Origin of the sequence: Halomonas cerina, from assembly GCF_014192215.1 — a bacterium.
GTDB lineage: Bacteria > Pseudomonadota > Gammaproteobacteria > Pseudomonadales > Halomonadaceae > Halomonas > Halomonas cerina.
The window spans coordinates 113167-223976 of the sequence record NZ_JACHXP010000004.1; the positions used below are offsets into that span (position 1 = coordinate 113167).

General features: G+C 66.5%; 111 protein-coding genes, 3 pseudogenes and 1 riboswitch (2 of these 115 only partly in view). Of the genes and pseudogenes, 53 read left to right on the top strand and 61 right to left on the bottom strand.

From position 1 onward, the window contains the following. The 7 genes from FHR94_RS05225 to FHR94_RS05255 all read right to left on the bottom strand — a co-directional run. Window positions 1-117, bottom strand: partial view of a SanA/YdcF family protein gene (locus FHR94_RS05225; protein ID WP_246389835.1) — the start only. The gene continues 651 nt to the left of window position 1, outside the view; the window shows 117 of its 768 coding nt (coding positions 1-117); its start codon is at window positions 115-117; the stop codon falls past the left edge of the window. 34 nt (window positions 118-151) lie between these two features. Next, a complete protein-coding gene (gene sufT, locus FHR94_RS05230; RefSeq protein WP_183324575.1) occupies window positions 152-724 on the bottom strand; it encodes a putative Fe-S cluster assembly protein SufT in 573 nt (190 codons plus the stop codon). A gap of 17 nt (window positions 725-741) precedes the next feature. Beyond that, window positions 742-1983, bottom strand: coding sequence for an aminotransferase class V-fold PLP-dependent enzyme (locus FHR94_RS05235; protein WP_183324576.1), 1242 nt, complete (start codon window positions 1981-1983; stop codon window positions 742-744). Between the two features lie 3 nt (window positions 1984-1986). Beyond that, window positions 1987-3333 carry a Fe-S cluster assembly protein SufD gene (sufD, locus tag FHR94_RS05240; protein ID WP_183324577.1) on the bottom strand — a complete coding sequence of 449 codons (1347 nt, stop codon included), beginning with the start codon at window positions 3331-3333 and terminating at the stop codon, window positions 1987-1989. Next, window positions 3330-4082 (bottom strand): Fe-S cluster assembly ATPase SufC, encoded by a 753-nt coding sequence (gene sufC / locus FHR94_RS05245; protein ID WP_183324578.1) that lies wholly within the window; start codon window positions 4080-4082, stop codon window positions 3330-3332. The genes sufD and sufC overlap by 4 nt, the downstream gene beginning before the upstream one ends. A gap of 73 nt (window positions 4083-4155) precedes the next feature. Further along, on the bottom strand, window positions 4156-5598 hold the full coding sequence (gene sufB / locus FHR94_RS05250) for a Fe-S cluster assembly protein SufB (protein WP_183324579.1): 1443 nt from the start codon (window positions 5596-5598) through the stop codon (window positions 4156-4158). Window positions 5599-5668: 70 nt separating this feature from the next. Next, the gene (locus FHR94_RS05255) at window positions 5669-6130 is read right to left on the bottom strand and encodes an SUF system Fe-S cluster assembly regulator (RefSeq protein ID WP_183324580.1); all 462 of its coding nucleotides are present in this window, start codon (window positions 6128-6130) and stop codon (window positions 5669-5671) included. A gap of 404 nt (window positions 6131-6534) precedes the next feature. On the opposite strand from FHR94_RS05255, the gene FHR94_RS05260 reads away from it, so the two are divergent. The 5 genes from FHR94_RS05260 to FHR94_RS05280 all read left to right on the top strand — a co-directional run bounded on the left by FHR94_RS05260 (window position 6535) and on the right by FHR94_RS05280 (window position 11071). Continuing rightward, window positions 6535-7200 carry an ABC transporter permease gene (locus tag FHR94_RS05260; RefSeq protein WP_183324581.1) on the top strand — a complete coding sequence of 222 codons (666 nt, stop codon included), beginning with the start codon at window positions 6535-6537 and terminating at the stop codon, window positions 7198-7200. A gap of 36 nt (window positions 7201-7236) precedes the next feature. Next, complete coding sequence (locus tag FHR94_RS05265) at window positions 7237-8400, top strand: ABC transporter ATP-binding protein (RefSeq protein WP_183324582.1); 1164 nt, start codon at window positions 7237-7239, stop codon at window positions 8398-8400. A gap of 4 nt (window positions 8401-8404) precedes the next feature. Further along, a complete protein-coding gene (locus FHR94_RS05270; RefSeq protein ID WP_183324583.1) occupies window positions 8405-9136 on the top strand; it encodes an ABC transporter permease in 732 nt (243 codons plus the stop codon). 73 nt (window positions 9137-9209) lie between these two features. Continuing rightward, window positions 9210-10091, top strand: coding sequence for a glycine betaine ABC transporter substrate-binding protein (locus FHR94_RS05275; protein ID WP_183324584.1), 882 nt, complete (start codon window positions 9210-9212; stop codon window positions 10089-10091). A 137-nt stretch (window positions 10092-10228) separates the two neighbouring features. Then, window positions 10229-11071, top strand: coding sequence for a nitrilase-related carbon-nitrogen hydrolase (locus FHR94_RS05280; protein ID WP_183324585.1), 843 nt, complete (start codon window positions 10229-10231; stop codon window positions 11069-11071). Between the two features lie 88 nt (window positions 11072-11159). Here the strand turns inward: FHR94_RS05280 and FHR94_RS05285 are convergent. The 6 genes and pseudogenes from FHR94_RS05285 to FHR94_RS05310 form a co-directional block, all read right to left on the bottom strand. After that, window positions 11160-11860, bottom strand: a pseudogene (locus tag FHR94_RS05285) (ISL3 family transposase); the annotation flags it as partial. 31 nt (window positions 11861-11891) lie between these two features. Next, on the bottom strand, window positions 11892-13145 hold the full coding sequence (locus FHR94_RS05290; RefSeq protein WP_183324586.1) for an IS256 family transposase: 1254 nt from the start codon (window positions 13143-13145) through the stop codon (window positions 11892-11894). A 77-nt stretch (window positions 13146-13222) separates the two neighbouring features. After that, window positions 13223-13618 (bottom strand): annotated as a pseudogene (locus FHR94_RS05295) (transposase family protein); the annotation flags it as partial. Between the two features lie 70 nt (window positions 13619-13688). Beyond that, entirely contained in the window at window positions 13689-14888 is a 1200-nt protein-coding gene (chrA, locus tag FHR94_RS05300) for a chromate efflux transporter (protein WP_183324587.1), read from the bottom strand. A 15-nt stretch (window positions 14889-14903) separates the two neighbouring features. Further along, window positions 14904-15230: a PadR family transcriptional regulator gene (locus FHR94_RS05305; RefSeq protein WP_183324588.1), complete on the bottom strand. Its 327-nt coding sequence runs from the start codon at window positions 15228-15230 to the stop codon at window positions 14904-14906. A 484-nt stretch (window positions 15231-15714) separates the two neighbouring features. Beyond that, a complete protein-coding gene (locus FHR94_RS05310; protein ID WP_183324589.1) occupies window positions 15715-16131 on the bottom strand; it encodes an aminotransferase class V-fold PLP-dependent enzyme in 417 nt (138 codons plus the stop codon). Between the two features lie 104 nt (window positions 16132-16235). Here FHR94_RS05310 and FHR94_RS05315 point away from each other — a divergent pair, with 104 nt between their 5' ends. The 11 genes from FHR94_RS05315 to FHR94_RS05365 all read left to right on the top strand — a co-directional run bounded on the left by FHR94_RS05315 (window position 16236) and on the right by FHR94_RS05365 (window position 22694). Beyond that, window positions 16236-16892: an ArsR/SmtB family transcription factor gene (locus FHR94_RS05315; protein WP_183324590.1), complete on the top strand. Its 657-nt coding sequence runs from the start codon at window positions 16236-16238 to the stop codon at window positions 16890-16892. A gap of 14 nt (window positions 16893-16906) precedes the next feature. Next, window positions 16907-17728, top strand: a complete 822-nt coding sequence (locus tag FHR94_RS05320) for a sterol desaturase family protein (RefSeq protein WP_183324591.1) — start codon at window positions 16907-16909, stop codon at window positions 17726-17728. 434 nt (window positions 17729-18162) lie between these two features. Further along, window positions 18163-18465: a hypothetical protein gene (locus FHR94_RS05325; protein ID WP_183324592.1), complete on the top strand. Its 303-nt coding sequence runs from the start codon at window positions 18163-18165 to the stop codon at window positions 18463-18465. A 4-nt stretch (window positions 18466-18469) separates the two neighbouring features. Further along, a complete protein-coding gene (locus tag FHR94_RS05330) occupies window positions 18470-18823 on the top strand; it encodes an ArsR/SmtB family transcription factor (RefSeq protein ID WP_183324593.1) in 354 nt (117 codons plus the stop codon). A 54-nt stretch (window positions 18824-18877) separates the two neighbouring features. After that, a complete protein-coding gene (locus FHR94_RS05335) occupies window positions 18878-19327 on the top strand; it encodes a CNNM metal transporter family protein (protein WP_183324594.1) in 450 nt (149 codons plus the stop codon). A 63-nt stretch (window positions 19328-19390) separates the two neighbouring features. Continuing rightward, window positions 19391-19801 (top strand): thioredoxin domain-containing protein, encoded by a 411-nt coding sequence (locus FHR94_RS05340; RefSeq protein WP_221188370.1) that lies wholly within the window; start codon window positions 19391-19393, stop codon window positions 19799-19801. Continuing rightward, entirely contained in the window at window positions 19791-20498 is a 708-nt protein-coding gene (locus FHR94_RS05345) for a cytochrome c biogenesis CcdA family protein (protein WP_183324595.1), read from the top strand. The genes FHR94_RS05340 and FHR94_RS05345 overlap by 11 nt, the downstream gene beginning before the upstream one ends. 113 nt (window positions 20499-20611) lie before the next feature. Beyond that, on the top strand, window positions 20612-20851 hold the full coding sequence (locus tag FHR94_RS05350; protein WP_183324596.1) for a rhodanese-like domain-containing protein: 240 nt from the start codon (window positions 20612-20614) through the stop codon (window positions 20849-20851). After that, window positions 20797-20934 (top strand): rhodanese-like domain-containing protein, encoded by a 138-nt coding sequence (locus FHR94_RS20050; RefSeq protein WP_183324597.1) that lies wholly within the window; start codon window positions 20797-20799, stop codon window positions 20932-20934. Before FHR94_RS05350 ends, FHR94_RS20050 begins: the two co-directional genes overlap by 55 nt. Before the next feature lie 15 nt (window positions 20935-20949). Continuing rightward, window positions 20950-21915: an arsenic resistance protein gene (locus FHR94_RS05360; protein WP_183324598.1), complete on the top strand. Its 966-nt coding sequence runs from the start codon at window positions 20950-20952 to the stop codon at window positions 21913-21915. Window positions 21916-22181: 266 nt separating this feature from the next. Next, window positions 22182-22694, top strand: a complete 513-nt coding sequence (locus FHR94_RS05365) for a gluconokinase (protein WP_183324599.1) — start codon at window positions 22182-22184, stop codon at window positions 22692-22694. Window positions 22695-22793: 99 nt separating this feature from the next. Here the strand turns inward: FHR94_RS05365 and FHR94_RS05370 are convergent, their stop codons facing one another. From FHR94_RS05370 to FHR94_RS05405, 8 genes are all read right to left on the bottom strand, one after another. Further along, window positions 22794-23705, bottom strand: coding sequence for a 2-dehydro-3-deoxygalactonokinase (locus FHR94_RS05370; RefSeq protein WP_183324600.1), 912 nt, complete (start codon window positions 23703-23705; stop codon window positions 22794-22796). Continuing rightward, window positions 23702-24358 (bottom strand): 2-dehydro-3-deoxy-6-phosphogalactonate aldolase, encoded by a 657-nt coding sequence (locus FHR94_RS05375; protein ID WP_183324601.1) that lies wholly within the window; start codon window positions 24356-24358, stop codon window positions 23702-23704. Before FHR94_RS05375 ends, FHR94_RS05370 begins: the two co-directional genes overlap by 4 nt. Before the next feature lie 4 nt (window positions 24359-24362). Further along, window positions 24363-25511 (bottom strand): galactonate dehydratase, encoded by a 1149-nt coding sequence (gene dgoD, locus FHR94_RS05380; protein WP_183324602.1) that lies wholly within the window; start codon window positions 25509-25511, stop codon window positions 24363-24365. Between the two features lie 52 nt (window positions 25512-25563). Next, the gene (locus tag FHR94_RS05385; RefSeq protein ID WP_183324603.1) at window positions 25564-26865 is read right to left on the bottom strand and encodes a TRAP transporter large permease; all 1302 of its coding nucleotides are present in this window, start codon (window positions 26863-26865) and stop codon (window positions 25564-25566) included. Continuing rightward, the gene (locus FHR94_RS05390; protein WP_183324604.1) at window positions 26862-27482 is read right to left on the bottom strand and encodes a TRAP transporter small permease subunit; all 621 of its coding nucleotides are present in this window, start codon (window positions 27480-27482) and stop codon (window positions 26862-26864) included. Before FHR94_RS05390 ends, FHR94_RS05385 begins: the two co-directional genes overlap by 4 nt. 92 nt (window positions 27483-27574) lie before the next feature. Beyond that, entirely contained in the window at window positions 27575-28645 is a 1071-nt protein-coding gene (locus tag FHR94_RS05395; RefSeq protein ID WP_183324605.1) for a TRAP transporter substrate-binding protein, read from the bottom strand. 10 nt (window positions 28646-28655) lie between these two features. Then, window positions 28656-29429: a FadR/GntR family transcriptional regulator gene (locus tag FHR94_RS05400; protein ID WP_183324606.1), complete on the bottom strand. Its 774-nt coding sequence runs from the start codon at window positions 29427-29429 to the stop codon at window positions 28656-28658. Window positions 29430-29624: 195 nt separating this feature from the next. Then, entirely contained in the window at window positions 29625-30233 is a 609-nt protein-coding gene (locus FHR94_RS05405; protein ID WP_183324607.1) for a ubiquinone biosynthesis protein COQ9, read from the bottom strand. 156 nt (window positions 30234-30389) lie between these two features. On the opposite strand from FHR94_RS05405, the gene FHR94_RS05410 reads away from it, so the two are divergent. Together FHR94_RS05410 and FHR94_RS05415 are read left to right on the top strand one after the other, a co-directional pair. Continuing rightward, window positions 30390-31298, top strand: coding sequence for a complex I NDUFA9 subunit family protein (locus tag FHR94_RS05410; RefSeq protein ID WP_183324608.1), 909 nt, complete (start codon window positions 30390-30392; stop codon window positions 31296-31298). Between the two features lie 56 nt (window positions 31299-31354). Further along, window positions 31355-32332: a ribose-phosphate diphosphokinase gene (locus FHR94_RS05415; RefSeq protein ID WP_183324609.1), complete on the top strand. Its 978-nt coding sequence runs from the start codon at window positions 31355-31357 to the stop codon at window positions 32330-32332. 63 nt (window positions 32333-32395) lie between these two features. On the opposite strand, the gene FHR94_RS05420 is transcribed toward FHR94_RS05415, so the two are convergent. The 4 genes from FHR94_RS05420 to FHR94_RS05435 all read right to left on the bottom strand — a co-directional run bounded on the left by FHR94_RS05420 (window position 32396) and on the right by FHR94_RS05435 (window position 35932). Beyond that, the gene (locus FHR94_RS05420; protein WP_221188371.1) at window positions 32396-33322 is read right to left on the bottom strand and encodes a hypothetical protein; all 927 of its coding nucleotides are present in this window, start codon (window positions 33320-33322) and stop codon (window positions 32396-32398) included. 334 nt (window positions 33323-33656) lie between these two features. After that, window positions 33657-34772 (bottom strand): CapA family protein, encoded by a 1116-nt coding sequence (locus FHR94_RS05425; protein WP_183324610.1) that lies wholly within the window; start codon window positions 34770-34772, stop codon window positions 33657-33659. 72 nt (window positions 34773-34844) lie between these two features. After that, window positions 34845-35351 carry an Hsp20/alpha crystallin family protein gene (locus FHR94_RS05430; protein WP_183324611.1) on the bottom strand — a complete coding sequence of 169 codons (507 nt, stop codon included), beginning with the start codon at window positions 35349-35351 and terminating at the stop codon, window positions 34845-34847. A 140-nt stretch (window positions 35352-35491) separates the two neighbouring features. Beyond that, on the bottom strand, window positions 35492-35932 hold the full coding sequence (locus FHR94_RS05435; protein WP_183324612.1) for a nucleoside deaminase: 441 nt from the start codon (window positions 35930-35932) through the stop codon (window positions 35492-35494). Window positions 35933-36097: 165 nt separating this feature from the next. On the opposite strand from FHR94_RS05435, the gene FHR94_RS05440 reads away from it, so the two are divergent. Continuing rightward, complete coding sequence (locus FHR94_RS05440; protein WP_183324613.1) at window positions 36098-36688, top strand: NADPH-dependent FMN reductase; 591 nt, start codon at window positions 36098-36100, stop codon at window positions 36686-36688. Between the two features lie 72 nt (window positions 36689-36760). Continuing rightward, on the top strand, window positions 36761-38503 hold the full coding sequence (locus FHR94_RS05445; protein ID WP_183324614.1) for a M14 family metallopeptidase: 1743 nt from the start codon (window positions 36761-36763) through the stop codon (window positions 38501-38503). On the opposite strand, the gene rloA3 is transcribed toward FHR94_RS05445, so the two are convergent. Both rloA3 and FHR94_RS05455 read right to left on the bottom strand, forming a co-directional pair. After that, entirely contained in the window at window positions 38500-39063 is a 564-nt protein-coding gene (gene rloA3 / locus FHR94_RS05450) for a retropepsin-like aspartic peptidase RloA3 (protein ID WP_183324615.1), read from the bottom strand. The two genes, FHR94_RS05445 and rloA3, sit on opposite strands and share 4 nt — an antisense overlap. A 110-nt stretch (window positions 39064-39173) precedes the next feature. Beyond that, window positions 39174-41186, bottom strand: a complete 2013-nt coding sequence (locus tag FHR94_RS05455; protein WP_183324616.1) for a CocE/NonD family hydrolase — start codon at window positions 41184-41186, stop codon at window positions 39174-39176. A 116-nt stretch (window positions 41187-41302) separates the two neighbouring features. Between FHR94_RS05455 and FHR94_RS05460 the strand changes: the two genes are divergently transcribed. After that, on the top strand, window positions 41303-43336 hold the full coding sequence (locus FHR94_RS05460) for a CocE/NonD family hydrolase (protein WP_183324617.1): 2034 nt from the start codon (window positions 41303-41305) through the stop codon (window positions 43334-43336). Window positions 43337-43338: 2 nt separating this feature from the next. Here FHR94_RS05460 and FHR94_RS05465 read toward each other — a convergent pair whose 3' ends face one another. Continuing rightward, entirely contained in the window at window positions 43339-44364 is a 1026-nt protein-coding gene (locus FHR94_RS05465) for a D-alanine--D-alanine ligase family protein (RefSeq protein WP_183324618.1), read from the bottom strand. Between the two features lie 277 nt (window positions 44365-44641). Between FHR94_RS05465 and FHR94_RS05470 the strand changes: the two genes are divergently transcribed. From FHR94_RS05470 to FHR94_RS05480, 3 genes are all read left to right on the top strand, one after another. Beyond that, complete coding sequence (locus FHR94_RS05470; protein ID WP_183324619.1) at window positions 44642-45505, top strand: SHOCT domain-containing protein; 864 nt, start codon at window positions 44642-44644, stop codon at window positions 45503-45505. 162 nt (window positions 45506-45667) lie between these two features. Continuing rightward, window positions 45668-46630 carry a zinc metalloprotease HtpX gene (locus FHR94_RS05475; protein ID WP_183324620.1) on the top strand — a complete coding sequence of 321 codons (963 nt, stop codon included), beginning with the start codon at window positions 45668-45670 and terminating at the stop codon, window positions 46628-46630. A gap of 50 nt (window positions 46631-46680) precedes the next feature. Further along, the gene (locus FHR94_RS05480) at window positions 46681-47940 is read left to right on the top strand and encodes a M20/M25/M40 family metallo-hydrolase (RefSeq protein ID WP_183324621.1); all 1260 of its coding nucleotides are present in this window, start codon (window positions 46681-46683) and stop codon (window positions 47938-47940) included. 69 nt (window positions 47941-48009) lie between these two features. Here FHR94_RS05480 and FHR94_RS05485 read toward each other — a convergent pair whose 3' ends face one another. The 3 genes from FHR94_RS05485 to FHR94_RS05495 are packed head-to-tail and all read right to left on the bottom strand — an operon-like array spanning window position 48010 to window position 50880. Further along, window positions 48010-48381 (bottom strand): thiol-disulfide oxidoreductase DCC family protein, encoded by a 372-nt coding sequence (locus FHR94_RS05485; RefSeq protein ID WP_183324622.1) that lies wholly within the window; start codon window positions 48379-48381, stop codon window positions 48010-48012. Between the two features lie 3 nt (window positions 48382-48384). Beyond that, entirely contained in the window at window positions 48385-49284 is a 900-nt protein-coding gene (locus FHR94_RS05490) for a ribose-phosphate diphosphokinase (protein WP_183324623.1), read from the bottom strand. A 12-nt stretch (window positions 49285-49296) separates the two neighbouring features. Further along, window positions 49297-50880, bottom strand: a complete 1584-nt coding sequence (locus FHR94_RS05495) for a thymidine phosphorylase family protein (protein WP_183324624.1) — start codon at window positions 50878-50880, stop codon at window positions 49297-49299. A gap of 181 nt (window positions 50881-51061) precedes the next feature. Here FHR94_RS05495 and FHR94_RS05500 point away from each other — a divergent pair, with 181 nt between their 5' ends. Next, window positions 51062-51523 (top strand): ion channel, encoded by a 462-nt coding sequence (locus tag FHR94_RS05500; RefSeq protein ID WP_183324625.1) that lies wholly within the window; start codon window positions 51062-51064, stop codon window positions 51521-51523. 145 nt (window positions 51524-51668) lie between these two features. On the opposite strand, the gene FHR94_RS05505 is transcribed toward FHR94_RS05500, so the two are convergent. Then, entirely contained in the window at window positions 51669-52661 is a 993-nt protein-coding gene (locus FHR94_RS05505; RefSeq protein ID WP_183324626.1) for a Kelch repeat-containing protein, read from the bottom strand. Window positions 52662-53018: 357 nt separating this feature from the next. On the opposite strand from FHR94_RS05505, the gene FHR94_RS05510 reads away from it, so the two are divergent. Then, a complete protein-coding gene (locus FHR94_RS05510) occupies window positions 53019-53420 on the top strand; it encodes a phasin family protein (protein WP_183324627.1) in 402 nt (133 codons plus the stop codon). 182 nt (window positions 53421-53602) lie between these two features. Here the strand turns inward: FHR94_RS05510 and FHR94_RS05515 are convergent, their stop codons facing one another. Beyond that, complete coding sequence (locus FHR94_RS05515; protein ID WP_183324628.1) at window positions 53603-54886, bottom strand: M24 family metallopeptidase; 1284 nt, start codon at window positions 54884-54886, stop codon at window positions 53603-53605. Between the two features lie 86 nt (window positions 54887-54972). Further along, window positions 54973-55854 (bottom strand): HalD/BesD family halogenase, encoded by an 882-nt coding sequence (locus FHR94_RS05520; RefSeq protein ID WP_183324629.1) that lies wholly within the window; start codon window positions 55852-55854, stop codon window positions 54973-54975. A 110-nt stretch (window positions 55855-55964) separates the two neighbouring features. On the opposite strand from FHR94_RS05520, the gene FHR94_RS05525 reads away from it, so the two are divergent. Beyond that, the gene (locus FHR94_RS05525; RefSeq protein WP_183324630.1) at window positions 55965-56849 is read left to right on the top strand and encodes a LysR substrate-binding domain-containing protein; all 885 of its coding nucleotides are present in this window, start codon (window positions 55965-55967) and stop codon (window positions 56847-56849) included. 84 nt (window positions 56850-56933) lie between these two features. Here FHR94_RS05525 and FHR94_RS05530 read toward each other — a convergent pair whose 3' ends face one another. Then, complete coding sequence (locus FHR94_RS05530; protein WP_183324631.1) at window positions 56934-57410, bottom strand: YbhB/YbcL family Raf kinase inhibitor-like protein; 477 nt, start codon at window positions 57408-57410, stop codon at window positions 56934-56936. 149 nt (window positions 57411-57559) lie between these two features. Between FHR94_RS05530 and FHR94_RS05535 the strand changes: the two genes are divergently transcribed. Beyond that, complete coding sequence (locus FHR94_RS05535; RefSeq protein WP_183324632.1) at window positions 57560-58021, top strand: flavodoxin family protein; 462 nt, start codon at window positions 57560-57562, stop codon at window positions 58019-58021. Between the two features lie 264 nt (window positions 58022-58285). Beyond that, a complete protein-coding gene (locus FHR94_RS05540) occupies window positions 58286-59344 on the top strand; it encodes a TAXI family TRAP transporter solute-binding subunit (protein WP_183324633.1) in 1059 nt (352 codons plus the stop codon). Window positions 59345-59400: 56 nt separating this feature from the next. Here the strand turns inward: FHR94_RS05540 and fadA are convergent, their stop codons facing one another. Next, the gene (gene fadA / locus FHR94_RS05545; RefSeq protein ID WP_183324634.1) at window positions 59401-60579 is read right to left on the bottom strand and encodes an acetyl-CoA C-acyltransferase FadA; all 1179 of its coding nucleotides are present in this window, start codon (window positions 60577-60579) and stop codon (window positions 59401-59403) included. Window positions 60580-60605: 26 nt separating this feature from the next. After that, a complete protein-coding gene (gene fadB / locus FHR94_RS05550; RefSeq protein WP_183324635.1) occupies window positions 60606-62783 on the bottom strand; it encodes a fatty acid oxidation complex subunit alpha FadB in 2178 nt (725 codons plus the stop codon). 175 nt (window positions 62784-62958) lie between these two features. Here fadB and FHR94_RS05555 point away from each other — a divergent pair, with 175 nt between their 5' ends. Both FHR94_RS05555 and slyA read left to right on the top strand, forming a co-directional pair. Beyond that, the gene (locus tag FHR94_RS05555) at window positions 62959-64170 is read left to right on the top strand and encodes a DUF5924 family protein (RefSeq protein WP_183324636.1); all 1212 of its coding nucleotides are present in this window, start codon (window positions 62959-62961) and stop codon (window positions 64168-64170) included. An 81-nt stretch (window positions 64171-64251) separates the two neighbouring features. Further along, window positions 64252-64695: a transcriptional regulator SlyA gene (gene slyA, locus FHR94_RS05560; protein WP_183324637.1), complete on the top strand. Its 444-nt coding sequence runs from the start codon at window positions 64252-64254 to the stop codon at window positions 64693-64695. A 6-nt stretch (window positions 64696-64701) separates the two neighbouring features. On the opposite strand, the gene FHR94_RS05565 is transcribed toward slyA, so the two are convergent. Continuing rightward, window positions 64702-65235, bottom strand: a complete 534-nt coding sequence (locus tag FHR94_RS05565; RefSeq protein ID WP_183324638.1) for a preprotein translocase subunit YajC — start codon at window positions 65233-65235, stop codon at window positions 64702-64704. A 107-nt stretch (window positions 65236-65342) separates the two neighbouring features. On the opposite strand from FHR94_RS05565, the gene FHR94_RS05570 reads away from it, so the two are divergent. Beyond that, window positions 65343-65798: a universal stress protein gene (locus tag FHR94_RS05570; protein WP_183324639.1), complete on the top strand. Its 456-nt coding sequence runs from the start codon at window positions 65343-65345 to the stop codon at window positions 65796-65798. Between the two features lie 77 nt (window positions 65799-65875). Here FHR94_RS05570 and FHR94_RS05575 read toward each other — a convergent pair whose 3' ends face one another. Next, a complete protein-coding gene (locus tag FHR94_RS05575; protein WP_183324640.1) occupies window positions 65876-67804 on the bottom strand; it encodes an ATP-binding cassette domain-containing protein in 1929 nt (642 codons plus the stop codon). Window positions 67805-67915: 111 nt separating this feature from the next. On the opposite strand from FHR94_RS05575, the gene FHR94_RS05580 reads away from it, so the two are divergent. Both FHR94_RS05580 and FHR94_RS05585 read left to right on the top strand, forming a co-directional pair. After that, entirely contained in the window at window positions 67916-68812 is an 897-nt protein-coding gene (locus FHR94_RS05580) for a TatD family hydrolase (protein WP_183324641.1), read from the top strand. Beyond that, window positions 68805-69284, top strand: coding sequence for a hypothetical protein (locus FHR94_RS05585; protein WP_183324642.1), 480 nt, complete (start codon window positions 68805-68807; stop codon window positions 69282-69284). The genes FHR94_RS05580 and FHR94_RS05585 overlap by 8 nt, the downstream gene beginning before the upstream one ends. Here the strand turns inward: FHR94_RS05585 and FHR94_RS05590 are convergent. Continuing rightward, complete coding sequence (locus tag FHR94_RS05590) at window positions 69268-71499, bottom strand: thiamine pyrophosphate-dependent enzyme (RefSeq protein WP_183324643.1); 2232 nt, start codon at window positions 71497-71499, stop codon at window positions 69268-69270. The two genes, FHR94_RS05585 and FHR94_RS05590, sit on opposite strands and share 17 nt — an antisense overlap. 73 nt (window positions 71500-71572) lie before the next feature. Beyond that, a complete protein-coding gene (locus FHR94_RS05595; RefSeq protein WP_343064635.1) occupies window positions 71573-72127 on the bottom strand; it encodes an elongation factor P hydroxylase in 555 nt (184 codons plus the stop codon). Window positions 72128-72258: 131 nt separating this feature from the next. Between FHR94_RS05595 and FHR94_RS05600 the strand changes: the two are divergent. The 5 genes and pseudogenes from FHR94_RS05600 to FHR94_RS05620 form a co-directional block, all read left to right on the top strand. Further along, window positions 72259-72426, top strand: a pseudogene (locus FHR94_RS05600) (zinc ribbon domain-containing protein); the annotation flags it as partial. Between the two features lie 361 nt (window positions 72427-72787). Further along, window positions 72788-73402 carry a DUF1326 domain-containing protein gene (locus FHR94_RS05605; protein ID WP_183324645.1) on the top strand — a complete coding sequence of 205 codons (615 nt, stop codon included), beginning with the start codon at window positions 72788-72790 and terminating at the stop codon, window positions 73400-73402. Between the two features lie 29 nt (window positions 73403-73431). Further along, window positions 73432-74223 (top strand): DUF2182 domain-containing protein, encoded by a 792-nt coding sequence (locus FHR94_RS05610; protein ID WP_221188372.1) that lies wholly within the window; start codon window positions 73432-73434, stop codon window positions 74221-74223. A 138-nt stretch (window positions 74224-74361) separates the two neighbouring features. After that, the gene (locus tag FHR94_RS05615; protein ID WP_246389836.1) at window positions 74362-75510 is read left to right on the top strand and encodes a DUF3080 family protein; all 1149 of its coding nucleotides are present in this window, start codon (window positions 74362-74364) and stop codon (window positions 75508-75510) included. A gap of 115 nt (window positions 75511-75625) precedes the next feature. Continuing rightward, window positions 75626-76342 carry a hypothetical protein gene (locus FHR94_RS05620; protein ID WP_183324646.1) on the top strand — a complete coding sequence of 239 codons (717 nt, stop codon included), beginning with the start codon at window positions 75626-75628 and terminating at the stop codon, window positions 76340-76342. 17 nt (window positions 76343-76359) lie between these two features. On the opposite strand, the gene tusA is transcribed toward FHR94_RS05620, so the two are convergent. Further along, a complete protein-coding gene (tusA, locus tag FHR94_RS05625; RefSeq protein ID WP_183324647.1) occupies window positions 76360-76611 on the bottom strand; it encodes a sulfurtransferase TusA in 252 nt (83 codons plus the stop codon). Between the two features lie 47 nt (window positions 76612-76658). Here tusA and FHR94_RS05630 point away from each other — a divergent pair, with 47 nt between their 5' ends. Next, window positions 76659-76946, top strand: a complete 288-nt coding sequence (locus FHR94_RS05630) for an antibiotic biosynthesis monooxygenase family protein (protein ID WP_183324648.1) — start codon at window positions 76659-76661, stop codon at window positions 76944-76946. 38 nt (window positions 76947-76984) lie between these two features. On the opposite strand, the gene rlmM is transcribed toward FHR94_RS05630, so the two are convergent. Together rlmM and FHR94_RS05640 are read right to left on the bottom strand one after the other, a co-directional pair. Continuing rightward, window positions 76985-78052: a 23S rRNA (cytidine(2498)-2'-O)-methyltransferase RlmM gene (gene rlmM, locus FHR94_RS05635; protein WP_183324649.1), complete on the bottom strand. Its 1068-nt coding sequence runs from the start codon at window positions 78050-78052 to the stop codon at window positions 76985-76987. Then, a complete protein-coding gene (locus FHR94_RS05640) occupies window positions 78036-78479 on the bottom strand; it encodes a DUF2721 domain-containing protein (RefSeq protein WP_183324650.1) in 444 nt (147 codons plus the stop codon). The genes rlmM and FHR94_RS05640 overlap by 17 nt, the downstream gene beginning before the upstream one ends. 252 nt (window positions 78480-78731) lie before the next feature. Between FHR94_RS05640 and FHR94_RS05645 the strand changes: the two genes are divergently transcribed. Continuing rightward, entirely contained in the window at window positions 78732-79547 is an 816-nt protein-coding gene (locus FHR94_RS05645; protein WP_183324651.1) for a M15 family metallopeptidase, read from the top strand. A 94-nt stretch (window positions 79548-79641) separates the two neighbouring features. Here the strand turns inward: FHR94_RS05645 and FHR94_RS05650 are convergent, their stop codons facing one another. The 11 genes from FHR94_RS05650 to FHR94_RS05700 form a co-directional block, all read right to left on the bottom strand. Beyond that, complete coding sequence (locus FHR94_RS05650; RefSeq protein ID WP_183324652.1) at window positions 79642-80616, bottom strand: alpha/beta hydrolase; 975 nt, start codon at window positions 80614-80616, stop codon at window positions 79642-79644. Between the two features lie 133 nt (window positions 80617-80749). Further along, a complete protein-coding gene (locus FHR94_RS05655; protein ID WP_183324653.1) occupies window positions 80750-81523 on the bottom strand; it encodes an ADP-ribosylglycohydrolase family protein in 774 nt (257 codons plus the stop codon). A gap of 100 nt (window positions 81524-81623) precedes the next feature. Further along, window positions 81624-82469 (bottom strand): MOSC N-terminal beta barrel domain-containing protein, encoded by an 846-nt coding sequence (locus tag FHR94_RS05660; protein ID WP_183324654.1) that lies wholly within the window; start codon window positions 82467-82469, stop codon window positions 81624-81626. A 23-nt stretch (window positions 82470-82492) separates the two neighbouring features. Beyond that, the gene (locus tag FHR94_RS05665) at window positions 82493-82819 is read right to left on the bottom strand and encodes a hypothetical protein (RefSeq protein ID WP_183324655.1); all 327 of its coding nucleotides are present in this window, start codon (window positions 82817-82819) and stop codon (window positions 82493-82495) included. Window positions 82820-82983: 164 nt separating this feature from the next. Then, window positions 82984-83445 (bottom strand): NUDIX hydrolase, encoded by a 462-nt coding sequence (locus FHR94_RS05670; protein WP_183324656.1) that lies wholly within the window; start codon window positions 83443-83445, stop codon window positions 82984-82986. A 33-nt stretch (window positions 83446-83478) separates the two neighbouring features. Then, complete coding sequence (locus tag FHR94_RS05675; protein WP_183324657.1) at window positions 83479-83988, bottom strand: SLATT domain-containing protein; 510 nt, start codon at window positions 83986-83988, stop codon at window positions 83479-83481. Window positions 83989-84056: 68 nt separating this feature from the next. Further along, the gene (locus FHR94_RS05680) at window positions 84057-84449 is read right to left on the bottom strand and encodes a hypothetical protein (protein WP_183324658.1); all 393 of its coding nucleotides are present in this window, start codon (window positions 84447-84449) and stop codon (window positions 84057-84059) included. A gap of 43 nt (window positions 84450-84492) precedes the next feature. Beyond that, window positions 84493-86046 (bottom strand): c-type cytochrome, encoded by a 1554-nt coding sequence (locus FHR94_RS05685; protein ID WP_183324659.1) that lies wholly within the window; start codon window positions 86044-86046, stop codon window positions 84493-84495. 7 nt (window positions 86047-86053) lie between these two features. After that, entirely contained in the window at window positions 86054-87409 is a 1356-nt protein-coding gene (locus FHR94_RS05690) for an NADH:flavin oxidoreductase (RefSeq protein ID WP_183324660.1), read from the bottom strand. Next, a complete protein-coding gene (locus FHR94_RS05695; protein WP_183324661.1) occupies window positions 87406-88314 on the bottom strand; it encodes a hypothetical protein in 909 nt (302 codons plus the stop codon). The genes FHR94_RS05690 and FHR94_RS05695 overlap by 4 nt, the downstream gene beginning before the upstream one ends. A 22-nt stretch (window positions 88315-88336) precedes the next feature. Continuing rightward, window positions 88337-90145, bottom strand: coding sequence for a peroxidase family protein (locus tag FHR94_RS05700; RefSeq protein ID WP_183324662.1), 1809 nt, complete (start codon window positions 90143-90145; stop codon window positions 88337-88339). A gap of 203 nt (window positions 90146-90348) precedes the next feature. On the opposite strand from FHR94_RS05700, the gene FHR94_RS05705 reads away from it, so the two are divergent. From FHR94_RS05705 to thpD, 6 genes are all read left to right on the top strand, one after another. Further along, the gene (locus FHR94_RS05705; protein WP_183324663.1) at window positions 90349-90720 is read left to right on the top strand and encodes a hypothetical protein; all 372 of its coding nucleotides are present in this window, start codon (window positions 90349-90351) and stop codon (window positions 90718-90720) included. Between the two features lie 34 nt (window positions 90721-90754). Continuing rightward, the gene (locus tag FHR94_RS05710) at window positions 90755-92224 is read left to right on the top strand and encodes a c-type cytochrome (protein WP_183324664.1); all 1470 of its coding nucleotides are present in this window, start codon (window positions 90755-90757) and stop codon (window positions 92222-92224) included. A 212-nt stretch (window positions 92225-92436) separates the two neighbouring features. Then, complete coding sequence (locus FHR94_RS05715; protein WP_183324665.1) at window positions 92437-93387, top strand: DnaJ C-terminal domain-containing protein; 951 nt, start codon at window positions 92437-92439, stop codon at window positions 93385-93387. Between the two features lie 3 nt (window positions 93388-93390). Further along, window positions 93391-93741, top strand: coding sequence for a chaperone modulator CbpM (locus tag FHR94_RS05720; RefSeq protein ID WP_183324666.1), 351 nt, complete (start codon window positions 93391-93393; stop codon window positions 93739-93741). A 67-nt stretch (window positions 93742-93808) separates the two neighbouring features. Then, a complete protein-coding gene (locus tag FHR94_RS05725; protein WP_183324667.1) occupies window positions 93809-94558 on the top strand; it encodes a Mut7-C RNAse domain-containing protein in 750 nt (249 codons plus the stop codon). A gap of 192 nt (window positions 94559-94750) precedes the next feature. Next, a complete protein-coding gene (gene thpD, locus FHR94_RS05730; protein WP_183324668.1) occupies window positions 94751-95701 on the top strand; it encodes an ectoine hydroxylase in 951 nt (316 codons plus the stop codon). Between the two features lie 85 nt (window positions 95702-95786). Here thpD and FHR94_RS05735 read toward each other — a convergent pair whose 3' ends face one another. The 6 genes from FHR94_RS05735 to FHR94_RS05760 all read right to left on the bottom strand — a co-directional run bounded on the left by FHR94_RS05735 (window position 95787) and on the right by FHR94_RS05760 (window position 103603). After that, window positions 95787-96560 carry an enoyl-CoA hydratase-related protein gene (locus FHR94_RS05735; RefSeq protein ID WP_183324669.1) on the bottom strand — a complete coding sequence of 258 codons (774 nt, stop codon included), beginning with the start codon at window positions 96558-96560 and terminating at the stop codon, window positions 95787-95789. Window positions 96561-96646: 86 nt separating this feature from the next. Continuing rightward, the gene (locus FHR94_RS05740) at window positions 96647-97495 is read right to left on the bottom strand and encodes a 3-hydroxyacyl-CoA dehydrogenase NAD-binding domain-containing protein (RefSeq protein WP_183324670.1); all 849 of its coding nucleotides are present in this window, start codon (window positions 97493-97495) and stop codon (window positions 96647-96649) included. A 267-nt stretch (window positions 97496-97762) separates the two neighbouring features. Continuing rightward, window positions 97763-99394, bottom strand: a complete 1632-nt coding sequence (locus FHR94_RS05745) for an acyl-CoA synthetase (protein ID WP_183324671.1) — start codon at window positions 99392-99394, stop codon at window positions 97763-97765. A gap of 71 nt (window positions 99395-99465) precedes the next feature. Then, entirely contained in the window at window positions 99466-101298 is a 1833-nt protein-coding gene (locus tag FHR94_RS05750) for an acyl-CoA dehydrogenase (RefSeq protein ID WP_183324672.1), read from the bottom strand. Window positions 101299-101393: 95 nt separating this feature from the next. Next, on the bottom strand, window positions 101394-102797 hold the full coding sequence (locus FHR94_RS05755; RefSeq protein WP_183324673.1) for an MFS transporter: 1404 nt from the start codon (window positions 102795-102797) through the stop codon (window positions 101394-101396). 167 nt (window positions 102798-102964) lie between these two features. Beyond that, entirely contained in the window at window positions 102965-103603 is a 639-nt protein-coding gene (locus tag FHR94_RS05760) for a class I SAM-dependent methyltransferase (RefSeq protein ID WP_183324674.1), read from the bottom strand. Between the two features lie 40 nt (window positions 103604-103643). On the opposite strand from FHR94_RS05760, the gene FHR94_RS05765 reads away from it, so the two are divergent. From FHR94_RS05765 to thiC, 6 genes are all read left to right on the top strand, one after another. After that, on the top strand, window positions 103644-104036 hold the full coding sequence (locus FHR94_RS05765) for a VOC family protein (protein WP_183324675.1): 393 nt from the start codon (window positions 103644-103646) through the stop codon (window positions 104034-104036). A 285-nt stretch (window positions 104037-104321) separates the two neighbouring features. Then, the gene (locus tag FHR94_RS05770) at window positions 104322-104699 is read left to right on the top strand and encodes a DUF4870 family protein (protein ID WP_183324676.1); all 378 of its coding nucleotides are present in this window, start codon (window positions 104322-104324) and stop codon (window positions 104697-104699) included. A 1-nt stretch (window position 104700) separates the two neighbouring features. Continuing rightward, window positions 104701-105630, top strand: a complete 930-nt coding sequence (locus tag FHR94_RS05775) for a lysophospholipid acyltransferase family protein (protein WP_183324677.1) — start codon at window positions 104701-104703, stop codon at window positions 105628-105630. Window positions 105631-105690: 60 nt separating this feature from the next. Then, entirely contained in the window at window positions 105691-109065 is a 3375-nt protein-coding gene (locus tag FHR94_RS05780) for a hypothetical protein (RefSeq protein WP_183324678.1), read from the top strand. Between the two features lie 284 nt (window positions 109066-109349). After that, window positions 109350-110018 (top strand): thiaminase II, encoded by a 669-nt coding sequence (gene tenA / locus FHR94_RS05785; protein ID WP_183324679.1) that lies wholly within the window; start codon window positions 109350-109352, stop codon window positions 110016-110018. 91 nt (window positions 110019-110109) lie between these two features. Continuing rightward, window positions 110110-110232: riboswitch (TPP riboswitch) on the top strand. 65 nt (window positions 110233-110297) lie between these two features. Next, window positions 110298-110810: the 5' portion of a phosphomethylpyrimidine synthase ThiC gene (gene thiC / locus FHR94_RS05790; protein WP_183324680.1), read on the top strand. The gene runs 1377 nt beyond the window's last position; only the first 513 of its 1890 coding nucleotides appear in the window; it begins with the start codon at window positions 110298-110300; the stop codon falls past the right edge of the window.

A 110810-nucleotide genomic window follows, 5' to 3' on the forward strand; every position in this document is an offset into this window, starting at 1 on the left:
GCGCGTCGCCCCGATGACCCACAGGTTGGCCCCCGCGAACAGTAATGTCGCCAAGAGCGCGAGCGCCCCCAGCGACATCAGGATTCCCTTGAAGACCTTCCAGAATGGCAGGCGCATGGCGCTCCCCGACCCAACCGCCAGCGATAGCCAGTCAGAACATGCCCAGCTCGAGCTTGGCCTCGTCGCTCATCATCTCACGACTCCAGGGCGGATCGAAGACGATCTCGGTGTGCACCTGACGGATCTGCGGCGCGCCGAGGATCTTGTTGCGGGCATCGGCGGCGATGACGTCGCCCATCCCGCAACCGGGGGCCGTGAGGGTCATGCGGATGGTGACGATGCGTTCGCCGCTGATCAGTCGCTCGATGCGACAGCCGTAAACCAGTCCCAGATCGACGATATTGACCGGGATCTCGGGGTCGTAGCAGGTGCGCAGCTGGTCCCAGACGAACTGCTCGATCGCTTCCTCCGAGGCATCCTCCGGCAGGGTCGGGCGCGGTAGTGCCTCGAGGCCCAAGGCATCCAGATTGCGGCCCTCGATCAGGTAGAGTCGGCCCTCGAAACCGACGCTGACCGAACTCCCCTTGGCCTGCATGACGCTGACGATGCTGTCCTCGGCCAGCGTCACCGTCTTGCCGAAGGGGATGGAGATAGCGTCCACGTCACGCTGCAGCGGCAACGTCTGGCCCTTTTCCAGATGGGCGATCTGCTCGATGTCGCTCATGTCACTCCCGGGTCCATTCAACGCAGCATCGCCACCACCCGCTCGAGGCCGTCGACGAAGACATCGACCTCCTCCGGGGTGTTGTAGGCGGCGAAAGAAGCGCGGCAGGTGGCGTCCACGCCGAATGACGAGAGCAGCGGCTGGGCACAATGGTGGCCGGTGCGGATCGCCACGCCCAGCTGGTCGATCAACAGGCCGATATCCTGGGCATGGGCCCCGTCGACCACGAAGGAGAGCACGCCGACCTTGTCCGGGGCCGTGCCCAGGATCCGCAGCCCCTCAATGCGTTGCACCCCCTCGGTGGCATGCTCGAGCAGGCGGCCTTCCCAGGCGCCGATCAGCTCGAGGCCGATCTCGCTCACCCACTCAAGCGCACGGCCCAGGGCAATCACCTCGGCGATGGCCGGGGTACCAGCCTCGAACTTGTGGGGAATGTCGGCAAAGGTAGTCGGTGCTTCGAAGGAGACCGTCTTGATCATCTCGCCGCCGCCCTGCCAGGGGGGCATGGCCTCGAGCAGCTCGGCCTTACCGTAGAGGACGCCCGCTCCGGTGGGCCCATAGGCCTTGTGACCGGAAAAGGTATAGAAGTCGGCATCGATGGCGCGCACGTCGAGGGTCTGGTGCGGCGCGGCCTGGGCCCCGTCGACCAGAATCCGCGCCCCGTGCTCGTGGGCGACGCGTGCCATCTCGGCCACCGGATTGCGGGTGCCGAAGGCGTTGGACACATGATTCACCGCCACCAGCCGGGTGCGCTCGGTGAAGAGATCACGGTAGGCCGCCTGGTCCAGCACACCACGCTCGTCCACCGGGATCACCTTGATCGTGAAACCGAGCTCGCGGGCCAGCAGCTGCCAGGGCACGATATTGGAGTGATGCTCGAGACGCGAGACCAACACCTCGTCACCGGGTCCCAGGTTCGCGCGTCCCCAGGCATTGACCACCAGGTTGATGGCCTCGGTGGTGCCCCGGGTGAAGACGATCTCGCGGGTCTCGGCGGCATTCAGGAAAGCCCGCACCGTCTCGCGGGTCCCCTCGAAGGCCGCGGTGGCTTCGTCGGCCAGGGTATGCAGGCCACGATGGATGTTGGCGTTGTAGCGGCCATAGTAGTCGTCGAACACCTCGATCACCTGCCGCGGGGTCTGGCTGGTGGCGGCGTTGTCGAGATACACCAGTGGCTTGCCGTGGACCTCCCGATCGAGGATCGGGAAGTCGCGACGGACTCGGCACACATCGAGCAGCAGATCGCTGAAGTTGGCCATGATTCAGTCCTCGCTGAGGGCAACGGCGGCTTCCACCAGCCCCGCCAGATTGAAACGCTCCGGCAGCTTGCCGGCCACCGCCAGCTCGACCCGTTCGGCGACGACATCGAGCCCCACCTGCTCGAGTACCTCGCCGGCGAAGGCCAGGGTCAGCAGCCCCCGCGCGGTCTGTTCGTCGATGCCGCGGGTACGCAGGGCGTACACCGCCTCCTCGTCGAGCTGACCGGTGGTGGTGCCATGGGAGCATTTGACATCGTCGGCATAGATCTCGAGTTCGGGCTTGGCATCGATGTGCGCCCGGTCCGAGAGCAGCAGGTTGGCGTTGCTCTGGAAGCCCTCGATCTGCTGGCTGTCCCGCTTGACCACCACCTTGCCGTTGAACACGCCATGGGCGCGATCGTCGAGGATGCCCTTGTAGTTCTCGTTCGAGAAGGTGCGCGGTGCGTTGTGGTTGGCCAGTGTATGGTTGTCCACATGCTGGCGGCCCTGGCCATAGAACAGGCCATTGAAGTGGGCCTCGGCGCCTTGGCCATCGAGTTCGGTCACCAGATCGTTACGTACCAGGCCGCCGCCCAGGTTCAGGTTGAAGGAGGTGTAGCGACTGTCGCGGGCCTGTTCCACATGAATGCTGGCCACGTGCAGGTCCTGGTGGGGGGCCTCCTGCAGCTTGTAGTGGGTGAGGATCGCGCCACGCTCCAGGAAGACCTCCTCCACCAGGTTGGTGAAGTTGGCGGCCTCGGCCTCACCCACGTGATGCTCAATCACGGTGGCTTCGCTGCGACTGCCGGCCTCGATGAGGATGCGCGGGTGGCTCATCACCGCCTGCTCACCGGCCCGGGACAGGAACTGCAGGATGATGGGTTTCTTTACCACGGTACGCGGCGCCAGGCGGACCACGGCGCCCTCTTCCATGAAGGCGGTATTGAGGGCGGCGAAGGGCGAGAACTCGACCCCGGTCAGCCGCCCCAGCGGTCCGCCCACGGCCTCGTGATTCTCCGCCAGCGCCGCGGAGAGCGGCATCAGCGCAACGCCCTCGGGCAGGTCATCCAAGTCCGACAGGGCCGGGGCGAACACGCCATCCACGAAGGTCAGGCGGTATGCCTCGAGGGGCAGCGTCAGCGTCGCCGCCGTGGCCGGGGAGAACTCGGCGTCCCTGGCCAGGGTGAAGTCACCCGTGGCGATGGCGCGTACATCGGTGTACTTCCAAGCCTCGACACGGCGATTGGGGAAGCCCAGCGCCTCGAAGCGCGCGGCCCCGGCCTGGCGCCGCGCGGCGATCCAGGTCGGCTCGAGCCCACGCTGGGCATTGCGCTCGGCGAGACGATCGAGAAAGCGTTGCACATCGCTCATGCTGCGGTTTCCTCCAGCACCCAGTCGTAGCCGCGAGCCTCGAGCTCGCGGGCCAGCTCGGCATCGCCGCTCTTGACGATGCGGCCATCCACCAGCACATGCACCCGGTCGGGCACGATATAGTCGAGCAGGCGCTGGTAGTGGGTCACCAGCAGGATGGCCCGATCCTCGGCGCGCAGTGAGTTGACGCCATCGGCGACCACCTTCATAGCGTCGATGTCGAGGCCGGAGTCGATCTCGTCGAGCATCGCCAGGCGTGGCTGGAGGACCAGCATCTGCAGGATCTCGTTACGCTTCTTCTCGCCGCCGGAGAAGCCCTCGTTGACGGCGCGCTGCAGGAAGCTGGTGTCCATCTTCATGAACGCCACCTTCTCCTTGATCAGCTTCATGAACTCCGGCGCCGGGATCTCGCCCAGGCCCTCGGCCTCGCGCTTGGCGTTGAGCGCCGCCTTGAGCAGGTAGATGTTCTTCACCCCGGGAATCTCCACCGGGTACTGGAAGCCCAGCAGCAGGCCCTTGCGTGCCCGCTCCTCGATCTCCATCTCGAGCACGTCCTGGCCCTCGAAGGTGACCGTGCCCTGGGTGACCTCGTAGCCGTCCTTGCCGGCGATGACCGCCGAGAGGGTCGACTTGCCGGCCCCGTTGGGGCCCATGATGGCGTGGACCTCCCCGGCGTTGATGGTCAGGGTGAGGCCCTTGAGGATCTCGGAACCCTCGACCGTGACGTGCAGATCCTTGACTTCGAGCATGTGTGACACCTTGATTCGTTTCGCGCCGCCCCGCGGCATCGGTAAATTCGGTTATCGATCCCAGCTGAGACCTTTAGCCCACCGCACCCTCGAGGGTGACGTTTAGGAGGGCCTCGGCCTCCACGGCGAACTCCATCGGCAGCTCCTGGAAGACGTCCTTGCAGAAGCCGTTGACGATCATGTTCACCGCGTCCTCCTCGGAGATCCCCCGGCTCTGGCAGTAGAACAGCTGATCCTCGCCGATCTTGGAGGTGGTCGCTTCGTGCTCCACGGTGGCGGTGCTGTTGCCGATCTCCTGATAGGGGAAGGTATGGGCACCGCACTGATCGCCGATCAGCAACGAGTCGCACTGGGTGAAGTTGCGCGCGCCCTTGGCCCGCGGGCCGATCTTGACCAGACCGCGGTAGGACTGGTCGGCGCGACCGGCGGAGATGCCCTTGGAGACGATGGTGGAACGGGTCCCCTCGCCGATATGGATCATCTTGGTCCCGGTGTCGGCCTGCTGGCGGCCGTTGGTCACCGCCACGGAATAGAACTCGCCGATGCTGTCACGGCCGCGCAGCACGCAGGACGGGTACTTCCAGGTGATGGCGGAACCGGTCTCGACCTGGGTCCAGCTGATGTGGGAACGATCACCGCGGCAGTCGCCGCGCTTGGTGACGAAGTTGTAGATGCCGCCCTTGCCGTCCTCGTCACCGGGATACCAGTTCTGCACCGTGGAGTACTTGATGGAGGCGTCTTCCAGCGCCACCAGCTCGACCACCGCCGCGTGCAGCTGGTTCTCGTCGCGCTGGGGGGCGGTGCAGCCCTCCAGGTAGGAGACTTGGGCACGGCTCTCGCAGATGATCAGGGTACGCTCGAACTGGCCGGTATTGGCGGCGTTGATGCGGAAGTAGGTGGACAGCTCCATGGGGCAGGTCACGCCTTCCGGCACGAACACGAAGGAGCCGTCGGTGAAGACCGCCGAGTTGAGCGCCGCGAAGTAGTTGTCGCCCTGGGGCACCACGCTGCCCAGGTACTGTTTGACCAGTTCCGGGTAGTCGCGAATCGCCTCGGAGATGGAACAGAAGATCACTCCCGCCTCGTGGAGCTTCTCCTTGAAGGTGGTGGTCACCGAGACGGAGTCGAAGACCGCGTCCACCGCCACGCCGGCCAGGGCCGCCCGCTCGTGCAGCGGAATGCCCAGCTTCTCGTAGGTCTCGAGCAGCTTGGGGTCGACCTCATCGAGGCTCTGGGGACGATCCTCGTCACGCTTGGGCGCGCTATAGTAGGAGATGGCCTGGTAGTCGATCGGCGGGTAGTCGAGGTGCGCCCAGGAGGGCGGCGTCATCTTCAGCCACTGGTGATAGGCCTTGAGGCGCCATTCCAGCATCCATTCGGGTTCGCCCTTCTTGTGGGAGATGAAGGCGATGGTGCTCTCGTCCAGACCCGGCGGTACCGTATCGCTCTCGATGTCGGTCACGAAACCTTCCTTGTATTCGCGACGGACAAGCTGTTCCATTTCCTGACTTGCCATGATGTTGTCCCCTCCCGGGCTGGTTGGGTCAGCGAGCGGGGCTCGCCTCGGGTAGTGATTCCGAAGGTGATCAGGCCTCGGCGGCCAGGCTCACGCTCTGTATGGGCAGCTGCACCGGCAGCTTGATGGGGGTGGTGTCGGCCAGGTGAGCCAGGGTCACGCTGTCGAGCAGGGTGCGCACCGCCAGCGAAACCCGCTGCCAGTTGTCGGAGACCCCGCAGGTCGCGACCAGATCACAGTCTCCCTCGGCCTGGCTGCACTCGGTCATCGCCACGGGCCCCTCGATGGCCGCAATGATGTCGCTGGCGGTGATCCTGGATGCCGGCCGAGCCAGGGAGTAGCCGCCCTGGGCACCGCGGCGCGACTCCAGAAGGCCGGCGCGCACCAGCATCTTCAGGGTCTTGCTGACCGTCGGGTACGGCAGCTGTACCGCCTCGGCAAGGTCCGCCGCGGCATGCGGTTGCTCGGGGTGACGGGCGATCTGCGCCATCACCACCGCCGCATAGTCGGTCAGACGAGAAAGCTTCAACAAGGCCGACTCCCGGGGACCATGCCCCTTCCGTTCGATTGGGGACCATTTTAGTCCTGTATCACTTTGATGTGAAGCCCTACCACCCACAAGATGCGAGAACCCCCCACGATCACCGCACGTTCGCCACCGTTAGCATCAATAAAAGCAATCATTCTCATTTTCATAGGCTATCATGTACAAATCGCCGAGATGCGTGGCCGGCATGCATGAGCTCCCCAAATTCTTGGCATTTCGCATCGTCATGCCCGTAAAAACAATTGCATAACCAGCTCTGCTATGCTGCTTCGCTTCTCACGGGGCATACGACGTTCCTGTTCCTTCCGGCGAACCGCCCATCCTCGGCCGTCACGGCACCGGCGCCCGGCTATGCTTGCCAAGGGACCAGGCTCGAAAGGAGACATGATTTGGAACTGATTCAGTACGCGCTGGATAACCTTGACCTGCTGACGTCGCGAACCATCGAACATATCGCCCTGGTCGGGGTCGCCGTGGGCATCGCCACCCTCACCGGCGTGCCCATCGGCATCGCCATCACCAAGAACGAACGCCTGGCCAAGGCCGTGCTCTACGTGGCCTCGATCATCGTCACGATCCCGTCCATCGCCCTGTTCGGCATTATGATCCCGGTGCTCTCGCTAATCGGCCAGGGCATCGGCTACCTGCCGGCGGTAATCGCCGTGCTGCTCTACTCGCAGCTGCCGATCATCCGCAACACCTACACCGCCATCCACAACGTCGACCCGGCCCTGCGCGAGGCGGCCCGCGGCATCGGCATGAGCCAGAACCAGCGCCTGCGCATGGTCGAGATCCCGCTGGCAGTCCCCGTGATCATGGCCGGGGTACGCACGGCGGTGGTGCTCAATATCGGCGTGATGGCCATCGCCGCCTATATCGGGGCCGGGGGCCTGGGCACCTTCATCAGCCGTGGCATCTCGCAGTCCGACCCCCGCCAGCTGATCGTCGGCGCCGTCGCGGTCAGCCTGCTGGCGATCCTCGTCGACTACGCGCTGCTGGCCATCCAGAAACGCCTGACCCCCAAGGGCATGGAGCGCGCCGCCGAGACGGCATGAGCGCCTCGCCCCGTCTCATCGACAAGGACCCCCTGCATGATTCGACTGGATAACTTGACCAAGGTCTTCGACACCCCCAAGGGCGCGGTCACCGCCGCCGATCACATCAGCATGGAGGTCCCGAGCGGCGAGATCTGCATCCTGCTCGGCCCCTCCGGCTGCGGCAAGACCACCACCCTGAAGATGGTCAACCGGATCATCCGCCCCACCTCCGGCAAGGTGTTCCTCAACGGCGAGGACACCACCGACCTGGACACCCAGGACCTGCGTCGCAGCATCGGCTACGTGATCCAGCAGATCGGCCTGTTCCCCAACATGACCATCGAGGAGAACATCACGGTGGTGCCCAGACTGCTGGGCTGGGACAAGGCCAAGTACAAGGAGCGCGCCCGGGAGCTGATGCGCATGATCGCGCTGGAGCCGGACGCCTTCCTCAAGCGCTACCCCAGCGAGCTCTCCGGCGGCCAGCAGCAGCGCATCGGCGTGGCCCGGGCGCTCGCCGCCGACCCGCCCGTGATGCTGATGGACGAGCCGTTCGGGGCCATCGACCCGATCAACCGGGCGGTGATCCAGGACGAGTTCCTCAAGATGCAGCAGGCGCTCAAGAAGACCATCATGTTCGTCAGCCACGACATCGACGAGGCGATCAAGATGGGCGACCGGGTGGCGGTGTTCCGCGAGGGGCGCCTGGTCCAGTACTCCACGCCCGACGACCTGCTCGCCGCCCCCAAAAACGCCTTCGTCGAGTCCTTCCTCGGCGAGGACCGGGCGCTCAAGCGCCTCAACCTGGTCAAGGTCCGCGAGGTGGTGAGCGACGAGATCGGCACGGTGCGGCCCGGCGACACCCTGGAACAGGCGCTGGCCAGGATCGACGACTTCGGCTACCAGAATTCCATCCTGATGGTCAACGACAAACGCCAGCCGGTGGGCCTGATCACCCGGGCCCTGGCGCGGACCACCAAGGGCTACTGCCGCGATCACTTCCAGAACGTGCCGGCCACGGTGGCCCTGAATGACGACCTGCGCAAGGTGGCCTCGCTGATGTTCGCCCAGGACACCACCTGGCTGCCCTGCGTCGACGATGAGGGCCGCGTCTGCGGGCAGATCACCCAGCGCGCCATGACCCACCACCTGGGCTCGCGCTTCCGGCCCACCCAGGAAGACGACACCCCAACCCCCGACGCGGCAATCAAGGAGTGAGCCGATGCCCATTCAGCGTCTGAAAGGGGCCCTGCGCATCCTGCTGTTTATCGCCATCTTCTTCGGCGGGGTGTGGAGCCAGTCCAGCGGGGTCATCGACGATTTCCTCTTCTACCTGCCCGACGTGCAGTACCTGGCCGTACAGCACCTGTGGTTGACCGCCATCTCCGGCGGCCTGGCCATCCTGGTGGCCATCCCGCTGGGTGTCGCGCTGTCCCGGCCCAGCATGGCGCATCTCGCCGAGTCGGCCATGCAGATCCTCAACGTCGGCACTACCATCCCCACGCTCGCGGTGCTGGCGCTGTCCATGAGCTTTTTGGGCATCGGCACGGTACCGGCGGTATTCGGCCTGTTCGTGGCCACCCTGCTGCCGATCACCCGCAACACCTATGCCGGCCTCAAGGGCGTGTCGCCAGCCCTGATGGAGGCCGCCGCGGGCATCGGCATGTCGCCGGCCCAGCGCCTGTTAAAGGTGGAACTGCCCAACGCCCTCTACGTGATCTTCGCCGGCATCCGCACCGCGCTGACCATCAACGTGGGCACCGTGCCGCTGGCCTTTCTGATCGGCGCCGGCGGGCTCGGCGAGCTGATCTTCACCGGCATCGACCTCTACGACCCGGTGATGATGCTGGCCGGGGCCATCCCCACGGCGCTGCTGGCGATCGTGGTGGATGCCCTGGTCTCTACCACCGCCTTCGTGGTGGTGCCTCGTGGGGTGAATCCGTCCCGCGCCTGAATCACCCGACACCGGTTCCCAAGTCTGCCCCCCGGCAGCACCGGTAGCGGCAACAAGAAGAGGAGAAGCATCCATGAAACGCTTGATGACAACCCTGTCCGGCCTGGTCCTGGCCGGTTCCCTGGCCACCGCCCAGGCCGAGGAGATCGTGGTTGGCGGCAAGAACTTCACCGAGCAGCAGATACTCGCCAGCATGACCACCCACTACCTCGAGGGCCTGGGCCACGATGTCGAGACACGCGCCGGCATGGGCTCCGCCGTGCTGCGTCAGGCTCAGGAGAACGGCCAGATCGACCTCTACTGGGAATACACCGGGACCTCGCTGATCAATTACAACGACGTCACCGAGTCGCTCTCCCCGGAGGCGACCTACCAGCGGGTCAAGGAACTCGATGCCGAGAAGGGCCTGGTGTGGCTGGAGCCATCCGACGCCAACAACACCTATGCCCTGGCCATGCGTGAGGAGACCGTCGAGGAGACCGGCATCGAAACCCTCTCCGACCTGGCCACTGCGATCAACGAGGGGGAGGAGCTGACCTTCGCCCTGAACGCCGAGTTCTATGCCCGCGAGGACGGCTGGCGACCGCTGCAGCAGGCCTATGACTTCCGCGTCAACCGCGCCGACGTCAAGCGCATGGACTCCGGCCTGGTCTACCAGGCGCTGCGCGACGGCCAGGTCGATGTGGGCCTGGTCTTCGCCACCGACGGGCGTATCCCGGCCTTCGACTTCCAGGTACTGGAAGACGACCAGAACTATTTCCCGGCCTACGCCCTGACCCCGGTGGTGCGCGAGGAAACCCTGGAGGCCAACCCGGAACTGGCCGAGCAGATGAATGCCCTCTCCAGTCTGCTCGACGACCAGACCATGGCCGACCTCAACGCCCGGGTCGACGTGGAGCGAGAGACCATCGAGGACGTGGCTCAGCAGTTTCTCGAGGACAACGACCTGCTGTAACGACCGGGCATCGCCGACACCCCGCACGCAGGCCGCCTACGGGCGGCCTTCGCCCCCCCCCCCTCCCCCCTGGCACGGGGCTGATGGAACCACGGCCGCCGCCACCGACCAATGCTACCGTCAGGAGAGCCTCGATCATGCACTATCAGGATTCGCTTCATGTCGCCGCCGCCCAGGTCAACGCCGGCCTCAGCGAGGTCGACGCCAACCTCGACCGCCACCTCGCAGTCATCAATGAGGCCGTCGGCCGCGGCGTCGAGCTGCTGGTCTTCCCAGAGCTCTCCCTGACCGGCTATGGCCTGGGCAGCGCCGTCATGCAGGTCGCCATGCCCGTGGCGGATCCGCGCCTGCGCCAGCTGGCCGAGGCCTGTGGCGAGATGCAGACGGTGGTGGGGCTTGTCGAGGAGGCCAGCCCCGGCGAATACTACAACGCCCTGGCCATCCTCCAGGACGGCGAGATCGTCGCCGTGCACCGCAAGCTCAACCTGCCGACCTATGGCGGGCTCGAGGAAGGCAAGTGGTTCACCCATGGCAGCGAGCTCACCCACATCCCGGTGCGTCCCGGCTGGTCGGCTACCCAGTTGATCTGTGCCGACCTGTGGAACCCAGGCCTCGTCCACGCCGCCCTGCTGCCCCGCCCCACCGTGCTCTGCGCGCCGATCAACTCGGCCTCGGGCATCGTCAGCGACGACTTCTCCAACGAGCAGAATTGGGCGCTGAACGTGCGCTTCTACGCCATGACCTACGGCACCCCGGTGATCATGGCCAACCGCTATGGCCCCGAAGGCCAGAGCCATTTCTGGGGCGGCTCACGCATCCTCGGCCCGCGTGGCGAAGTACTCGCCGCGGCCGAGGACCGCGAGATGCTGATCACCGCCACCCTGTCGCGTACCCAGATCGCCCGGGCCCGCTTCGAGCTGCCCACCCTGCGCGACGCCGATACGCCTCTGGTTCGCGAGCTGATGGCCGGCTACCGCTGATCCACCGGAATCCAAGCACCGGGGGCCTCTTCTTTTTTTGGGTATCCGGATTAAGTGGTTGATGCCCCCTTCTGAGCCACCAAAAATCTTAATCTTCCCAGAAGGTTGATAGATCGATGCCGTAGTTCGTCTCGGGCTCGGGGAGGCCCATGCTATAGGTCATTGTGGCCTTGCCCAGGAAGGGGGATTCCTTGGTCTGTGGCGCCTTCTTCTTGTGCTTGGTGGTGTAGAGCATCCGGGCCCGCATCACCTCGAATGAGTAGCCCCGGCCATCGCGGTTCTTGTCCTTGGCCAGCCGGTTGATCGACTCCGTGAAGGCGTTGGTGACCGGGATGTCGGTCTCGAAGTAGGTCAGCATCTCCTCACGCCATCCGCTGACGGCGCTGACAAGTTCCTTCCAGACCTCCTTCTGCCCTTGCGGGATGTCGTCAATCCAGGCAGCCAGCGCCTTCTCAGCATCTCGCCGGGTGGCACAGTCCCAGATGTGGTAGAACTGCTCCTTGTGCTCGTAGGCTGCCAGGAGCTGGGGGAAGGCCCTCGTCCAGGTTTCCATGATGAGACGTTCGCGGTCGGAGACGTCGTGAGCCGCTTCGTCACCGCATCCTGCTGACGACCGGGCAACAGGTCCAACAGGGTGCGCTCTTCCAGGTTGGTCAGGATGCAGCGGTAACGCCGGTTCAGGTACAGCTCGTCGATACCCAGGCAGCGGGGTGTCTCGAAGCGGTGCCAAATCGCCAGGAACTCAGCCTTCTTCTTGAAGATGTCGCGTATGGTCTTCTCATCGAGGCCCGGAGTTATCGTCAAATCTGGTGGATGGCGGTCAGGCCGCATTCCTGTCTGATTGATCGGCTACCTGCTCCCCGTCCTGAAACTTGACGCCGCTGACGACCAGCTCCAACTTCTGGAAGTGCTTGATCCGCCTCCAGCGTTTTTGGGCGGTCTGGAGCAGTTTGAAGACCATCGCCAGGGTCGTGTCCCGGGAGCCGCAGTTCCGGCTGCGCTTGGTCCTCAGGCGGACCGTGGCGAAGGTCGACTCGATCGGGTTGGTGGTGCGGAGGTGCACCCAGTGCTCTGCCGGGAAGTCGTAGAACGCCAGCAGTTCGTCCCGATCCTTGGCCAGGCATTCCATCGCCTGGGGGTACTTGGCGCCGAAGCGCTTCAGCGTGCGGTCGAAGGCCTGATGGGCTGCCTCGCGCGTCTCAGCCAGCCAGATCTCGTGCAGATCGGCCTTGACCTTGAGCTGCACCGACTTGGGCAGCTTGTTCAGCACATTGGCGGTCTTGTGAACCCAGCAACGCTGGTGTGCCGTGGCCGGATAGATCTTGCTCAGGGCCTTCCAGAAACCAAGCGCGCCATCGCCAATCGCCAGCTTGGGGGATTCCGTCAGGCCACGCTCTCGCAGCCCCGTGAGCAGCTCTTTCCAGCTGGCCTCCGACTCGCGATGGCCATCCTCGACGGCGACCAGTTCCTTGCGGCCATGTGCCGTGACGCCAACGATCACCAGCAGACACAGGCGATCATCCAGACGCACATTGCTGTAAACGCCATCGACCCACCAGTAGACGTAGCGGCGGTCCGCCAAGTCCCGCTGACACCAGGCCTTGTGCTCGTCGAGCCACTGGGCCTTCAATCGCGAGACCGTGTTGGCCGACAGGCCCTTCGCCTGGTCACCCAGCAGGGCCGCCAGGGCCTCCTGGTAGTCGCCGGTGGAGATGCCCTTGAGATAGAGCCAGGGAATCAGTTCCTCGACACTGCGGGCCCGTTTCAGGTAGGGCGGCAACAGGGTGCTGTTGAAGCAGGCCTTGCCGCCACTCCGATCCCGCACCTTGGGCACCTTGACGGTGACGTCACCGATGCCGGTCTGCACGGTGCGCTCCGGCAAATACCCGTTGCGCACCACCGCCTGTCGACCGTCCTCCATATTCGTGTCGGCATACTGTGCCAGGAACGTTGCCAACTCGGCCTCCACGGCCTTGGCGATCAGGTCTCGTGCCCCTTGGCGCAACAATTCATGCAACGGGTCGGAGACCTCGGGTTCTGGCTGTGACAGGGCTCGGAGGGTAGAATCGGTCATGGCGTATCCGCTCTTGTTGATTGAGATCTTGGTCGTGATCAATCAACAGGATACGCCACCCTTCCTACCTCCTCTCGTACACCAGAAATCACCATAGCTCCGAGGCCCGTGGTATCGGCTACATAGGCGTAGGGGTGGTTGAAGGCTTCCTTTTCAACGTGGCTGTATAACCTCCTCGTCATACGGCGATCATCCACCATTTCGGGGAGTGCTGGGCGGAATGTCTTTCCGCAGGCCCGGCAGGTGTAGCGACGACGGACCACCCAGAGGGTGACCCGCTTTCCGTGGATGGGGAGATCACGATAGGCCACATCGCGCTTGCCGAACCTGACAAGCTCACCCTCAACGCCACATTCCTCGCAAGCTAGAGGCTCAGGAGCTTCGACCTGGTAGTGGAGATCATGCTCTTCCACCTTAGTGCCCAGGACGTGGTATTCCGGTAGATGGAGAATGTTGTCAGCAAACTGCGTCATGGCATGGGCGTTTTCGTGGCAAGTGTCAGTGACCGGGATAGTGTCTGTTTGGCATGATGGGTAATGCCGGCTACAGGGTGATGAGTATGCCGCCACTGGCAAGAACGACGACTACCGCCCAGGCGGGCAGTTTCCAGACGCTGAGCAAGAGGAAGCCGGTCAGCGCCAGGGCGAACTCACGGGGGCCGAGAATGGCACTGGTCCAGACCGGCTGGTAGAGGGCGGCGCCCAGGATGCCCACGACTGCCGCATTGGCCCCGCGCATCAGTGCCTGCGCGCTATCCCAACGGCGGAATCGGCTCCAGTGGGGCAGTACTGCCACCAGCAACAGCATTCCGGGCAGGAAGATCATCACCATCGCCAGGGCGGCACCGAACAGTCTGCCGCCGAGCGGCCCCATCACCGCGCCCAAATAGGAGGCAAAGGTGAATAGCGGCCCCGGCACGGCCTGGGCGGCGCCGTAGCCTGTCAGGAACTCGTCCGCACCGACCCAGCCGGATTGCACCACCTCGGCTTCCAGCAACGGCAGCACGACATGCCCACCGCCGAAGACCAGGGCACCGGCGCGATAGAAGGCGTCCATGACCGCCAGGGCTGCGGAGGGGCTGGCCCAAGCCAGCAGCGGCAAGCCGACCAGCAGAGCAACGAAGGCCAGCCCCGCCAGATGGCCGGCACGCATCGAGACAGGCAGCGGCAGATCGTGCATATCAGATTCGGCGTGGGCCCGACACAGTGCCATGCCAGCCAGGGCACCGATCACGATGGCGGCCACCTGTCCCAGCGGACCGCTAACCAACACCACGGTGAACACGGCGGCCAATGCAATACCGGCGCGCCGGGGATCGGGACAGAGGCTGCGGGCCATGCCCCACACAGCGTGGGCGACAATGGCCACCGCTGTCACCTTCAGGCCGTGAATGATGCCCTGGCTGATGGGGCCATCAAGCACGGCAGAGCCCAAGGCGAACAACACCAGCACAATGGCCGAGGGCAGGGTAAAGGCCGACCAGGCTGCCGCTGCCCCCCAGGGGCCGGCGCGCATCAGCCCTATGGCGAAGCCCACCTGACTACTGGCGGGTCCGGGCAGGAATTGGCACAGCGCCACCAGGTCGGCATAAGCCTGTTCGGAGAACCAGCGACGCCGCTCCACAAACTCGGTGCGGAAGTAGCCGAGGTGGGCGATGGGGCCACCGAAGGAGGTCAGGCCCAGCAGTAGAAAGGCACTGAAGACTTCTCTGGTGCGCCCGACAGGACGTGGCGTATGGCTCATCGATCGGACTCCTTGTCACCTTTGTTTTGACGTGCAGGTCCCGTCATTCATGGCCTCACCGGTAAGCTCTCGCAGCTGTCGCTTGGCCACCGCCAGCCCTTCCCGACCGAAGTCGGTTGCGCGGTAGAGCCTGCGGCGAGTGCTTCCCTGGTACTCTTCCCGGGAGGTCAGGTACCCCTTGCGCTCCATCGAATGCAGCATGGGGTAGAGGGTACCGGGGCTCAGTCGATAGCCGTGGTGAGCCAGCTCGTCGATCATCCACTGGCCGTATATCTCATGCTCGGCCGCGTGGTGCAGGACGTGTAGCCTTACCAAGCCGGCGAGCAGGTCATGATGCTCCATGGCGTTGCTACCTGCATTATCAAAAACGAAAATCGATATCGGTTTTCGTTTTACCCAACCAGCCTCCACATTACAAGGTGGCGTACTCCCTCATGAGTGAGGGGGGGATTCCAATGGAGGCAGGCAGCCATGGGCGCCGGGAACCTTCGTATCGCTGATTGGCCTGCCGCTCTGACCTTGGGCTTCGCTGTGGCTGGGTTGAGAATGCCCTCGGCAACGCCGAACTCGGATTCAGCCAGTGCCAGCACCACGGTGAGCATCATGCCGATAGTCAGGCCGACCAGATAATTCTGGCCATAGGTGTCTCGCGCTTATGCGGTTTCAAAGGTGAAAAGGGAGGTATCGAGTTGGACGCCAGCGCTTATGACGCCTGGTACAAAACACCACGAGGGCGATGGATCGGCAGCCGTGAGCTTGATCTGATTCGGGGCTCGCTGGCGGCGCACCCCGGTGAGTCGTTGCTGGACGTCGGCTGTGGTACCGGCTATTTCACCCGTGGCCTGGCTAAGCAATGGGAGGGGCCGGTGTCCGGCATCGACAGCACGTAGAGAGCGCCGATCCCTTTGCTCGCCTGGAACTGGTGACCGGCGATAGTCAGCAGATCAATGCCCAATGCCTCGACATCAATGGCGATCTTGCCTACCGCCTGGGCGGAATCGGTATGCAGCAAGACGCCACGGCCGGCGAGCTGCCTGGCGATGTCAGCAACAGGCTGAAGAGTGCCGACCTCGTTGTTGGCCAACATGATCGAGACCAGGGCCGTGTCAGGATGCACGGCGTCGACCACGGCTTGGGCAGAGACCTGCCCCGTTGCATCGACAGGCACGATGGTCAGTCGCAGGCCGTTGTAGAGGCGTTCGGTGCCATAGGGGGGATCGTTGATGATGATGAGCGTCTGCATGGTGACTCCTTGCCATCATTCAATAAAACGATAGAATGATGGATAGAGATATTGTCGCCTGTCAAGTGGCACGCTGTTCTGCTGACGCCCCTCGGAGAGACCCCATGATTTCGCAACAGGACCTTCTCGATACGCTAGCCCAGGTCGCCCGCGCCCTGGGTAACGGGCATCGCCTGGCGTTGCTGGAGCGCCTGGCCCAGGGTGACGCCTCGGTCGAAACCTTGGCCAACACCACGGACCTGACCGTCGGCAATGCCTCCCAGCACCTGCAACACCTGCGCCGGGCGGGGCTCGTCACTGCCCAGCGTTCCGGCAAGCAGATGATCTACCGCCTGACCGATGAGCGGATCGTCAACCTGCTGGGCCTGCTCAGGCAGGTGGCCGAGACCAACCTGGCCGAGATGGAGCGGCTGGTCAGCCGGCTGTTCGCGGAGGATGACGCCGATGGCGTTCTGGAGGCGATCAGCCGGGACGAATTGCTGGCCGGGCTTGCCAGCGGCGAGGTGGCACTGCTGGATGTGCGTCCCGAGGAGGAGTACGAGGCCGGCCACCTGCCCGAGGCCATCAACATCCCACTGGAGCAGTTGGAAGACATGCTGGGCAAGCTGCCCCGGGACAGGGAGATCGTGGCCTACTGCCGAGGCCCCTATTGCGTCCTGTCTCACGAGGCCGTACAGCGCCTGCGTCAACTCGGCTATCGAGTCCGACGCTTCGAGGAAGGGTATCCAGAGTGGAAAGCGGCGGGGCTGCCCATCGCATGACCGGAGGTACCGCCATGTCCGATACCCTCCTGGCCCATGAGCCGCTTATACGCGGGGGTGCCTTCGCCTTCGTTCTGCTGGCGATGGCACTGTGGGAGGTCGTTGCCAGGCGACGGCCCCAGAGGATTCATCGTCGTCAGCGCTGGCCAAGCAACCTGGCCATCGTGGTCCTCGATACCTTGGCGGTGCGCCTGTTCTTTCCGCTCGCCGCCCTGGGGGCTGCCCTGGTTGCCGCCGAGCAGGGCTGGGGCCTCTTCAACCTGGTGTCGGTCCCGATATGGCTGGCCGTGGTCGTCTCCGTCGTCATGCTGGACGTGGCCATCTACTTCCAGCACCGCCTCTTCCATGCCGTGCCCTGGCTATGGCGGTTGCATCGGATGCACCATGCGGACCTGGAGTTCGATGTCACCACGGGGCTGCGCTTCCATCCCCTGGAAATCCTGATCTCGATGGGTATCAAGCTCGCCGTGGTGACCCTGCTTGGGGCGCCGGCGCTGGCAGTGCTGATCTTTGAGGTGCTGCTCAACGCCACCTCGATGTTCAACCACGGCAATGTCCGCCTACCCCTCAGGCTTGACCGCTGGCTTCGCCTGGTCGTGGTGACACCCGACATGCACCGTGTCCACCACTCCATTGTCCGCCAGGAAACCGACAGCAACTTCGGTTTCAACCTGCCTTGGTGGGATCGACTGTTCGGTACATACCGAGATCAGCCTGCCGCCGGCCACCTCGGCATGACGATCGGTATAGAGGACTACAGAGATGCGCATGACCTGCGGCTGGACCGCATGTTGCTTCAGCCCTTCGTGAATCCTCCTCGTGACGAGAAGCGATAGCGGCTTTGAGGCAGCTCCGTCGTTCCTGCCAACCAGAAAATACGGAGAGAACGAAGCGTGTGCCGGTGTTAGAAAACACCGGATGCACCACTTAATCCATCCCCATCGTTTTTACGAACTGCCGATAGGTTACCCCCTTGGATGGATCTCCTGCCTCCCTGAGTCCTTCATGGCTACGAGCACGCATGGACGGTAGGCCATCGGAGGCACACTGCTTCCCTTCCTCACCATGGTGGAGGGCCTCAAGCTCTGTGCTCAGGCCTGCGCCAAGGCTGTGAGCCGATTATCGTGTTGTGCAGGACATGTGTTTCATTGCTGCATGAAATCATCGATTCATGCACTATTGAAAAGCATGTCTGGGACAACGACGATCTCGTCGCCAGAAAGCTCACTGCGCTCATCCACTTGGCGCCCGAACCCGAGAGGAACCCATCATGAGCAAGACATCCTCCAGACCCTCCGGCAAGGTCGTCGCGACGGGCGGCGTGCTGCTCACGGCCTGCGCGGTCTGCTGCGCCCCGCTGGTCGTCCCTTTCCTGGCCGCGTTCTTCGCCGCCGGTGGAGTCGGCCTGACGCTGGCGGGACAGATCGGACTTGGCATCGCTGCGCTTGGCGCGGTCGGCGGTTATCTCTACCTGCGCCGTCGCGCCGCATCGAAAAGGGCCGGAAGCTGCGGTTGCGGACCGACCGGCGGATGCGCCGATGCGGGTCAAGCGCAGCGCGACCCGAGGGCCTGAGTCCATGGCACACGGTTGCGGAAGCCAGAACAGCGACGACATCGTCGCCAGAAAACTGACCGCCCTCGCCCATCCCGTTCGCCTGGCGACGATTCGCCAGTTGGCGGCGGCGGGCCCCACCGGCCTGGCGGCAGGCAGGCTCGCCGAGCGCCTCGACGTGGCGCCGAATGCGCTGACCTTCCACCTGCAGAAGCTGGCCGCCGCCGGCCTGGTCGAATCGCACCGCGAGGGCCAGTTCGTCTATTACCGCGCGGAGTTCGATGCCCTGCTGGCATTGACGGACCACCTGGTCGGTGCCTGCTGCAGCGAGGCCGAGGAAAGCTGTGGACCCCGCTGCCCCACGTCTCGCGACCGGTGACCCTCCGCCTCGCCTGAGGGTCCATCCACACCGCTCATCAAAAGGGAGCGCAAGATGATCCAGACAGCCCCCACCCAACCTTCCTGGCCCAGGGCGATCGGCATCGGGATCGCGGTGTCGGTGCTCACCGCCATCGTGATGATCGCCTTGTTGAAGGTCGGCGTATCACCCTTCCCGAAGCCCCCTTCCCTGGCTTTCGCCGAGACCCTGCTGGGACGGCCCCTGCCGATGCCGGTCGGCCTGCTCTTCCATACGGTCTACGTGACCTTCTGGTCGGTGGTGTTCGTGCGCTATTTCCCGCGCAAGACCCTGCCGACCGCGCTGGGCCTGGCCGCTGTGCTGTGGGTCGTGATCCTGGTGGTGTTCTTCCCCGTGGTGGGCTGGGGACTCGCCGGCCTGGCGATCGGTCCTCAACTGATTCCGGCGTCCGCCCTGCCGCACCTGCTGTTCGGCCTGCTGCTGTGGGGGCTGGACCGCTATGTCGGCGGGCATGGCGGGACATAACACCTCATCCAACGAAGCCCGGCGGTCGATACCGCCTAAGTGATAGCAAGAGAAGAAATACTCGTGATTCAAAAGACACTCTCGGCCCTGACGAAATATGTCGTGTTGCTGTTTTCCCTGGTCCTGGCACCGGCGGCGATGGCGCTGGACGCCGAGCCGTTCAGCATGGAGCGATTCGAGGCGCTGCAGGAGCAAGGGGAAAGTGTGCTGGTGCACATCAGCGCGCCATGGTGTCCGAACTGCCAGAAGCAAAAGCAGATTCTCACCGAGTACCAGCAGCAGTACCCGGACGCCGGGCTGCATATCCTGAACGTGGACTACGACACCCAGAAGCAGTGGGTGACCCATTTCAAGGCCCCGTATCAGTCGACGCTGGTGCTGTTCTCGGGCACCGAGCAGGTCTGGTTCTCCGTCGGGGAAACCCGCAAGCAGCGGATTTTCGGCCAACTCAATGCCGTGACTGATGAGTCTTGAACTGGCGGCGCTTCCCCTCGCCTTCCTGGCGGGGGTAGTGGGCATCCTGTCGCCCTGCGTCTGGCCCCTGGTACCGGTGGTCATCGCCTCGTCCGCCACCACCGGCCGCTTCGGCCCCCTGGCCCTGGCCGGAGGGCTGAGCCTGTCCTTCGCCCTGGCCGGCAGTGTGCTGATGTTCGTCCTGGTCAACCTGGGGCTGGACCCGGAATCTTTCCGTTACCTCGCCGCCGTCATTCTGCTGGCTGCGGGGGCCGTGCTGGTGATCAAGCCCCTGGCCAATCGCCTGACATCGGGACTGTCGTTGGTAACGTCCCGATGGAATCTCGACGCCAGCGCCGAGCGCTGGTATGGCCAATTCGGCGTGGGCCTGCTACTGGGCCTCGTCTGGCTGCCCTGTGTGGGTCCCACCTTGGGCGCAGCGATCGGGCTGGCGTCCATGGGCCAGCAGATGGGCCTCGCCTTTCTGGTGATGCTGATGTTCGGCGCGGGCACGGCGGCGGTCCTGCTGGCGGCCGGCCTGTTGTCGAGGCGGGCGATCGCCCGCTGGAATGCCACGGCCATGAGGAGCGCGAACCTCGGTAAACGCCTGCTGGGCTGGACACTACTGCTGTTGGGAGGACTCGTGCTTACCGGCATCGACAAGGTCCTGCAGACCTGGGCGGTGCAGATGCTGCCCGCTTGGGTGACGGGCCTGTAGGGGATTCCTGCGGAACAGTCCTTGCGCCGGCGTTCAACCGGGAAACCAGGAAGAGAGGCCGGAAAGCCTCGGCGAGGATGGAAGAGGAACATCACGCCAAGCCAGGAGGTACCATGACAACGATCGATACCGCCACCCTACATGACTGGCAGCGGCGACACCGGGATTTCACCCTGGTGGATACCCTGCCGGCCGAGGCCTTCGCCAAGGGACACCTGCCGGGGGCCATCAACATCGTCTCCGACGACATCATGGACGCGGCGCCCGCCGGCTTCCCGAGAGGCAGGCGACCATCGTCGTGTATTGTGCCAGCGAGGACTGCAAGCGGGCCGGCCGTGCCGCCGAACGCCTGACCCGCCTCGGCTACACCGAGGTCTACCACTATGGGGGCGGCAAAAGGGCCTGGTTGGCCGAGGGATTATCACTGGAACACTGAGAAGGATCCATTCCCATGCGTGATTGGCTGGAACGCCAGCAATCCTGGATCTATCTGATCTTCATCCTGGCGGGTCTGGCCATCGGGCTGGGCCTGCCGGACATGACATCCCGGCTGGAAGCCGTCCTCTGGCCGCTGCTCGGCGGGCTGCTCTATGCCACCTTCACCCAAGTGCCGCTGACGCGAATCGGCCAGGGCCTCAAGGACTGGCGCTTCCTGGTGGCCCTGCTGCTCGGCAACTTCGTGGTGATCCCCGGCGTGCTGGGCGGACTGATGACCCTCCTGCCACTGTCACCCGCCGTGCAAGCCGGCGTGCTGCTGGTGCTGCTCGTTCCTTGTACCGACTGGTTCATCAGCTTCACCCACCTCGGCAAAGGCGATGCCGGCAGGGCCATTGCCGCCACACCAGTCCTCCTGCTCGTGCAATTGATGACCTTGCCCGTCTATCTCTGGCTCTTTCTGGGCGCGGAATGGTTTCAGGCCGCGATCAGCACCCACCTCCTCAGCGCGTTTGCGGGGCTGATTCTCACCCCCTTGGCCCTGGCCTGGGTGACCGAGCGGCTGGCCGAGCGCAGCCTCAATGCCAGACGGTGGGCTCATGGCTTGGGCATGCTGCCCGTGCCACTGCTTGCGCTGGTGGTCTTCGTCATCGCGGCATCCCAAGTGACGACCGTTACCGTCCTCAGCGGGGTGTTGCTGCAGGTGCTGTTGATCTTCGTCGCCTACTTGATCTTCGCCGCTTTCCTGGGCAAGACCCTTGGTAGACTGTTCCAACTCCCCACGCGTTCAGCCAGAACCCTGACCTTCAGCTTCGGCACCCGCAACTCCTTCGTGGTGCTGCCCATCGCCTTGGCGCTGCCCGAGGCCTGGCAAGCTGCCGTGGTGGTCATCGTCTTCCAGTCGCTGGTCGAACTGTTCGGCATGGTGGCCTACCTGAGCTGGGTGCCGGGCAAGTTGATCCCCGGGTCCTCTCCCTCCTAGCCGCACGGCTCCGTGACGACACCTCTCGGCGGCGCCTGGCGATCTGCACCATGGCGCCGACCAGAGGGTAGTTCACCGGACGAAACCCTTGAGTAAACCAAGCACTCATCAACCGAGAAATCCGGTGAGTTAGAGAGTAGAGACCTTTGTGCGATAACCAGAAATCAACCAGATATTCCGGATATCCCTTTTTTTATCCACCTTTGCATCAAAAAATGCTAGAATCTCCGGCATCTATTGGACGCTAGAATAAAGAAGATTCCCGCATGAAGGATACCGCCAGCAGCATTCTCGTCATGGGCGTTTCCGGGTCAGGAAAGTCTCATATTGGACGCCGTCTCGCCGAGACCCTCGACGCAACCTTCATCGATGCCGATGACCATCACAGCCCGGCGAACATCGCCAAGATGGCCCGTGGCGAACCCCTGAACGACGAGGACCGCGCCACCTGGCTGGCGACCCTGTCCGGTTTCTATCGGGACTATCGCGCCCAGGGCCAGCCCTTGGTCATCGGTTGCTCGGCATTGAAACGCCGCTACCGGGACATCCTGCGCCAGGGTGCGCCGGACCTGGCGATCCTCTATCTAGACGGCAGTCGCGGCGTCCTGCTGGAACGACTGGATACGCGGGGAGATCACTTCTTCGCCGGTGCCGATATGCTCGACAACCAGCTCGCCACCCTGGAGCCCCCCGGTGATGACGAGGCCATCCGCCTCGATATCCGGAAATCGCCACAGGACATCGTCGACGAATTCCTGGCCATCACCACCGGAAATTGAGTCAGGATTTTCCGACGGACACTTACGCAAAATACGGCGCCATAGCACCGCTTGCTCCGTTATCCTTTGTAGCCCTCTCCCTAGAAGAAAGGGATATTTCTACTTTCCTTCCACCGATTCATGATGATCGGCGAGTGCCAGGATACCGGCGAGGGTCGCGCGATCGCTTTCTACCTCGACCACCGGCACGCCATGTGTCTCGAGGGCGATGCGATACAGGGCATTCAGCGACGGGCTCCCCACCAGGATGACCTCCTGCTCGCCCTGAGCATGCTGAGCAAGCACTTCCGTGCCGATCAGCACGCCCGAGAGGAAGCCGGCCACCGACTCGGCGCCGAGCCCGGCATGCAGATGCCGGCTGCGGGTCTCGAACAGGGCATGCAGCACTCCCGCGGGGTGCCGGGCGGCAGCCAGGCCTTGGCGGAAGCCTGCCTCGTCGAGTCCCTCCCGGCCTCGCGAGGGTTCGCCGACCAGAGTGTGATAGCGCACCGCATGGTAGAGCTCGCCGGTCATCATGGTGGTGAAGTCGATCAGTCGTCCCTCCACCAACCGCGCCCACTTGCTGTGGGTTCCGGGCAGGCAGCAGACGCCCTGTTCAAGCTGCTTCAGCGCCAAAGCGCCGAAGGCCTGGACTTCCTCGCCGCGCATCACGTCCACGTGAGCATCGCGCACCGCCTTGAGGCCGGGGACGATCCAGGCCGCCTCGAGACCGGGGGCCGGCATCAGCCCTGCGGCAAGCTCCGCGGGACCGGCTGGCACCTCGAGTTGGGGCGCCTGACACCAGCCGCGGGCGGATCCGACCATGCCGGCGAGATATACCGGCACCCGGTCCCCATCCCGCCAGTCGCTCAGCTGAGCCGCGCAGTAGTGCGGAAACTCGTCGGCCGACAGTGCCCGCAGCCCGGCCTCCGAGCGGCGGCTGTCCAGGCACTCGCCGGTCTCGCGATCCACCAGAAAGGCCCGGAAGTTGCTGGTGCCCCAGTCCACGGCGATCAGGCGACGCCCCGTCATGCCACACCCTCCCCCTGCAACCGGTGCCACTCGGCGACGAGTTCCCCCGCGATGCGTCCGACATCCTCGGCAGACCGGTCGGGCCGGTAGAGGTTGCCCCCGAAGCCGAAGCCGTCGATGCCCGCGGCGAGCCACTCGGCCATGTTGGCCCGCTCGATGCCCCCTACCGCCAGCACCGGCACTCGGGGCGGCAGGATGGCGCGGATGTCACGGTAGTAGCCAGGCCCGAGCCGGGCGGCTGGGAACAGCTTGAGCCCCCGCGCCCCGGCACGGACCGCGGCCAACGCCTCGGTGGGCGTCATGCAGCCGATCAGGGGCATCAGGTCATGGGCGAGGCCGACGGCGATGACCTCGGGGTCCGTGTTGGGGGTGACCAGCAGGGGGGTGCGCCGCTCGGCCAGCCGCTCGGCGTCCCTCGGGTCGAGCACCGTGCCGGCCCCCACCAGGACGCCCGTCGGGCAGCGGGCCACGGCGCGCTCGATGCTGGTCCAGGGATCGGGCGAGTTGAGCGGAATCTCGATCAGCCGGAACCCCGCCGTCACCAGGGCATCGACGACGGGCTCGACCTCGTCGGGGGTGATGCCGCGCAGGATGGCCACCAGCGGCCGCGTCGCCAGAATCTCGTCGAGGAGCCTGTCTTGGGGTTGGGTCATGGGGTCACCACTCTGCCACCGCACCGTCCTCATGGGTCCACACCGGGTTGCGCCAGCGATGCCCCACCCGGGCGCGTTCCTCGACGAAGGCCTCGTCGATCTCGACCCCCAGTCCCGGTCCCTCGGGGATGGCGCAGAAGCCGTCCTCGATGACCAATGCCGACTTGTCCACCAAGTAGTCGAGGACATCGTTGTCGCGGTTGTAGTGGATACCCATGCTCTGTTCCTGAATGAAGGCGTTGTGGCTCACCGCATCGACCTGCAGGGACGCCGCCAGGGTCAGCGGCCCCAGCGGGCAGTGCGGCGCCAGGGCCACGTCATAGGCCGAGGCCAGCGCAGCGATCTTCAGGCCCTCGCTGATGCCGCCGCAGTGGGAGAGATCGGGCTGGACGATGTCGATCATGCCGTCGGCGAGCAGATCGCGGAACGCGAACCGGGTGTGCAGCCGCTCGCCGGTGGCCAGCGGATAGCCCAGGCCGCCGGCGATCTGCTTGAGGCAGGGCAGGTGCTCGGGGGTCACCGGCTCCTCGACGAACATCGGGTGGAAGGGCTCCAGCTCGCGCAGCAGCGCCTTGGCCATGGGCCGATGCACCCGGCCGTGGAAGTCGATGCCGATGCCCACGTCGGGCCCTACGGCATCGCGGGCTTCGGCCACCCTGGCCACGGCGTCATCGACCTTGCGGTGGGAGTCGACGATCGCCAACTCCGGGGTGCCGTTCATCTTGAAGGCGGTGAATCCCTGTTCCACCAAGGCCTTGGCCCCGGCCGCCACATCGCTCGGGCGGTCGCCGCCGGTCCAGGCGTACATGCGCATCCGGTCGCGGATCCGACCACCCAGCAGTTGGTGCACGGGCACCCCCAGGTCGCGCCCCTTGAGGTCCCACAGCGCCTGGTCGATGCCGGCGATCGCTGACATCAGGATGGGACCGCCGCGGTAGAAGCCGCCGCGGTAGAGCGTGTTCCACAGGTGCTCGATACGGTGCGGGTCCTGACCGACCAGGTAGTCGGCGAGCTCATGGACCGCCGCCTCGACGGTGGCCGCCCGCCCCTCGATGACCGGTTCGCCCCAGCCATAGACGCCGGCATCGGTCTCGATCTTGAGGAACAACCAGCGTGGCGGCACCTGCCAGGTCTTCAGTCGCGTAATCTTCACGGTTTACCTCTCGGAAATCGGGGAAGCGCCGCCGGCCGTAGCCGGCGCGAGATCACACCAGCCACATGGCCAGGTTGGGCCAGAACAGCAGCGCGAACAGCACGCACAGCTGCAGGGCGATAAACGGCAGCAGCGAGACGAAGATATCCTTGAGGCTGATCCCCGGTGGCGCCACGCCCTTGAGGTAGAAGGCCGCGGGACCGAACGGCGGCGACAGGAAGGAGACCTGCATGTTCACCGCGAACAGGATGCCGAACCAGATCGGGCTGTAGCCCAGCTGTTCGACGATCGGCACGAAGATCGGCAGCGTCAGCATCGCCACCCCGATCCAGTCGAGGAACATGCCCAGGACGATCAGGATCCCCATCATCACCAGGATGACCACGATCGGCGCCACGTCGAGCCCCAGGATCATGCCCGAGATGAAGCGGTTGCCGCCCATCAGGTTGTAGACCCCCACCAGCGCCGCGGCACCGATGCCGATCCAGATGATCATGCCGCAGGTGACCAGCGTCTGGCCCAGGCTGCCGTGCAGGGTCTTCAGCGAGAACTCGCCACGCGCGACCACTGCCAGCAGCACGCCGAACACGCCCATGGCCGCGGCCTCGGTGACCGAGGCCACCCCGCCGTAGATGGTGCCCAGCACCAGCATCGCGATCAGCCCCGGCACGATGATCGCCTTGAGCGCCTGGCCACGGGTGGCGAAGCCCTCGTTGCGGTCGGCCTCGGTCATCGGCGGGCCCATCGCGGGGTTTTTCATGCAGCGCACCAGCACGTAACCGATGTAGGAGAGCATCAGGATCACCGCCGGGGTGATCGCTGCGGTGAACAGGTCGGCGATCGACTCCGAGGCGATCAGCCCGTAGATGATCAGCACGATGGACGGCGGCATCATGGTGCCGAGCGCCCCGCCGGCACACACCACGCCGATCGACAAGTGCTTGTCGTAGCCCAGGCGCAGCATCTGCGGCAGGGCCAGGATCCCCAGCAGCACGATCTCGCCGCCGATGATCCCCGACAGCGCAGCCAGGAAGAAGGCCACCACGATGGTCTGCACCGCCACCCCGCCGGGGAGCCGGCCGGCGAACACGCGCATGGCGTTGAACAGGTCCTTGGCGATCCCCGAGCGGTCGAGCAGCGAGGCCATCAGCACGAACATCGGCACCGCCACCAGCGAGTACTCGGTGACGAAGCCATAGACCCGACTGGTGACCAGCGGCAGGGCATTGGGACCGAACCAGCCGAAGGTGAAGGCCAGCGCCACCAGGCCGGTGATGAAGGCCAGCGGCAGGCCGGTGACCAGCAGGGCGAAGATCGCCCCGACCAGCAGAATCGTTCCATCGGCGATCGTCATGACGCGTTTCCTTCGTCGTCGGTGGTGGGCCTGGCGCGCAGCGACTGGATCATATGGATGAAGGCCTGTACGCACATGATGATCAGCGCGACCATGATCACGCCCTTCACCAGGGCCGGGAACGGCGGGTTCCAGGCGGTGCCGGAACGCTCCAACTGCCACTCGCCGAGCGGGTTGTGGGAGGCCTCCCAGAACATGGTGTAGGCGGCGTAGCTCATCGCCAGGCAGAAGGCGAAGGTGACCAGGTCGTTGAAGCGGTCGAGCCACAGCCGGAAACGCGGGCCAACGCTGTCGTAGAGCACGCGCACGCGGATATGGCGGTTGCTGGCCAGGGCCGCCGGGCCGCCCAGGGCGAAGCTGACCGCGACCAGCATCACCACGCTCTCATGGACCCAGGAGGTCGGAGAGCCGAAACCGTAGCGCATGATGACCTCATAGACGCTGATCACCATGGCGATGAACACCAGCCAGGCGGCGCCGCGGGCGCACCACACCACGCCGCGGTCGAAGGCGCTGCGCACGGGGTCCGGCTCGGGTTCGGGCTCGCCGGCAGTCGCCGGGACGAGCTCATCCTCGCCCGGCGCGACATGGTCGTCGTTACGGGATTGGGGAGACATGGGATTTCCTCTATACGATGAAGACGTCAAGGCTCGCCAGGACGAACGGCGAGGCCTTATCCGGCCTCGCCAGTCGCTGCGAAATCAGCAACTCAGGACTGTTCGGCAGACGCCTCATCACCGGCGGAGGACGCCTCCTCGGCCTGCAGCAGGTTGTGGTTTTCCAGGTACTGGACCACCGACTCGTAGAATTCCTGGGTGATCTCGTTCTTCTCGGCCCAGGCCGCCCACTCTTCCTTGGCGATACTGCGGAACTTGGCACGCTCCTCGGCAGGCAGGTCGATGATCTCGATATCCGGGTTCTGCCGGGCTTCCCGCACCGCTTCCATGTCGCGGGTCTTGAGTTCGGCCACCATCTCGTAGGCCAGGGCATCGACGGAGGTTTCCAGGATCGCCTTGAGGTCATCGGGCAGGCTGTCCCAGATTTCCTTGTTGAGCGATACGGCCACCATCGGCAGCGAGTGGAAGCCCGGGTACAGCGGATAAGGGGCAAACTCGTGCAGCCCCTGGGCCTGATTGGTGGCGAACACGGTATAGTCCGCGGCATCGATCACCCCCTTCTCGAGGCCGGTATAGACCTCGGAGCCCGGCAGGTTGACCGGGGTGGCACCGGCCTTTTCGAAGACGTTGTAGACCATGCCTTCCGGGGCACGCAGCTTGAGTCCCTGCATGTCCTCGACGCTGCGGATCGGCTTGGTGGACGGCAGCGATTCCAGGCCGGTCGCCGCGGCACCGACCAGGTGCAGCCCATAGGGTTCGACGAGCGTGTTGTAGAGCTCCTCACCGCCGGCATTGTTCATGTAGTCGAGGAAGTCATAGGGGTCGCTCCAGGCACCGACCAGATTGCCGATCATGCCGAACGCCGGGTTCTGGCCGGTGAAATAGCTGGGATCGGTCAGGTGGCCCTGCAGGATGCCGGACCGGACGGCCTGCAGCGTCTGGTTGGCCTGGACCACCGCCCCCACGGGCAGGATCTCGATGGCGATGCGTCCACCGGACATCGTCTCGACATTGTCGGCCCAGGCCTTCTTCATCTCGAATTGCGGCTCACCGGACGTTTCCGAGGTCTGGAAGGTCCATTCGTATTCGGCCGCCTGGGCGTTGAAGGCCAGGGCGCCGAGGACGGCAACGGTGAGGGTCTTGAGCGGAGTAGGTGCAGACATGTGAAATCCTTTAATCGCTTGTTGTAGGAGATTCGATGATGGGGAGTCGGCGGGTCAGGCCCTCGAGGCCGAGATCCCGCCCGGTGCGGTCAAGCACCGCCAGGGCCGCCTGGGCGGCCTGTTCGGGCTGGCGCAGGCGGATCGCCTCCATCACGCGGCGATGCCGCTCCATGCTGTCATGAAGTTCATCGGCACTGTGGTTGGAACGTTCGACCAGCAAGGCGATCGCCGGCTTGAGCACATGGCTGATCTGCGCCCAGACCAAGTTGTGCGACGCGGCGAAGATAGCCTCGTGGAAAGCCACGTCGTACTCGTCGTGAGACCGCCCGCACCAACATAGGTCGTCATGCTCGATGGCGCGAATCATGCCCTCGTAGGCGGTCTCGATCGCCAGCAGGTCGGCGGCGGTGGCATGCTCGGCGGCCAGCCGGGCGACGAAGGGTTCCACGGCGACCCGGAAGGTGAAGATCTCACGCTGGATGACCGGATTGGGATGGGCAAAGCGCGCCATCCAGGCACTCACCCGCGGATCGAGTAGGTGCCATTCCTGCAGGGGGCGGACTCGGGAGCCCTGGCCGGAGATGCGGGTCAACAGCCCCGCCGCCACCAGGACCTGCAACGCACTGCGCACCGTGCTGCGGCTGACGCCGAAGCGCTCGCAGAGATCCAGTTCTTTGGGCACGAAATCCCCCGGCGAATACTCCCCGCTGAAGATGGCCTCGGCGAGGACGTCGGCGATATCGGGACGCGCCGTGCGGCGGTCGGTGTCGGTGGATCGGGACATGGTCGTCTTTCCGAAGCGTGGCGGCCCTTGTCGGACCCTATGTCATCTATGTCGGACATAGGGTCTAGCAAAATCGGACTTACTGCCTTTAGACTTTGGTCTCGAGCCTGCTTCCGTATAGAACTCGCCATGGCGTCTGAGGCACCGCATCATTTCCCCCGGCGAAGCTCTTCTACTCCTTCAGGACGGCGACGCTCACTCATCCCAATCCAGCCATCGGGCAAGCCGCTTCAGGCGCCGATGCAGGAAACACCGCGTGTCCTGCTGCCCCGACGTGGTATCGCCTGACCAGCATCGCAGGGTGGCGAGGAAGAGGGCGCTGAGTGCGAGTTCTTCCCGCTGGGCGCGACGACTGCCATAGGGGGCCTCGAGGCAGGCCGCCTGGCGCCACCACTGAATAAGCCGCGACAGCTCGAAGATCATCGGGACCCAGGTATGCGGGTGCGGTGGATGCGCCTTGGTCCTCAGCATCTGCGCGGTGATCTCGCGGTGCGGCGCCAGGGCATCGAACCAGGCCAGCAGGCAGTGCTCGAGGCGGTCGCGCGCCGGCCAGTCGGCGAAGCCGCCGGGCGGGTCGGCGAGCATGGCCGCCAGCCCCCGACGGAACCAGGCATCGGCCACGGCATCGAGGTCGCGATAGTGAGCGAGGATGCGCGAGGCGGGCACGTCGAGCCGAGCCGCTACTTCCGTCAGCCTCACTGCCTCCCAGCCCTGCGTCTCGGCGATGACCAGGGCGGTCTCGAGGATGGCGTCGGCGAGGTCCGAGGTCGCCTGGGGCGTAGGGTGCACAGGAATCATGGCCATGATCATCGCTCCGAGGCTCGCGCCTGGCGCCACCGCGGGATCCAGGCTCCTCTTCTCAGGGTAGACACGAAACGGCGTCGGATGACGACGTTTGCGGCCTGAAGCCAGTCAGGCACAATCGTCGTTACCCTTATGCAACTCGACAGGATCAGCGTCATGCCCGATCGACCGGTCACCGTCTTCGGCGGCACGGGGTTCCTCGGCGCCACCCTGGTGCGCGAGCTGGTGGAAGCCGGCCGCCCGGTGCGGCTGGTCGCCCGACGCCCGGCGCGGCCGGCCTGGGCCGAGGCCGCGGATCCGCTGGAGCTGGTGGCCGCCGATATCCGCCGCGACGACGCGGTGGCCGCGGCGCTCGACGGCGCCGCGGCGGTGGTCAATGCGGTGAGCCTCTACGTCCAGACCCGCCGACTGAGTTTCGAGACCATCCACGTAGAAGGCGCCGGTCGTCTGGCACGGCTGGCCCGGGAGGCCGGCATCGAACGGCTGATCCATGTCTCGGGCATCGGCGCCGATCACACCTCCCCCTCGGCCTATGTGCGCGCCCGCGCCCATGGCGAGGCGGCGGTCCTCGAGACCATGCCCCGCGCCATCATCGTCCGTCCCAGCGTGCTGTTCGGTCCGCAGGATGCCTTCCTCGGGAGCCTGGCGGGCCTGACACGGCTGCCGGTGATCCCGCTGTTCGGCCGGGGCGAGACACGCCTGCAGCCGGTGCATGTGGTGGACCTGGCGCGCGCCCTCGCTCGCCTGACCGGCGAGCCGGGGACCCCGCGACGGCTGTTTGAGTTCGGCGGCAGCGAGGCGATGACCTATCGCCAGATCCTCGAGCTGGTGCTTGCCCACCTGGGACGCGAGCGACCGCTGCTGCCAGTGCCCTTCCCCGCCTGGCGGGTGCTGGCCGCCTTCACCGGGCGGCTGCCTAACCCGCCGCTCACCCGCGATCAGGTCATTCTGATGAGCCGCGACAACGTGGTCGGTGACGGGGTCGGTACCTTCGATGACCTGGGGATCGCTCCCCGTTCGCTGCGGGAGAGCCTGCCTAACTGTCTGACGCCGACCGGTCGCTGATCAACGGCCGTGATGGTGCTCGGCAGACACCCGCCAGACCGTCTATGGTGAAAGTTATGAAGCTTTTCACTCTTAATGCCAGCCGATCCTTCGGCGAGAGCGTGGCCAAGGCGCTGGGTATCTCGCTGGCCAACCACGAGGAGCGCGAGTTCGAGGACGGTGAGCACAAGGCACGTCCGCTGGAGAGCGTGCGCGGTGAGGACGTCTACGTGCTGCAGTGCCTCGACGGCGTTGGCAACCAGAGCGTCAACGAACGGCTGTGTCGGCTGCTGTTCTTCCTGGGGGCCGTCCGCGAGGCCGGCGCGGCACGCGTGACCGCCGTGATCCCCTACTTCGCCTACGCCCGCAAGGATCGTCGCACCAAGTCACGCGACCCGGTCACCTCGCGCTACATGGCCATGCTGCTCGAGGCGATGGGGATCGATGCGGTGATCACTCTGGACGTCCACAACCCGGTGGCCTTCCAGAACGCCTTTCGCTGCCGCAATGTCACCCTCGATACCCGCCGCCTGTTCACCGACCACATGCGTGAGCGCTGCGCCGACGGGCCCGTGGTGGTGGCCTCTCCCGACCCGGGCGGCGTGAAGCGCGCTCAGGGCTTCCAGGAGATGCTCGGGGCCGTGCTCGACCGCGAGGTCGGATCGGCCTACATGGAAAAGCGCCGCAGCGAGGGCAAGGTCAGTGGCACTCTGCTGGCCGGCGAGGTCGATGGTGCCACCGTGCTGGTGGTCGACGACCTGATCAGCTCCGGCGGCACCCTGCTGCGCGCCGCCGAGGCATGCCTGGACCGGGGGGCGCAACGGGTTTTCGGCCTGGCCGCCCACGGCCTGTTCGTCGGCGATGCCGACCGCGTGATCAGCGATCCACGGCTGGAAAAGATCGTGGTCACCGATACCGTGCCGCCGACACGACTCGACGCGCGCATCGCCCGCGAGCATCTGGAGGTAGTCAGCGCCGCCCCGCTGTTCGCCGAAGCCATCCGCCGCCTCCATGAAAACGGCTCGCTGACCGAGCTCCTCGAAGGCCCGGCATGACGGCCCGAGGCACCATCGACGCGCGTCCTGATTGTTGTTCGCCAGCCCCCCGTCTCGTTCGACTCACCGAGCCGGAGCGGCGTCCAACTCACGGCAGGCCTGCTGCGCAAGGGCCAGATACTGCCTGGCTCGTGGCTCCCACTTGTCCGGGTTACGTGGGTTCGGCTCAAGCAGGTGGGCGAGCGTCAACCGCGCCCGCAGGCAGGCGCGGTACGCCGTATAGAAGGCCAGCAATCGCCTGCCGGGTCGATCCCCCAGGGCGCGGGCACACTGCCTGATGAGTTGCTCGCCGATCCAGGCGGCCCCGAGTCGGTCGCACTCGAGCCCAAGAAAGCTCAGTTCATCGAACGGATCTACCAGGCGCAGGGGCCGGCTGAATTCGAGGCAGTCGATGACCACGGGGGGGTCGGTCAGGCAGATATGCTCCGGCCGCAGGTCGCCATGGCCCTCGACGATCCGCCCCCGATGCACGCGATCACCGAGCAGGTTGGGTTCCTCCGCCAGCAGTCGATCGAGCCGGCCCAGGACGGCCTGCACTCTCTCCGCCGACAGCGAGAATCGTGAATCGTCGAGAACCTCCCGATTCCTATCGTGTTCGCGAGCGAAGTGTGCCAGGTATGTTTCCACCGGCATCGCCACCGGCTCGCGGTCGCGGTAGAAGGCGGCGAGCCGGTCGCCGACCCGAGCGATGCGCTCGCGGGTGACGGTGCCCTCGGCCAGGGCCACATCCAGCAGTTGGTGCTCGGGAAGTCGCTTCATCACCACCAGCCAGTCGACCACCGACTTGCCCCCCAGCGCCAGGCGGCCCTCCGCGTCGAGGCCCAGTGTCTCGACCCCGAGATAGACGTCCTCGGCCAGGCGGCGGTTGAGCCGCACTTCCTCGCGGCAGAGGAACTCCCGGTCCTCGAGGAAGTGACAGTCGCGGTAGCTGTACTCGACGGGCTTCTTGAGCTTGTAGACCCGTTCTCCCGCCAGAAAGACCCAGGCCATGTGAGTCTCCCTGACATCCACCTTCCCGTCGAATCCGGGGTAGGCCGCTGCCGACGCGAGAAACGCGACCTTGTCCCGAAGTGGGACATCGTCAACGTCAGCCGCCGGGTCGCTGGATGGAGGCTTGGCCATGGGTGGTCCCTCCCAGTGCACTACTTGAGTTTCATACTTTCTTGTCGAATGCCGACTTCCGCTGCATCGATCCACTGCCGCCTCGGTTGGCTCGCCGCCAGCCTCGACCTTCGTGGCCGCACGCCGGGTAGACGTACTGCAGGCCATCGTCATCGGTGAAGTCGGAGGCGCACTCGGGGCAGGGGGGCAGGTCGTTCAAGCGTCAGTGCCACTCGAGACATAGGTGGCCTCGGGCATCACGCCGCACCCCGGTGCCGAGTGGCCCACCCTCCCGGTCGAGGAGGCGACACAGCCAGGCGACATCCTCACCCGAGGCCCGGTTCAGACGAAAGTGTCGGCGTTGCAGGGGCACCAGCGTCAACCGCACCAGGATCCCGTCGACGGTTCTCAGGGTGGGAAAGTAGAGCAACGCTAGGTCGTCGCGGAATTGCTCGTGGCCGGTGATGCCCTCGTAGTCGTTGATGAGATCGCCACAGCCATAGAGGATCAGCTTGCCATGGTGAACCTCGATACCCCGCACATGGTGGGAGGAATGGCCCCATACCAGATCGACCCCGGCCTCGTCGATGAGCCGGTGGGCGAAGGCACGGTGCGCCTCGGGAATCTCATAGCCCCAGTTGCTCCCCCAGTGCAGCGAGACCACCGCCACTTCTCTCGGTTGGCGCCCGTTGGCGACCTCATCCCCGATGGCCCGCAGCGCCTCGGATGATAGTTCGGGCAGCACGTTGATTCCTGGCTGCGTCTCGCTGGCCGCCCAGTCGAGCGGCACGCCACTGCAGGGCAGCCCGTAGGCGAGCAGACGCACGCTGCCGCCCGGTACCGCGAAGCGCTGCGGGACGGCCGCCTCGGCCCGGTCGCGGCCGGCACCGACCTGGGGTATCCCGGCCGCCTCCAGCACCGTCAGGGTCTCGAGCAGTCCCTCGCGGCCCCAGTCCAGCACGTGATTGTTGGCCAGCACGGCGCCATCCACCCGGGCCTCGGCAAGCACGGGCAGATTGGCAGGATGCATGCGGTAATTAATGCCCTTGAGCTGGGCATCGTTGCTGGTGGTAACGGCTGTCTCTAGGTTGATCAGCCGCAGATCGGGAGCCTGACGGTCGAGCCATGCCAGGGCGTCGCCCCACACGTAGGGAAAGTCCACAGGATAGGGAATGGGGCCGGTCACCCGCTCGGCCAGCGCGACATAGCCGGTGGCCGAGCGCATGTAGCCCTCGTGGAGATGCGGGGCACCGGGATGCGGCAGGATCTGGTCGATCCCGCGGCCCGTCATCACATCGCCTGTCAGCCACAGTGTGATCTCGCTCCGGTCAGCGCTCATCCACCACCTCGTCATCACCCCGATCCCGGCAAGGGTGAACCGTCCTGCCAGAACCGGGGTGGTTGGGTCGGGTCACTTCACCTCGACCTTGCGCCGAGTGGCCTGCTGGAGCTTGGGCAGGACCAGCTCGAGCAGACCGTTCTTGAAGGAGGCGGTGGCCTTGTCGGCATCGACCTCGCCGGGCAGGGGCACCGTGCGGGTGAAGGCGCCGCGTGAGATCTCGGAATAGTAGTACTCCCCTTCCTCCTCCTGGGTTTCCTGGCGTTGCTCGCCCTTGAGGGTCACCGCCGTATCGGTCACCGAGACGTCGAGGTCCTCGCGCTCAAAGCCGGGAATCTCGGCACGCAGCACCACCTCATTATCCCGGTCGATGACATCGATCTTGGGCACCTGCCCCTCGAGGGCCGCGAAACGCTCTCGCAACGGCTGCTCCCAGTGCATGGGGTGCCGCCAGCCACGCTCGAAGAGACCGTCGAGCAGGCGTTCGAACTCCCGAAACGGGCTGACCGACCGTGAGGCCGGCTCCCGTGGAGCGTCACGGGTGGCAGGGGGGGTCTCCTTGGAAGATTTCTTGGCCATGAGGATCACTCCTGACGTGGACGGATGGGTTATCGGCACGCCGGGCAGCCGTGCACTCTCACGCTACCGCGCGCCGTGCACCTATCATCAAGCGTAGTACAGGCCCCGCGCCTGGAGGACGCGCCCGCCTTCCTGTTCTGTTACACTTGGCCGATGTCCTCGTGCCACAGCTCCGGCGAGGCCGCGATGAACGCCTCCATCAGCGCGATGCACTGCGGGTCCTGCAGGATCTCCAGTTCGACGCCGCGCTGACGCAGCAGCGCCTCGTCCCCCTGGAAGGTCCGGTTCTCGCCGATCACGACCTTGGGAATGCCATAGAGCAGGATGGCCCCGCTGCACATCGGGCAGGGCGAGAGGGTGGTATAGAGCACGGACTCGCGGTAGACCGACGCCTCATGCCGGCCGGCATTCTCGAGGGCATCCATCTCGCCGTGCAGCACGGCGCTGCCCAGTTGCACGCGGCGGTTGTGCCCCCGGCCGAGGATCACCCCCCGGTGAACCAGCGCCGAGCCGATGGGGATGCCCCCCTCCTCCAGTCCCCGGCGGGCCTCCTCGTAGGCGGCCTTCATGAAGTGGTCCATTCGTTCCCTCCCGGCATCATGCGTGTAGGCTCAGCCTACGCTGTCCCATCCGGCCCCTGCCAGCCCGACCAGCTCCTCCACGGCAGGTGCCGGTCAGTGCGGGGATTGTGTGATGGACGCCCCACCCTCATCCTGACAGGTTGGTACTGGTAGCAGGAGTCGAACATGACCGACCGTCTTCCCCACCCCCGTATCCTGGTCTTCGCGGGCAGTATCCGGGCCGGCTCGTACAACAAGCGGCTGGCGCGCCTGGCCGCCGAGCGCATCGCAAGGTCAGGCGGCCATCCTACCTTCATCGACCTGCGCGACTATCCCATGCCGCTCTACGATGGCGACCTGGAGGCCGACCAGGGGCTGCCCGAGAATGCCTTGGTGTTGCGCTGCGGCCTGGCCGATCACGACGGCCTGTTGATCGCCTCGCCGGAATACAACAGCTTCATCACCCCGCTGCTGAAGAACACCATCGACTGGCTGACCCGTCCCCACGAAGGCAAGAGCGGCCTCGAGCTGTTCAAGGGGAAATATGCCGCGGTGGTCTCCGCTTCCCCCGGTGGGCTCGGCGGCCTGCGCAGCCAGGTCCTGGCCCGTCAACTGCTCACCCACATCGGCGTGACGGTGCTGCCCGACCAGCTTGCCGTGGCTCGGGCCGGCGAGGCCTTCGATGACCAGGGCCGGCTCAAAGACGAGGCCCAGGGAGAGCAGCTGGACGCCATCTGCCGGCGGTTAGTGGAGACGCTACGCAGCCTTAAGACCTGAAGCGCTTCTTGCGGCACCCGGCGTGGGTTGCACCATACTGGGAACAGAGCATGGCAACCCCGAGGCAGCGGCATGGCCCTGGACGCACTCGATGGCCCCTTCCGCCACCACTACCTGACGCACGAGGCCCTGACCCGCCAGCTCGAGGCCTGGGCCGAGGCCTTCCCCGAGCTGGCCCACCTGCAGAGCATCGGCATGACGCCCGAGGGACGCGAGCTCTGGGTGCTGACCATCGGGCCGGAACCGGAGCGTCGACGGCCCGGCGTCTGGGTGGACGGCAACATGCACGGCACCGAGCTGGCCGGCTCGAGCGTCGCCCTGGCGGTGGCGGAGGCCGCCCTGGCCCTGCATCTCGCCCCCGAGCTGCTGCCCGCCGGCTGGCCCGAGCACCAGTGCCGTTTCCTGCGCGAGGTGCTGTTCTACATCTGTCCCCGCCTGTCACCGGACGGCGCCGAACGGGTGCTCAGGCAGGGTGGCTTCGTGCGTTCCGCCCCCCGCCGCACGCCCGGCACGCCGGCGCGACCCCACTGGCGCGCCGCGGACCTGGACGGCGATGGCCGCTGCCGCTACCTGCGCCAGCATGACGCGGCAGGCGACTTCGTCGAGTCCCCCGACCACCCCGGCCTGATGCTACCCCGCCGGGTGACGGACCCGCCTCCCTACTGGCGGCTCTACCCCGAAGGCGTGATCGAGCACTGGGACGGCATGACGGTTCCCGAGCCCGACTGGCTGGCCGACACCCCGGACTTCAACCGCAACTTCCCCTGGGGCTGGCAACCGGAGCCTGAGCAGGTCGGGGCCGGCCAGGTCCCCGGTGATGCCCCCGAGACCCGTGCCGTCATCGACTTCGCCCTCACCCATCCCAACCTCTATGCCTGGCTCAACCTGCACACCTTCGGCGGCGTGTTCATCCGTCCGCTGGTCGATGCCCCCGACAGCCGCATGGACCGCCAGGATCTTGCCCTCTACCGGCAGCTCGCCGACTGGGGCCAGGCACTGACCGGCTATCCCACCGTGAGCAGCTACGAGGAGTTCTGCTACGAGCCCGAGACCGCGCTGCACGGCGACCTGACCGAGTTCGCCTACCACCAGCGGGGCTGCGTGGCCCAGGTGTGCGAGCTCTGGGACCTCTTCCATCGTCTCGGCCAGCCACGTCCCGCGCGTTTCATCGACCACTACAGCAGCCTCGACCGCGAGGGGATGGCGCGACTGGCACAGTGGGATCGCGTCCACAACCGGCAGCGGCTGTTTGGCGACTGGCAGCCCGTGACGCATCCCCAGCTAGGGGAGGTGGAGGTCGGCGGCCTGGATCCGTGCATCGGCCTGTGGAATCCGCCGCCGGAGATCCTGCCGGCGATCTGCGACAGCCTGTCGGCCTACTGGCTGCAGGTCGCCTGCCTGATGCCGCGACTGGTGATCGAGGCCGTGCACCTCTCACCACTGGGCGCCGGCTACCATGAGCTGGAAGTCACGGTGGCCAACCACGGCTATCTGCCGAGCCACGGGGTGCAGGCCGCCCGTGAGCGGCCCTGGAACACTGGGGTGGAGGCCCAGGCCAGTGCCGTGGGCTGCCGGCTCAAGGCCCCCGCTCAGGCCCGACAGCGCCTGGGGCACCTGGATGGCTGGGGGCGTGGCCTGGGCGACACCGCCCATATGCCCTGGTTCCAGCGCTCCCGAGGCAACAGCCATCAGGCCCAGGCGCGCTGGTTGATCGAGGGAGAGGGCGAAGTGACGGTGCGGGTCGAAAGCCCGCGGCTGGGAAGCCTCAGCCGCACGATTCCGATCGGTGGCTCCCGGGACACGACAGCCTCCTAGATGCCGATGTCCTCGTCGTACTCCTTGTCGTCGTGGGTCTTGAGCGGCGAGTCCTCGTCGCACTCGGGCGAGTGGGTGAAGGTCTGGGTGACGTCGAGCAGGCCCAGCTCCTGGATGGCACGCCGCCCCAGCAGCACCGGATAGTTCATGTCGTCGCGGTCCTCGAGGCTGAACTGCTCCTGGTAGCGAGTACCGCCCATGCAGATCGTCATCAGCACCGCCGGGCGACGGTCCTGGCCGCCGGCCCCGGTCAGGATCAGCCGGCGGAAGACCTTGCGCTCGTATTCCCTGGCGACGACGTCGCCGGTGGCCTCGTCCTCGACCTCGACTTCGAAGCGCACCCACTCCTCGCCGTCGCGCGTGAACTCCTCGATATGCTCGGCGTGCATGGACGAGGTCAGTGCCCCGCTATCGAGTTTGGCCTTGAGTTCCACCCCCCAAGGCTCAAGGGTGGTCTTCTCGACCCAGCCATACACCTCGGGCTCATCGGCAACGACGGCACCGCTCAACAGACAGGCCCCCAGCAGGGGGAACAAGGCGTGACGCAGGGCGGTTTTCATGCCGGCTCCTCGGGTAACGTAGATGAATGACACTGACAGATTAAACAGGCTTCCGATTGGACGCATCGCAGGCATGGATAGTCGACGGACCGGCATGGCCCTTGGACGCCTCAGATATTGTCACGTGGGATGGATTCGTTCCATGTGCGAGAGAACACCCGCTCTCCCCCTTCATAGGCATCCAGGGTGGCATTGAGGTGGAAGTGCGTGGCCGTGGTGGACAGCACCGTACGGGTGGCCGTGTCCACGCGCCAGTCGCCTCGCTCGACGCGGCGGCTGTTGACCACCTCGCCGCAGACCGTGGCGTAGTCGTCGTTGGCGTAACGATAGCTCTCGGTGACATCATAGCCAAGCGTCAGGTCCGGGTCGTCGAGGCGCCAGCAGCCATCGTTGTCGATCACCCTCAGGGTGGCTTCGTTGGTGGCCAGGTTGAATAGCACCGTCCACTCGCGATGGGCGGGCACCAGCAGCGTGGTGGCCGGCCCCGGTGCCATGCGCGGCTCGCCGAGGTCGGGCAAGTCGGCATCCTCCTCCCGCATCGGACGCGACGGCAGCCGCATCCGGCACCCCCCGGGGTAGAGCGTCAGGGCCACCGGAAGCGGCGAGGGCCAGGCCAATGGCCAGTACGAGGACGACACCGCCACCCGGATCCGGTTGCCCACCGGGAAGGCCTGGGCGACATGGTTGAGACGCACCGAGACTTTGTAACGCGCGCCGGGCGTCAGCGGCTCGGGGTGGGCATGGCCGGCACGGTGGCTCAGGTTCAGCAAGCCGTAGGTCACCAGCGTGACCGAGCCATCGGAGGCGATATCGGACAGCCGCACGGCGACCATCGCCTGGGGCCGGTCGGCCGAGAGCTCGAGCTCGACGACGGGCTGGCCGAGGATTTCCACGGCCTCGGCCAGCGGGGCGCTGTCGAAACACAGCGTGCCGCCATCCTCCAGGCGCTGGTCGGTGGGCAGGTCGGTGCTCTCCGAGTAGCTGCACCACTTGCCGGCGAACAGCCCCACGCTCAACGGGCTGCGGATCGACAGCGGCGCCGTGTCGGGCCGCCCCGCGTCGTCGCTCACCAGGCCCGCCGACGACAGGCCATACGTCAGGGTGTGCAGGCGCTCACTCGGCCACTGCGTCTCGGCGACCCAGCGACCGGGACGGTCGTCGCTGATCGGCGAGACGCTGTCCTGCATCCAGGCCCGAAGTAGCGGCTCCTGATCCACGCCATTGTCGATCCCCTTCAGCCAGCGATCCCACCAGCGCAGGCATTCGCCGAGGAAGTCGATGGACGGGCCCGGCCCGCCCAGATGAGGATACTTGTGCCCCCAAGGCCCCACCAGGCCCTTGCGCGGGACCGCCAGGTGCTGCATCAGCCGGAACACGGTATTGCAGTAGCCATCGGCCCAGCCGCTGACCGCGAACACCGGGCAGCGGATCGCCGCGAAGTCCTCGCAGACCGAGGCATGACGCCAGAAGGCATCGCGACGCTGGTGCGCCAGCCAGTTCTTGAGCCAGAGCCCGCTGCCTTCGAGACGCTGGAACCACAGCTCGCGCCAGCGATCGCCGACGATGGCCGGATCCGGCGGGCAGGCATTGTAGGAGAACATCACCGAGGCCCAGGACAGGTTGTCGGTGAGCAGGCAGCCGCCCATGTAGTGCACGTCGTCGGTATAGCGATCATCGGAGGAGCAGACCGAGATCACGGCCTGCAGTTCGGAGGGCTGCAGGGCCGCCACCTGAAGGGCGTTGAAGCCGCCCCAGGAGATGCCCATCATGCCCACCCGGCCGTTGCACCAGGGCTGGGTGGCGATCCAGCGGATCACCTCGAGCCCATCGTCGAGTTCCTGGGGCAGGTATTCGTCATACAGCACACCATCGGAGTCGCCGCTGCCACGCAGGTCCACCCGCACACAGGCGTACCCGTGCCGAGCGAAGAAGCCATGGACCTGACTGTCCCGGCCGGAGCGGAAGTCGCGCTTGCGATAGGGAATGTATTCAAGAATCGCAGGTACCGGCGCCTCTTCCGCCCCCTCGGGCAACCACAGCTTGGCGGCCAGGTAACAGCCGTCCGGCATGGGAATCCAGACATTCTCGATGACCGTCACTGCCTTCTCGTGTCTCTCCGCCATCTCGCCCCCTCCCGACCCGGGATGCATTGCCAGGCCCGGCCCAATGGCGGTCCTGTCATCGTATATGCTTCAGGATACACCGCCGACAGCGGTGCTTGCCCCTGGAAGGAAGCGCCATGAAGATCGTCCAGCATTTCCCCCGCGAAGTCAGAGTCCTCGAAAATGTCTGGATTCCCATGTCCGATGGAACCCGACTGGCGGCTCGCCTCTGGCTGCCCACCGACGCGGAGCAGGACCCCGTGCCGGCCATTCTGGAGTACATGCCTTACCGCAAGCGCGATTTCACTCGCCTGCGCGACGAACCGCTGCACCGCTACTTCGCGGGCCATGGCTACGCCTGCATCCGCCTCGACCTGCGCGGCAGCGGCGACTCCGATGGCGTGCTCCACGATGAGTACCTGCCCCAGGAGCTCGATGATGCCGTCGAGGCCATCGACTGGCTGGCCACCCAGCCCTGGTGCAACGGCCGGGTGGGCATGATGGGCATCTCCTGGGGCGGCTTCAACGCCCTCCAGGTGGCGGCCCTGCGCCCCGCGCCGCTCAAGGCGATCATCACCATGTGTTCCACCGACGATCGGTATCAGGACGATGTGCACTACCAGGGCGGCTGTTTGCTCAACGAGAACCTCGGCTGGGGATCCGTGCTGCTATCCTGCGCCACGACGCCCCCGGACCCGGACATCGCGGGCGCCGACTGGCGGACGAAGTGGCGGCATCGCATCGAGCAGGTCCCCTTCTACCCGCTGGTGTGGATGCGTCATCCCCATCGCGACGCCTACTGGCAGCATGGCTCGGTGTGCGAGGATTTCGACGCGGTGGCCTGCCCGGTGTTCGCGGTGGGCGGCTGGGCCGATGGCTACGTGAACGCCATCCCGCGCTTGCTGGCCGGGCTGACGGTGCCGCGCAAGGGCCTGATCGGGCCTTGGTCCCACGCCTTTCCTCATGCCGCCCTGCCCGGTCCGGCCATCGGCTTCTTCCAGGAGGCCCTGCACTGGTGGGATTACTGGCTGAAGGGGGTAGAGACCGGCGTCATGGATGAGCCCATGCTGCGGGTGTGGATGGAGGAATACGTGCCCCCCGCGCCGATGCATGCCGAGCGCCCCGGGCGCTGGGTGGCGGAGGAAGCCTGGCCCTCGCCGCGACTCGAGGAAAAGACGCTCTACCTGAACGTGCTGTCGCTGGGCGCACACCCCGACGGCGAGGATCGCATGCGCCTGGCCTCGCCGCAGACCACCGGGCTGACCGCCGGCGACTGGTACGGCTTCGGCTCCGAGGGCGAGGCACCGATCGACCAGCGGGAGGACGACGGCAAGTCCCTGGTGTTCGACGCCGACCCCCTCGAGGAGCGCCTGGAGATCCTCGGTGCCCCCCGCGTCTCGCTGGCCCTGTCGGTCGACCGTCCCGTCGCCTTCGTCATCGTGCGCCTCAACGATGTGGCCCCCGATGGCGCCTCTGCCCGGGTCAGCTACGGCATCCTCAATTTGGCCCAGCGCGACAGCCGTGAAGCCCCCGAGCCCATGACGCCGGGCCGACGCTATCAGATCACGCTCCAGCTCAACGACATCGCCTATGCCTTCGCCCCCGGCCACACCCTGCGGCTGGCGATCTCGACCAGCTACTGGCCGGTGATCTGGCCGGCCCCGGAGCCCGTCAACCTGACCCTCTACACCGGCGCCAGCCAGCTCATGCTGCCGGTGCGGCCACCGCGCCACGAGGATAGCCAGCTGCGGCCCTTCGAGCCGCCGGAACGCGGCCCCATGCCCGAGATGACCACCCTGACGGTGGCCCCCTTCCGCCGGCAGGTGGAGCGTGACCTGACGACCGGCATGTCGACCTACCGGATCTCGACCACCGGCGGGGACTTCGGCGACGCCGCCGTGGCCCGCCTCGAGGATATCGACCTGACGGTCGGCTATACCATCACCAAGACCTACCGGATTCATGACTACGACCCGGGATCGGCCGAGGCGACGGTCGAGCAGATCACCACCCATCGCCGCGGCCCCTGGTCCACCCGTCTGGAATGTCGCACCCAGCTGACCGCGACGCCCCACAGCTTTCGCATACGGGGGCTCCTCAAGGCCTACGAGGGGGGCGACCTGCTCGCCCGCCGGGACTGGGACGAAGAAGTCAGCCGCGACCTGCTGTGAGCTCAGGTGCCGACATCGAGGCCTTGGCGCGAAACCGCGGCCTCGAGGATCAGCCGCAGCAGCTCGTGATAGGGATAGCCCGCCCACTCGGCCATCAGGGCCAGCTTGCCGTCCCAGTACCAGGTGGGATTGGTGTTGACGTCGAGCAGACGCGGCTGGCCATCCTCGCCCTCGCGGAAGTCGAAGCGTGCATAGTCGCGCAGACCCAGGCGCCGGAACAATGTCACGGAATGGTCGATCAACTGGCTCCACTTGACGTCATCGATCTCGGCGCGGCGGAACCGGAGCCTTGCCCAGTAGGGAGAGTCCGGGTCCGCCTTGGAGCCATAGGTGAGGATCGGCGGCAGCGCCGGGTCCAATGCCGTGTAGTCGATCTCCAGAGGCGGCAGGACCGTGAACCCCGTCGCGGGATTGCCCACCAGCCCGACCGTGTACTCGGCGCCGGTGAGGAAGTCCTGGATCAGGGCATCGACGACACCGGGCTGCGCGGCCAGCCAACGCAGGTAGGTCTCGGCCTCCCCCGCCTCCTGCACCACGCAATCCCGGGTGATGCCGAAGCTGCCGCCGCTGCTGTTGGGCTTGATCAGGCAAGGATAGATAGTGGGCAGCACCAGCGGGTCGGCGGCCAGGTCCACGTAGGTCTCGTTGGGCACGGGGATCCCCTGCCCCGCCGCCAGCGCCCGAACCAGGGCCTTGTCGGTGGTCAGGCTGATGCTCATGGGGTCGGCGCCGGTATAGGGAATGCCCAGGATCTCGAGCAGCGCCGGGATATCACGTTCCAGCTCCCAGTGATTGCGGAAGCCGGTATCACATAAGTTCAGCGCCAGGTCGAAGGGCACGGCACGCAGGTCGTCGATCAGCCTGGCATGGTGATCGAGGAAAGTGAAGCGATACCCCTCGAGCTGCGAGAGGGCCGTGTGCAGGTGCTCGACTGCCTCGCGTTCCTCGTCGCCGAAGCGCCCGCCGACGGCATAAGCATACGGCAGCCGAGGGTCGCCCAGCACCACCGCCACTGTCAGGTCTCCCATGGTTTCTCCCCTCACTTCCCCTGGCCTGACACGCCCACTCGGCCCGGGTCCCCATGACCACGCCGATGGCCAAACGTCTTGCGCATCATGCGGAACTAGGCAAAGTATAGCCGTTCTTCTTCGCCATCATGCGGCATGCGACAAAGGCCGTCGGTGATGATATGACACGGGGATCATGACAGCATGAGTACCGTGAAACGGCTTCGCGGCTATCCGGTCAACATCATAGGCTTACGCCCAGCTACACTGATTCACCAGCCACCCGGAGGCCAGGACCATGCACCCCCTCACTCCTGAAGGGCAAGGTATCATCGACGATCTCGCCCAACGTCACGGTTTCAGCCGCGACGCGATCTTGCACATGCTGTGTGCGCTACGCCAGGGCAACGGCAGCATGGCGATGTTCTCGCATCCCGAGTTCGGCGGCCCGGGGCAGTGGATGTACGGCGGCACGCCGATGCTGAGCGATGCTCTCAACCATTCCCTGAGACGCCGCGTGGACGCCCTCTGTCATGAGCTTTCGGAGAGGCTCGCCAACCAGCCAACGCTGCTCGATGGTGGCCACGCACCGCCCCGCGACCCTGGCCACGCTGGGGATCAGGCCACGGCGAGTGGTGACGCCACGTCATGGGCCGGCCCGTTCGCGTCGGCTTCTGATACCCCCTGGTGGCCAGCCGAGCTGGGCACGCCGACGGCCACCGGCAGCCAGGATGGCCTGCGCTATGCCTACTTCGCCGAGGCGCGACGGCTGGCCATTCAGCGCGGCGACAGGGTCCGGGTCCATGACACCGGGGAGCATCGCATCACGGGCATCGCCACGCAGCAGCAGGGGGCAAACAGCTCGGTCACCTTCACTAGCCAGTCCGGTCAGGTCGACCTCGCGAGCCTGCCAGTCATCTCGAGCCATCAGCCCTCGGACACGCGGCCGTCCGCACCGGCGGATGCGCATGCACCGGACTCCGCCGTCTCGGTATCGGACGCCGACCCGGCCTTCCGGCCCGACACGGGATACGCGAGCGCTCCCAGCCAGGAGGCCGAGCTGCTGAATGCCATCGAGCGTCTCGGCGAGCTCAGGGACAAGGGGATCCTCACCGAGGAGGAGTTCACGACAAAGAAGGCCGAACTGCTGAGCCGCCTGTAGGCCAAACTGCCGGTCGATGACGGCATTCGAAGGGGATAGCGCAGGCGGCAGCGTAGTAGACTCCAAGGGCAGGATCCTGTGTTATGACAACCGCGCTTCACCGACGTGTGCTAACCGTGTCATCGCCACCGCCACCTCGTGACGAACGCCATATAGGAGCCTATGTCGATCGACCCCCATCGCCTCTGGCGTAGTCGCCTCAAGAACGGCCTGCAGACCCTGCTGATCCTGGCCAGCCTGGCCTTGGTGGTGGCCCTGCCCGGCTACCTGCTCGCCGGTGGGCTCGGGGTGGTGGCGAGCCTGGTCGTCGTGATGACAGGGGTCTACGCCAGCAGCTGGGTGCCGGCCCGGGTCATCCTGGCCAACGCCGGAGCCGGGCTGCTCGAGCGTCACCAGGCGCCCACGCTCTACCGGGTCCTCGACCTGCTCTATCGACGCGCCGGCCTGTCGGACTCGCCGCAGCTCTTTTACCTGCCCTCTCCCGACCTGAACGCCTTCGCCGTAGGCAGCGGCGATAACGGCGGCATCACCGTCTCCGACGGCCTGCTCCGGACCCTGACCCTGCGCGAGCTGGCCGGTGTGCTGGCCCACGAGGTGAGTCACCTGCGCCACGGCGACACCCGAGTGATGTCCATGGCCGCAGCCATGACCCGGCTTACCCTGTGGCTGACGACGCTTTTGCAGGTAAGCCTGCTGCTGATGCTGCCCTTGATACTGACAGGGGAGATGACGCTGCCTTGGGGGGTATTGCTGGTGGTGGCCTTCGCGCCGACGCTCAGCACCCTGTTGCAGCTCGCCCTCTCGCGGAACCGCGAATACACCGCGGACCTGGACGCCGTGACCCTCACCGGCGACCCTGAAGGGCTGGCGTCGGCGCTGGCGGTACTGGAGCGCCACCATGGCCGCTGGCTTGCCACCCTCTTCGGCCGGCAGCCCCCGACCGATGTGGAGTGGCTACGCACGCATCCCCCGACCGAAGAGCGCATCCGCCGGCTGATGGCGGCCGGCCACCAGCACCCTCCTCTGCACTCGCATCTCGACGAGGAGCACGTCCAGGCGCCCCCGGAGATCCTTGGGTATCCCAACCCGATGGACAGGCGCTACTGGCGCCATCGACGACGCTGAGCCGGCGTCCCCGATCATTCCTTTTCCCCAGACAACAGGAGAGAGATTCCATGAGCGACACGACGAGCCCCTGGACACTTTCCATGCCCGAACCGCAGTTCGACCTGATGCGACGCATCCTGGCCGCGCCCAGTCCGGTGGGCCTGGAGGCTGCGATGACCTACGGGGTGCTCAAGCCCCGCTTCGACAGCTTTGCCCCCTCGGACTGGCGGCTGCACCAGTTCAAGGGCCATGCGGGCGTGGTGCTGGATACCCACCCGGGCCGCGACGACCTGTTCAAGGTGATGCTTATCGGCCACGCCGACAAGATCCGCATGCAGGTCCGCTCCATCGGCGAGGATGGCAAGATCTGGATCAACACCGACTCCTTCCTGCCCACCACCCTGCTCGGCCACGAGGTCAAGCTGTTCAGTGAGGATCCACAGGCGCCGGGGAAGTATCGTGTGATCGAGGGCGGGACCGTGGAGGCCCTGGGCGCCATCCACTTCGCCGACCCCGAGGTCCGCGAGGGCCGCAAAGGGGTGAAGAAGGAGCAGATGTACCTGGACCTGCAGATCCACGGCGAGAACAAGAAGCAGCAGGTGGAGAACCTGGGCGTGCGCCCCGGGGATACCCTCATCCTCGACCGTCCCATCCGTCACGGTTTCAGCCCCGACACCTTCTACGGCGCCTACCTGGACAACGGCTTGGGCTGTTTCGTCACCGCCGAAGTGGCACGCCTGATCGCCCAGGCGGGCGGTACCGACAAGGTGCGGATGATGTTCGCCATCGCCAGCTACGAGGAGATCGGGCGCTTCGGCAGCCGGGTGCTGGCCGGCGAGCTCAAGCCCGATGCGATCATCGCCGTGGACGTGAACCATGACTACGTGGCCGCCCCCGGCATCGGCGACCGACGCATGCAGCCGCTGGAAATGGGCAAGGGCTTCACCATGTCGGTGGGCGCCATCGCCAGCGAGCAGCTCAACCGCATCATCGAGACCACCGCCCGGGAGCACGGCATCCCGATGCAGCGCGACATCGTGGGGCCGGACACCGGCACCGATGGCATGGCCGGGGTGCTGGCCGCCGTGGACTGCGTCGCCACCTCCATCGGCTTCCCGATCCGCAACATGCACACCATCTCCGAGACGGGTAATACCCGGGACGTGCTGGCGGCCATCCACGCCATCACCCGCAGCGTCCAGGCCCTGGATGCCCTGCCGGACCCGCACCGGGAGTTCCTGGACCACCACCCGCGCCTGGACCGGGCCGGGGCGCTTAGCCACCAGGGTGGTGACCAACCCAACGAGGAGAAAGAGGAGAAGAAATAGGCCACCGGCCGCGCCGTCACCGACACAACAGCCGGGAGCCGCGGCCTGGTCACCCGCGTCACGGGCGGCTCATGGCAGCCGTCCCTGTCGCGCCAGTCGCCGCCTGACCCAGCGCCGATAGGCCCATGCCAGCAGCGGCTTCACGCCCGGTAGCCCGATCAGCCAAGCCAGCGGCCGGAGCCGCGGCACGCGGCGCATCAGCAGGATATAGGCATCGAGGCCGTCAGCGATCCGGCCTTGGGCATCTTCCACGTGCAGCGACAACAGCGCCGCCCGAGGGTCCACACCGCGCTCGCGCAGCCGCTCGACGTGGTGGTTGACGTCGATCCACTCCACCGAGGCGGCCGCCTCCCCGGCCCAGCGCTCGTAGCGCGCCCTGTCACGCCGGCAAATGGGGCAGTCGGCGTCATAGTAGACCTTGAGGGTATCGAGACCTGGCATGGTTTAGCTCCTGGTGGTCCTGTTCAGGGCCACCGCCAGCAGAGGCGCCATGGCGATGGCATTGCTCTGATGGGCGATGCAATCGGTGCTCCAGATCTCGCCCACCCCCGCGGCCTTGATCACGTCAAGGGCATCGCTGACGAAGAGGGCATGGGTGACGGCCACATCGACGGAGGCGGCGCCGACGGCGAGCAACGCCTCGGCGGCACGGGCCAGGGTATGGCCGGAGCTGGCCACGTCATCCATCAGCACCACCTGACGGCCATGGGCGTCGATCTCGGGCAGTGCGATCACCACGTCCCGATCGCCGTTGCGAGACTTGCGGCAAGTCCCGAAGTCGAAGCCGGTGAGCTCGGCGGCCTGGCGCACCCACTGCAGCGCCTCCTCGTCGGGGCCAAGCAACAGCGGATGGCGGCGCTTCTCGGCGATCAGTTCCGCCAGGCGAGGGGCGCCGGAGAGCGCGATGGCGTGCTCGAGGGGGATCGCCTGGTCGAGGCGCGAGATGCGGTGCAGGTGCGGGTCCACGGTGATCACGGCATCGAACAACTCGGCGAGAAACCCGCCAACGAGGGTCTGGCTGACGATCTCACCGGGATGAAAGGCGATGTCCTGGCGCATGTAGGCAAGATACGGCGCCACCAGCACCAGACGCCTCACACCCTGGCCTCGCGCATGGCGCGCCAGCAGCAGCAGCTCGACCAGCTTGTCGTTGGGCCGGTCGAGGCTGCGATAGATCACCAGGGTCTCGGGGAAGGCGCCCGTCTCGGCGAAGGGAAGCCGGAGCTTGAGCTCCTCGTCGGGAAAGCGATGGCGGTCGATGAGGTGGGCGGGTAGCCCCGCCGCCTCGGCGAGGCGCCGTGCGGGGGCCGCCTCGCCTTGGAAATGCAGCAGCGCGATGGTCATCAAGCCTCCTGTTCAGAACTCGACGTTGAGCCGGGTGATCTCGTCTTTGCGGCCCAGGCCGAAGCCGCTGTCGCGCTCGCTGGCCTGGTGGGCGAAGGCCAACTCGTTGCGGTAGGCGGCATAGACCCGGTAGAGCGGCTGGCCGGCGGCCATCTCATCGCCGATGCGCGCAAATAGCTCGACTCCCGCGCCGGCAGCCTTGGGGGCACCGGCCAGGCGGGCGATGCGCGCCAGCCTGAGGTTGTCGATCGCGGTGACCACCCCCTTTACCGGCGCCACCACCTCGAAGCGGTGGGGCGCCAGGGGCGGCGCCTCGGGATCGAAGGGCTTGCCGCCCTGGGCCTTGATGATCGCCTGCATCTTCTCGAAGGCACGGCCGGCATCGAGGATATCCCGGGCGATGCCGAAGCCATCGCCGCCACGCACGTCCGGGTCGAACTCCAGCATTCGCCCAGCTAGGCGCAGGGCCTTCTGGCGCAGGTCCATGGGCGCCTCAGGATGGTTGGTGAGCACCCGTATCACATCGCGGGCCTCCAGCACCGGACCGATGCCCCATCCCACCGGTTGGCTGCCGTCGGTGATCACCACATCGAGGGTCAGGCCCATGCGCCCCGCCACGAACTCGAAGAGCTTGCGCAGCCGGCGCGCCTCGGGCATGGAGCGCACCTTGGCATGGGGCCCCACGGGAATGTCCAGCAGCAGGTGGGTGGAGCCGGCGGCCACCTTCTTGGAGAGGATCGAGGCGACCATCTGCCCCGGGGAGTCGATAGAGAGCGGACGCTCCACCGAGATCAGCACGTCGTCGGCAGGCGAGAGCTGGCTGGTGCCCCCCCAGGCCAGGCAGCCACGATGGGTGCGCACGATGTCCCCCAGGTCACCGAAGGGCAGATCGACCCTGGCCAGCACCTCCATGGTGTCGGCGGTTCCCGAGGGCGAGGTGATGGCTCGCGATGAGGTCTTGGGACACAGCAGCCCGTGGGCGGCGACGATGGGCACCACCAGCATGGAGGTGCGGTTGCCGGGAATGCCGCCGATGCAGTGCTTGTCCACTACCGGGTGCTCGTGCCAGTCGAGGCGGCGCCCGACGCGGCTCATCGCATCGCTGAGGTAGAAGACCTCCTCGCGGTCGAGCTCGCCGCGATCACAGGCGACCACGAAGGCGGTTAGCTCGATCTTGGAGTAACGCAGCTCGGCGATGTCGCGAATGATGTGCCGGAAATCGTCCCGGGAGAGCCGCTCGCCGGCGATCTTGCGATGCAGGGCGGGAATCGAGGCCGGGGGCTCCGCCTGGGAGACGCGGACCGGGTGCCCCTCCGCCACATTCAGCGAGGCGAAGGCATCCTCGGAGAGCCCCAGCTGCCCGCAATCGACGATGTGGCTATCATCCACCACGTTGAGGCTGGCCAGGATGCGCTGGCCATTGGCACGGATCTCCACCTTGGAGAGGGCCTGGAAGCCCTCGGCACGGTAGAGGGCACAGTCGCGGTGCAGATAGGCCACATTCTCACGGTAGGTATCGATGCCTACCCGCTTGAGCGAGAGTGGCGAGAGGGTATCGTCCAGGGCCTCGGCCCGAGGGGCGGGGGTCGTCTTCATGATGGCCTTCCCTGCACCAGGGACCGGCTTGCCGGTCCCCGTATCACGCGGTGACGGATGGCTTTATCCTAACAGTACCTCGGAGAAGCGTCATGGAATCGACGCCATGGTGGCCCGTGACGGCGAGTCCGAGGGCGCGCTAGGCTTGCCGCACCCCTGACACCGGACCGGAACCTCGTCTGTGACCGATGCTACCCTGGATGCTGGCCACCTCTGGGCCGTGGCCATCACCCTGATCGCCGTCGTGGCCTGCGTCTTGCTGCACTACGAAGTCTCGCTGCGGCTTTGGCGGCGCCTGGAAAAGTCTCGCAGTACCCTGCGTCGGCGCTTCCTCAAGCTGACCTTCGGCCTGTTCGCCGCCCATATTACCGAGATCTGGCTGTTCGCCCTGGCCATGGCCCTGCTCGGTGAGCACCCCCTGGCCGGGGGCCTGTCGGGCATCGGGGCGGTCAACTTCCTCGATTACGTCTACTTCTCGGCGATCACCTACACCACCCTGGGCTATGGCGACCTCTTCCCCACCGGCCCGATCCGCTTCCTGACGGGCACCGAGGCGCTGATCGGCTTCATGCTGATCACCTGGTCGGCTTCGTTGACCTTCCTCGAGATGCAGCGCCACTGGTCCACGCGTCGCGAGCATTGAGCCATCCCTCGGCCAGGGCGACACGCCCCGTGCCGTCCCTGCCCGTTCGGGCACAGGCCCTGGCCACACGCCATCCACGGGGGCGCAGCCCGACTCGGCGCTGGCCATGATTGTCCCATGCCTGAGATTAACGGAGAGGCGAACCTCAGTCGTCGGGTATCAGCCGCTCGTTGACGTCGGAAAAGGCGAAGCCGGCTTCCGGGCCGCCGGCGATGACATAGATGGCCCCCTCCACCGCCGCCGCATCCAGGCCGTGGCGGGCCGTGGGCATGGGCGGCAGGCGCTCCCAGCGATCCTCCTCCGGGTGGTAGCGCTCCGCTTCGTCGAAGGTGCGTTCCTCGGGCGTGAAGGTCTCGCCGCCGAACAGGTAGACCCAGCCGTCGAGCGCCGCCACGGCGACCCCGCTGCGCCCGGTGGGCACCGGGGCGCCCTCCTTCCAGCGATCGTCCTGCGGGTGATAGATCTCGTTGGTCGTCAGCCGAAAGGTAGTGTCGTCGCGACCGGCGAGCACCACGATGCGACCGTCGATCGCGGCGGCACGGTGATGGTTGCGTGGGGTGGGCATGGCCGCGAGTTGGCTCCACAAGTCGCGTTGCGGGTCGTAGACCTCGTGGACGCTGACATCCTCCCGGCCGTGCGTGGTGCCGCCAATGGCGTGAATGCGCCCGTCCAGCACGGCCGTGGCCAAGGCGCCCCGCGGGGTGGGGACCACCGGGCCCTGGCGCCATTTATCCGCGTCGATGTCGTAGATGTGGAAAGCGTCGGTGGGGGTGAAGCTGGCTTCATCGAAACCGGCAATCACATAGAGCCGGCCATCGTGATACTCGAAGCCGGCGTGATTGACGCCATGCGGCAGTTCCGTGAGGGCTTCCCAGCGGTCGTCGCCGGGGGCATAGGCGAAGAGCGTGCGCGGCGCCGTGGCGTCGCGCTCACCGGCCTGCTGGAAGCCGCCGGCGAGGAAGATGCGCTCGCCGTCGGTGGCCACGCTGACCTCGGTGCGCGCCTCGGGTAGCGGTGCCATCCGGTGCCATTCACCGGTAGCTTCCCGAACCTCGGCGACGGCCAGGGGGGCCGCCAGGAAGAGCCCCAGGGCGGCACCCAGCCAGCCGCCATGGGAATAGCGTGCTCTGGAGGGCATGGTAAACCTCCTCTCGATGCTGTCACTCGCGCCTTTCCCCATGGCTCTGGTGCCCTACTGGTGGCGGCGTGTGAACCTCCCTTCAGCTTAGCAGGCGAAAATGCGACGCTGGCAGCTGGATCCTGTCCAGGAACGGTGGGCACCCCGTCAATGTCCTCGACCTGACGGCCACCCTCCCCTGCCGTTATAAACGGCCCGTCCGGAAAAGAATAAGGAGGACAAGCAGGATTAGCCTGACAAGGCCGCCGCCCCTGCCTGCGGGCTTTGTTGCACTGCACAAAAATCCCTGCTAGTATGCCCTGCATCAGGACGGGGATCGCCCGTTCCATGGCACTTAGAACCCCGGAGGTTCCCATCATGACCAACGCATTCGCATTCAACACCAAGCAGTTTGACACCGCCCAGCTCGATTCCCTGTTCTTCGCCCCGGCGCGCGCCTTCGCCGCCCTGTCCGTCGACTACACCGAGAAGCTGGTCAATGCCCAGCTCGAGGCCACCAAGACCTATGCCGACACTGGCCTGGCGCAGCTGCGCAGCCTGGTAGAGGTCAAGGATGCCGAAGGCCTGAAGAGCTACCTGGAAGGCCAGCAGGAGGTCGCCAAGGACCTGACCGAGCGGCTGAAGGGCGACTCCGAGAAGGTGGTGGCCCTGCAGCAGGAATTCGTTCAGGAAAGCCAGAAGCTGACCGAGAGCAGCGTCAAGCGGGCTCAGGAAAGCGCCAAAGAGGCTTCCGAGACCGCCACCAAGGCTGCCAAGTAAGCCTTGCGCCCGGTCCTCGGGCCGGGATGACGTAGACATTCAGCAGGCCGCCGATCGATGATCGGCGGCCTGTTTGTGTGGTGCGCCAGGCATGGCGCACCACGACATCGCCCATCCACGAGGGATGGGCGGGCCAGCGCTGGGTCCAGTGGGTCAGGGTCTGCATGTCGCGTCCTTGTGCTTCAAACTTCACGGCCGAGCAGGGCCTCGTCGAAGGGGTAGCGGGAGAACTTCTCGATGCCCGTTTCGGTGATCAGCACCTCCTCCTCGAGCTTGACGCCGTCGGCGGCGCCGACCTCGCCGATGTAGCTCTCCACCGAGACCACCATGCCGGGCTCCAGAATGCCGTCCTTGGAGAAACGATCGAAGTCCATGTGGTGGGCCACCAGCGGTGTCTCGCCGTGCATACCCACCCCGTGGATGATCGACGGGTAACGCCGGTCGAGGAAGCGCTCGGGAATCTTCCAGGCCTTTTCGGCGATCTCGCGGTAGCTCATGCCGGGCCCCAGAATCGACATGTTGTGGTGCACCTGGTCATAGGCCATGCGGTAGAGCTCACGCTGGTAGGCGCTGGGCCGCCCCGGGCCCACGTGGAAGGTGCGCGAGAAGTCGGAGTAGTAGCCATGGCAGCCGATGGTGTCGGTGTCGAGTGCCACCAATTCGCCGGGACGGATCTTGCGGTCGCTGGCCTCGTGGAACCAGGGGTTGGTGCGTGGCCCGGAGTTGAGCAGGCGGGTCTCGATGAACTCGCCGCCGCCGCGGATCACCTCGCCGTACATGATGGCGAACAGCTCGTTCTCGGTGACGCCGGGCTTGATGGCGGCCTCCACCTCGGCCACCGAGGCCTCGCTTGCCGCCATGGACTGGGCCAGGCAGGCGATTTCCTCCGGGGTCTTGAGGCGCCGGCAGTGCAGGGTGTCCTGCATGCAGTCATAGACATCGAGCCCCTGGGCCTCGAGTGAGCGCGCCAGGTTCAGTGCGCAGCGGTCCAGGCCGACCTTGCGGTTGCCGCGGCCGTGTTCCTGGACCAGCTCGGCGATCTCCAGACCGAAGGGGTCCGAGGAGAGGTTGTCGCGCTGGTTCACGGCGGACCACACCACCTTGGAGGTACGCGAGGCGTCGATGGTCTCCAGCCAGGTGGAGACGTGGGCGCTGCCCGGGTACTCGAAGAGGATGATCGGCCCTTCCAGCGGCACGTAAAGGTAGCGCGTGGAGTTGCGCAGGAAGTAGCCGAACATGTTGCGCGACCCGCTGGCGTAGCGCTGGTTGTTGGGGTCGAACAGCACCAGGGCGGCGTAGCCCTGCTCGGCCATCATGGCGCGCAGGCGCGCCAGGCGTCCGGCGCGCAGCTGCACGGGGTCGAAGGCGGTGGGGATGCTGTCGCCGTTGGCCATCGGCGCAGACGGCACGACCGGAATCCGGTCCGGTTCGCTGTCGGTCAGCTTGTCGGATTCGACGATGCTCATGGGGACTCTCGCTGTGTCGTCAGGGCGATAACCGCCTGCGGGCGCGGCCATCGGCCAGGGCAGGTACGGAGACGCGGAATCGGGCCTCAATCGGTCAGGCTGTCGCTGCGCTGCATGCCCTCCTCGAGCAGGCGCTCGTGGACCGGCGCCAGGCGGCCGAAGATGCGCTGGGCGCGCTCGGGGCGGCCGATGACCCCCGGTTCCTTGGCATAGGCGAAGATCACGGTATGCCGCTCCCGGTCGCCCTTCACCGGGGTCACCCGGTGCAGCGAATAGCGACCGAAGAAGATCTGCAGGTCGCCGGGCGACAGGTCCAGGGACTTGAGCCGCGAGCGGTCACCGTCGATCACCTTCTCGACCTCCTCGAAATTCTCGCCCTCGGGGCTGCGGATGCCCGGGGCATACTCGAAGCGGCCGCCGCCGCGGGACTGGCGAGTCATCAGGGTGACGATGAACTCGTTGGTGTCGTAGTGCCACGGATGCTGGCAGCCCTCGCGCAGCACGTTGACCACCAGGTCGGCCAGCGGGTCGGCGTACTGGTGGATCTCCTCCATGCCCACCACGGCGCCGATGAAGCGCTGGAAATCGGGATGCTCGTAGACCTGGCGGATGAGGGTATCGCGCCCGATACGATCGCCGGCGACGAAGCCGTTGGTGCGATCATCGAAGCGGTTCACCGGATGGTGGGCCGGCTTCTCGACATCACCGGCGCTGTTGTAGGGGTTGGTCTCGGTCTGGTTGTAGTGGGCCTCCGGTGAGAGCCGCTCGGTCTCGCGCTCGAGCCGCGCCAGAGCGTCCTCGGGGACGAAGTTCTTGAGCACCACGCAGCCGTCCTCATCGAGTTGTCGACGGCACTGTTCGGTCAAGGCGCGGCCGGCCTCGCCGTCCAGGTCGTCGATGGGGTAGCGGGCCAGGTCGATCAGGCCAGCGAGGGTGTTGGTCGTCTGGACGTCGGTGGCTGCCTGCATGGGTCTCGTGCTCCTGGCGTTTCCGGATATTCGCTAGACAGCCTAGTAACGCCACTCCCATGATAGAAATGAATGATTGAGATACGACCAATTGCAGGGACTCATCGATCATGGATACCGTGCTGCTGCGCACCTTCGTCACCGTGGCCGAGTGCCAGGGCTTCAGCGCCGCCGGCAAGGTGCTGCACCGCACCCAGTCGGCGGTGAGCCTGCAGATCAAGCGTCTCGAGGACCAGATGGGCCAGGCGCTGCTGGAGCGCACCAGCCGCAGCGTATTGCTGACCGCCCCGGGGGAGCGGCTGCTGCCCTATGCCCGCCACATGCTCAAGCTCGAGGACGAGGCTCGCGAGGCCTTGGGCGAGAAGCCACGCGGCGAGCTGATCCGCTTCGCCACCTCCGAGGAGCAGGCCGGAGCCTACCTGCCTGCCCTGCTGCCCCGCTACGCCGAGCGCTTCCCCGACACGCGCCTGGAGATCCACTGCGATATCAGCGCCGCACTGGTGCAGCGCTTCCGGGAGGGGTTGCTGGACGTGGTGCTATCGATCCGCCATCTGCCGACCCAGTCGGGCCAGTTGCTCGGCTGGGAGCCGATGATCTGGGTGGTGGCCGAGGACATCTCACCGGCCGACTGGGCGACTCTGCCTCTGGCACTCAATCCGGAGGGGTGTATCTTCCGCGCCCATGCCCTCTCGGCGCTGGGCCGCGAGGAACGGCGCTGGGAAGTACACTATGCCAGCCAATCGCCCACCGGCATCAACCTGCCGGTCCAGGCGGGGCTGGCGATGACGGTGAAGACGCCGCGCAGTGTGCCCGAAGGGTGTCGCATCGTCGGCGAGGCGGAAGGCCTGCCGCCCCTGGGACAGGTGGAGATCGAACTGCACCGCCGCCCGGGTCACCCCAGCGAGGCGCTGGCGGCGTTCTGCGAGGAGCTGGAGCACTTGGTGGTCGACCACGACGGCGTGGCCGCCCCGGGGCCGAGCGAGGCCGACACCTGAGCCGGGGACAAACGCCGCGGGCCCGCGTCGATGGACGACGCGGGCCCGCCTGGTCTGCCGGGGCGCGACGAGGCGCCGCCCGCATCAATCGCGCTGGTAGGTGCCCACCAGGCGGTTCATGCCGATCAGGTGCGGCTCGACCTGCTTGAGCAACTCGGGCAGTGAGAGCCCCTCCGGCAGATCGGTGGCCTTGTCCAGCGCCAGCACCCAGAAGTAGTAGTGGTGCGTGCCGTGTCCCTCCGGTGGCATCGGGCCTCCGTAGCCGTTCTTGCCGAAGTCGTTGAGCCCCGGGGTGCCCTCGCCGCTGTTCTCCGCCAGCGAGGTGGTGGACGCCGGCAGGTTGTAGAGCAGCCAGTGAACGAAGCCGTAGCTGCCGTTCTGCACCAGCGGGGCATCCGGGTCATGGCAGATCACCGCGAAGCCCTTGGTCCCTTCCGGCGCCCCCTGCCAGGTCAGCGCCGGCGAGCGGTCATCACCCTCGCCGGTGTACTTCGTCGGGATGGCGTCCCCGGGGGTGAAGGCGGAACTTTCCAGTTGCATGGTCGAGAGTGCAAAGGCCATGGCGGATCAACCTCCCTGAACTGTCGAATGAATAGGGATAATGTCGCCTCAGCGTCGGAGAAAGCCCGACGCCTGTCAACGAGGTCCGTGCATGGCATGATGGCGCTGGTCCCCTCTTTCAATCCCTCGTCTTGCTCCGGGAGTCCGCCATGCCTCGCCTGCTGATCGTGGCTCATGCGCCTTCGCCCAATACCGAGCGTCTCCGGGCAGCCGCCGAACGCGGCGCTCGCCATCCCGACGTCGAGAGCGTCGAGGTGATGGTCAAGCCGCCCCTAGAGGCCGGCCCCGAGGACGTGCTGGCCTGCGATGCCATCCTGCTCGGTACCACCGAGAACCTGGGCTATATGAGTGGCGCCCTCAAGGACTTCTTCGACCGCAGCTACTACGCGGTGCTGGAGGAGAAGCAGGGCCTGCCCTGCGCGCTCTACATCCGTGCCGGCCACGACGGCACCGGCACCCGCCGGGCGGTGGAGAGCATCGTCACGGGGCTGCGCTGGAAATGGGTGCAGGCCCCGCTGCTTCTGCGCGGCGCGTGGCAGGACGCCTTTGCCGACCAGGCCGAGGAGCTCGGCCTGTATCTGGCCGCCGGGCTGGACAGTGGCATCTTCTGACGTTTAGGTCCCTCTCGCTCGCCTTTCTGCAACGCTGTGCTATACCAGAAGAGGCATGGGGATCGGTTCCTGGCTATATGAAGGATCGCTATATTTTCTAGTCATGTTGAAGGACATGGCTGATTTTCACGGATCCGTCACCATGTCGCCCGGGAGGTGACATGATCCCTGCATGGCAGCCTTCTCCTCCAGCCTCCGCTTCATCACCGGATCTGACCTGGGGGATACCCACGCCGGTACACACAGCGCCCACGGAGACAATCCATGACACCACATCGCCACGGATGTGCGCCTCGGGCGCCAACCCTCTCTCATCCTCTGCTCCTGGCCTGCCTCGGTTTGTGCCTGTTGCTGGGGCTTCCCACGGTCGGCATTGCCCAGGAGCGCCTGTTCATCGGCACCGCCAGTCCTGCCGGGGTCTACCATATAGCGGGACGCACCCTCTGCCGGATGGTGGACATTCCGTGCCGGGCCAGGCCCACGGCAGGTTCCGCCGCCAACCTGGAGGCGCTGCGCAGCGGTGAGCTGCAGATCGCCCTGGCACAGTCGGACCTCCAGTATCAGGCGATTCACGGTGAGGGGGGCTTCCAGGCGGCCGGGCCGGATCCCTCGCTGCGCGCCATTTTCTCGCTGCACAGCGAACCCTTCACCCTGGTGGTACGACGCGACGCCGGCATCGACGACCTGGCAGGCATCACCCGACATGCCATCAATATCGGCAACCCGGGATCGGGTCAGCGGGGCACCATGCTGCGGCTGATGCAGGCTAGTGGCTGGAGCCATAGCGATTTCGTGCTGGTCAACGAGTTGCCCGCCGACCAGCAGTCCCTGGAGCTGTGCCACGGCAACGTCGATGCCATGGTTTACACCGTCGGGCATCCCAACCCTTCCGTGGCCCAGGCAATACGCCTGTGCAACGCGGCCCTCATTAACGTGGAGGGTGAGGCCGTCGACCGGCTGATCGCGGAGAATCCCTACTACAGTCGTGCCTGGATTCCCGGCGGGATCTACGGACCGGACCAGCCGCCGGTACGCACCTTCGGTGTCCGCGCGACCCTGCTCGCGTCCGAGCGTACCGATCCCGATCTGGTCTACCGGCTGGTGTCCGCCGTGTTCGACAACCTGCTGCGCTTCAAGGCCTACCACCCCGCCTTCTCGGTGCTGACCCGGGAAGGCATGATCCATGATGGCCTCACCGCCCCCCTGCATGAGGGTGCCCTGCGCTACTACCGGGAACAGGGTTGGCTCGACGAGGCAGGCACGACGAACGCGCGTCATGAACCGCGGCACGAGACCCACCCCCTACTCGCTAGCCACGACTGAGCCATGTTTGTGACGCCCCCGGCACCTCACTCGGTGTCGGGGGCGTTTCAGGGGGATCAACCCCAGCGCTCGAACACCGTGGCCACGCCCTGCCCCATACCGATGCACATGGTGGCCAGACCCAGGGTGGTATGGCGGCTACGCATCACGTTCAGCAGGGTGGTACAGATGCGCGCGCCCGAGCAGCCCAGTGGATGGCCCAGGGCGATGGCGCCACCATGCAGGTTGACCTTGTCGTCCATGGCATCGCGCAGGCCAAGGTCCTGGAGCACCGGCAGCGCCTGGGCGGCGAAGGCCTCGTTGAGCTCCACGGTGTCGATGTCATCGATGGTCAGCCCCGCCTTCTTGAGCGCCTGCTTCGACGCCGGCACCGGACCGTAGCCCATGATGGAAGGATCGCAGCCAGCCACGCCCGTGGCGAGCACCCGAGCAATGGGCGCAAGCCCCAGTGCCTGGGCCCGCTCATGGCTCATCACCGCCAGGCCGGCCGCGCCCACGGAGAGCGCCGAGGACGTCCCGGCGGTGATGGTGCCCCCACGGGGATCGAACGCCGGCTTGAGTTCGGCCATCTTTTCCAGGCTGGCGTCACTACGGATCACCTCGTCGCGGTCGACCCGCACCCGGAAGTCGCGCTCATCATGGCCCTCGACGCCGATGATCTCGTTGTCGAAGCCACCGTTCTCCGTGGCGGCCTGGGCGCGCTGATGGGAACGCACGCCGAAGGCATCCTGGTCCTCCCGGGAGACGCCGTGCATCTTGCCCAGCAGCTCCGCGGTCAGGCCCATCATCATGGCCGCCTTGGCCACGTGCTTGCTGGCCGCCGGGTTGACGTCGACGCCATGGGTCATGCCGATATGCTCCATGTGCTCCACGCCACCGATGATATAGAACTCGCCTAGGCCCGCCTTGATGTTCGCCGCCGCGATATGCAGCGCACTCATGGAGGAGCCGCACAGGCGGTTCACCGTCTGGGCCGGTACCGTGGCAGGGATGTCGGTAAGAATCGCCGCGTTGCGCGCGATGTTCATGCCCTGTTCGAGGGTCTGGTTGACGCACCCCCAGATCACGTCGTCGACCTCGGTAGGGTCGAGCGCCGGGTTGCGCGCAAACAGCGCCTGCATCGTCGCAGCGGACAGGGTCTCGGCCCGTACGTGACGGAAGGCACCGTGCTTCGCCCGCGCCATGGGGGTCCGCACGCAATCGACCACCACGATGTCTCTTGGATGCCAGCTCATCGATATCTTCTCCTGTTCGCGGTGGCTCAGGCCCCGGGGGCCGGATAGAAGCGCTCGCCATGGCGGGCCATGGCACGCAATCGCTCGGTAGGGGCGTAGAGAGGACCAAGTTCCTCGGCCAGGTCATCGGCCAGGGACACAAACGCCTCGAGCCCCGTGGCCTCGAGATAGCGCAGTGCGCCACCTCGGAAGGGCGGGAAGCCGATACCGTAGATCAGTGCCATGTCGGCCTCGGCTGGCGTCCCGACGATGCCATCCTCCAGGCAGCGCACCGTCTCCAGGCATAGCGGCACCATCAGGCGCGAGATGATCTCTTCGTCGGAGAACTCCCGCTGCTCCTTCGCCAGGCCCTCGACCAGTTCGATGGCCGCCTCGTCGTTGACCTTCTGCGGCTTGCCCTTGCGATCCTCCTCGTAGGCGTAGAACCCCTTGCCACTCTTCTGGCCCAGGCGCTCGTGGTCGACCATCGCCCGGATCACGCGCCGGTCGTCCTCGTCCCCCATGCGCTCCGGGAACCCCTCGGCCATCACCTCGCCGGCATGCATCGCGATGTCCATGCCCACCACATCGAGCAGGTAGGCCGGGCCCATGGGCCAGCCAAACCGCTCCATCACCGTGTCGACACGCTGGAAGTCGGCTCCCTGGGCCATCAGCTGGCCGAAGCCGCCGAAATAGGGGAAAAGCACCCGGTTGACCAGAAAACCCGGGCAGTCGTTGACCACGATCGGCGTCTTGCCAATGGCCCGAGCATAGGCCACGGTGGCGGCTACCGCGGCATCACCGGTCTTCTCGCCCCGAATCACCTCCACCAGGGGCATGCGATGTACCGGATTGAAGAAGTGCATGCCGCAGAAGTGCTCGGGGCGCGTCAGGTTCTCGGCCAGGCGGGTGATGGAGATGGTCGAGGTATTGGAGGCAAGGATAGCCTCCTCGCCCACCCGGTCCTCCACCTCGGTAAGCACGGCATGCTTGACCTCGAGGTTCTCGGCCACCGCCTCGACCACCAGGTCGACCTGGCCGAAGTCGCCGTAGGAGAGGGTCGGGCGGAGATGAGTGAGCCGCTCGGCCAGCTGCGCTGTCGTCAGCTTGCCACGCTCCAGCTGCTTGGCGAACAGCTTCCGGGCCTCCTTGAGGCCCGCCTCGATGGCTTCGGCCTTGATGTCCTTCATCAACACGGGGACGTCCTTGGAGGCGCTTTGGTAGGCGATGCCGCCACCCATGGTGCCGGCGCCCAGCACGGCGGCCTGCCTGACTGGCCGGGCTTGCCTGGCGTACTGGCCGGCCGTCTTCTTGACCGCCTGGTCGTTCAGGAACAGGCCCACCAGGTTGAAGGCCACGTCGCCGAGCGCCTGTCGGATGAAGGCACTGGTCTCGATGGCCTGGGCCCGGTCACGCCCCTCGCCGGCGCCCTTCTGCACCACCTTGACCGCCGCCACCGGGGCCGGATAGTGCGGTCCCGCCTTGCCGGCGACATATCCTTTCGCGCTCTCGAAGGCCAGCATCTGCTCGATGGGCCCCAGCTTCAGCGGCTCCTGCTTTTCCTCGCGGCGCGCACGATAATCCAGTTCACCGGCCTCGGCCCGGGCCAGGATGTCCAGGGCCGCCGCCTCGAGCGCCTCGGCCGTGACCACGGCGTCCACAGCCCCCATCGTCAGCGCCGTCTCGGCCCGGTTCTCGCGGCCACCGGCAATCCACTCCACGGCGTTGTCGGCGCCGATCAGCCGCGGCAGGCGCACGCAGCCGCCCCAGCCCGGCAGCAGGCCGAGCCGGGTCTCGGGCAGCCCGAGCTTCGCGGACTCGGCCATGACCCGGAAGTCGGTGGCCAGGCTGAGCTCGCAGCCACCACCCAGCGCCAGGCCGTTGAGGGCGGTGACGGTGGGAAAGGGGAGATCCTCGATGGCATTGAAGATGGTATGCACCCGCCTCAGCATGTCGCGAATCGCCTCCTCTCCCTGCGCGAACAGGCCGTGGAACTCGGTGATGTCGGCCCCGACAATGAACGCCTCCTTGGCGCTGCCGATCATCAGCCCCTTCAGCCCCTCCTCGGCCCCCAGCGCACTGACCGCCTCCTCCAACTCGGCGATCACGGTGCTGGAGAGCGTGTTGACAGACGCCTCCTTCCGGTCGAAGGTGAGCGTGGCGATCGCATCGCTCGCGTCTCCGGTCCCCCGCACCACCGTGATGGCATTGCCTTGATAGATCATCCAGGAATCTCCCCACCAGCATTCATACGCCCGTTTCATTCCAGTCAGCTTGGTTCAGGCTCCCGATGCCGTCAAGCCGCTGCGACGCCTCGTGTGTTCACGATTCGTGTCCTCGATCGGCCATGGCCGCCGGACACGGGGTGTCGTGTATGGAGTGTAGTGTGAGGAAGCCCGGATGAACGACGAGACCTACCCGTCGAGTGCCCCCGACCAGGCGCTGCCGCCCCCCCGCGCCACCCCTCGACTCAGCGCCTGGCAAGGCCGCATCGAGCGCCTCATCGAAGCACTGCGCCCCTGGCACTGGCTGTGGCCGCCCATCGCGCTGGCCGCAGGGCTGGCGAGCTTCTTTTTGGTGGAGCGCCAGCAGTGGCTGGGCGCGGCCCTGTCCCTGGGCATGCTGCTGGCCTGGGGACTGTTGCTGTCGGAGAGCCTGATTGGGCGCGTCCTGGCGCGGCGTGGCTACCCCACTCTGCCGCGTGGCGTGACCACCTTCATTACCCAGATGATCCACCAGGAGACGCTGTTCTTCTGCCTGCCCTTCCTGCTGGCGACCACGGTATGGAGCAGCGGACAGGCGGTGTTCACCCTGACCATGCTGGGGCTCGCCCTGCTGTCGATCATCGATCCGCTCTACTACCGCCTGGCGGGCAGGCTGCGCTGGCTCTACTTTGCCTTCCACGCCCAGTGCGTCTTCCTGGTGGTACTGGTCACCCTGCCGACCCTGCTGCACCTGACCACCGGCCAGAGCCTGCTGCTGGCCCTCGGTGCCATGCTGCTCTTCAGCCTGCCGAGCCTGATGCATCTATTGCGACCGATGACCCTCCGTCGCTGGCTGGCGATGCTGGCCTTGCTGCCGCTGCTGGCGGGAGCCGGCTGGGCCGGACGGCTGTGGGTGCCTCCGGCGAGCCTGTGGATATCGGGCAGCGCCCTCTCTCCCGGATTCGACACCCAGGCACGCCAGCCACAGGAAAGCCTGCGCCTCACCCCCGAGGCCCTGCGACGCCACGGCCTTTATGCCTACACGGCCATCCACGCCCCTCGCGGCCTGCGCGAGGAGATCGTCCATGTCTGGCGCCAGGAAGGGAAGGTGGTGGACCGTATCCCGCTGGAGATCCAGGGCGGACGCGAGCGGGGCTACCGGGCCTGGACGCACAAGCGTAACTTTCCCGAGGATATCGAGGGTCGGTGGCGAATCGACGTGATGACCGCCGTTGGCCAGCGCATCGGCGTGTTGCACTTCACGGTGGACGACACCCCCGAGGCCGCCACTCTGGCCGATGGCCGTATCACCTCCCCTCCCGGGATACCGGGCCTGGCGGTCCGACAGTGGCTGCCCCGTCCCGCCGAGCGGGCCGAGGACACCACTACCGATGCCGATCCGCGCTGAGCGTATGCCTGCTATCGACTTGCATTACACGCCGGTGCTCCGGACAATCCGGCCAGACCTCACTCCCGGATGTCACATCCCATGCACCAGAACATCGGTTTCCAGCTCTCCCGCCTGCCGCGCCTCTGGCGCGCCGTGATCGACCGGCGCCTGGCCCCCTTGGGTCTGACCCAGACACGCTGGATCACCCTCTACCACCTGTGGCAGCTGGGCGACGGCCAAGCCCAGTGCGACCTGGCACGGGCCATCGGTGTCGAGGCCCCCTCGCTGGTCCGCACCCTCGACCAGCTCTCCGAGCAGGGGCTGATCGAGCGTCGCCCCTGCGACCAGGACCGGCGGACCAAGCGTGTCTTCCTGACACCCGAGGCCACTCCGCTGCTGAACGAAATCGACAGCGTGGTCAGCCAGGCCCGCCGGGAAATGCTGGACGGCCTGGACGCGGCGGAGGTGGATCAGTTGGCCGCCTTGCTGTCACGCATCGAGGAGAACGGCCTGGCGATTCAGGCCCGCGAAGCGCAGGAGTGATCGGCCTCAGGGGGGAGGCGCGGGCTGGATCCGCCGCCGGGAAGCCGGCCGGTCTGGCCGCCCCGCCAGGACATCGCGCAGGGCCGCGAGGCGCGGCAGGAGCGCTTCCAGGGCGTCGACTTCCAGCGACTCATCCCACCACAGGGTCAGCGTCCCGGCCCCCGACTCCAGCACCATGGCGTCTTCGGGAAGCGCGGCCAGGACCTCCTCGAGCCGTGCCACCACCGGCGCCGGCAGCGGCCGCAATGGCTCGATACGCCAGCGCCAGCCGGAGACGCAGGGCTTGAGCGAGGCGCTGGACACATCATTATGCACCAGCACGAAGTCCGGCCCAGGCCGCTGCTGGGGATAGGCCCAGCGGTAGGCGGCCATCGCCCCCCCCGCCTCGTGGAGTGGCGGCGTCTCCAGCCTCACCGTCACCCCCGCCTTCCGGGCGGTCTCGCGCAGCCGTATCTGGCGCTGCTGGCGGCGCGACGGCCGCAACCACATCGCCGGGGCGAACACCAGCCCGACGACCACGATGATCAGTAACCAGACCATGGCGTCTCCTTCGTGAATCTTGATGCAAGTCGTTGTCTTGTCACGGCGAGCATCCTAGAGTGGAGGCACTACCACAACCCGCTGGACACAACCCGGAGACATTCGCCATGAGCAACGAGTACCGCCATGTCCTGGTGGCCGTCGACCTGACCAAGGACTCCCATCGTGTCCTGGAGCGCGCCATGCAAATCGCCGACCGCAACCAGGCCAAGCTGTCGATCATGCACACCCTGGAGCCGCTGGGCTTCGCCTATGGGGGCGATATCCCCATGGACCTGACCAGCATCCAGGACCAGCTCGACGAGCATGCCAAGCAGCGCCTGGCCGAGATCGCCGACAGCCATGTCCCCAAGGAGAACCAGCATGTGGTGGTGGGCATGCCGGACACCGAGATCCATCGCTTCGCCGAGGAGCAGGACGTGGACCTGATCGTGGTCGGCTCCCATGGTCGCCACGGCTTCGCCCTGCTGCTGGGCTCCACCTCCACCGGCGTGCTGCACGGCGCCCAGTGCGATGTGCTGGCCGTGCGGGTGGGCCGGAAGGGCGAGGAAACCGAGGAGTAATCTCCCTCCTCGCCCCTGCTACCCCGAAAGGCGCCCTATGGGCGCCTTTCCTGTCCTTGCCTCCGGCCCGACAACCCTCACCCTTCTTCCTCGGCCATCGCCTCGAGCGCCATCCAGCGCTCCAGGGCCGTTTCCAGCTCGGCCTGCCGGTCGCTGAGCGCCTGCAGGGTGTCGGTGACGGTGGCGCTGTCCTGCCGGTAGAAACCCGGGTCACCGGCCTGTTTCTCCAGAGCGGCCACCTCCTGCTCCAGACGCTCGATCTCGGCCGGCAGGGCATCGAGCTCGCGCTGCAGCTTGTAGGAGAGCTTGGCCTTGCGCGTCGCCGGCTTCTTCTCCGCCGCCGGGGCCGACGCGAGCGCCGGGCTCGCCTCGGCAGTGGGCTCGGCCCCTTGGCGAGCTGCGCCGTCCCAGGGCGCCGGCGGCAGCTTGCCGCCCTGGCGCACCCAGTCGCTGTAGCCGCCCACGTATTCGCGCACCCGCCCCTCACCCTCGAAGGCCAGCACGCTGGTCACCACGTTATCCATGAAGGCCCGGTCGTGGGAGACCAGCAGCAGGGTGCCGTCGAAGTCGAGCAGCAGCTCCTCGAGCAGCTCCAGGGTCTCCACGTCCAGGTCATTGGTGGGCTCGTCCAGCACCAGCACGTTGGCCGGCTGGGTGAATAGCTTGGCCAGCAGCAGGCGATTGGACTCGCCGCCGGAGAGCGCCTTGACCGGCTGGCGGACCCGCGCCGGGGTGAACAGGAAGTCCTGCAAGTAGCTCATCACGTGGCGGTCGCGACCGCCCACGGTGACCCGGTCGCTACCCTGGGCGACGTTGTCGTAGACGGTCTTCTCGGGCTCCAGGCCGGCACGCAGCTGGTCGAAGTAGGCCACCTGCAGCTTGGTGCCCATGCGTACCCGGCCCTCGGTGGGCTCAAGCTCGCCGAGCAGGATCTTGAGCAGCGTGGTCTTGCCGGCGCCGTTGCGGCCGATCAGGCCGATGCGGTCGCCGCGCTGGACCTCCAGGGAGAGATCATCGATCACCACCTCGTCGCCGAAGCGCTGGGTCACGTGCTCGAGTTCCACGACCCGCTTGCCGCTGCGCCCGCCGCTGTCCACCGCGAAGTTGGCGCGGCCCTGGCGTTCGCGACGTTCGCCGCGCTCGCGACGCATCTGCTCGAGTGCCCGGACGCGGCCTTCGTTACGGGTCCGCCGGGCCTTGATGCCCTGGCGGATCCAGGCCTCCTCCTGGGCCAGTTTCTTGTCGAACTCGGCATGCTCCCGGGCCTCGACCTCCAGCTCGTGGGCCTTCTGCTCCTGGTACCTGGCATAGTCACCGGGATAACGGCCCAGACGGCCTCGGTCGAGCTCGAGAATCGCCGTGGCCAGCTTCGACAGGAAAGCCCGGTCGTGGGTGATGAACAGCACCGCCCCGTTGAAATCCGCGAGCTGCTCCTCGAGCCAGGCGATGGTGTCCAGATCGAGATGGTTGGTGGGCTCATCCAGCAGCAGCAGGTCGGGCTCGGCCACCAGGGCGCGGGCCAGGGCCACCCGACGTCGCCAGCCCCCGGAGAGGTCGGCCATCGCGGCGTCCTCGGGCAGGCCCAGGCGGGTCAGCACCACGTCGATGCGCTGGTGGAAGGACCAGCCGTCGATCGCCTCGAGGCGGGTCTGCAGCGTCGCCATGCGCGCCATGTCGGGCGTCTCGTCGTGGATCAGGTGGTGGTACTCGGACAGCAAGGCGCCGGCCTCCGGCAACCCTTGGGCCACCACGTCGAAGATGGTCTCGCCGGAGGCCTCGGGCAGGTCCTGCTCCAGGACGCCGATCTTGAGCCCGGGCGCGCGCCAGATGCTGCCCCCATCGGGGGTGATCTCACCGGCGACCAGCTTGAGCAGGGTCGACTTGCCGGTGCCGTTGCGGCCCACCAGGGCCAGGCGCTCGCCTTTCTCCAGCACCAAGTCGGCACCGTCGAGCAGCACCTGGGTGCCGTAGGCCAGTTGCAGCTGTTCCAGACGTAGCAGGGTCACGCGCTCACCTCTTCATTCGACAAGACCACCAGTGTAACGCATCGCGCCCCGGCGTGGCCCCACCCTGCCTGTCCCGGGTACAATGTGCGCCCGCTTCACAGGAGTTCCGCCTTGGCCGACACGACCGATACCTTCGACGAGTTTCTGCCCGAGGCGCTGAGGTTTTGTTCGCCGGCCCCACTGGTGGACATCGGCGCCAATCTGACCCACGCAAGCTTCGCCCGCGACCTCGAGGCGACACTGCGACGCGCCTGGGCGGCCAACGTGACCACCCTGATCCTGACCGGCACCGACCGCGAGCATGCCGAACAGGCGGTCGCGTTGGCCCGCCGCCACCCGGGACTGCATGCCACTGCCGGGGTGCACCCCCACGACGCCAGCCGCTGGGATACCGCCCAGGAGGCGGCCATGCGCGCGCTGCACCGCCAGCCGGAGGTGGTCGCGGTGGGCGAATGCGGGCTGGACTTCAATCGCAACTTCTCCACCCCCACCGAGCAGGAGCGCGCCTTCGAGGCCCAGCTCGGCCTGGCGGCGGAGAGCGGCAAGCCGCTGTTCCTCCATGAACGGGATGCCGGGCGCCGCCTGCGCGAGATGCTGCACGCCTGGCGCGACGATATCGCCGATGCGGTGGTGCACTGTTTCACCGCCGACCGAGAAACCCTTTACGGCTACCTGGACCTCGACCTGCACATCGGCCTAACCGGCTGGCTGTGCGACGAGCGCCGCGGCCACCACCTACGCGCGCTGGTCGGCGAGATTCCCCTGGATCGGTTGATGGTGGAAACCGATTGTCCCTACCTGCTGCCGCGCAATTTACCTGCCAAACTCAAGGGCAGGCGCCACGAGCCGGCCCTGCTGCCGTGGATCGTGCGCGAGATCGCCCACTGGCGAGGCATGCCCGAGACCGAACTGGCCCAGGCCACTACCGCTACTGCCCGGGCCTTCTTCAGGCTCGATGAGACGATCGACGACCACCACGCCCTCGAGGAGGGGCATCGAGATGGATGAGCTGCCTGCCTTCATTGCGGTCGAGACCGGCGACGACGGCGACCTGCCGCTCTCTATCGCCTGGACGCTGGACGATGGCCGCGTCAAGCACACCCTGATCCAGCCCGACGACGACTGGCTGGACACCGAGATGGTCTCGCTGGGTGCCTATAGCCTGGAGGAGCTCAATAGCATGGGCGTGAGCCCGCTGGACGTGATCCGCGAACTGGAGGCCGACCACTTCAATGCCACCCTCTATACCGCCGGGGTCGGCGACGACGAGATGGCCCTGGCGCGGCTGTTCGATACCTACGGCCTTGACCCCTTCGTCGAGCTGGCCCCCGCCGAGAGCCTCTACGGCGATCTCGAGCCGGGCGCCTGGGCCCGTGCCCGCGGCGAGCTGTTCGGTGAGCTGGGGCTGGAGCCCTTGCGTCCCGAGGAGGAGATCCAGGTGATGCTGATGCTGCATCAGCGGCTCAGCGGCGGCGAATAGCGCCGCTCAAGGAGGTCGTACCATCGCCCAGCAGTTGCCGGGCCCGCTCGGCAATGGCCGCCGTCGAAGGCAGCGTCGCGGTCGCCGCGGGGCCCAGGGCGATGAAGCTGTCCTCGGCGGTCAGGCGATGCAAGCGGTCGGTGGCCAGACCACGCTCCACCAGGGCGGTGATGACCTCCTCGCTGAGTGAGCCGGTGCGCCGGCACTCGTCGACACACAGCACTTGGGTGCAGTCCGCCACCTGGCGATGGAGGGCGTCGTGGTCGAGCCCGGTCAGCCAGCGCAGGTCGATGATGCGCACGCCCTCACCCGCCTCCCCCAGTCGAGCCCGCGCCTGATGCGAGAGGTAGACGCCGTTACCGTAGGTGATGATCGCCAGGGCCCGTCCCTCGCCGTCGCGGCCGGGCCGGCCGACGGGCAGCCGATGCTCGGGGCCGGGATCGATGCAGCACCAGCGCTGATCGCCCTCTTCCAGGAGGTCCCGGGTGTGGTAGCGGGCGATCGGCTCCAGTACCACCACCACGCGCTGCTCTTCGTCGGCCAGGCGCACGGCCTCCTGCAGCAGCCCCACCGCGTCGGCCCCGTTGGACGGACAGGCCACCAACAGGCCGGGGATATCGCGCAGCACCGCGATGGCGTTGTCGTTGTGGAAGTGGCCGCCGAAGCCCTTCTGGTAGCCGAGCCCGGCGACGCGCACTACCAGGGGGTTGGTGTACTGCCCCCGGGAGAAGAAGCTCAGGGTCGCCGCCTCGCCGCGCAGCTGGTCCTCGGCGTTGTGCAGGTAGGCGAGGTACTGGATCTCCACCATCGGCAGCAGGTCATTGTGGGCCAGGCCGATGCCGAGCCCCAGGATGCTCTGCTCGTCGAGCAGGGTGTCGATGACGCGACTGGCCCCGAACCGTGCCTGCAGGCGTTGCGTGACGCCATACACGCCGCCCTTGCGGCCGATGTCCTGCCCCGCCATCACCAGATGCGGATACTCCCCCATCAGGCGGGTCATGGCCTGATTGATCAGCCGGGCCATGGGCGCCGGGGCGTCGTCCGCCACGGCCGGCGCGACGCTCGCCCGGCGTCGCGAGGGGCGTGTCGGCGGCACGATGCTGGCCATGACCTCGGCGGCAGAGGCCAGCCGCGGGCACCCCACGAGCGTCTCGGCCACCCGCGCCACCCGCTCGCCGACGGCGCGGTACAACGCCTCCAACTCGGCGACGGAGAGCAGGCCATGCCGGCGCAGCAGCCCCGCGCCGATCAGCAGCGGGTCGAGAGCCTCGTCGGCCTGGATCCGTGCCGGCGAGAGATAGGACTGCTGGGCATCGGAGCCGGCATGGCCCATCAGGCGCACGCAATGCATGTGCAGGAACACCGGCTGCCGCCGCCGCCGGGCCAGGCGTTCCGCCTCCCGGGCGGTGCGATAGGTGTCGAGGGGGTCCAGGCCATCGCAGCTTAGATAGTGGATTCCCGGTCGGGCGCGCATGCTGGCCGCCACCCAGCCCTTGGGCGTCGGTGTCGAGATGCCAATGGCGTTGTCCTCGCAGACCAGCACCAGCGGCATGGGCACGGCCTGGTAGGCGGCCCAGCCGGCGGCGTTGAGGGCTCCCTGGGCGGTCGAGTGGTTGAAGGAGGCATCACCGAAGCTGCACAGCACCACGCCGTCGGTCGGCCAGCGGCCGCCTCTGCCCAGGCGACGCCACAGGCCCAGGCTGTGGGCGGCCCCCACCGCCTTGGGCAGGTGCGAGGCGATGGTGCTGGTCTGGGGCGGCACCGTGAGGCTCACCGAACCCAGCACCTTGTGACGCCCGCCGGATATCGGATCGTCCACCGCGGCACAGAAGCTCAGCAGCAGGTCGTGCAGCGGCGTCTGGCTAGGCAGCGCCTTGCTGCGCTGGATCAGGAAGGCGGCATCGCGGTAGTGCAGGAAGGCCGGATCGGTAGGACGGAAGGCCGCGGCGATGGCGGCGTTGCCCTCGTGGCCGGCGCTGCCGATGGTGTAGAACGCCTCGCCCCGGGCCTGCAGGCGGCGCGCCTGGTAGTCCAAGTGGCGGCTAAGCAGCTGCGACTCGAACAGCTCGACCAGTCGGGGGCCATCCAGCCCGGCCGCCTCCAGCTGCCAGGAGTGCCTCGGCAACGGCCAGTCGTCACGGCGCAGTGCCGAGAAGAAGGCATCCTCTAGGGGGAAGGGGTCGACCACGGCCAGGCTCCTCGAGATCACACTCATCCTGGCCTCAGCCTAGGCCATGGCGGTCACCCTGCCATCTCGCCGGTGCGGCGGCGCGGCACAGCGACGACGATCAGGCCGGTAGTGGCGCCAGGGCTTCGCGCCCGAGCGCCACGGCCGCCTCGAGGGAGAGGCCTTCCTGGTAGTAGCCCTCGAGGGCACGCCGGAAGGCCGCCGCCCGGCGCGGCAGGCCCTCGGCCGCGTAGCGTGCCGCCCGGGCCGCGACCCGGGCCTGGAAGGCCTCCCGGTCGACCGCCACCTCGCCCAGGTTGTCGACGCTGACATTGAAGCGTCGCCCACAGGCCGCGGCGAACAGGCTCTCCAGCGCCTGGGGAACCACCTCCACCGCCTCGAAGGCGCGCTGCTGCACGGCATCGCGGCCGTCGGGCAGGTACCAGTAGCCGTAGTCCTCGAGCTCACGGCGCCGGGCCCCGGCGATGCACCAGTGGCTAATCTCATGCAGGGCGCTGGCGTAGAAGCCCCGGGCGAAGACCACCCGGTGACAGGGCGAGTCGGCGTCGGCGGGCCGGTAGAGCGGCTCGTCGCCGCCCCGCACCAGGCGGGTGCGGTAGGTGGGCAGGAAGAGGCCGTCGAACAGGGCGATGACATCCTCGAGACGATGACTCACACGGGCACCCGGGCGTGGAGAATGGGCGCCACAGTATAGCGAGCCGGGCATGGCGGTGAAAACCGCCGCCACACTGACAGGATCAGGCCGTCGACACGATGTTCTGGTTGAGATGGAAGACGTTGTCAGGATCTCAGTGCTGCTTCCACTGCGGCCATATCGCCGACACGATGCCGCTCGATGTGCGGACCTGGGACTGCCCGGCCTGCGGCACTCAGGGCATCGACCGCGACATCAAGGCGGCGCGAAACATCTTGCAGGCCGGCAAGGCGACAACACGGGAATCCTCCGCCAATTGAGCCCGTTCGCCCATGTGGAGCGCGAGACTCGAGATATCGCTTGAGCTCGTGTGCGGCGAAGGCCTTGTCGTTTGATGAGCAGTTCGATCATGCCTATGTTGACAGTATCCTTTTAATTAAGAGTTCATTTCCAACCCCCCACCAATGGTGGGCTCCGGGGGCAAGGCGAAGCGAGGGTCCTTTGCCATCCATGGCAAAGGTAGCGCCCAAGGAGGGGTTCACAGCGCCCTCGCGAAGGCTTGCCGACGGAAAACCCCACCCTGTCCAAGGGGTTGTGAAAGAAGTTCTAAAGAGATGCTGACCGATAGCATGCAACACTGGGCCAGCAGACCACACACGCCGTTGATGGGAGGGGCGGAACATGGCGGACTGGCATATCGAAGGGCAGTACATGGAGACCTGTAACTGTGATTTCATCTGCCCCTGCATCGGGTCGAACCTGACCGCACGGCCCACCGAAGGCGATTGCAAGGCGGCGATCGCGATGCGTATCGACGATGGCAACAAGGACGGCACGTCCCTGAACGGCCTGGCGTTCATCGTCTTGCTGCACTCGCCCGGGCCCATGGCCGAAGGCAATATCAAGGTCGGCCTCATTATCGACGACCAGGCAGACGAGGCCCAGACGCAGGCCATCAGCGAGATCGCGTCGGGCGCCGTGGGCGGCCCCATGGCTGGGCTAGCGCCGCTGGTCGGTGAAATGGCCGGGGTCGAGAAACGGCCGATCACTTTCACAGAAGACGGGTTGAAGCGCACCGTCGAGGCGGGTGACTTGGTCGACCAGGCCTTGGAGGGGGTGCCAAGCGTATCGAAGGAAGGCGAGCCGATCTATCTGGAAAATACGGCTCATCCGGTATCGACGAAACTGGCCTTGGCCAACGCGAGCCATAGCCGTTTCCACGCCTTCGGTATCGACTGGGAAGACGCCAGCGGGCTGCGCAATGGCCACTTTGCCCCCTTCTCCTGGATAGGGTAAGCGCCCCTAGCGCTCGGGAGGCATCACCGATGGCCTTGGCAAATGTCCGTAGCGGCTGGCGGTACGAGCGGTATGTCGCGCTCGCCGGCCTATTTGCCATGGCGGCGCTTGCGTGGCTTTATCTGGGGGTCGAGGCCCATCGCATGGAGGCGATGCTGGGCGAGATGGCGGGGTCGGGTCCCATGGAGGCGCCAGACAGCGCGTGGAATGCCGGTCCGCTCTTGCTCACCTTGGTCATGTGGACGGTGATGATGGTCGCCATGATGCTTCCCAGTGCGACACCCGCCATCCTGCTCTACGGTGCGATGGCGAGAAAAAGCCGAGACCGCGCCTCCGGTTTGCCATCCGTGGGGGTCTTCACGATGGGGTATCTGGCCGTCTGGACCGCCTTCAGCTTGGCGGCGACCGTCCTGCATGCCGCTTTCGACACCTGGCGTTTGCTGACCCCCGCCATGACGTCGGCGAGTACGCTGTTGAGCGGAAGCCTGCTCATCGCCGCCGGCATCTATCAGTGGCTTCCGATTAAGAACGCCTGCCTGGAAAAATGTCGCGCACCGCTTCAGTTTTTTCTGTTCCGTTGGCGGCCGGGGGCGCGAGGCGCCCTCCAGATGGGGGCCGAGCATGGACTGTTCTGTGTCGGCTGTTGCTGGGCCTTGATGTTGCTGCTGTTCACCGCGGGCGTCATGAACCTGCTCTGGGTCGCGCTGATTGCCGCCTTCGTTCTTATCGAGAAGCTGGCGCCTGGCGGGGCACTCATTGCTCGGATCGCCGGCGTGGTGCTGGGGGTCGTCGGCGCCGCCTTAATCTTGGGTAGCGCGTAGTCGAGGGAGGGGGCATCCCACGCTGATTCGCCTCTACCTCTACCAGGACCGCATCGGAGGGGCCCCCTGCTAGACTAGCTCATTTGCCCCGCCGGCATGAGGCTTGGGGCCGTGTCGACCCGGCATGGAGCATTGCCCTTGGCTCCGCTCACCACCACCCTGCTCGACGTCACGCACCAAGAGACGCATCCGCTCATCCGCCTGGCACTGTCGATCTGGGCGGCGGTTTCCGTCGGCATTCGCCTGTGGATGCCGCTGATGCTGTTCATCGCCAGCTTGAACTGCCGGTGGAGTAAGCCGGTGCGTCGGGACTTGGGCGTCGTACTCGGCCTGGCGATGCTGTCCGGCTGCGGCCAGGACGTTGCCGATGCCCGTCTGACCGAGTATCAGGAGCAGTTGGCCGCCGCCCTGGACCAGTCGGTACCGACACCCCGGGCCCCCGACAATATCGGGGCCTTCCCTGAGCCCGACAGGCGACTGTTCGCGATTCCCGAGACCCGCGAGGGCATGCTGGACATGTTCGCCCTGCGCGGCTGCCATATCGCCAACCTGGTGGCCGGTCGCAATAACCAGTTGGGTCGCGTCGCGCCTCCCAGCCAGCGTTGGCTCTATGAGCTCGCGCTGTGGCGACGGCTGAGTGGCTGCTGGAACACCGAGGTCCCGGAACAGCTCTCCGCGGACGACCGGGAGCGGCTCACCCGCCTGACCCGGACCAAGACCCAGCAGCTGCCTCGGGTGAGCTGGAATGCCCTGTTCGACTCCAGCGAATGGGTGGGCAGCTTCTCGCGGGCCAGCTCGCCGCTGCCACCGCAAGAACTGGCTGCCGTGGAGGCACAGCTGGGTGCCCTAGCCTACCTGCGCGACGCCACTCTGCACCAGTTCGACCGCAGCTGGACGCCGGACTCGGCGACCCTCGAGGGCCATCTCAAGACCCTGCAGGAGCGCCCGTTCTCCGCAGAACTGCTGCGCACCCTGATGCTGGCCGAGCGACGGCTCGTCGAGGCCTCGCGGCTGCTGGAATCGGCGCTTGCCGAGCGGATCTGCCCGGCCGATGCCACGCTCGTTCCCCCGCCCGACTGGCTGGAGCGGCTGGAAACGGCCTCACGGCGCTGGCTCACGGCCATCGATCGCCTGTTCGCGGTGCATGTCGACCCACCACCGGCGATCACGGACTACCGTCGTCGCTGGCTCTCGCAGGAGGCGGCAGGCGCCCCCTTCCCCGCCTTCCAGGCGGCTCGCGAGCATCACACGGCACTGCGAACCACACTCGATCACCGTTGCAGTTGACCCCAGGGGCTTAACCCGGGTCGCGACTCTGTGCTATTGATGATCTAACGATGACGTTGTGCGCTGCCAAGTGGCCCAACCAACGATGCCATGATCACGCAGCAGGAGGGACATCATGGGAATCCCGCTGTCACCCCGCCCCGCCCGGGTCATCGACCTGGAGACCATGCGCCGACGCCAGCGGGCCCGGCGACGACTGGTTCGCCTGTCCCCCGAGCAGGACGGCCTCGAGATGGTCTATCGCGTCTCCGAAGACACCGAAACGCTCTACGGCATGCCGCTGCTCGCCTGGGGCCTCCAGGAGGATGGCGAGGTCGTCGGCCTGGTGCCCTGGATGGAGGCGCTCACCCCCTGCCGGCGGCTCGACGCCGCCGACCATGGACAGTTCATCGGTTACCGAGACCCGGAAACCGAAGAACTCTTCGAACAGGCTCCGGAGCACAAGGTGCTCGAGCTCGAGCATGCGGCGGCCTATTTCGACTATGAGGAAACGGTGGAACCGACCCTGATCCAGCAGTTGCCGGAGACTCAGGGTACCCATGCCCTGTGCATGGACGAGAGCGACGCCCCTTGGCAGCTCAAGCAGGTCTTTGGCTGGCGGCTCTACAGCGACGGCGCGGTGGAGGCATTGCTCGCCGACGAATGCCTGATCGACTCGACGCCGATCCTACCCGGCGATTCCTGCCTCTACCCCGGCCACAGCCGCCATCGGGTGGTGTACTTCTTCCAGCGTCAGATCGCCAACCGCATACGCCGCGAGGACCCTGCCACCCTGGAGGCCCTGGCCTTGATGGTCATGCCCGACGGCGATGGCGAGACGCCGTTGAAGTGAGACCCTCTGGCCCCGCTTCAACCGAGACGTATAAAGTAGAGGTATCTGCCGTCCTCCTCCTGCTGCGTGAGCAGCTCATGCCCCAGGAAGCTGCAGAACTTGGGCACATCCCGCGTGGTGGCAGGATCACTGGCCACGACCTTGAGGACCTCCCCGGGCCGCATGTCGCGCACCTTGTTGTGCATCAGCATGATCGGCTCGGGGCAGTAAAGCCCGGTGGTGTCCAGTTCGGCATGGCAGGCGGGCAGGGACTTCTCGGAATCAACCATCGATGACCTCGCGTCAGAAAGGACAAGAAGAGTCGGGAGCTACTTGGATGATCAAGATCATTATCGAACGTCGCATCATGCCCGGGCTGGAAGAGGAATACGAGGAGGCGGCCCGCGAGGCCATGCGCCAGTCGCTTGGTGCACGTGGCTTCGTCGGCGGCGAGAGCCTCGTTGAGTTGGGGCACAGCGATCGTCGCCTGATGATCACCAAATGGCGAGACATCAGCACCTGGAAGGAGTGGTACCAAAGCGAGCAGCGTGCCCGGGTCATGCAGCAACTGCTGCCATTGCTGAGCGAGGATGAACGCATTCGGATCTACGAACCGAGCTCATGAACCCTTCGCGAGCAATGGCATGCCCTGCGCCATGGCGCTCACCCCAGCAGGCGGACGTGCACGGTTACCTCTTCCCGGTCATGGTAAAGCTGGCGGCAGGCCATTTCCACGTGCACCCCGGCCGAATCGAGGGCATGCTCGAGCCTCAACAGGCAGCCCGAGACGGTCTCCCAGCGCCGCTTCATCGGCAGCTTGAGGTTGAACACCGCCTCGTGGCACCAGCGCCGGACGAGCCAGCGCTCGACCATTGACACTACCCGCGCCGGCTTGTCGACGATGTCGCAGACCAACCAGTCCAGCCGCATCGGCGGTTCCCACGTAAACCCATCCTCGCTTAGGTGTTCCACCAGGCCGGTGGCCATCAGGGCCTTGTCCATGGGGCCGTTGTCGATGGCATAGACATGCATGCCACGCTGCACCAACTGCCAGGTCCACCCCCCCGGCGCCGCTCCCAGGTCGGCCGCCTGCATGCCATCGGCGAGCCGCTCGTTCCAGGCATCCCGTGGGACGAACTCGTGCCAGGCCTCCTCGAGCTTGAGGGTCGAGCGGCTGGGGGCCGCATGGGGGAAACGCAGACGACGAATTCCCCCGGATAGCTCGCTGCGATTGCCCGGGAAGCTCATTCCCAGTTGGACCCGGTCGCCGTCGCTCCACAGCAGGTGGAGGCGACGCCCACTCGCCTTGCGACGCAAGGCCCCCCGTTTCCTGAGTGTCGACTCCAGAGGGCGCCTGAGGGCCTTGATCAGTCCGGAAAGAGCCTTGGCCTCGTTGGTGTCCGGCGTCTCCTGCCAGACCGATTCGAAGCTCCAGCCACTGGCCACCACCTGGTCGATGATGGTCGTCAGCCGATCCTCACGAAAAAGCGAGAGAGGCGCCAGGGCCACCAGGCTCTGGCGGGCAAACACCAGCGAGGTCAGCGGCAAAGCCCGATGTAACCCATTGACCGGCTCGTCCCCATCGATCACGAAGCGAACGAAGCCCGTGTCGCACCGGTACTCGGCCCTTCCGGGCCAGCCCAGGGCGATGGCCTTGTCGGTGATCTCGGCGGCCAGATCCGGTTCGAAGCCCGGACGACAATAGAACAGCAGTTCATTCGGCGTGGTCATGGTGTCCCCTTCTCTCCTGTGAAGACCAGGCACCGGAGGCGAGCAGTTCCTCGATGTCCTGGAGTTGGACGTTGAGGGCATTGGTGGAGATCTGGATCTCCCAGAGGGAGTAGATCAAGGAGATCGACAGCGAGATCAAGCTGATCCCGAACAGCACCAGCCCGAGCAGGTCGAGGGACAGGAAGAGGGCGAACATGGAGAGGGTACAGAGCAGGAAGCTGAGCACACCGGCCAGTTGCATCCGCTTGGTCAGCGAGATCCGCTTGCGCAGCAGCAGGATCTGCCTGGCATTCACTTCCTGGTGCTGGCTGCGCTCCTCGTCGGCCAGCTTGCGAATCAACTGGGCCAGGGTAAGGAAACGGTTGGTATACGCCAGCAATAGCAGGGAGATGGCGGGAAACAGCAGTGCCGGGGTCGTTAGGCTCACGTCGATCCGTCTCCATCGGCAAGAAAAGCCCTCTATGATAGCAGGCTACTCACCGCCGGGCGACGGGATTCACAGCCGAATAATGGCCGAAGGCTCGCTCCCCACCGAACGCCATGCGCATCGGCCAGAAGGAGGTCGTATCAGGCCCGTTCCCAACTTGCCTGGCGGAGTCACCCGCAGGCTCTAGACTGCAAGGAGAGAGCCGTCGCCACGGTGACCCAAGCGCCGACACCCGCACAGGAGGAGGTCACAATGAACAAGACAGACGTCCGGACCCTCCAGCAGTACCTTCGCGAGAATGGCACCTACAGCGGCAAACTCGACGGTATCCGCGGCCCCAGGACCCGCGCTGCCGTGGGCGCCACCCTAGAAGCCCATGCCGACACCTTGCCGGAGGACGCCGGCACCTGGAGCGACCGACGACGCACGGTGGTCTGCCTGCAGCTGGCCTGTCGGGAACGCAAGATCGAGGTCGGCCCCCTGGACGGCCTGTGGGGGCCGCAGACGGAATACGCCGCGGATGTCCTGGCCACGATCCACCGGACCGGCAAGCCGCCCGTGCCCTGGCGTGACCAGACACCGCTAGATGTCAATCCCAACGGCTGGCCCAGGGAAGCCGAGCTACGGCAGGTGCTGGGTTCGCCGACCCGCAAGCCCCCGATGGTGGTGGTGCCCTGTCCCTGGAAGCTGGCCCTGGCCTGGGACCTCAACACCTGCCCTACCGGCATCGGCTGCCACGAGCGGGTCGCCGACAGCCTGGCGCGGGTCCTCGACAGGGTGTACGACCACTACGGCCCCGAACGGCTCATGGAACTGGGCCTGCATCGCTACGGTGGCTGCTATAACAAGCGTCGCAAGCGAGGCGGCACCGCCTGGTCCACCCACGCCTGGGGAATCGCCATCGACTGGGATCCGGCCCACAACAAGCTCAAGTGGGGGCGTGACCGTGCCCACCTGGCCGGGGCGGAGTACGACACCTGGTGGCAAATCTGGGAGGAAGAGGGCTGGGTCAGCCTCGGCCGCACGCGCAACTTCGACTGGATGCACGTGCAGGCCGCCAAGCCCTGAGCGATGCAGACCGGGGGATCTCTTCCTTTTCCCAACCCGGCTGACGGGATCGGCGACCGGCGGCAGGCCTCGCCGGGCGTCTGGAACGGGGGTCTCAGGCCTTCAGGATGGTCATGCGCCGCGTCTCGTCGTCGGGGAAGACGCGCCCCGTGCGCAGGGCGGCGAACAGGTGCAAAAAGACCACCCCGGGCTCACCGATGCGCTCCCCGGAGCGGAAGTAGGTGTGTCCTTTCGGGTAGTCATAGAGGGTGTTCACATCGTCGCAGTCGACGGCATAGACGTTGCGCGGGGTCAACAGCATGTCTTCCGGCCCGGTATGCCCCAGGCGCCGCGAAGCGATGCGATGCTTCAGGTTCGAGGCCTTGCTGGCCCGCAGCGCCAGGTCGTCCGAGGCGAAGTAGACGGTGACATTGCGCGAGGCATGACAGATCAGCTCGCCCGGTCCCCCCACCTGCAGCGACTCATTGACGATATCGGCGGCGACCAGGAAGGTATTGCGGAAGAGCAGCGGCACGCCGCCGGGCAGGTGGTACTTGTCCCAGGCGCGCAGGGTCTCGCGCAGTACCCGGTTGCCCATGGAGTGCGCCAGCACGTTGATGCGCTTGAGGCAGGGCACCTCCTGCTCATCGAACTGGAGGGTCTCCCGCCAGTGCAGGAACTTCTGCAGTACCCGGGCGAAGGAAAAGCCGCTGAGGTCGGCGGATTCCTGGTCATCCCAGTAGTCCTTGACGATGCCCAGGTCGTTGTCGCAGGGCCAGATGACCGGAACCACGAGGACCTCCTTCGGCTCGGCGGCCTCGCACAGCGTCTGGAGTTCATGGGTGGCGGCGAAGACATCCTCGGGCAGGTTGGAGAAGCCGTGGATGAAGAACAGCAACTGGCGGTGCTTGCTGTCCTTGAGCCGTTGCAGGAAGGCCTGGTGGCCGAGCTCCTCGTAGACCTCGAGGCCCAGTCGCTCGCAGAAGAATACCGAGTTGCTGGCGGCGTTATTGGCCAGGTCGAAGTCGAAGTTGCGGTTAAGCCGGGTACGAATGCTCTGGCGGGGCAGGCGATTGGTGATGAACAGCATGACACACCTCCTGGCGAGGCAGAGGCCAAGGGCAGGGCAAGGGGCCCGCGCTTGACGCCCGTGCTCTTGCGTCCAGAGATCTTGAGATCAGGGCACCTGCGACCCGTACTCTGAAGCTAGCACAGCCCTTCCCTCACGGCAGCGCGAAGCGCGCCCTGAAAGCCTCGACGACACGCCGTAGATCGGGCTCGAGGCGCGATAGGGCCTCCTCGGCGATCGGGGTCGGCACGCCGCCATGAAAGGCCTCGGCCATGCCGCCCGCCATACAGGCCAGGGTATCGGCGTCGCCACCCAGGGAAACGGCATTGCGGATGGCCGCCTCGACGCCGTCGGCCTCCAGGAAGGCGATGATAGCCTGGGGCACCGAGCCACGGCAGGTGACATCGAAGCGGTAGCCGGGCCGAATGTCGTCAAGGCTGGCCGAGAGGTCATAGCCGAAGCGCCCCTCTACCTCGGTGAGAATCTCGGGCTTGGTGGCCCCCGCCCGGGCCAGATAGATGACGGCCGCCACGGCCTGGGCACCGCGGATGCCGTCGGGGTGGTCGTGGGTCACCTCGGCACTGCGCCGGGCCAGCACCAAGGCGTCATCCAGGGAGCCGGCGGCGAAGCCCACCGGACCGACGCGCATGGCCGAGCCGTTGCCGAAGCTGTGGTAGGGGTCGCGCGCGCGGCCCGCTGCCCACTGACGGAAGATGCCGCCGAAGCCAGCATCCGGGTAGCGGTGGTAATAGTCGTGGAAGGCGTCGACGAAGTCCCCACCCTCGAGCAGCACCTCGGCCACCGCCACGCTCAGCACGGTGTCGTCGGTGAAGGTGCTCTCAGGGGTGAACAGCGGGAAGTCGCGGCGCTTGGTCCCGGCCCCCTCATGCACCGAGCCGATGATATCGCCGGCAATGGCGCCCAGCATGGCCTGCCTCCGTCCTCGGTTCCCTATGCCATCAGCATAGTCGACCCCGGATGGCCCGCGGGAACGGCAGCGCGGAGGATTCTCTCGTGGCCGTCGCGGCTCAGGCCGGGAAGGGGGTCAGGGTGTCGCCGAGGCGCAGCGTCAGCCCCTCGCCGGCGAGCAGGATGGCGTTCTGGCCGAAGTAGCCGCCGGGCGCCGGGCGGGTGGCCATCTCCACCAGGGTGCGCAGCGGCTCGCCGGGCACGGCGATCTCGCCGGTGGCCTGATCCACGGTGGTGATCTTGCAGCGCTGGCAGGGCTTGCGCAGGCCCAGGCGGACCGCGCCGTCGTGGGTGGCCAGACTCGTCCAGCCGTCCTCGGCGAAGGGCGCGGCACCCTCCACCACGATGTTGGGTCGGAAACGCGCCATGGGCACCGGGACCAGGCCCTTGCGCTCGAGCATCCGGTTCACCTCGGCCAGCGAGGCTTCGGCGGTCACCAAAAAAGGATAGCCATCGGCAAAGGCCGTATGGGGCGTCTCGCCGGGCTGCAGGAAGCGTGGCTCGACCCGGCGGCGATGGTCCGGTGCCAGCCGCACCAGTCGCAGGCCGCTGCCCTGATAATCCCCCAGCACGCCGCCGAGCCACGCGGCCGCCTCGGGCCCCTCGTCCAGCGCCTCGCACAGGTCGTCCCAGACGTAGACCGGCAGGCGGGGCTGATCATCGCGGGACAGCGAGAGGCGCAGCGACGTCGCTTCGGGGTGGTCTAGCACCAGCGCGTCGGCCTCGAGACGCACCTCGATACGGGCCATGTGCGGCAGCTGGCGCTGGGTAACGAAACGGCCGATATCGTCGACCACCATCCAGTTACGGTCATGGATCAGGCCCCAAGGCCCGACCTCCGCTCGGTCCAGGGGGATACCGCGCAGCGACTTGACCGGATAGATGTTCAGCTGGGTGATCTTCACCGATGCCCTCCCTGGCGGCGTCTCTAGAGGCGACGGGTCTCGATGACATAGCCGATGATGGGATAGCCGGCTTGCCGGGCGGCCTTCTCGGCCTCCAGTTGAGCCTCGAGCTTCGAGATACTGGTGGAATGATGCTCGAAGACGGTATCCAGCTCGAGTTGCTTGGTGCGCACGGCCAGCCTGACGACATGGCCGGTCTTCATCGCCTTGGCGTCCCTGGGCGCCGGTCGCGGGGAGGCAGTGCGCCGGGCCGGCCTGCTCGCCTTCGCCTCGGTGCCCTTCTCGGGCTTGAGGAAGGCATCGATCTCCCGGCGCATATTCTGCTCGAAATCATTCAATTCCGTATCCATCGGGTCTCCAAGTGCCTCTATCGTGACGGCAAGTATATCAGATTGACATCCACCCTTCCCTTCGCGCTGACGCGCCTGAGGAGGAGAATGCTTTTGAGGGTACCAGCTGAACACGGCTGGCCAATGTGCTGCTGGCGGCCTTGCAGGGTGGCAAGCCGCTGAAGTCAAGAGTGCACGTCTTCTGCGCCTTCGGCCAGATCTCTCCATTCGGGTAGGGTCGGCAATATGTCCCGGAAAAACTCCCGCCCCCGAGGAAAGGTGCGGCCCAACTGACTGAAGGCCTCGGGACGAATCCATTTCGCCGCGGCGACTTCATCGACTGCCAATCGCATTTGCAACGATGCATCGGCCGGCACAGCCAGCCACCAGTAGAGATCGTAGTCCGCGCCATCCGCGCCACATTCCCACACTAGGCGTAACGGTCTAACCGTCAAGCCGACTTCCTCTTTCACCTCCCTGACCACGGTGGTGGCCTGGTCCTCATCGGCCTTGACTTTGCCAGATGGCGGGGCCCAGTAGTCCGCACCCGGAACCTGGTGACCACGCTGTATCACCAGCACCCGTCCGTCCGCCACGATGACCGCCACGACAGCCGCTCTCCTGACCTTGGCGAGTTCATTGTTCATATTATCCTTTTGGGCCCCTCTATACATGGAGCCTTACGCCTCCTCCCCTGTCATGTGCTGCTGGCGGTAACGCTTCTCGGCCTTCAGCTTGGCGGTGGCACTGATGGGTGGGGCATGCTGCTCCGCCTCCGTGATCCTCTGGGCCAACTCCTTCAGGTAGCCGGCCAAGTCCCGGGCAGCCGCCTCGTCGCCCTCCTTCACCAGCGGCAGATCGACATCGCGCAGCAGGCTGGCGGCTCGCCGGATATCGCTGAAGGTGGTGCTGGCGGCACGATGAGCGCCGGCCCGGTCGCCAGGACTCAGGAAGGTACTCAATGCCGAGAGGGCGGCCACCAGCATGGCGACGCCCGCGGTGAGCGGGGCCGGCAGTTCCGAGAACGCCGAAACGCCCGCCACGGCGGCGAGAATGGTCGACGGTATACCCAGCATCAGGTGCACCTTGCCCCAGCGCCAGCCCGCCAGGAAATGCGCATCGGCCGCGATCATCGCCTCCTTCTCGATGTCCGTCGCCTCACGCCTGACAGCCTCCAGGATATGCTGCATCCTGTCTCCTCCCATGGTCGAAAGGCTAGCCTGTCGCGACCTTTCGGTGCTCTCTGGGCCGACGGCTCCTAGGGCTTGGCCATCAGGTCCGCTCGCCAGGCCCGCCAGAAGGTGATGCCTTGCAGCACGGCCAGCAGCGCCTCGTACAGCGCCGGCAGCCACAAGAGCCCCGCGGCGAACAGGAAGAACAGCGCGAACACCCCCCGGAACAGGATCGACAGCAGCGCCACCAGGCGGTTATGCAACGGGGCCAGGGCAGCCGGCAGGTAGAGCAGGCCAACCACCAGCATGGCCAGGCCGGTGTAGCGGACCCAGGTCAGGGGGTAGGGCACCCCGGCACCGAGGATCCCGAGCAGGCTCGCGGGCCACCACCACAGCCACAGGCCGAACAGCACATTGAGGGCGATGCCCACCTGCATCACTCGCCGAAAGCTCCGGAAGGTGTCGTGTGAGGTCGGCATGTTGGTACTCCCTGGCCAGAGGCGTCAGCGCGAAACGTTAGCGTCAGAAGGTCAATAGATAGTCGAGCAGCACCGCCCGCTCTTCCGCTGTCAACCCGGTGCCGTAAACGTGGCCCTGGTTGCCGTTACCGGGCAGGCGGGTGTCGAAGCAGAAGCCCTTCTCGAGGGGCTCCCCGGGCGTGCAGGCGGGGGCCACGAAGCCACCCTTCGTGCCGTCCAGCACGTCCAGGCCGCGCACGAAGGCCACCGGGCGCTCCGCCGGCGGCAGCAGCAGATCATGCAGGGTCGGCACCGAGCCGTTATGCAGGTAAGGGGCCCGCAGCCACAGCCCGTCGAGCGGCTGGTTGGCGTAGCCGTCGGTCTTGCGGAAGTGGCGGAAGCGGTAGCGCTCGTCATCGGCGAACAGGGTGAGCTGGTCGCGGCGCAGCGTCTCGGTGTAGCTGTCAAGGCGTGCCGGATCGGCGTTGAGCACGTCGTTGGACAGCACCGTGCCCAGCCGCTCGCCCTCGAAGACGAAGCGCTCGCCCTCCTGGTAACCGTGACAGTCGGCGCAGTGGCGCATATAAAGTGCCTTGCCGGCCGTCACGCGCGCGGGATCGGGCTGGTAGGGACTCGCCGGCGGCGCGAGGTCGAGCAGCCAGTCGGCCACCCGCTCGATGGCCACATGGTCGACGCTCTCCTCGGTGACGCCGGCGCCCAGGGCGGCGCTCAGGTTGCGCTCCTGCAGCGAGGCGTTGTTGCCATCCCAGTGCAGGTCCATGCCCTGGCGGGGACGCTGCAGAAAGATCGACGGGAAGTCCGCGGTGCCGATGCGTTCCGCCTTTGTCAGGTCATCGACGGCCATGTCGAACTGGATCAGCTTGTAGGGGTTGAAGGTGTCCACCCGCCCCGGGCCCCAGGACGGCTGCACGGCCAGCAGCGGGCCGAGCATCGCCCGGGTCTCCAGCAATCCCTCGCGCACGCGCGGCAGCACCACATGTCGCCAGATCAGACGCTCGATCCAACCGAGTTCTTGTCCCTGAGATTCCATTGCCTGGAAGACAGGCTCCGGCGCCAGCCGCGGATCATCGGCGATGTCCATCAAGAAAGTGATGAAACCGTAGAGGTCGAGATGGTTGGCGGGCATGCCCGAGATCAGTCGCGGCTGCGCCTCAGGGGAGTGGCGCACCGTCCCGGTGTGGCACACCGCGCAGTTGAGCCAGCCAAGCTCCACCCCACGCACCTCGCGAGTGCCCACGCCGATGGGCAGGTCGCCCGCCGCGAGACTGTCGCCCGGCGCATAGAGAAAGCCGAAGACCGCATAGCCCTCCTCGCCCAGCGTCTCGGGGAAGAGTTCGGGCAATACCCGCCATAGGCGCACCGGCAGGCCGCTTGCCGGCTCGCTGCCGATGGAGCCGTGCCAGAAGTGGGTTTCCGGGTCGGCGTAGTGGCGCACCGACTCGCCGCTGTAGCGCCACAAAGTGGGCAGACCGATCGCCAGGACCAGCACGCCGGCCAGTACCACAGCCAGCGCCAGCAGGGTCAAGGGAAGCCGCCGCCGACGTCGACGGCGTAACGCCTGCTGCACGGCGGTGACGGGGGGCTCCTGATGTCTCATGGCAGCCTCAGGGCGTGTGCGAGGGTGGCACCGGCGGCAGCTGCAGCTCGGGCCGAGTGTCGTAGATGGCCATCAGGGTCTCGATCATGCGCGCATGATCGCCGTCGAAGCGGTCGAGCTCATAGCAGCCCAGGGGGTTCTTGGGTGCATTGAGCAGGCACTTGTTGCAGAAAGTGCAGGGGTTCTCCGGCGCGTCGAGGCCTGCCTGCCACCGGCGAGGCAGGTCGGGGTTGGCGATCAGCGCCCGGGCACTGGAGACCGCGTCGCAGGCGCCGGATTCGATGGCCTCGCGTACTCGGGAGGCGCGCTGGTAACCACCGGTGCTGATCACCGGGATGCCTACCGCCGCGCGGATGGCCCGTGCCTCGTCTAGGCCGATGCCCTCCACCTCCCGGCCCCGCCGATGGCGGAACCACAACCAGCGAAAGATCCCGCGTAGCGCCGGGTAACGGAACAGCAGGTAGTTGCGGAAGGTGTCGACGCCGGCGGAGAGCATGGTGTCGTAGGTAGTGGTGATGGTCTCGAAGGGGAAATCCCCCGGCGGGTTCAGGGGATGGGGAAAGAGGCTACCCAGCGAGACATGCAGGGCGTCGGCCCCCGCGGTCTCTACCCACTGGCACACCTTGACGGTCTCCGCCAGGGTATTGCCCTTGCCCTCCCAGGGCAGCACATCGTTGTGATCGACGGCGCTGAGCTTGACCTGCAGATGGAAATCGGATCCCACCCGGTCACGGATCGCCTCGATCACCTCCAGCAGGAAGCGCGCCCGGTTCATCAGTGAGCCGCCATAGCGGTCGCGCCGGTCGTTGATGGCCGAGCTCAAAAACTGAGTGAACAGGTAGCCGTTGGCGGCGTGAAGCTCCACGCCATCGAGTCCCGCCTCCCGAGCGCGCCAGGCGCCGCGGGCGAAGGCCTCGACGGTGCGTTCGATCTCATGCCCGGTCATCGCCCGGCACAAAAAGCCGTGGAGCGACTCCTTGTGGTCGGTCGAACTCAGCGCTCGGCGGTGCTGGTTGTGCACCCCGGGCAGGTCCATCTGCCGGCCGGAGTGGCTGAGCTGCAGGATGTACCGGCAGTCGAAGCGGTGCACCGCCTCGCCGAGGCGCTGCCAGAGGGGGATGAAGTCGTCGCGGTGGATGGTGGCATAGCCGGCGACGATGCGCCCCTCCATCTGTACCGGCACGAAGGAGGAGAGGATGGCCCCCACCCCGCCGCGGGCAAAGCGGCACTCCCAGTTGATGCGGGTCTGGGTCAGGCTGCCGTCCTCGTTGTCGAAGCGCCCGGAGACGTTCGAGCGCAGCAGGCGGTTCTTGATCGTGATATTGCGCCATGTCAGCGGCGTGAAGATCACATCGTCGCTCATGTGCCTCGCCCTCCACGCCGTGTCGCCATGGCCTGCTCCCAGATCGCCGCCAGCAGTGCCAGGATGAAGCGCTGGGCCGGGCAGTGTGCCCAGCTATCGGCCATGAAGGCCAGGTCCCGATCGCCGCTCGCCCGAGCGGCGCCCGCCAGGCGCAGTACCACCAGGTCGCCGGGTGTCAGCCGGCGCGGCGAGCAGGGCGTCGACAACGGCGCCTGCACCTGACGCAGCAGCGTTTCCGGTGGACTGAGACAGCGGCCAAGCACCGCCGAGATCGGCAGGCTGTGCGCCTGGGGCGTGGCGGCCAGCGCGCGCATCGCGGTCAGCGACGCCACCAGGTTATGCACGGCGATGCCGGTGGCGTGCAGGGCCAGCGGATCGCCTTGGGCGCGCGCATACAGCAATCGCCGGGCCCGGCGCAGGCGTCCACTGAGCAGTTGGCCCAGCGCGCGCAGGGCGTTCACTCGCGGATAGGCGTCGAGCCGCCGGGCGGCCGCATAACTCGCTGCGTCGGCACGGTAGTCGTCCACGAACAGTCGTCCCAGCAGCCCCTGGGCGGCGGGCCCCAGCGTCTCGGCCTCGGCCCGGCCCGCCACCACCGCCGCCAAGGGTTCGAAGGCGGTATCCTGGCGCCAGGCTGCCGCCTGGGCTTGCTCATCGAGCCGTCGGCCCAACGTGGCGTGGCGGGCTTCGCGGCCTTCGGCCGCTCGGGCCAGCAGGGCGGGCAGCGCCTGGCCGTCGAACAGGAAGGCCTGACGCAGGCGAGCCAGGCGCAGGCGATTGATCAGCCTGCCGCCGGGTGCCAGGTGGCGGTCGAGGCGCGGCTCAGCATCCAGCCGGCGGATCTCCCGAGCATCGCTCACCTCCAGCAGGTTGACGAGACCGGGAATGCTCAGGCGCCTGGCCATGGTTCCCCCCTATCCATGCGGGCTAGCCGCGTGACCACGGAAAGAAGACGTTGCGTACCCCGGCCATCCGCGGCGTCAGTGCCGGGAAGTGGCGCGTGATCACCGTACGCAGGCTGTTGTTGTCGATCCACTCCATGCCCGCCCGGGTATAGACCTCGGGGGTGTAGTCGTCGGTGAAGAAGCGGTCGCTCTTGAGACGCCGGGAGGCCATCAGGATGAAGATCCGGAAGGCGGTATCACTGAAAGCGAAGCCGGGCGGTGGCGTCTCGGCGAGGCAGCCGGTCAGCAGGTCGACCTGCTCTACGTCACCGTAGACCGCCTCCAGCTCGCGCTGCCATTCGGGGTTGTCGGTGAGCTCGGCGAAGCTCGCCGGCGCCGGCATGTCGATCAGCCGGCGAAAGCGGCAGTAGCGCGGCACCCCACGCTCGCGATCGCGCAGCACATCGATGGTCGCCAGGTCGATGGTTCGGCCATGAGGGGCCTGTTTGGCATGCTGCTGCAGGTGGCGCGGGAAATTGTGCAGCACCAGCGCCCCGGGGTGGCTGGTGGCCAGCGAATAAAGCGCATCGGCCAGCGATACCTCCTCATACAGGGTCTGGACCTGTGCGCCGGCCACGTCGGTCAGCCCACATTCCTTGAGTGGGCCGTCATCCGCCGAGCGCCGAAAGCTGAAGTCGTCGGGGACCAGCGGGTGCATGCGGTAGACGGCGGTAAACTCCTCGGTGATGGCGTAGGGCGCGGCGTGGTGGTCCGCCGGCGAGCCGACGATGCCGCTGAGCAGTTCACTGTCGCTGACTCGGCCGCGGCTGCGGTAGAAGTGCTCGTCGAGCACCCCCCACCAGTTGGCGCGCATGCCGAAGCGTAGCTCCGGGGTATCGAGCAGCGCCGGTGTCCACTCCACGGTGTGGATCTTGGCGATCAGGGCGGCGTTGATCAGGCGGGCCTTCTGGAACAGCCATTCGCCGTCCCGGTCCGGGTACTCGATGCGTAGCCGGTCGACGATGGCATTGTGCTCGCGCACGAACAGGGTATGCATCAGCGACAGCCCCACCCACCAGTTGCCGTTGACGCCTGCCAGTTCGATGCTGTGCTCGTCCAGGGGCAGATGACCGTCGGGCCTGAGGTAGAGCTTGCCGTCGGGCAGCAGCTCGCCGCTTTCGGGGTCGCAGCGCACTAGGCGCTGGCGCTTGCGGCTGCTGCCGTAGAGCTGGGAGCCGTCCCACCACTGGGTCTCGGTGTTGAGGAAGGTCGCCGGGAAACCCTCGTCGGCGGCGCCGCGGGTCGAATCCCCACGGGAGCGCAGCACGGTCATACGCTCCCAAGGCCAGTCGTCATCCTTATCGAGGGGAATCTCGTGGGGGGTCGCCTCGGTGTCGTTGCCGCCGTGGCTGAACCAGTCATGGACCATGAACTGCAGCCAGGCGGGCACCAGGACGTTGAGGGTGGTCGCCGGGGTGAAGCTCTCGCGGGTCATCAGCCGCCGGCTCACCACCCGCGGGCTCGGCGTCATCAGCGCCTCGCCGGTCTCGCCGAAGGTCTCGGCGATCGGTACGTTGCGGCCGAAGCGGGTATGGGCCTTGCCCATCGACGGCGACGCTAGGTCGTTGTAGCTGCCGTCCGCGGTGCGGCAGCCGCGGACATCGAAATCATCCTTGTCGGGGGCCGACGGGCGCTCACGCTCAGTGTCGTGGAGGTTGTGCCAGCGCAGGTTGCCGCGCAGGGCGACCAGGTTCAGCACGGCGATGAGGAAGGGAAACTGGTGCCACTGGCGGCGCCGGTTGATGCGTCGAAAGAGTCGACCGAGCAGGCCGCTGCCGCGTTGACCGAACATGGGACTCCTCCCTGGATAGTGCCGTCGATGCCAACGGGCGGGACGGGGACTCGGCGACCCTGCCAACCCTGGGCCACCTGAAGCCGAGAGACTTCACCCTTGAAGGATGAACGTGACCATGCTGCAAGTGACAACTAACCTTTAGCACAGCGTTTCACCCCCCTCAATGTCGCGCCCCGGTTTCCGGGGCCCAAGGAGGACGCGTGACACAGGGCGGCTATGCGACAGGATTCCGGACCATGGTGCTGCTGGGCGTGGCCGCCAACCTGGCCCTGGCGGTGCCCGCGGTCTTCGTGCCCAATACAGTGATCATGCTGGTAGGGGGAGTACCGGTGACGGAGACGGTGTGGCCCGCCTTCGCGGGCTGGCTGCTGATCCTGCTCAGCCTGTTCTACCTGCCCGCCGCCCTCGATCCTTTTCGCTATCGGGTCGTCGCCGTGCTCACGGTGCTGGCGCGCTTCGCCGGGGTCGCCTTCTTCACCCTGCTCTATCCACAATTTCTGCTGCTGGCGCTGTTCGACCTGTTCTTCGGCGTCACTCAGGGCGCCCTGCTGCTGGCGCTCGGCCGACGCTGAGCGCTGTCGTTGGCTCATCCGGGAGGAGGCGGTCATGGCATTCCGGCATCACACGAACTCCAAGCAATCTCGTCGCTGGCTCGGCTGGCTGGCCTTGCTGTTGGCGCTGGGCGCCGCGCTGGCGGCGTTCGGCTGGTATCAGCTGTTCCGTGAGGAACCGCAGCACTTCGACAGCGTCGAGGCCTACTACCGCTACGGCTCCATCGGTACCGAATCGGAGGAAGGCCTGCCCTACTGGGTCTGGCGTGTGCTGCCGGGGTTGTTCCCGCAGCACCTGCCGGGGGAGGGAGAGGACGAGGGCTACGCCGCCCTGGGGATCGTCTGGGAGGAAGGCGAACCCACGCCGGTGGGCTTCTCGTTAAAGACCATCGGCTTCCCGCGCATCGGCATCAACTGTGCGGCCTGCCACACCGCCACCTACCGCACGGCGGCGGACGGCGAGCGCCGTATCGTGCCCACCGGTCCTCACCAGACCTTCGACCCCCAGGCCTACCTGCGTTTCTTGGGGGATGCCGCCGCCGACCCAGATTTCACCGCCGACACCCTGCTGGCCGCCATCCAGGAGGAGACCGAGCTCTCCTGGCTCGACCGATTGCTCTATCGCTTTTTGATCATTCCGCGCACTCGCGACGGGCTTAGGGAGCAGGCCGAGCGCTTTGCCTGGACCGAGGAGCGCCCGCGCTGGGGACCAGGGCGTATTGACCCCTTCAACCCGGTGAAGTTCCACCCCGACCTGCTGGCCCTGGACCCCGCCGAGGATGACACCATCGGTAACTCCGACATCATGGCGCTGTGGGCGATGGATGCGCAGGAGGGCCATGCCCTGCACTGGGACGGGCTCAACGACTCCTTGACCGAGGTGGTGCTCAGCGGCGCCATCGGCGACGGTGCGCGGCCCGACTCCCTGCCCGTGGAGGCGCTTGAGGAGCTTGCGGCCTACCTGCGCCATCAGAGGCCACCGCCCTACCCCTTCCTTGACACCCTGGACAGGCAGATGGCGTCGCGCGGCGAAGTGCTCTTCGAGGAGACCTGCGCCGGCTGCCACGGGCCCGACGGGGCGCGTACCGGCACGGTGATCCCGCAGGCGGAGGTGGGCACCGACCGTCACCGCCTGGCGATGTGGACCGCCGAGGCGGCCGAGCGCTACAACGCCTACGCCGAGGAGTACCCTTGGGACTTCGACGCCTTCGTCAAGACCGACGGCTACGTGGCCAAGCCGCTGACCGGCCTCTGGCTGCGCGCCCCGTACCTGCACAACGGCTCGGTGCCCACCATCGAGGACCTGCTGCGCCCCACCGAACAGCGCCCCGAAGTATTCTACCGCGGCTACGACGTCTATCACCCCGCACGACTGGGCTTTATCCACACGGGCGAGGCGGCCAAGCGATACGGCTTTCGCTACGATACGCGCGAGCCGGGCAACGGCAACGCCGGCCACGAATACGGCACCGAGCTCCCGGCGGAGGATCGCGATGCCCTCGTCGAGTACCTCAAGACGCTCTAGGTTCCAGTGGGAGGCAGCACCCGGCGCCGGACCGGCGGGTCAGGCGTGGATGACGAAGCGGCCGATGTCGTCGACTACCAGCCAATGGCAGTCAGGGGGGCAGGCCGCGTGCCTTGATATCGCACCGGGATGTCACCATCTGAGAAGCGAATGGCCAGATCACATCCTCTGGGCCAGAGTACCGAGAGCGCAGTGTCACGCAGGTGGTGCACATGGAGTTCAAGGATTACTACGACATCCTGGGCGTCGACGAGGACGCGGAACCGGCCGCCATCAAGCGGGCCTACCGCAAGCTGGCGCGCCAATACCACCCTGACGTCAGCACGGCCGCGGACGCCGAACAGCGCTTCAAGGAAGTCAGCGAGGCCTATGAAGTGCTCAAGGACCCGCAGAAGCGCGCCGAGTACGACCAGCTCCGCCGCTACGGCACACAGACCGCTGGCGGCGGGTTCCAGCCCCCGCCCGACTGGGACTTCGAACACGCCTTCAGCGGCGCGGATGCACAGGGGTTCAGCGACTTCTTCGAGGCCATCTTCGGGCGCGGCGGCATGGGCCAGCGCCGCTCGGGGGCCCAAAGAAGGTCCGGCGGCTTCGACCTGCGCGGCGAAGACCTCCATCATCGTCTGGCCCTCTTCCTGGAAGAGGCCTACACCGGGGCCAAGAAGGCAATCACCCTGCGTGTCCCCGAGGTCGACGAGCGCGGCCGCGTCGTGCATCGGGAACGCACACTCAACGTCAAGATCCCTGCCGGCGTGGTCTCGGGGCAGAAGATCCGTCTTCAGAGGCAGGGCGGCCCGGGCATGGGCGGTGGCGAGCCGGGGGATCTCTATCTCGAGATTGCCATCGCACCGCATCCCCACTACAAGGTGGAAGGCAAGGACATCTACGGCGAGCTGCCGATCGCGCCCTGGGAGGCTGCCCTGGGGGCCACGGTGCCCGTGAAGACGCTGGGCGGTTCGGTCAACCTCAAGGTCCCCGAGGGTGCGCAGGCCGGCCAGAAGCTGCGCCTGAAAGGCCGCGGCCTGCCCGGCAAGCCCGCGGGCGACCACTACGTTGTACTGCAGGTGGTGATGCCCAGGACGCTGTCGCCGCGGGCCCGGGAGCTCTTCGCCGAACTGGAGAAGGAAGCCGCCTTCGATCCGCGCAGTAAGCAGGAGTCATGACCCATGAGCCGCAAAAACCCCACCCTCCACCTCGAGACGGAGCTGATCGAAACCCGCCACACGGTGACGCTGCGCGAACTCTGCATCCGCTGCCACACCGATGCCGGCTTCATCGAGGAAATGGTGAGCTACGGCGTCATTGAGCCACGCGGCGCCGCGCAGCAGGAGTGGCGCTTCTCCGTCGATGACCTCCTGCGCCTGCAGCGCGCCCGGCGGCTGCAGCGCGACCTCGACCTCAACTCCCCCGGCCTGGCGCTGGCGCTCGACCTGCTCGAAGAGGTCAACGACCTGCGCCGTGAACTCGCCGAACTCGAAGCGACGCACCCCCTGCGCCGCGCCCGCGACCGCTCGTGAGCGCGACGGTCACCCCGGCCGAGGCCTGGCCTAGACTGCTCGTGAGGTGAGACGTCGAGGAAATGCCATGGCTGCCGAGTTCCGCTTTCACGACCGCCTGAACGACTTCCTGCCGCGCGAACGCCGCGACCGGCCTCTGCCCCATGACGTCACACGACGCGCGGCTATCAAAGACGTGATCGAATCGCTGGGTGTGCCCCATACCGAGGTGGACGTGATCCTGGTGGACGGTCGGTCGGTGGGCTTCGAGCATATCCTGACCGGCGGCGAGCGTGTCGAGGTCTACCCCTGGACGACCGCTCCGCCTGACGCCTACCACCTGCGTCCCCCCCTACCATGCCGACCGCGCTTCGCGCTGGATGCCCAGTTGGGCCGACTCGCCCGCTACCTGCGCCTGCTGGGCTTCGACTGTCACTACCGCCATGATATCGGGGACGCTGAGCTTGCCGCCTGCGCCGACGAGGAGGATCGCATCCTGTTGACGCGAGACCGCAACCTGCTCAAGCGAAAGCGTATCCGACTCGCCCACTGCGTGCGCCACGATCGCCCCCGGCGACAGCTCGAGGAAGTCTGCGACGAGTTCGACCTCTACCCGGCCTTCTGCCCCTTCACGCGCTGCACGCACTGTAACGGTCGCCTCGTCCCTGTCGACAAGGCGGCAGTGATCGACCGACTGGAGCCCCTGACGCGGCAATACGTGGACCACTTCCTGCAGTGCCAGGACTGTGGCCAGCTCTACTGGCACGGCAGCCATGTCACCCACATGGAGAGGCTGGTGGAACGACTGCGGCAAAAACGCGCGACACCTTCAGGCTGACCCCCCACGCCGTCGTCCCAGGGCGCGGTTACCTCGACCCAGGGTTGAACTTCCGCATCCCGCTCCTAAGCTGAAGGTAAAACACCGCCCGCTCCCCTGGCGGCGCATCGGGCAGAGTCCCGTCAAGAAAACGCCCATTTCCCGCACGGGTAATACGGAACGCCTTTATCCACATCATGAGGAAGCTTTTTCATGGTCGATCGCCTGGATCCTTATCCGACACGCCTGAAGGAATATCGCTCGCCGCTGATGAGACAGGAGCCGGTGGTGCATTCCCGCAACCAACGACGCTGGGATGGTCCCCTGGATGAAGTGGCGCTCTCGCGCTACGAACGAGACGGCTTTTTGTGGTTCAACGGCTTCTTCTCCCGGGATCGGACCGAACCGTTCTTCCAAGAGCTCAAGGAGATGGAGAACGATGCGGAGCTGATGGGCTCCGAGCAGGTCATCAAGGACCCCCAGACCGGTGCCATCCGCTCCGTGTTCGGCATGCACAAGCTCTCGAAACAGTTCGACCGGTTGACGCGGGACCCGCGCGTCCTGGGCATGGTGCGACAGCTGCTGGGCAGTGAGGTCTACATCCACCAGTCACGCATCAATGACAAGTTCGGTTTCCAGGGCAGCGGCTTCGACTGGCACTCGGACTTCGAGACCTGGCACTCGGAGGACGGCATGCCGAAAATGCGGGCCGTGAGTGCCTCCCTGATGCTGACCGACAACAACGAATTCAATGGGCCGCTGATGCTGATTCCCGGCTCGCATCGCCTGTTCGTGCCCTGCGTGGGGGAGACCCCGGAGATGAACTGGAAGGAGTCGCTCAAGGCTCAGAGCATCGGGGTGCCGGACCGTGATGCCCTGGCCAGCCTGGCCGAACGTGGCGGCATCCAGGCTCCCAAGGGACCGGCCGGGTCACTGCTGCTGTTCGAGTGCAACACGCTGCACGCCTCGAACGAGAACATGTCGCCCTGGCCGCGCTCCAACCTGTTCTTCGTCTACAACAGCGTGGACAACGCCCTGGACGAGCCTTATGCGGCCCCGTCACGGCGTCCCGAATTCCTCGCCTCGCGCGACGGCATCGCACCATTGACCATGTATGACGACTTCCCGGAACTCAGCGGTCAGGGGGTCGAGCCGTTGCGTTGAGGCCCTCGCGCCAGGTGGAAGTTCTCATACAGGAAAGCCGTGGCGCTGACGCCACGGCTTTCGATCATGGTCTCGGCCAACCGGATCAGAAGCTGGGCTTGCGCTTCTCGACGAAGGCACTCATGCCCTCCTTCTGCTCGTCGCCGGCGAAGCAGAAGGCGAACAGGGCGGTCTCCAGCGCCAGCGCGCTGTCCAGGTCCTGTTCCAGGCCGTCGTGGATGGCCTGCTTGGCGGCGCGCACCGCCTGCGGGCCGTTGCCGCCGAGTTGCTGGGTGAGCTCTTCCCCGTAGGCCTCGAGTTCGCTCTGGGCCATCACCCGGTTGACCAGGCCGATGCGCAGGGCCTCGGCAGCGTCGATCTTGCGACCGGTGGTGCACAGGTCGAGGGCCATGGCCGGCCCCACGCGACGCGGCAGGCGCTGGGTGCCGCCGAAGCCCGGGATCACGCCGAGCAGCACCTCGGGCTGGCCGAAGAGGGCGTTGTCGCTGGCCACCGCCCAGTCGCAGGCCAGGGCCAGCTCACAGCCGCCGCCCAGACAGAAACCGTTGACCAGGGCCACGGTGGGCACCGGCAGGGTCTCCAGGCGCTTGAAGGTGGCCAGTGCCTGACGACCGAAGGCGCGTGCCTGCTCCGGCGTCTTGTCGCGCATCTCGCCAATATCGGCACCGGCCACGAAAGCCTTCTCGCCGGCGCCGGTGATCAGTACGGCACGTAGGTCATCACGGCCTTCCAACTCCACCAGCACGCGTTCCAGTTCGGCCAGCACATTGCTGTTCAGGGCGTTCAGCGCCTTCGGCCGGTTGATGGTCAGGCGCACGATACCGGCGTTGTCGACGACCTCGATCAGTGTCTCGCTCATGGGGGCTCCACGATGGGTTGTTGTTGAGGTATACCGCCCAACCCTAGCGAACGCTAGGTTGGGCGGCAATCCCCCTTTTGTTGGGCCTACTCGTAAATATGAAAGCCACGTCCGCTCTTGCGCCCCAGGTAGCCGGCATCGACCATGCGCCTAAGCAGCGGACAGGGGCGATACTTGGGATCGCCGAAGCCTTCCTGCAGCACCTCCATGATCGCCAGGCATACGTCCAGGCCGATCAGGTCGGCAAGCTGAAGCGGACCCATGGGATGGGCGGCGCCGAGCTTCATGGCCTGGTCCACGGCGTCGGGGGTGGCCGCCCCCTCCTGCACCAGGAAGGCGGCCTCGTTGATCATCGGCACCAGCAAGCGGTTGACCGCGAAGCCGGGGGAGTCGCCCACCGGCACGGCGGTCTTGCCCAAGTCCGTGGCCAGCTGCTCGATACGCGCCACGGTGGCATCACTGGTCTGCTCGGCGCGAATCACCTCGACCAGCTTGAGCACCGGTACGGGGTTGAAGAAATGCATGCCCACCACCCGCTCGGGACGCTCGCAGACCCCCGCCAGGCGCGTCAGCGACAGCGACGAGGTGTTGGAGGCCAGGATGGCATCGTGGGTCAGGTGGCTCAGGTCGCGGAACAGCTTCTCCTTGAGCGCCGGCTGCTCGGGGGCGGCCTCAATGATCACCTCGCAGTCGCGCAGGGCGTCCAGAGCGGTGGTGGTATCCAGCTGTGCCAGGGCGGCGTCCTTGTCGGTCTCGGACAGCTTCCCCTTGGTCACCAGCTTGCCCAGCCCCTTATCGAGGTTGCCCCGGGCCCGGGTCAGCTGCTCGTCGGCCACGTCATAGAGCTTGACGGGAAAGCCGCTCTGGACGAGGACCTGGGCGATGCCTTGGCCCATGGTGCCGGCGCCGACCACACCGATCGGTTGTTGACTCATTTGCACTCTCCTGATGTTTTCTCGTGGTCTGCTGAGGAGCTTTCTCCGGCGGCAAGCCTGCGGGGAGGCGCTGTGAACCCTTCCCTGGGCGCTACCGACGCCCTGCTTCGCTCTCGCGTCCTGCGCCGCTTGCAGGACCGGTGCTGGCCATCCATGGCCAGCCCGTTCGGAGGAATCCTCCTCACCCCTGGCGTAGGACCTCCCCTGCGGCTTGCCCCCGAACGCTCCTCGCTTGGGTCAACTGAGATAATCACTGGTGATTCGCTGCTACTGCTTGCGCGCTTCTTCGCGCAGCACGAACTTCTGGATCTTGCCGGTGGAGGTCTTGGGCAGCTCGGTGAAGATCACCGTCCTGGGGGCCTTGAAGTGGGCCAGGCGGCTGCGGCAGTGGTCGATGATCTCCTGCTCGGTGACCTCGCCGTAGCCCACCTTGAGCTTGACGAAGGCGCAGGGCGTCTCGCCCCACTTCTCGTCGGGCTTGGCCACCACGGCGGCCTCCTCCACGGCCGGGTGCGTGTAGAGGGCATCCTCCACCTCGATGGTGGAGATGTTCTCGCCGCCGGAGATGATGATGTCCTTGGCCCGGTCCTTGATCTCGATGTAACCGTCGGGGTGCCAGACGGCGAGATCGCCGGTATGGTACCAGCCGCCTTTTAGGGCCTGCTCGGTGGCCTCGGGATTCTTGAGGTAGCCCTTCATGACGTTGTTGCCGCGCATCAGGATCTCGCCGATGGTCTGGCCATCCTTGGGCACCGGCGCCAGGGTCTCAGGATCGGCAATGCACAATGCCTCGAGCATGTGGTAGCGCACGCCCTGGCGCGCCTTGAGCTTCGCCCGCGCTTCCACGGACAGCTCGTCCCAGGCCTCGTGCCAGGCACACACCGTCACCGGACCGTAGACTTCGGTGAGACCGTAGACATGGGTCACCTCGATGCCGAGCGTTTCGACCCCGGCGATCACCGAGGCGGGCGGGGCGGCGCCGGCGGTGGTGACCTTCACCGGATGATCGAAATCGCGCTTCTGTGCGTCGGGCAGGTTGACCAGGCCGTTGAGCACGATGGGGGCGCCACTGAAGTGGGTCACCCTCTCATCGGCGATCAGGGCCATGATCTTCTTCGGATCCACCCGGCGCAGGCAGACGCTGACGCCGGCGTTGGCGGCAATCGTCCAGGGAAAGCACCAGCCGTTGCAGTGGAACATCGGCAGGGTCCAGAGGTACACGGGGTGGTGGGGCATGGCCCACTCGAGGAGGTTGCTCACCGCGTTCAGGTAGGCGCCGCGATGGTGGTAGACTACCCCCTTGGGCTTGCCGGTGGTGCCGGAGGTGTAATTGAGCGAGATCGCCTGCCACTCGTCCTCGGGCAGCCGGTAGGGATACTCGGGATCGCCTTCGGCGAGCAGCGACTCGTACTCCACCTGGCCGATACGCTGTGGTGGGCCCTCGAAGAGGGCATCGTCTACGTCGATCACCAGCGGCTTGGGGTCGAGTTTCGCCACCGCCGCCTCGATGACCCCAGCAAACTCGGGGTCGACCAGCACCACCTTCGCCTCGCCGTGGGCAAGCATGTAGGCGATGGCCTCGGCATCCAGGCGGATGTTGAGGGTATTGAGCACGCAGCCGGCCAAGGGCACGCCGAAGTGGGCCTCGAACATGGCCGGCACATTGGGCAGCATGGCCGCCACGGTCTGGCCGGGCTGAATGCCATGCAGCTCCAGTGCCGAGGCAAGACGCCGGCAGCGCTGCCAGGTCTCGGCCCAGTTGCGGCGAATCTCGCCATGGACCACTGCCGGGTAGTCGGGGTAGACGGTAGCGCTGCGCTCGATGAAGGTCAGCGGCGAGAGTGGCACGTGGTTGGCCGACGTACGGGGCAGGTCCTGCTCGAAGATGCTCTGGGTCATGGGGACTCCATGGAGATCCTGGAAGATGTGCTGACACAAAGCCGCCGGCACAGGAGCCGACGGCAGGAAGGTCACTGGGTGTCAGGGTCGAAGGCGGCGAGACTCGCCATGCCGGCCTCGATCACCGCGCGCTGGGCGCGGCCCACCGGCAGCCACTGGCGGATGGCGTAGTCGGCGCTCTGGCGCTTGGCCGTATAGAAGGGGTCCGGCCGTCCGGGGTCCGGCCGTCCGGGGTCATCGCTGCCGGCCTCCTCGGCGGCCATGGCCTTGAGCGCGGCGCGCCCCATCTGCCAGGCGCAGAGCACGTGACCGGTGAGGCTCAAGAAGGGCGTGGCGTAGGCCTGGATGGCGTCGGGGCCGCGCTTCGGGTCGCTGCCCTCCTCGAGCAGGGTGGCCAGGGCCGCGGTGAGATCGGCGGCGCCGGCCGCAAGCCCCTCGCCCAGGGCGGCCAGCCCGGGGGTCACACAGAGCGCCCGGGCGGTGCCCTCCACCTCATCGATCAGCCCGGCCAGGGCGGTGCCGCCATCGCGCTGCAGCTTGCGGCCGGCCAGGTCCAGGGCCTGGATGCCGTTGGTGCCCTCGTAGATGGGGGCGATGCGGGCATCGCGCAGCAACTGGGCGGCACCCGTCTCCTCGATGTAGCCCATACCGCCGTGCACCTGTACCCCCAGCGAGGCGATCTCCACGGCCTGGTCGGTCGAGAAGGCCTTGACCACCGGGATCAGCACGTCGGCCTTCGCCTGGGCCGCCTGGCGATCGCCTGCGTCTTCCGCGTGGCGGGCCACGTCCAGTTGGTCGGCACAATAGAGCGCCAGCGCTCGCAGGGCATCGGTGCGGGCCCGCATGGAGAGCAGCATGCGCCGCACGTCCAGGTGGTCGCCGATAGGACACTCGGCACCGCCGCGGCTCTTCGGGAGGCGGCCCTGCACCCGGTCCCGGGCGTAGGCAAAGGCGTGCTGGCACGCCCGCTCGGCCACGCCGATGCCCTGCACGCCCACCTTGTGGCGCGCCGCGTTCATCATGGTGAACATGTGGTTGAGGCCACGTCCCTCCTCACCCACCCGGTAGCCAATCGCGCCGCCCTGCTCACCGAAACTCAGGGTACAGGTGGGCGAGCCGTGGATACCCAGCTTGTGCTCGAGGGAGGTGCAGATGACATCGTTGCGCGCGCCCAGCGAGCCGTCGGCGTTGACCAGGAACTTGGGCACCAGAAACAGCGAGATGCCCTTGTTGCCCTCGGCAGCGTCGGGGGTGCGTGCCAGCACCAGGTGGAGGATGTTCTCGGCGGCGTCATGCTCGCCCCAGGTGATGAAGATCTTCTGGCCGGTCAGGCGGTAGTGGTCGCCCTCGGCCGCTTCACAAGGAACCGCCCGGGTGCGCACCTTCGAAAGATCCGAACCAGCCTGGGGCTCGGTGAGGTTCATGGTGCCGGTCCAGGTGCCCTCGACCAGCTTCGGCAGATAGAGGGCCTTCTGCGCGTCGCTGCCGTGATGGGCCAGCGCCTCGATGGCCCCGGCGGTGAGCATCGGGCAAAGCCCGAGGGCCATATTGGCGCCGTGAAGCATCTCCTGCACCGCGCTGGCCACCACCTCAGGCAGTCCCTGACCGCCGTGGACGGCAGGCACTCCGATGCCATTCCAGCCGCCCTCGACATAAGCGCGATAGGCCTCGATGAAGCCATCCGGCAACTGGACCTTGTCCCCTTCCAGACGACAGCCCTGGCGGTCGCCACTGGCATTGAGCGGGGCCCAGACGTCACCCGCGAGCCTGGCCGCTTCGTCCAGCACCGCCTCGACCAGCTCGGAGCTGGTCTCCTCGAAACCAGGCAGGTCAAGCGAGCGGTGCTCGAGGAGTTCCTCGAGCACAAAGCGGAAGTCACGGACGGGGGCGTGGTAGGGGAACATGGGTCACCTCTAGGAAAAACAATATTTCCGATAGTAGATTTCCTACTTATGATTGCCCATTAGCCCTAGGTCGATGCCGGAAGCCGAATGCGCCTTCAGCTGCGAGCCGCTTCCGTCGCCATGGTAGTCTCGGTCGAGGTACCCTCTTCTTTATCATCGTAGTAGACGATATGCGATGCGTCGGGGGGTGGCGGCCCGACCAGGGGCTCGGCCACCTCCACGTCGGGCACGGCCCCGGACAGGTCCTCCACGCGCTCGTGCTCCAGGGCTCCCTGCATCCACTCCTCGGTCACCGACAGCTCGGCACCCACCGCCGACATCGGTGTGGTGGGGGAGAAGCGTGCCACCGGTACTGGCGCCGGCCGCACACTGCGCCGCCAAGCGAAGAAGCCGACCAAGGCCAGACCCAGGGTACCGAAGGCCCAGAACAGGCCGGTATCGCCCACCACGCTCATCACCGGCGAGATCAATGGCGGGCTCAACGCCGAGCCGATGGCATTGATCAGCAGCAGGCCCTGACTCATGCGTACCAGGGCGCCGGCCGGGGCCCGGTCGGCGGCATGGCCCACCGCCACCGGGTACAGCGAGAAGACCCCGCCGCCGAGCAGAAACAGCAGGCCGGCCAGCAGCCAGGGGCTGAGTGGCAGCCACAGCACCGCGACGGCAATCATCACGCAGAAGCCAGAGATGCCGATCAGCACCATCTGCCGGTCATGGCGATCCGACCAACGTCCCACCGGGTACTGCAGCAGCATGGCCCCCAGCACCACCACCGCCATCATCTGGCCGACCCGGTCCACCGCGAAGCCGACCCGCTGCAGATAGAGCGGCAGCAGGGAGTAAGTCGCTCCCACGGCTAGCCCCGAGCCGAAGCTGCCCACCACCCCGGTAGGCGTCAGGGTGATCAGGCGCAACGGCGAGAGCGGCTCGGCCTTCTCGAGCAGCGGCGAGACCCGTGGGATCATCGCCATGGGCAGCACCGAGAGCGAGGCCAGCAGGCCGATCACCATGAACGACGCCGCCCCCCCCATGGCCTCGGTGATGCCGAGCAGCAGTTGGCCCAGCACGCCGGCGGCGTAGAGCGAGATCATGTAGAGCGCCAGCAGCCGGCCGCGTACCTTGGCATCGCCGGAGACCAGCAGCCAGCTCTCGATCACCAGGTAGACCCCCACCGTGGCCCAGCCACCGATCAGGCGCAGCACGAACCAGGCCCAGGGCTCGAAGACCAATCCCTGCAGCAGCACGGTCACCGCCACCAGGGAGGCGAAGCTGCCGTAGGCGCGGATATGGCCGATACGCAGCAGCAGCCGGTCATTGAGCATCGCGCCCAGCGCCAGGCCGATGAAGTAGGCCGAGGAGACCCAGCCGATCACCACCGCCGACTCCCCGGCGGCGTCCAAGCGCAGGGTGATCACCGTGGCCAGGAAGCCGTTGCCGATCCCCAGGATGAAGAGCCCCATCAGGGGGGCCAGGGCCATGAGCAGCAACTGCCGGGACATGAGCGGAAGCCTCGAAAGGGACGGTGGGACGGGTGTCGCCGCAGCCGTGCAGGGAGAAGAAAAGGTGCGGTCTAATATACGCTTGGCGCCGGTCGCCGCCAATCCCCCTTCCCCGGCCACGTCGATATTTTTTCTTTCGATAACGGCATGTTATCGAAAGTGGTCGGTCATCGACGCTGCAGCAATACGACGTCGCCGGCGGGAAAGTGCACGCTCATGTCGAGATACCGGCCGAGCCAAGTGAAGCTGGTCTCACTGAAGAAGCACACATGGGTCGGGTCGAGGATATAGTGCCAGCCCGAGAAGGCCTCGGGCGAGTGCACCCGCTTGGTCATCAGGCCCAGCCAGCCGCCCGGCACCAGGCGTCCGGCCAGGCCCTCGAGCTCGCGGCCGGGGGTGAAGAGGTGCTCCACCACCTCGGTGGCGGTGATGAAGTCGTAGGTGGTCTCCAGCACCTGCCGATCCGGTGCATAGAAGGGGTCATAGATCGCCATGGGATGGCCGGCCTCCTCGAACATCACCGACAGCGTTGGCCCCGGACCGGCGCCGAAATCGAGTCCCCGGGCACCGGGCGACAACCTCGCCCGCAGCGGGTCGAAGAGCCGCGACAAAAAGCGCCGGTAGCCGGGGTCGTCCGGCGAGTTCTCATGCCGATCGTAGACCGCCTTCTCCTGTGCCGGTGCGAGCCGCTGGTCAGACGGCACGAACACCAGCGCGCACTGTCGACAAGCCAGGTAGTCACGCCGGGCATCGCGGTGGTAAGGGACGCTGTCGGTTGACCCGCATAGCGGACAGGTCTGCATCATCGTATTCTCTGTAACAGATCAATTCTCCAAGGAGTGCGCCATGCTGTCAGGTCTGGACCACCTGGTCATCACCGTGACCGACATTTCCCGCGCCGTCGACTTCTACTCCCGCGTCCTGGGCCTCGATGTACGCTACCGTGACCGAGAGCGCGTCGACCTGATGCTCGGCGACATGTCCCTGCGCCTGCACTGGACCGCCACCGACATCTCGCCTCGGGCCGCTACCCCCACCCCCGGTAGCCTGGACCTCTGCGTGCGCAGTGTGCTGCCGCTCGACGAGGTTCAGCGCCACCTGGAGGCGCTGGATGTCGAGGTGGAGCTGGGCCCGGTGACCCGCCAGGGCGCCAATGGCGATATCACCTCGCTCTACCTGCGTGACCCCGACGGCAACCTGCTGGAGATCTGCCGACCGCTCAAGCCCGCCGGCGACTGAGGCAACAATCCGTCCCGCCCGCGCCTGAAGGCAGGCCTTCCGCCGCGCCGGTCAGGGCAATCGCAGTTGAACATGACGAAGGGCGCCGGTGACAAGTCGAAGAGGAGGTCTTTTGCCATGGATGGCAAAAGTAGCGCCCACGGAAGGGTTTACAGCGCCTCCTCGTAGACCTGTCGACGGATCAGCCCCGGTGACAACGCTAACTGCAATAGCCCTGCCGTGCCGGTGGCATTGTCGGCGACGGCCGGTATCATGGGCGCCAGTCACCGTCTTCAGGGAAGCGCTATGAACAACCCAACACCACACGACCGGGTGGTCGCCGATCAGGGCGGCACCCCCGACACCACCCTGCCCATCGTGGTGTATGCCCTGCACCTGGCCGGCATCATCACCGGCGGGCTGACCTCGCTGATCGCCGTGGTCATGGCCTACGTCTACCGCGGCAAGGGCCCGGCCTGGCTGGACGAGCACTACCGCTACCAGATCCGCACCTTCTGGATCGCCCTGCTCTACTTCGCCGTGTCGGGACTGCTGACCCTGGTGGTGATCGGCTTCCTCACCTGGCTGGCCGCCGTGGTGTGGCTGGTCATTCGTTGCGTGAAGGGCCTCAAGGCCCTCAACGAGCGACGTGCCCCGGACGACGTGGACACCTGGCTGTTCTGAGATGACCGACACGCCATCCCGTTCCCGCGACCTTCAGGCCCGCGCCGTCGCCCTGTTGTGGCGGAGTCTCGCCCGGCGTCGTCTGTCCACCCTGTGGCGCCTGGCCCGCCTGGTGGGCCCGCTGGTGCAGGGCATCAGCCGTCGGGAGCGCGAGGTCACTCGGATCAACCTCGCCGAGGTCTATGCCGAGCGCTCCGAGACAGCGCGCCGTCGGCTGCGGCGCGAGAGCCTGGTCCATTCCAGCGCGACCATGCTCGAGCTGGGTTTCGCCTGGCTGGGCCCGGCCGATCGGGTCGAGGCCTCGATCCTCGAGGTCCATGGCCGCGAGCTGCTCGACGAGGCCCGCGCCGGCGGGCGCGGCGTGATCGTGCTGGCCCCGCACTTCGGCAACTGGGAAGTGCTGAACTTCTGGCTCTCCGGTCACTTCCCCTTCACCGCCATGTACGAACCGCCGAAGCTGACGGCCCTCGACCCGCTCATCCGCCGAGGACGCGAGCGCCAGGGCGCCCGCCTCGTGCCTACCACGTCCCGCGGCGTGGCGGCCCTGCTCAAGGCGCTCAAGCGTTCCGAGGCAGTGGGCATCCTGCCCGATCAGGTGCCCCACTGGGGCAGTGGTGTCTTCGCGCCCTTCTTCGGCCGTCCCGCCTACACGGCGACCCTGCTGCCCAAGCTGGTGGCCCGTACCGAGGCGCGCGTGGTCACCGGCGTGGCGAGGCGCCTGCCCGGCCGCGGCTTCGCCATCCACTTCCTGCCCGCCGATGAGCGGGTCTACGCGCCCGACGAAGCGACCTCCGCCGCCGGCGTCAACGCCAGCGTCGAGGCCACCATCGCCTTGGCCCCAGCCCAGTACCAGTGGGAATACAAGCGCTACCGCAAGACGCCCGAAGAGGCCGAGGGTCGCCCCGACTTCAAGCGGTTCCGACTCTACTGACCGATGCCGCCGCCGTGCGTATCGAGGAGGCCCCATGCAGCAAAGCCGAGAATGCGCTGCATGACTCGTTCCACGCCGTTCAAGGTGCTGGCATGGCTCGTGTCGATCCTGGCGGCGCTCTATCTCTTCTATCTCGTCGCCGCCAACGCCCTGCTCAACAGCGACTGGGCACGCAGCCAGCTTGAGCGCTCACCACGGTTCACGCTGAGCTGGGAGCACGCCTGGACGGCCTTTCCCGGTCACCTGCGAGTCACCCGGCTCCGCCTGGCCGGTACCGCCGCCGAGCGCCACTACACGCTGAAGACGAATGCCGCCACCCTGCACGTCGCCCTCACCCCCCTGCTCGCGCATGAGCTACACCTTCGCGAACTCAAGACCGAGGGCATGCGTCACGCGAGTCTCGACGCCTATCGCCTACAGGGCAGCGGCACCCTGCGGCTCGCTGGCGTTCGCTGGCGCGCCGGTGAGCTCAGTGTCGATAGGCTAGCGCTGGCGCTGGAAGCAGGCACCCTGCAACACGGCGACACACCGCTGGTGGAGGATGTGGTGCTCGATGCCGACCTGCGCCTGGCTCCGCTGATCTTGGCGAAGCATTCCGGCAGAGAGGCGGCGCGTTTCGTCTCCGGCACCCTCGACCTGGCCGGGCGTAGCAACGCCTACGCGGTCTTCAACCCCTACCTTGCCGCCCTGGGCTGGCTAGCGATCGGCGGACACGGCGACCTGCAAGGCGAGCTCGCCATCGCAGACGGCGAGCTGCAGCCGGGCAGTCGCCTGCGCCTGGACTCCCCACGCCTGAGCGTGCGGCTCGATGAGCGCCACTGGCTGGCGGATGGCGCACTCTACCACCTTCAAGGTGCCGGCACGGTGGCGGCTGAAGTCGGCGAGGACACTCGCCTGACCGTCCAACTCGACGATATCGAGATGGTCGACCTCCTCCCCGAGGCCACGCCGACCTCCACGTCTCGTCTCCTGCTCAGCGGCGAGGGTTTTCGGCTCGAGTTGGTCGCTGCCGCGCTGCGCCTGCATGCGCCCCCTGAGGAACTGCAGCGTGTCGAGCTTAGGTGGCAAAGCACCGAGACGGCCGATATCGCCGCCTTCAACCGCTACCTGCCGGCGCCGATACCGCTCGAGTTGAAAGGCGGCTCGGCACGGCTACAGGGTGGGCTGATCTTTGAGGCCGATCGCCTCACCGGCGGTTTCGACCTCACCGGCGAGGCCATTGCCCTGCGCCTTGGCGAACGACCGTTGACGGGGCGTCTCGCCCTGAGCCTGCCCATTGCCGAGCTCGACGTGACACATGGCACGCTGGATCTCTCCGGGACCCGTTTCGATCTCGAAGCCGCCGCCCCGGGGGAGACGCAACCGCTCACCACCGCCCTGGAGCTGCCTATCGCCCGCTTTCATTCGCCGCTGGCCTGGCGGGAGCTGGACGACAGCCTTCTGTTTGGCGGCGAAGTGCCCTGGGACGCGACCTTGGAGCTGCGCGGCCACGTGGCCAATCTCGGCGTGCTCGATCCCTTTCTCGCCGACTGGTTCGGGGGGAGTGGCCTCGCCCTGGAAGGCGGCGGCCGCCTCGCCGGGGCCCTGCGCATCCGGGACGGCCAGCCCTTGGCAGGCAGCCGGCTGGAGGTGCGCTCCGAAGCGCTGGGCGCACGCTTTCGCGGCTTTCACGCCCGCGGCGACGGCCAGGCACGTCTCGCCCTGGTACCTGATGCCCGCTATCCCGAGGCGAACGTCGAACTCGTCTTCGACGACGTCGCCCTGACCCGCACCGCGGATGGGCGCCGACTCTTCCAGGCCGAGCATCTCCTGCTCGCCGCCACAACGGAAGCAAGGCCGCAGGCCACCCACTCCCCGACGGCCCAAGTGACATGGTGTGACGCGCGCCTTCCCAGCGTGAACGTGCTCAATGCCTACCTACCGGTATCGGCACCGCTGCGGCTCCATGGCGGCCAGGCCGACAGCGACGGACATCTCACGCTGCACGAGGGGCGCCTTCGGGGAGGCATCACCCTGACGGGCGAGGCCATCGACGGGCGCCTACTGGAGGAGGAGTTCCACGGCGAACTGGACGCCACCCTGGCGCTGCGCGACCTCGATCCCGCCCGCCAGCACCTCGACATCTCGGGCAGCCGAGTGGAAGTGACCGCATCGACGAACGACGAAGCCCCGCTGCGCACCCTGCTGGTCGCCCGCCAGGCGAGCTTTCGGGGCGGTGTCGATTGGCCCGGCAGCGAGGCGCCGCGCCGACCGCTCTCCGGCACGCTAGAGCTGGAGGGCCTGCTCGACCGGCTCGGCTTTCTCAACGCCTACCTTCCCGAGGAGCACGGCCTGGCGATCCAGGGGGGTGGGCGGCTGAGCACCGAGCTGCGCTTCGCCGACGGCGAGGCCGTACCCGGCAGCCGGCTCGACGTACACTCCGAGCGGCTCGCCGCACGCTTTCTGCATTACGAGGCCTTCGGTGACGGCTCGCTCATGATCGAGATCGCCGACCCCGGCGCCAAACTGCATCTTTCCCTGCCCCGCTTCGGCCTGCGCCGCCAGGGGGACGCCGGCACGCTGATCGAGGGCCGCCTACTGGATATTCACAGCCAGGCACGGCACTTCGCATTACCCGAGGGGCTGCGCTCACTGAGCACACGCATCGACATGCCTCATGTTGTGGCGCCGAACCTGGCCGCCTTCAATGACTACCTACCGGAAGGTGGCGGCATCGAACTGCTGGCCGGCCAGGCAACTATCGCCACCCACCTCCAATTGGAGGGCACGGACGCCGTCGGCACACTGGCGCTGCAAGCCCCCCGTGCCCGGCTCGCCTTCGACGAGCAGACGCTCGACGGCGAACTGAGGCTGGCGATGCGACTCGCCGACGGCGACCTGAAGACCCTCCGCTTCGATGTTTCCGGCTCGCAGCTGAACCTCGACGACGTACGCTTGATGGACGACAACGGAAGCCTCACCCAGGGCTGGTGGGCGCGGCTCGCCCTGCCCGAGGGACGCATGCGCTGGGAGGCACCGCTCGACCTCGACGCCCGGCTCGAGCTGGCCATGCGCGACAGCGGCCTGCTGGTCAACCTGTTCATCGACGCTGCCGGGGAACGACGCTGGCTGCGTGACCGGCTTACCCTCGGTGAAGTGCACGGCAAGGCCCGCGTGATGCTGAACGACGATACCCTCCGCCTGGAGGATCTCGCAATGTACGGCGGCAACCGCCTGGAGCTGCTCGCCAACCTCGCCCTGCGCGACTCCCATGTGGCGGGCCGCGCCTTCGCTCGTTATGGGCCGCTGCGGCTGGGCATCGAGCTGGACGATGGTCGGCGTCGCTGGCAGTTGCGCAATGCCCGAGAGTGGTACACCAGCGGTCGATCCGCCAGCGAGCTGACCCTGCCCGAACGACGAGAGTGGTTCGACCAACTGGACGCGCAGCCGGAATGATCCGAATGCCGGGATGGGTGGCAAGGCCTCGCCAAGCTGCTAGACTGATCCACTCGCTTGACGGGGTGCCGGTGGAACCGGCTGAGATGGCGCAGGCTAGTGCTCGATACGAGAGAGCCCAGCGCTGGTCCCGTGGAACCTGATCCGGGTGGGCGTGGGCCTCGGCCCCGCGTGAACCGGCGTAGGGAATCAGGCGGTGGGCCCGGCACGCTCCCTTTCCATCCGGCCCTCCTCCCATCTTCCGCTGCGTCCGCCCTCCGGATCCCGACCGCACCGGAGGCAAGATGGGCTACCGCTTCAGCGATCTGACCGACGCCTGCCAGCCGGACTGGCGCGCCTACATCGAGCACGACTTCGTACGCGCGCTGGGCGCCGGGCACCTCGACGAGGACGCGTTTCGTCACTACCTGGAACAGGACTACCTGTTCCTGGTGCATTTCGCCCGGGCCTATGCCCTGGCCGCCTACAAGAGCCAGACCCTGGCCGAGCTGCGCCATGCCGTCGAGGGCCTGAAGACCATCCTCGACGAGGAACTCGACCTGCACATCGGCTACTGCCGTGAGTGGGGCATCGGCGAGGACGATCTGGCGGCGCTGCCCGAGGCCCGCGCCACCCTCGCCTATACCCGCTACGTGCTGGACACCGGCAGCCGCGGCGACCTACTCGACCTGCACGTGGCTCTGGCCCCCTGTCTAATCGGCTACGGCGAGATCGCGGGCTGGCTGAACGCCCAGCCCTTCACGGTGCGCGGCGTGGCCAATCCTTATGACGCCTGGATCGCCATGTACGAGGGCAACGCCTTCCAGGCCGCGATGCAGGATGAGCGGGCCTGGCTCGACGCACGGCTGGCCGAGGTCACCCCAGAGCGCTTCGCCCGGTTGGCGACCATCTTCCGGGATGCCACGCGGCTCGAGATCGATTTCTGGCAGATGGGACTGGATCGCTCGCTGTAGCGGGCTGGTCCTATCGCCACCGCCAGGTTGGTGCTGGTCGCGCCGACCGATGACCGTTACCAAGGAAGGACCGGAAGCCCAGGCTCCACCACCACGCTTGACGGGGTGCCGTTGATGACGGCTGAGATCATGCCTCTCGCCACCGGGCGACAGCATGGGTCCCGTTGAACCTGAACTGGCTAGGACCAGCGTAGGGATCAAGCGATCGAGCAGACTGACCTGCCGCGCCCCTGACCGCTGTCCTCCCTGACAACACCATACATCCAAGGGAGAACACCGATGAGCAAGACCGATCACTTCCTCGCCGAGAGCGCCCGCGTCGACGAGGCCGCCATCCAGCCGCTGCCCGGTTCACGCAAAGTCTTTGTGACGGGTTCGCGCCCCGACCTCCGCGTGCCCTTCCGCGAGATCACCCTGTCGCCGACCCGCACCTCCGGGGCCGACGAGGCCAACCCGCCGCTGCTGGTCTACGACACCTCCGGCCCCTATACCGACCCCGAGGTCTCAGTGGACCTGCGAAAGGGGCTTCCCGAGCTGCGCCGCGCCTGGATCGAGGAACGCGACGATACCGAGTTCCTCGACGGGCCGACCTCCGAGTATGGCCAGCGCCGCGCCAACGACCCCTTGCTCGCCAACCTGCGCTTCGACCTGACCCGTACCCCGCGCCGCGCCAAGGCAGGGCACAACGTCACCCAGCTGCACTACGCGCGCCAGGGCATCGTCACCCCGGAGATGGAATTTATCGCCATTCGGGAGAATCAACGTCGCCAGGCGCTTGGGACGGAAGAGGTC

What these genes read in the sequence shown, in the direction of transcription:
- FHR94_RS05455 (WP_183324616.1), bottom strand. Translation starts at nt 41,186, where the DNA reads ATGGCGGAGAGACACGAGAAGGCAGTGACGGTCATCGAGAATGTCTGG.
- FHR94_RS05515 (WP_183324628.1), bottom strand. Translation starts at nt 54,886, where the DNA reads ATGAGCATCGTCGAATCCGACAAGCTGACCGACAGCGAACCGGACCGG.
- FHR94_RS05430 (WP_183324611.1), bottom strand. Translation starts at nt 35,351, where the DNA reads ATGGCCAAGAAATCTTCCAAGGAGACCCCCCCTGCCACCCGTGACGCT.
- FHR94_RS05290 (WP_183324586.1), bottom strand. Translation starts at nt 13,145, where the DNA reads ATGACCGATTCTACCCTCCGAGCCCTGTCACAGCCAGAACCCGAGGTC.
- sufT (WP_183324575.1), bottom strand. Translation starts at nt 724, where the DNA reads ATGAGCGACATCGAGCAGATCGCCCATCTGGAAAAGGGCCAGACGTTG.
- FHR94_RS05535 (WP_183324632.1), top strand. Translation starts at nt 57,560, where the DNA reads ATGCCTCGCCTGCTGATCGTGGCTCATGCGCCTTCGCCCAATACCGAG.
- FHR94_RS05735 (WP_183324669.1), bottom strand. Translation starts at nt 96,560, where the DNA reads ATGAGCGAGACACTGATCGAGGTCGTCGACAACGCCGGTATCGTGCGC.
- FHR94_RS05465 (WP_183324618.1), bottom strand. Translation starts at nt 44,364, where the DNA reads ATGGGAGACCTGACAGTGGCGGTGGTGCTGGGCGACCCTCGGCTGCCG.
- sufC (WP_183324578.1), bottom strand. Translation starts at nt 4,082, where the DNA reads ATGCTCGAAGTCAAGGATCTGCACGTCACGGTCGAGGGTTCCGAGATC.
- tenA (WP_183324679.1), top strand. Translation starts at nt 109,350, where the DNA reads ATGGGCTACCGCTTCAGCGATCTGACCGACGCCTGCCAGCCGGACTGG.
- FHR94_RS05540 (WP_183324633.1), top strand. Translation starts at nt 58,286, where the DNA reads ATGACACCACATCGCCACGGATGTGCGCCTCGGGCGCCAACCCTCTCT.
- rloA3 (WP_183324615.1), bottom strand. Translation starts at nt 39,063, where the DNA reads ATGAAAACCGCCCTGCGTCACGCCTTGTTCCCCCTGCTGGGGGCCTGT.
- FHR94_RS05360 (WP_183324598.1), top strand. Translation starts at nt 20,950, where the DNA reads ATGCGTGATTGGCTGGAACGCCAGCAATCCTGGATCTATCTGATCTTC.
- FHR94_RS05570 (WP_183324639.1), top strand. Translation starts at nt 65,343, where the DNA reads ATGAGCAACGAGTACCGCCATGTCCTGGTGGCCGTCGACCTGACCAAG.
- FHR94_RS05680 (WP_183324658.1), bottom strand. Translation starts at nt 84,449, where the DNA reads ATGCCGACCTCACACGACACCTTCCGGAGCTTTCGGCGAGTGATGCAG.
- FHR94_RS05440 (WP_183324613.1), top strand. Translation starts at nt 36,098, where the DNA reads ATGACCGACCGTCTTCCCCACCCCCGTATCCTGGTCTTCGCGGGCAGT.
- FHR94_RS05410 (WP_183324608.1), top strand. Translation starts at nt 30,390, where the DNA reads ATGCCCGATCGACCGGTCACCGTCTTCGGCGGCACGGGGTTCCTCGGC.
- FHR94_RS05365 (WP_183324599.1), top strand. Translation starts at nt 22,182, where the DNA reads ATGAAGGATACCGCCAGCAGCATTCTCGTCATGGGCGTTTCCGGGTCA.
- FHR94_RS05350 (WP_183324596.1), top strand. Translation starts at nt 20,612, where the DNA reads ATGACAACGATCGATACCGCCACCCTACATGACTGGCAGCGGCGACAC.
- FHR94_RS05555 (WP_183324636.1), top strand. Translation starts at nt 62,959, where the DNA reads ATGAACGACGAGACCTACCCGTCGAGTGCCCCCGACCAGGCGCTGCCG.
- FHR94_RS05330 (WP_183324593.1), top strand. Translation starts at nt 18,470, where the DNA reads ATGGCACACGGTTGCGGAAGCCAGAACAGCGACGACATCGTCGCCAGA.
- FHR94_RS05470 (WP_183324619.1), top strand. Translation starts at nt 44,642, where the DNA reads ATGCACCCCCTCACTCCTGAAGGGCAAGGTATCATCGACGATCTCGCC.
- FHR94_RS05690 (WP_183324660.1), bottom strand. Translation starts at nt 87,409, where the DNA reads ATGAGCGACGATGTGATCTTCACGCCGCTGACATGGCGCAATATCACG.
- FHR94_RS05770 (WP_183324676.1), top strand. Translation starts at nt 104,322, where the DNA reads ATGAACAACCCAACACCACACGACCGGGTGGTCGCCGATCAGGGCGGC.
- FHR94_RS05715 (WP_183324665.1), top strand. Translation starts at nt 92,437, where the DNA reads ATGGAGTTCAAGGATTACTACGACATCCTGGGCGTCGACGAGGACGCG.
- FHR94_RS05725 (WP_183324667.1), top strand. Translation starts at nt 93,809, where the DNA reads ATGGCTGCCGAGTTCCGCTTTCACGACCGCCTGAACGACTTCCTGCCG.
- FHR94_RS05435 (WP_183324612.1), bottom strand. Translation starts at nt 35,932, where the DNA reads ATGGACCACTTCATGAAGGCCGCCTACGAGGAGGCCCGCCGGGGACTG.
- FHR94_RS05480 (WP_183324621.1), top strand. Translation starts at nt 46,681, where the DNA reads ATGAGCGACACGACGAGCCCCTGGACACTTTCCATGCCCGAACCGCAG.
- FHR94_RS05780 (WP_183324678.1), top strand. Translation starts at nt 105,691, where the DNA reads ATGACTCGTTCCACGCCGTTCAAGGTGCTGGCATGGCTCGTGTCGATC.
- FHR94_RS05345 (WP_183324595.1), top strand. Translation starts at nt 19,791, where the DNA reads ATGAGTCTTGAACTGGCGGCGCTTCCCCTCGCCTTCCTGGCGGGGGTA.
- FHR94_RS05755 (WP_183324673.1), bottom strand. Translation starts at nt 102,797, where the DNA reads ATGTCCCGGCAGTTGCTGCTCATGGCCCTGGCCCCCCTGATGGGGCTC.
- FHR94_RS05745 (WP_183324671.1), bottom strand. Translation starts at nt 99,394, where the DNA reads ATGACCCAGAGCATCTTCGAGCAGGACCTGCCCCGTACGTCGGCCAAC.
- FHR94_RS05650 (WP_183324652.1), bottom strand. Translation starts at nt 80,616, where the DNA reads ATGCTGTTCATCACCAATCGCCTGCCCCGCCAGAGCATTCGTACCCGG.
- FHR94_RS05495 (WP_183324624.1), bottom strand. Translation starts at nt 50,880, where the DNA reads ATGAAGACGACCCCCGCCCCTCGGGCCGAGGCCCTGGACGATACCCTC.
- FHR94_RS05775 (WP_183324677.1), top strand. Translation starts at nt 104,701, where the DNA reads ATGACCGACACGCCATCCCGTTCCCGCGACCTTCAGGCCCGCGCCGTC.
- FHR94_RS05275 (WP_183324584.1), top strand. Translation starts at nt 9,210, where the DNA reads ATGAAACGCTTGATGACAACCCTGTCCGGCCTGGTCCTGGCCGGTTCC.
- fadA (WP_183324634.1), bottom strand. Translation starts at nt 60,579, where the DNA reads ATGAGCTGGCATCCAAGAGACATCGTGGTGGTCGATTGCGTGCGGACC.
- FHR94_RS05675 (WP_183324657.1), bottom strand. Translation starts at nt 83,988, where the DNA reads ATGCAGCATATCCTGGAGGCTGTCAGGCGTGAGGCGACGGACATCGAG.
- FHR94_RS05485 (WP_183324622.1), bottom strand. Translation starts at nt 48,381, where the DNA reads ATGCCAGGTCTCGATACCCTCAAGGTCTACTATGACGCCGACTGCCCC.
- FHR94_RS05700 (WP_183324662.1), bottom strand. Translation starts at nt 90,145, where the DNA reads ATGTTCGGTCAACGCGGCAGCGGCCTGCTCGGTCGACTCTTTCGACGC.
- FHR94_RS05265 (WP_183324582.1), top strand. Translation starts at nt 7,237, where the DNA reads ATGATTCGACTGGATAACTTGACCAAGGTCTTCGACACCCCCAAGGGC.
- chrA (WP_183324587.1), bottom strand. Translation starts at nt 14,888, where the DNA reads ATGAGCCATACGCCACGTCCTGTCGGGCGCACCAGAGAAGTCTTCAGT.
- thpD (WP_183324668.1), top strand. Translation starts at nt 94,751, where the DNA reads ATGGTCGATCGCCTGGATCCTTATCCGACACGCCTGAAGGAATATCGC.
- FHR94_RS05585 (WP_183324642.1), top strand. Translation starts at nt 68,805, where the DNA reads ATGGATGAGCTGCCTGCCTTCATTGCGGTCGAGACCGGCGACGACGGC.
- FHR94_RS05270 (WP_183324583.1), top strand. Translation starts at nt 8,405, where the DNA reads ATGCCCATTCAGCGTCTGAAAGGGGCCCTGCGCATCCTGCTGTTTATC.
- sufD (WP_183324577.1), bottom strand. Translation starts at nt 3,333, where the DNA reads ATGAGCGATGTGCAACGCTTTCTCGATCGTCTCGCCGAGCGCAATGCC.
- FHR94_RS05590 (WP_183324643.1), bottom strand. Translation starts at nt 71,499, where the DNA reads ATGAGTGTGATCTCGAGGAGCCTGGCCGTGGTCGACCCCTTCCCCCTA.
- FHR94_RS05670 (WP_183324656.1), bottom strand. Translation starts at nt 83,445, where the DNA reads ATGAACAATGAACTCGCCAAGGTCAGGAGAGCGGCTGTCGTGGCGGTC.
- FHR94_RS05520 (WP_183324629.1), bottom strand. Translation starts at nt 55,854, where the DNA reads ATGCAGGCAGCCACCGACGTCCAGACGACCAACACCCTCGCTGGCCTG.
- FHR94_RS05415 (WP_183324609.1), top strand. Translation starts at nt 31,355, where the DNA reads ATGAAGCTTTTCACTCTTAATGCCAGCCGATCCTTCGGCGAGAGCGTG.
- FHR94_RS05505 (WP_183324626.1), bottom strand. Translation starts at nt 52,661, where the DNA reads ATGCCCTCCAGAGCACGCTATTCCCATGGCGGCTGGCTGGGTGCCGCC.
- FHR94_RS05620 (WP_183324646.1), top strand. Translation starts at nt 75,626, where the DNA reads ATGGGAATCCCGCTGTCACCCCGCCCCGCCCGGGTCATCGACCTGGAG.
- FHR94_RS05750 (WP_183324672.1), bottom strand. Translation starts at nt 101,298, where the DNA reads ATGTTCCCCTACCACGCCCCCGTCCGTGACTTCCGCTTTGTGCTCGAG.
- FHR94_RS05375 (WP_183324601.1), bottom strand. Translation starts at nt 24,358, where the DNA reads ATGACCCAACCCCAAGACAGGCTCCTCGACGAGATTCTGGCGACGCGG.
- FHR94_RS05335 (WP_183324594.1), top strand. Translation starts at nt 18,878, where the DNA reads ATGATCCAGACAGCCCCCACCCAACCTTCCTGGCCCAGGGCGATCGGC.
- FHR94_RS05420 (WP_221188371.1), bottom strand. Translation starts at nt 33,322, where the DNA reads ATGGCCTGGGTCTTTCTGGCGGGAGAACGGGTCTACAAGCTCAAGAAG.
- FHR94_RS05655 (WP_183324653.1), bottom strand. Translation starts at nt 81,523, where the DNA reads ATGCTGGGCGCCATTGCCGGCGATATCATCGGCTCGGTGCATGAGGGG.
- FHR94_RS05405 (WP_183324607.1), bottom strand. Translation starts at nt 30,233, where the DNA reads ATGGCCATGATTCCTGTGCACCCTACGCCCCAGGCGACCTCGGACCTC.
- FHR94_RS05235 (WP_183324576.1), bottom strand. Translation starts at nt 1,983, where the DNA reads ATGGCCAACTTCAGCGATCTGCTGCTCGATGTGTGCCGAGTCCGTCGC.
- FHR94_RS05760 (WP_183324674.1), bottom strand. Translation starts at nt 103,603, where the DNA reads ATGATGCAGACCTGTCCGCTATGCGGGTCAACCGACAGCGTCCCTTAC.
- FHR94_RS05710 (WP_183324664.1), top strand. Translation starts at nt 90,755, where the DNA reads ATGGCATTCCGGCATCACACGAACTCCAAGCAATCTCGTCGCTGGCTC.
- FHR94_RS05605 (WP_183324645.1), top strand. Translation starts at nt 72,788, where the DNA reads ATGGCGGACTGGCATATCGAAGGGCAGTACATGGAGACCTGTAACTGT.
- FHR94_RS05400 (WP_183324606.1), bottom strand. Translation starts at nt 29,429, where the DNA reads ATGTCCCGATCCACCGACACCGACCGCCGCACGGCGCGTCCCGATATC.
- FHR94_RS05645 (WP_183324651.1), top strand. Translation starts at nt 78,732, where the DNA reads ATGAACAAGACAGACGTCCGGACCCTCCAGCAGTACCTTCGCGAGAAT.
- FHR94_RS05685 (WP_183324659.1), bottom strand. Translation starts at nt 86,046, where the DNA reads ATGAGACATCAGGAGCCCCCCGTCACCGCCGTGCAGCAGGCGTTACGC.
- FHR94_RS05525 (WP_183324630.1), top strand. Translation starts at nt 55,965, where the DNA reads ATGGATACCGTGCTGCTGCGCACCTTCGTCACCGTGGCCGAGTGCCAG.
- slyA (WP_183324637.1), top strand. Translation starts at nt 64,252, where the DNA reads ATGCACCAGAACATCGGTTTCCAGCTCTCCCGCCTGCCGCGCCTCTGG.
- FHR94_RS05320 (WP_183324591.1), top strand. Translation starts at nt 16,907, where the DNA reads ATGTCCGATACCCTCCTGGCCCATGAGCCGCTTATACGCGGGGGTGCC.
- FHR94_RS05475 (WP_183324620.1), top strand. Translation starts at nt 45,668, where the DNA reads ATGTCGATCGACCCCCATCGCCTCTGGCGTAGTCGCCTCAAGAACGGC.
- FHR94_RS05720 (WP_183324666.1), top strand. Translation starts at nt 93,391, where the DNA reads ATGAGCCGCAAAAACCCCACCCTCCACCTCGAGACGGAGCTGATCGAA.
- FHR94_RS05665 (WP_183324655.1), bottom strand. Translation starts at nt 82,819, where the DNA reads ATGGATACGGAATTGAATGATTTCGAGCAGAATATGCGCCGGGAGATC.
- FHR94_RS05510 (WP_183324627.1), top strand. Translation starts at nt 53,019, where the DNA reads ATGACCAACGCATTCGCATTCAACACCAAGCAGTTTGACACCGCCCAG.
- FHR94_RS05305 (WP_183324588.1), bottom strand. Translation starts at nt 15,230, where the DNA reads ATGGAGCATCATGACCTGCTCGCCGGCTTGGTAAGGCTACACGTCCTG.
- FHR94_RS05280 (WP_183324585.1), top strand. Translation starts at nt 10,229, where the DNA reads ATGCACTATCAGGATTCGCTTCATGTCGCCGCCGCCCAGGTCAACGCC.
- sufB (WP_183324579.1), bottom strand. Translation starts at nt 5,598, where the DNA reads ATGGCAAGTCAGGAAATGGAACAGCTTGTCCGTCGCGAATACAAGGAA.
- rlmM (WP_183324649.1), bottom strand. Translation starts at nt 78,052, where the DNA reads ATGACCACGCCGAATGAACTGCTGTTCTATTGTCGTCCGGGCTTCGAA.
- FHR94_RS05565 (WP_183324638.1), bottom strand. Translation starts at nt 65,235, where the DNA reads ATGGTCTGGTTACTGATCATCGTGGTCGTCGGGCTGGTGTTCGCCCCG.
- FHR94_RS05530 (WP_183324631.1), bottom strand. Translation starts at nt 57,410, where the DNA reads ATGGCCTTTGCACTCTCGACCATGCAACTGGAAAGTTCCGCCTTCACC.
- FHR94_RS05740 (WP_183324670.1), bottom strand. Translation starts at nt 97,495, where the DNA reads ATGAGTCAACAACCGATCGGTGTGGTCGGCGCCGGCACCATGGGCCAA.
- FHR94_RS05490 (WP_183324623.1), bottom strand. Translation starts at nt 49,284, where the DNA reads ATGACCATCGCGCTGCTGCATTTCCAAGGCGAGGCGGCCCCCGCACGG.
- FHR94_RS05390 (WP_183324604.1), bottom strand. Translation starts at nt 27,482, where the DNA reads ATGTCTCCCCAATCCCGTAACGACGACCATGTCGCGCCGGGCGAGGAT.
- FHR94_RS05425 (WP_183324610.1), bottom strand. Translation starts at nt 34,772, where the DNA reads ATGAGCGCTGACCGGAGCGAGATCACACTGTGGCTGACAGGCGATGTG.
- FHR94_RS05385 (WP_183324603.1), bottom strand. Translation starts at nt 26,865, where the DNA reads ATGACGATCGCCGATGGAACGATTCTGCTGGTCGGGGCGATCTTCGCC.
- FHR94_RS05695 (WP_183324661.1), bottom strand. Translation starts at nt 88,314, where the DNA reads ATGGCCAGGCGCCTGAGCATTCCCGGTCTCGTCAACCTGCTGGAGGTG.
- fadB (WP_183324635.1), bottom strand. Translation starts at nt 62,783, where the DNA reads ATGATCTATCAAGGCAATGCCATCACGGTGGTGCGGGGGACCGGAGAC.
- FHR94_RS05315 (WP_183324590.1), top strand. Translation starts at nt 16,236, where the DNA reads ATGATTTCGCAACAGGACCTTCTCGATACGCTAGCCCAGGTCGCCCGC.
- tusA (WP_183324647.1), bottom strand. Translation starts at nt 76,611, where the DNA reads ATGGTTGATTCCGAGAAGTCCCTGCCCGCCTGCCATGCCGAACTGGAC.
- FHR94_RS05630 (WP_183324648.1), top strand. Translation starts at nt 76,659, where the DNA reads ATGATCAAGATCATTATCGAACGTCGCATCATGCCCGGGCTGGAAGAG.
- FHR94_RS05610 (WP_221188372.1), top strand. Translation starts at nt 73,432, where the DNA reads ATGGCCTTGGCAAATGTCCGTAGCGGCTGGCGGTACGAGCGGTATGTC.
- FHR94_RS05460 (WP_183324617.1), top strand. Translation starts at nt 41,303, where the DNA reads ATGAAGATCGTCCAGCATTTCCCCCGCGAAGTCAGAGTCCTCGAAAAT.
- FHR94_RS05325 (WP_183324592.1), top strand. Translation starts at nt 18,163, where the DNA reads ATGAGCAAGACATCCTCCAGACCCTCCGGCAAGGTCGTCGCGACGGGC.
- FHR94_RS05310 (WP_183324589.1), bottom strand. Translation starts at nt 16,131, where the DNA reads ATGCAGACGCTCATCATCATCAACGATCCCCCCTATGGCACCGAACGC.
- FHR94_RS05370 (WP_183324600.1), bottom strand. Translation starts at nt 23,705, where the DNA reads ATGACGGGGCGTCGCCTGATCGCCGTGGACTGGGGCACCAGCAACTTC.
- FHR94_RS05445 (WP_183324614.1), top strand. Translation starts at nt 36,761, where the DNA reads ATGGCCCTGGACGCACTCGATGGCCCCTTCCGCCACCACTACCTGACG.
- FHR94_RS05395 (WP_183324605.1), bottom strand. Translation starts at nt 28,645, where the DNA reads ATGTCTGCACCTACTCCGCTCAAGACCCTCACCGTTGCCGTCCTCGGC.
- FHR94_RS05765 (WP_183324675.1), top strand. Translation starts at nt 103,644, where the DNA reads ATGCTGTCAGGTCTGGACCACCTGGTCATCACCGTGACCGACATTTCC.